Source organism: Paenibacillus sp. TSA_86.1 (assembly GCF_052691815.1).
Window position 1 is genome coordinate 57,672 of sequence record NZ_JBQZGE010000002.1, and the last position, 115,343, is coordinate 173,014.

At 46.2% G+C, this 115,343-nt stretch carries 91 protein-coding genes and 1 riboswitch (2 of these 92 cut by a window edge); of the genes, 77 read left to right on the forward strand and 14 right to left on the reverse strand.

Annotated elements, in window-relative coordinates; genetic code table 11:
- The 14 genes from ACUTVW_RS06510 to ACUTVW_RS06575 all read left to right on the forward strand — a co-directional run.
- Window positions 1-3,230, forward strand: partial view of a hypothetical protein gene (locus tag ACUTVW_RS06510; protein ID WP_445645048.1) — the 3' portion only. Its footprint begins 742 nt before the window's first position; only the last 3,230 of its 3,972 coding nucleotides appear in the window; its start codon lies off the left edge, out of view; it ends in the stop codon at window positions 3,228-3,230.
- A 10-nt stretch (window positions 3,231-3,240) separates the two neighbouring features.
- Window positions 3,241-4,323, forward strand: a complete 1,083-nt coding sequence (locus ACUTVW_RS06515; RefSeq protein ID WP_445645049.1) for a cell adhesion protein — start codon at window positions 3,241-3,243, stop codon at window positions 4,321-4,323.
- Window positions 4,324-4,337: 14 nt separating this feature from the next.
- Window positions 4,338-5,177: a hypothetical protein gene (locus tag ACUTVW_RS06520; protein ID WP_445645050.1), complete on the forward strand. Its 840-nt coding sequence runs from the start codon at window positions 4,338-4,340 to the stop codon at window positions 5,175-5,177.
- Between the two features lie 103 nt (window positions 5,178-5,280).
- Complete coding sequence (locus tag ACUTVW_RS06525) at window positions 5,281-6,513, forward strand: hypothetical protein (protein ID WP_445645051.1); 1,233 nt, start codon at window positions 5,281-5,283, stop codon at window positions 6,511-6,513.
- Between the two features lie 175 nt (window positions 6,514-6,688).
- A complete protein-coding gene (locus tag ACUTVW_RS06530) occupies window positions 6,689-7,162 on the forward strand; it encodes a hypothetical protein (RefSeq protein ID WP_445645052.1) in 474 nt (157 codons plus the stop codon).
- A 38-nt stretch (window positions 7,163-7,200) separates the two neighbouring features.
- Window positions 7,201-7,815 (forward strand): hypothetical protein, encoded by a 615-nt coding sequence (locus ACUTVW_RS06535; RefSeq protein ID WP_445645053.1) that lies wholly within the window; start codon window positions 7,201-7,203, stop codon window positions 7,813-7,815.
- A 33-nt stretch (window positions 7,816-7,848) separates the two neighbouring features.
- Window positions 7,849-9,888, forward strand: coding sequence for a hypothetical protein (locus ACUTVW_RS06540; RefSeq protein ID WP_445645054.1), 2,040 nt, complete (start codon window positions 7,849-7,851; stop codon window positions 9,886-9,888).
- Between the two features lie 17 nt (window positions 9,889-9,905).
- Window positions 9,906-12,824 carry a LamG domain-containing protein gene (locus tag ACUTVW_RS06545; RefSeq protein WP_445645055.1) on the forward strand — a complete coding sequence of 973 codons (2,919 nt, stop codon included), beginning with the start codon at window positions 9,906-9,908 and terminating at the stop codon, window positions 12,822-12,824.
- Window positions 12,825-12,849: 25 nt separating this feature from the next.
- Window positions 12,850-15,168, forward strand: coding sequence for an RCC1 domain-containing protein (locus tag ACUTVW_RS06550; protein WP_445645056.1), 2,319 nt, complete (start codon window positions 12,850-12,852; stop codon window positions 15,166-15,168).
- 103 nt (window positions 15,169-15,271) lie between these two features.
- On the forward strand, window positions 15,272-22,462 hold the full coding sequence (locus ACUTVW_RS06555; protein ID WP_445645057.1) for a DNRLRE domain-containing protein: 7,191 nt from the start codon (window positions 15,272-15,274) through the stop codon (window positions 22,460-22,462).
- 424 nt (window positions 22,463-22,886) lie between these two features.
- The gene (locus tag ACUTVW_RS06560) at window positions 22,887-23,198 is read left to right on the forward strand and encodes a hypothetical protein (RefSeq protein ID WP_445645058.1); all 312 of its coding nucleotides are present in this window, start codon (window positions 22,887-22,889) and stop codon (window positions 23,196-23,198) included.
- Between the two features lies 1 nt (window position 23,199).
- Window positions 23,200-23,544, forward strand: a complete 345-nt coding sequence (locus ACUTVW_RS06565; RefSeq protein WP_445645059.1) for a hypothetical protein — start codon at window positions 23,200-23,202, stop codon at window positions 23,542-23,544.
- Between the two features lie 14 nt (window positions 23,545-23,558).
- Window positions 23,559-24,338, forward strand: coding sequence for a peptidoglycan recognition protein family protein (locus tag ACUTVW_RS06570; RefSeq protein ID WP_445645060.1), 780 nt, complete (start codon window positions 23,559-23,561; stop codon window positions 24,336-24,338).
- Window positions 24,338-24,640, forward strand: a complete 303-nt coding sequence (locus ACUTVW_RS06575; RefSeq protein WP_445645061.1) for a hypothetical protein — start codon at window positions 24,338-24,340, stop codon at window positions 24,638-24,640. Before ACUTVW_RS06570 ends, ACUTVW_RS06575 begins: the two co-directional genes overlap by 1 nt.
- Before the next feature lie 155 nt (window positions 24,641-24,795).
- Here ACUTVW_RS06575 and ACUTVW_RS06580 read toward each other — a convergent pair whose 3' ends face one another.
- The 3 genes from ACUTVW_RS06580 to ACUTVW_RS06590 form a co-directional block, all read right to left on the reverse strand.
- Window positions 24,796-26,304, reverse strand: coding sequence for an amidase (locus ACUTVW_RS06580; protein WP_445645472.1), 1,509 nt, complete (start codon window positions 26,302-26,304; stop codon window positions 24,796-24,798).
- Window positions 26,305-26,507: 203 nt separating this feature from the next.
- Window positions 26,508-27,488, reverse strand: a complete 981-nt coding sequence (locus ACUTVW_RS06585) for a DMT family transporter (protein WP_445645062.1) — start codon at window positions 27,486-27,488, stop codon at window positions 26,508-26,510.
- 145 nt (window positions 27,489-27,633) lie between these two features.
- Window positions 27,634-27,784, reverse strand: a riboswitch (FMN riboswitch).
- 83 nt (window positions 27,785-27,867) lie between these two features.
- The gene (locus ACUTVW_RS06590) at window positions 27,868-28,371 is read right to left on the reverse strand and encodes a DinB family protein (protein ID WP_445645063.1); all 504 of its coding nucleotides are present in this window, start codon (window positions 28,369-28,371) and stop codon (window positions 27,868-27,870) included.
- 161 nt (window positions 28,372-28,532) lie between these two features.
- Between ACUTVW_RS06590 and ACUTVW_RS06595 the strand changes: the two genes are divergently transcribed.
- The 8 genes from ACUTVW_RS06595 to ACUTVW_RS06630 all read left to right on the forward strand — a co-directional run bounded on the left by ACUTVW_RS06595 (window position 28,533) and on the right by ACUTVW_RS06630 (window position 39,748).
- Complete coding sequence (locus ACUTVW_RS06595) at window positions 28,533-29,111, forward strand: CGNR zinc finger domain-containing protein (protein ID WP_445645064.1); 579 nt, start codon at window positions 28,533-28,535, stop codon at window positions 29,109-29,111.
- A 202-nt stretch (window positions 29,112-29,313) separates the two neighbouring features.
- Window positions 29,314-30,687: an amidohydrolase family protein gene (locus ACUTVW_RS06600; RefSeq protein WP_445645065.1), complete on the forward strand. Its 1,374-nt coding sequence runs from the start codon at window positions 29,314-29,316 to the stop codon at window positions 30,685-30,687.
- Window positions 30,688-31,011: 324 nt separating this feature from the next.
- Window positions 31,012-31,851, forward strand: a complete 840-nt coding sequence (gene licT / locus ACUTVW_RS06605; RefSeq protein ID WP_445645066.1) for a BglG family transcription antiterminator LicT — start codon at window positions 31,012-31,014, stop codon at window positions 31,849-31,851.
- 147 nt (window positions 31,852-31,998) lie between these two features.
- Entirely contained in the window at window positions 31,999-33,864 is a 1,866-nt protein-coding gene (locus ACUTVW_RS06610; protein WP_445645067.1) for a beta-glucoside-specific PTS transporter subunit IIABC, read from the forward strand.
- Between the two features lie 13 nt (window positions 33,865-33,877).
- Window positions 33,878-35,332, forward strand: a complete 1,455-nt coding sequence (locus tag ACUTVW_RS06615; RefSeq protein WP_445645068.1) for a glycoside hydrolase family 1 protein — start codon at window positions 33,878-33,880, stop codon at window positions 35,330-35,332.
- A 571-nt stretch (window positions 35,333-35,903) separates the two neighbouring features.
- The gene (locus ACUTVW_RS06620; protein WP_445645069.1) at window positions 35,904-37,313 is read left to right on the forward strand and encodes an amino acid permease; all 1,410 of its coding nucleotides are present in this window, start codon (window positions 35,904-35,906) and stop codon (window positions 37,311-37,313) included.
- Between the two features lie 318 nt (window positions 37,314-37,631).
- Window positions 37,632-38,720: a hypothetical protein gene (locus ACUTVW_RS06625; protein ID WP_445645070.1), complete on the forward strand. Its 1,089-nt coding sequence runs from the start codon at window positions 37,632-37,634 to the stop codon at window positions 38,718-38,720.
- A gap of 92 nt (window positions 38,721-38,812) precedes the next feature.
- Complete coding sequence (locus ACUTVW_RS06630) at window positions 38,813-39,748, forward strand: tyrosine-type recombinase/integrase (protein WP_445645071.1); 936 nt, start codon at window positions 38,813-38,815, stop codon at window positions 39,746-39,748.
- A 232-nt stretch (window positions 39,749-39,980) separates the two neighbouring features.
- Here ACUTVW_RS06630 and ACUTVW_RS06635 read toward each other — a convergent pair whose 3' ends face one another.
- Window positions 39,981-40,910: an L-lactate dehydrogenase gene (locus tag ACUTVW_RS06635; protein ID WP_445645072.1), complete on the reverse strand. Its 930-nt coding sequence runs from the start codon at window positions 40,908-40,910 to the stop codon at window positions 39,981-39,983.
- 351 nt (window positions 40,911-41,261) lie between these two features.
- Between ACUTVW_RS06635 and ACUTVW_RS06640 the strand changes: the two genes are divergently transcribed.
- The 17 genes from ACUTVW_RS06640 (at window position 41,262) to ACUTVW_RS06720 (ending at window position 57,666) form a co-directional block, all read left to right on the forward strand.
- A complete protein-coding gene (locus ACUTVW_RS06640) occupies window positions 41,262-42,539 on the forward strand; it encodes a WD40/YVTN/BNR-like repeat-containing protein (protein ID WP_445645073.1) in 1,278 nt (425 codons plus the stop codon).
- A gap of 229 nt (window positions 42,540-42,768) precedes the next feature.
- Window positions 42,769-42,978 carry a hypothetical protein gene (locus ACUTVW_RS06645; protein WP_445645074.1) on the forward strand — a complete coding sequence of 70 codons (210 nt, stop codon included), beginning with the start codon at window positions 42,769-42,771 and terminating at the stop codon, window positions 42,976-42,978.
- 276 nt (window positions 42,979-43,254) lie between these two features.
- Entirely contained in the window at window positions 43,255-44,274 is a 1,020-nt protein-coding gene (locus ACUTVW_RS06650; RefSeq protein WP_445645075.1) for a fibronectin type III domain-containing protein, read from the forward strand.
- Between the two features lie 139 nt (window positions 44,275-44,413).
- A complete protein-coding gene (locus ACUTVW_RS06655; RefSeq protein WP_445645076.1) occupies window positions 44,414-45,001 on the forward strand; it encodes a histidine phosphatase family protein in 588 nt (195 codons plus the stop codon).
- A gap of 100 nt (window positions 45,002-45,101) precedes the next feature.
- Window positions 45,102-45,368, forward strand: a complete 267-nt coding sequence (locus ACUTVW_RS06660) for a GNAT family N-acetyltransferase (RefSeq protein WP_445645077.1) — start codon at window positions 45,102-45,104, stop codon at window positions 45,366-45,368.
- A gap of 30 nt (window positions 45,369-45,398) precedes the next feature.
- On the forward strand, window positions 45,399-45,713 hold the full coding sequence (locus ACUTVW_RS06665) for a GNAT family N-acetyltransferase (RefSeq protein WP_445645473.1): 315 nt from the start codon (window positions 45,399-45,401) through the stop codon (window positions 45,711-45,713).
- 23 nt (window positions 45,714-45,736) lie between these two features.
- Entirely contained in the window at window positions 45,737-46,222 is a 486-nt protein-coding gene (locus ACUTVW_RS06670; RefSeq protein WP_445645078.1) for an AAA family ATPase, read from the forward strand.
- Between the two features lie 49 nt (window positions 46,223-46,271).
- Window positions 46,272-46,886: a C39 family peptidase gene (locus ACUTVW_RS06675; protein ID WP_445645079.1), complete on the forward strand. Its 615-nt coding sequence runs from the start codon at window positions 46,272-46,274 to the stop codon at window positions 46,884-46,886.
- A 117-nt stretch (window positions 46,887-47,003) separates the two neighbouring features.
- Window positions 47,004-47,402 (forward strand): DUF2500 domain-containing protein, encoded by a 399-nt coding sequence (locus ACUTVW_RS06680; protein ID WP_445645080.1) that lies wholly within the window; start codon window positions 47,004-47,006, stop codon window positions 47,400-47,402.
- Between the two features lie 196 nt (window positions 47,403-47,598).
- Window positions 47,599-48,348, forward strand: a complete 750-nt coding sequence (locus tag ACUTVW_RS06685) for an SDR family NAD(P)-dependent oxidoreductase (RefSeq protein ID WP_445645081.1) — start codon at window positions 47,599-47,601, stop codon at window positions 48,346-48,348.
- 206 nt (window positions 48,349-48,554) lie between these two features.
- Window positions 48,555-50,255 (forward strand): hypothetical protein, encoded by a 1,701-nt coding sequence (locus ACUTVW_RS06690; protein WP_445645082.1) that lies wholly within the window; start codon window positions 48,555-48,557, stop codon window positions 50,253-50,255.
- Between the two features lie 176 nt (window positions 50,256-50,431).
- A complete protein-coding gene (locus ACUTVW_RS06695) occupies window positions 50,432-50,854 on the forward strand; it encodes a cell wall hydrolase (RefSeq protein ID WP_445645083.1) in 423 nt (140 codons plus the stop codon).
- A gap of 113 nt (window positions 50,855-50,967) precedes the next feature.
- Entirely contained in the window at window positions 50,968-51,429 is a 462-nt protein-coding gene (gerQ, locus tag ACUTVW_RS06700; RefSeq protein WP_445645474.1) for a spore coat protein GerQ, read from the forward strand.
- A 226-nt stretch (window positions 51,430-51,655) separates the two neighbouring features.
- Window positions 51,656-53,185: a sigma-70 family RNA polymerase sigma factor gene (locus tag ACUTVW_RS06705; RefSeq protein ID WP_445645084.1), complete on the forward strand. Its 1,530-nt coding sequence runs from the start codon at window positions 51,656-51,658 to the stop codon at window positions 53,183-53,185.
- 292 nt (window positions 53,186-53,477) lie between these two features.
- Window positions 53,478-54,770 (forward strand): hemolysin family protein, encoded by a 1,293-nt coding sequence (locus ACUTVW_RS06710; RefSeq protein WP_445645475.1) that lies wholly within the window; start codon window positions 53,478-53,480, stop codon window positions 54,768-54,770.
- Window positions 54,771-55,315: 545 nt separating this feature from the next.
- Complete coding sequence (locus tag ACUTVW_RS06715) at window positions 55,316-56,779, forward strand: Msr family ABC-F type ribosomal protection protein (protein WP_445645476.1); 1,464 nt, start codon at window positions 55,316-55,318, stop codon at window positions 56,777-56,779.
- A gap of 407 nt (window positions 56,780-57,186) precedes the next feature.
- A complete protein-coding gene (locus ACUTVW_RS06720; protein ID WP_445645085.1) occupies window positions 57,187-57,666 on the forward strand; it encodes a hypothetical protein in 480 nt (159 codons plus the stop codon).
- 2 nt (window positions 57,667-57,668) lie between these two features.
- Here ACUTVW_RS06720 and ACUTVW_RS06725 read toward each other — a convergent pair whose 3' ends face one another.
- The 4 genes from ACUTVW_RS06725 to ACUTVW_RS06740 form a co-directional block, all read right to left on the reverse strand.
- Complete coding sequence (locus ACUTVW_RS06725; protein ID WP_445645086.1) at window positions 57,669-58,610, reverse strand: hypothetical protein; 942 nt, start codon at window positions 58,608-58,610, stop codon at window positions 57,669-57,671.
- Window positions 58,588-59,178 carry an RNA polymerase sigma factor gene (locus tag ACUTVW_RS06730; protein ID WP_445645087.1) on the reverse strand — a complete coding sequence of 197 codons (591 nt, stop codon included), beginning with the start codon at window positions 59,176-59,178 and terminating at the stop codon, window positions 58,588-58,590. Before ACUTVW_RS06730 ends, ACUTVW_RS06725 begins: the two co-directional genes overlap by 23 nt.
- 254 nt (window positions 59,179-59,432) lie before the next feature.
- Window positions 59,433-60,665: an aminopeptidase gene (locus ACUTVW_RS06735; protein ID WP_445645088.1), complete on the reverse strand. Its 1,233-nt coding sequence runs from the start codon at window positions 60,663-60,665 to the stop codon at window positions 59,433-59,435.
- Window positions 60,666-60,753: 88 nt separating this feature from the next.
- Complete coding sequence (locus tag ACUTVW_RS06740; protein WP_445645089.1) at window positions 60,754-61,986, reverse strand: aminopeptidase; 1,233 nt, start codon at window positions 61,984-61,986, stop codon at window positions 60,754-60,756.
- Between the two features lie 214 nt (window positions 61,987-62,200).
- On the opposite strand from ACUTVW_RS06740, the gene ACUTVW_RS06745 reads away from it, so the two are divergent.
- The 21 genes from ACUTVW_RS06745 to ACUTVW_RS06845 all read left to right on the forward strand — a co-directional run bounded on the left by ACUTVW_RS06745 (window position 62,201) and on the right by ACUTVW_RS06845 (window position 90,262).
- Window positions 62,201-62,467, forward strand: coding sequence for a hypothetical protein (locus ACUTVW_RS06745; RefSeq protein WP_445645090.1), 267 nt, complete (start codon window positions 62,201-62,203; stop codon window positions 62,465-62,467).
- A gap of 186 nt (window positions 62,468-62,653) precedes the next feature.
- Window positions 62,654-63,469: an MBL fold metallo-hydrolase gene (locus tag ACUTVW_RS06750; RefSeq protein WP_445645091.1), complete on the forward strand. Its 816-nt coding sequence runs from the start codon at window positions 62,654-62,656 to the stop codon at window positions 63,467-63,469.
- Between the two features lie 199 nt (window positions 63,470-63,668).
- The gene (locus ACUTVW_RS06755; protein WP_445645092.1) at window positions 63,669-64,679 is read left to right on the forward strand and encodes an aldose 1-epimerase; all 1,011 of its coding nucleotides are present in this window, start codon (window positions 63,669-63,671) and stop codon (window positions 64,677-64,679) included.
- A 157-nt stretch (window positions 64,680-64,836) separates the two neighbouring features.
- Window positions 64,837-66,225 (forward strand): class II fumarate hydratase, encoded by a 1,389-nt coding sequence (fumC, locus tag ACUTVW_RS06760; protein WP_445645093.1) that lies wholly within the window; start codon window positions 64,837-64,839, stop codon window positions 66,223-66,225.
- A gap of 198 nt (window positions 66,226-66,423) precedes the next feature.
- Window positions 66,424-69,189 carry a CHASE3 domain-containing protein gene (locus ACUTVW_RS06765; RefSeq protein WP_445645094.1) on the forward strand — a complete coding sequence of 922 codons (2,766 nt, stop codon included), beginning with the start codon at window positions 66,424-66,426 and terminating at the stop codon, window positions 69,187-69,189.
- A gap of 271 nt (window positions 69,190-69,460) precedes the next feature.
- A complete protein-coding gene (locus ACUTVW_RS06770) occupies window positions 69,461-71,083 on the forward strand; it encodes a PucR family transcriptional regulator (RefSeq protein WP_445645095.1) in 1,623 nt (540 codons plus the stop codon).
- Between the two features lie 280 nt (window positions 71,084-71,363).
- On the forward strand, window positions 71,364-71,900 hold the full coding sequence (uraD, locus tag ACUTVW_RS06775; RefSeq protein ID WP_445645096.1) for a 2-oxo-4-hydroxy-4-carboxy-5-ureidoimidazoline decarboxylase: 537 nt from the start codon (window positions 71,364-71,366) through the stop codon (window positions 71,898-71,900).
- A gap of 16 nt (window positions 71,901-71,916) precedes the next feature.
- The gene (gene uraH / locus ACUTVW_RS06780; RefSeq protein ID WP_445645097.1) at window positions 71,917-72,294 is read left to right on the forward strand and encodes a hydroxyisourate hydrolase; all 378 of its coding nucleotides are present in this window, start codon (window positions 71,917-71,919) and stop codon (window positions 72,292-72,294) included.
- A gap of 41 nt (window positions 72,295-72,335) precedes the next feature.
- On the forward strand, window positions 72,336-73,931 hold the full coding sequence (gene ggt, locus ACUTVW_RS06785; protein WP_445645098.1) for a gamma-glutamyltransferase: 1,596 nt from the start codon (window positions 72,336-72,338) through the stop codon (window positions 73,929-73,931).
- A gap of 81 nt (window positions 73,932-74,012) precedes the next feature.
- Window positions 74,013-75,338 carry a 5'-deoxyadenosine deaminase gene (locus tag ACUTVW_RS06790; RefSeq protein ID WP_445645099.1) on the forward strand — a complete coding sequence of 442 codons (1,326 nt, stop codon included), beginning with the start codon at window positions 74,013-74,015 and terminating at the stop codon, window positions 75,336-75,338.
- Window positions 75,339-75,424: 86 nt separating this feature from the next.
- On the forward strand, window positions 75,425-76,441 hold the full coding sequence (locus ACUTVW_RS06795; RefSeq protein WP_445645100.1) for an XdhC family protein: 1,017 nt from the start codon (window positions 75,425-75,427) through the stop codon (window positions 76,439-76,441).
- The gene (locus tag ACUTVW_RS06800) at window positions 76,407-77,057 is read left to right on the forward strand and encodes a nucleotidyltransferase family protein (protein ID WP_445645101.1); all 651 of its coding nucleotides are present in this window, start codon (window positions 76,407-76,409) and stop codon (window positions 77,055-77,057) included. Before ACUTVW_RS06795 ends, ACUTVW_RS06800 begins: the two co-directional genes overlap by 35 nt.
- Window positions 77,058-77,136: 79 nt before the next feature.
- Window positions 77,137-78,105, forward strand: coding sequence for an FAD binding domain-containing protein (locus tag ACUTVW_RS06805; protein WP_445645102.1), 969 nt, complete (start codon window positions 77,137-77,139; stop codon window positions 78,103-78,105).
- Between the two features lie 95 nt (window positions 78,106-78,200).
- The gene (gene pucD / locus ACUTVW_RS06810) at window positions 78,201-80,513 is read left to right on the forward strand and encodes a xanthine dehydrogenase subunit D (protein ID WP_445645103.1); all 2,313 of its coding nucleotides are present in this window, start codon (window positions 78,201-78,203) and stop codon (window positions 80,511-80,513) included.
- Window positions 80,510-81,082, forward strand: a complete 573-nt coding sequence (locus ACUTVW_RS06815; protein WP_445645104.1) for a (2Fe-2S)-binding protein — start codon at window positions 80,510-80,512, stop codon at window positions 81,080-81,082. The genes pucD and ACUTVW_RS06815 overlap by 4 nt, the downstream gene beginning before the upstream one ends.
- 471 nt (window positions 81,083-81,553) lie before the next feature.
- A complete protein-coding gene (locus ACUTVW_RS06820) occupies window positions 81,554-83,896 on the forward strand; it encodes a glycosyl hydrolase (protein ID WP_445645105.1) in 2,343 nt (780 codons plus the stop codon).
- A gap of 691 nt (window positions 83,897-84,587) precedes the next feature.
- The gene (gene glpX / locus ACUTVW_RS06825; RefSeq protein ID WP_445645106.1) at window positions 84,588-85,670 is read left to right on the forward strand and encodes a class II fructose-bisphosphatase; all 1,083 of its coding nucleotides are present in this window, start codon (window positions 84,588-84,590) and stop codon (window positions 85,668-85,670) included.
- Between the two features lie 206 nt (window positions 85,671-85,876).
- Window positions 85,877-86,938: a LacI family DNA-binding transcriptional regulator gene (locus ACUTVW_RS06830; protein ID WP_445645107.1), complete on the forward strand. Its 1,062-nt coding sequence runs from the start codon at window positions 85,877-85,879 to the stop codon at window positions 86,936-86,938.
- A 52-nt stretch (window positions 86,939-86,990) separates the two neighbouring features.
- Window positions 86,991-88,163, forward strand: coding sequence for a Gfo/Idh/MocA family protein (locus ACUTVW_RS06835; RefSeq protein WP_445645108.1), 1,173 nt, complete (start codon window positions 86,991-86,993; stop codon window positions 88,161-88,163).
- A 147-nt stretch (window positions 88,164-88,310) separates the two neighbouring features.
- Complete coding sequence (locus tag ACUTVW_RS06840; protein WP_434750921.1) at window positions 88,311-89,036, forward strand: ThuA domain-containing protein; 726 nt, start codon at window positions 88,311-88,313, stop codon at window positions 89,034-89,036.
- 119 nt (window positions 89,037-89,155) lie between these two features.
- On the forward strand, window positions 89,156-90,262 hold the full coding sequence (locus ACUTVW_RS06845) for a Gfo/Idh/MocA family protein (RefSeq protein WP_445645109.1): 1,107 nt from the start codon (window positions 89,156-89,158) through the stop codon (window positions 90,260-90,262).
- Window positions 90,263-90,430: 168 nt separating this feature from the next.
- Here the strand turns inward: ACUTVW_RS06845 and ACUTVW_RS06850 are convergent, their stop codons facing one another.
- Together ACUTVW_RS06850 and ACUTVW_RS06855 are read right to left on the reverse strand one after the other, a co-directional pair.
- Entirely contained in the window at window positions 90,431-91,249 is an 819-nt protein-coding gene (locus tag ACUTVW_RS06850; protein ID WP_445645110.1) for an SPL family radical SAM protein, read from the reverse strand.
- A complete protein-coding gene (locus tag ACUTVW_RS06855; RefSeq protein WP_445645111.1) occupies window positions 91,246-91,830 on the reverse strand; it encodes a bifunctional transcriptional activator/DNA repair enzyme AdaA in 585 nt (194 codons plus the stop codon). The genes ACUTVW_RS06850 and ACUTVW_RS06855 overlap by 4 nt, the downstream gene beginning before the upstream one ends.
- Before the next feature lie 442 nt (window positions 91,831-92,272).
- Here ACUTVW_RS06855 and ACUTVW_RS06860 point away from each other — a divergent pair, with 442 nt between their 5' ends.
- The 3 genes from ACUTVW_RS06860 to ACUTVW_RS06870 are packed head-to-tail and all read left to right on the forward strand — an operon-like array spanning window position 92,273 to window position 94,960.
- Window positions 92,273-93,253, forward strand: a complete 981-nt coding sequence (locus tag ACUTVW_RS06860; protein ID WP_445645112.1) for a Gfo/Idh/MocA family protein — start codon at window positions 92,273-92,275, stop codon at window positions 93,251-93,253.
- A gap of 33 nt (window positions 93,254-93,286) precedes the next feature.
- Window positions 93,287-94,045 (forward strand): SAM-dependent methyltransferase, encoded by a 759-nt coding sequence (locus ACUTVW_RS06865; RefSeq protein ID WP_445645113.1) that lies wholly within the window; start codon window positions 93,287-93,289, stop codon window positions 94,043-94,045.
- Window positions 94,046-94,066: 21 nt separating this feature from the next.
- Window positions 94,067-94,960, forward strand: coding sequence for an NAD-dependent epimerase/dehydratase family protein (locus ACUTVW_RS06870; protein ID WP_445645114.1), 894 nt, complete (start codon window positions 94,067-94,069; stop codon window positions 94,958-94,960).
- 167 nt (window positions 94,961-95,127) lie between these two features.
- Here the strand turns inward: ACUTVW_RS06870 and ACUTVW_RS06875 are convergent, their stop codons facing one another.
- On the reverse strand, window positions 95,128-96,141 hold the full coding sequence (locus ACUTVW_RS06875) for a LacI family DNA-binding transcriptional regulator (protein WP_445645115.1): 1,014 nt from the start codon (window positions 96,139-96,141) through the stop codon (window positions 95,128-95,130).
- 489 nt (window positions 96,142-96,630) lie between these two features.
- On the opposite strand from ACUTVW_RS06875, the gene ACUTVW_RS06880 reads away from it, so the two are divergent.
- The 4 genes from ACUTVW_RS06880 to ACUTVW_RS06895 all read left to right on the forward strand — a co-directional run bounded on the left by ACUTVW_RS06880 (window position 96,631) and on the right by ACUTVW_RS06895 (window position 101,167).
- On the forward strand, window positions 96,631-98,421 hold the full coding sequence (locus ACUTVW_RS06880) for an L-fucose isomerase (RefSeq protein WP_445645116.1): 1,791 nt from the start codon (window positions 96,631-96,633) through the stop codon (window positions 98,419-98,421).
- A 24-nt stretch (window positions 98,422-98,445) separates the two neighbouring features.
- Window positions 98,446-99,948, forward strand: a complete 1,503-nt coding sequence (locus ACUTVW_RS06885; RefSeq protein ID WP_445645117.1) for a rhamnulokinase — start codon at window positions 98,446-98,448, stop codon at window positions 99,946-99,948.
- A gap of 16 nt (window positions 99,949-99,964) precedes the next feature.
- On the forward strand, window positions 99,965-100,627 hold the full coding sequence (locus tag ACUTVW_RS06890; RefSeq protein WP_445645118.1) for a class II aldolase/adducin family protein: 663 nt from the start codon (window positions 99,965-99,967) through the stop codon (window positions 100,625-100,627).
- A 183-nt stretch (window positions 100,628-100,810) separates the two neighbouring features.
- Window positions 100,811-101,167, forward strand: a complete 357-nt coding sequence (locus tag ACUTVW_RS06895) for a hypothetical protein (RefSeq protein WP_434750932.1) — start codon at window positions 100,811-100,813, stop codon at window positions 101,165-101,167.
- A 155-nt stretch (window positions 101,168-101,322) separates the two neighbouring features.
- On the opposite strand, the gene ACUTVW_RS06900 is transcribed toward ACUTVW_RS06895, so the two are convergent.
- Window positions 101,323-101,949: an FMN-dependent NADH-azoreductase gene (locus tag ACUTVW_RS06900; protein ID WP_445645119.1), complete on the reverse strand. Its 627-nt coding sequence runs from the start codon at window positions 101,947-101,949 to the stop codon at window positions 101,323-101,325.
- Between the two features lie 309 nt (window positions 101,950-102,258).
- Here ACUTVW_RS06900 and ACUTVW_RS06905 point away from each other — a divergent pair, with 309 nt between their 5' ends.
- The 6 genes from ACUTVW_RS06905 to ACUTVW_RS06930 all read left to right on the forward strand — a co-directional run bounded on the left by ACUTVW_RS06905 (window position 102,259) and on the right by ACUTVW_RS06930 (window position 109,107).
- Window positions 102,259-103,197, forward strand: a complete 939-nt coding sequence (locus ACUTVW_RS06905; protein ID WP_445645477.1) for a sugar-binding transcriptional regulator — start codon at window positions 102,259-102,261, stop codon at window positions 103,195-103,197.
- Window positions 103,198-103,501: 304 nt separating this feature from the next.
- The gene (deoC, locus tag ACUTVW_RS06910; protein ID WP_445645478.1) at window positions 103,502-104,149 is read left to right on the forward strand and encodes a deoxyribose-phosphate aldolase; all 648 of its coding nucleotides are present in this window, start codon (window positions 103,502-103,504) and stop codon (window positions 104,147-104,149) included.
- Between the two features lie 232 nt (window positions 104,150-104,381).
- Window positions 104,382-105,572, forward strand: coding sequence for a NupC/NupG family nucleoside CNT transporter (locus ACUTVW_RS06915; RefSeq protein ID WP_445645120.1), 1,191 nt, complete (start codon window positions 104,382-104,384; stop codon window positions 105,570-105,572).
- Window positions 105,573-105,608: 36 nt separating this feature from the next.
- Window positions 105,609-106,787, forward strand: coding sequence for a phosphopentomutase (deoB, locus tag ACUTVW_RS06920; protein WP_445645121.1), 1,179 nt, complete (start codon window positions 105,609-105,611; stop codon window positions 106,785-106,787).
- 93 nt (window positions 106,788-106,880) lie between these two features.
- Window positions 106,881-107,588: a purine-nucleoside phosphorylase gene (gene deoD, locus ACUTVW_RS06925; protein WP_445645122.1), complete on the forward strand. Its 708-nt coding sequence runs from the start codon at window positions 106,881-106,883 to the stop codon at window positions 107,586-107,588.
- A gap of 217 nt (window positions 107,589-107,805) precedes the next feature.
- Complete coding sequence (locus ACUTVW_RS06930) at window positions 107,806-109,107, forward strand: pyrimidine-nucleoside phosphorylase (protein ID WP_445645123.1); 1,302 nt, start codon at window positions 107,806-107,808, stop codon at window positions 109,105-109,107.
- Between the two features lie 686 nt (window positions 109,108-109,793).
- Here the strand turns inward: ACUTVW_RS06930 and ACUTVW_RS06935 are convergent.
- A complete protein-coding gene (locus ACUTVW_RS06935) occupies window positions 109,794-110,792 on the reverse strand; it encodes a TIGR03943 family putative permease subunit (RefSeq protein ID WP_445645124.1) in 999 nt (332 codons plus the stop codon).
- Window positions 110,793-111,034: 242 nt separating this feature from the next.
- Entirely contained in the window at window positions 111,035-112,111 is a 1,077-nt protein-coding gene (locus tag ACUTVW_RS06940; protein ID WP_445645125.1) for a permease, read from the reverse strand.
- 371 nt (window positions 112,112-112,482) lie between these two features.
- On the opposite strand from ACUTVW_RS06940, the gene ACUTVW_RS06945 reads away from it, so the two are divergent.
- The 4 genes from ACUTVW_RS06945 to ACUTVW_RS06960 form a co-directional block, all read left to right on the forward strand.
- A complete protein-coding gene (locus ACUTVW_RS06945; protein WP_445645126.1) occupies window positions 112,483-113,715 on the forward strand; it encodes a GTP-binding protein in 1,233 nt (410 codons plus the stop codon).
- 80 nt (window positions 113,716-113,795) lie between these two features.
- Window positions 113,796-113,945, forward strand: a complete 150-nt coding sequence (gene rpmG / locus ACUTVW_RS06950) for a 50S ribosomal protein L33 (RefSeq protein ID WP_036613813.1) — start codon at window positions 113,796-113,798, stop codon at window positions 113,943-113,945.
- A 56-nt stretch (window positions 113,946-114,001) separates the two neighbouring features.
- Window positions 114,002-114,709 (forward strand): metal ABC transporter ATP-binding protein, encoded by a 708-nt coding sequence (locus ACUTVW_RS06955; protein WP_445645127.1) that lies wholly within the window; start codon window positions 114,002-114,004, stop codon window positions 114,707-114,709.
- Window positions 114,655-115,343, forward strand: partial view of a metal ABC transporter permease gene (locus tag ACUTVW_RS06960; protein ID WP_445645128.1) — the 5' portion only. It continues 190 nt past the right edge of the window; the window shows 689 of its 879 coding nt (coding positions 1-689); it begins with the start codon at window positions 114,655-114,657; its stop codon lies beyond the right edge, outside the window. Before ACUTVW_RS06955 ends, ACUTVW_RS06960 begins: the two co-directional genes overlap by 55 nt.

The following is a 115,343-nucleotide window of genomic DNA, read 5'->3' on the forward strand; positions in this document are numbered from 1 at the left end:
CAGAGACAAGTGAGTTAGGGTTTTACAGGGCAATGGGGGAGACCTCCCCTTTAGAGTACGCAGTCCTCGTAAGTGAGGGAAGTGAGCAAGGTTACGAACTGGCAGAGATTGCTGTAAAAAAATCTTCGTTGGAAGACGATGTGCTTGCGGATCCTCAGCTAGAGGGTTCTCTCGGGCACAGGGAGAAAGCGAGCCGGAAGGAAGTCACGGAAGATGCTTTCGTTTCCCGCACAGAGATGGGACGTTCGGGTATGGTATCTGACGCTCAGACCGGGGCACCAGTTTATGCTGAGAAGCAGAATGAAGCTGAACTTACGCTTACCACATTAGCCGATACATATGGCGGTGAAGCTGAGATACATGAGTACATGCTGGCAGAAACCCTTCATAGCGAACCTGCTCTACTGAGCAAGTTTGTGTTGGTATATACACATAAGGATGCTGACCTTGAGACTTTTACTGAGGTTCATACTTATCAGAATGCTGATGCTCAGGAGTTCATCCAGACGGATGTGGTCATGCAAGCAAGCCAGCAAAGCGAAGCGAAGGGCGAGTTGATTCAACCGATTTACGATGGTCAGGTGAAAGGTGTCATGGCACAGGGTGAGAATATACAGCATGCCGAAATGCAAGATAGTTTGATGTATGAGACCTTGATTTACGCCCACGTACAGACGGACGAGCAGACTGCCGCTGTTACCTACGAAAATGGTCAAAACTTTGAATCCTTATCTATGTTCACCTCTTTTCTAAAGGAAGCTAGAATCGAATCTACACAGCCTGTGGACACAAGTGTTTCAGCCGATATGCAGGAGTTTTTGACTTATGATACAAGGCAGGAGAGCAAAATTGAGACATTAACGAAAGCCGATAGTTGGGCTAACTCGATGCTCCTGATTGAACAGACTTTGACGGCTGACACAAGATATGAGGGTGGGCTTCCCCTTGAAATGGAAAGCGTTAAGGTTGAGATGGAGTACTTGGCGGGCATTGAAAAATTAGAACAATCGTACTATTACGATAAGCATATCGCTATTTCCTCCTTATCAGGCGCAGATAGCATCAAGAATGCTACTGAGAACTCTCTTACAGTTGCAGAATATACTTCTGACACGAACAAAGCAGGACGTTTTACAGACGCTTCCAGTGCTATTGGAGACAATGCCGGTTATCTTGAACTGTTTTCCCAAGGACTCGCCATACAGGAATATAGAGCTGACATTCACGTTGACGATTTTACACATGTTACTTACGTGAGCGGAGATGCAGTTATCCAGCTTATCCATGACGCAGAAGTGTATGTAGACGGTAACTCACTGGTTGATAGATTCATGGATTCTACTAAAACGAGCGACATGAAGGAAGCTGGAGTAGAAGAGTGGACGGAAGCCGGTATGACAGAGCGTGTGCAAGCCGAATTGGAGTCCCTATATACGTTCGAGCAGATTCATGGAGCGATTGCAGAATCCCCTGAAATTTTGAAGGCTGTACGGCTCATGGAAATCATGTACGGCTCGAAGGCTGCTGATTTCATTGAAGCAGGAATGGGAAGCATCATCCAAGATAGTATTACTCAAGGCTTTACTCGAGCCGATTTTCCTGCTATCACGCAGACGGTAATAGAGAAGATGAAACAGGCGGGATCAGGAGTGACGGTCATCGCTTCCAATCAAAACGAAGTTCAGGCCGAACACAACAAGGGTGCAGATTTGCTTGTAGAATCTCCGACGACCGGTCGATATGTCTTAGAACCGCAAGGTACTATACCGCAGGAAATGTTAAGTGCTTCTTTACTTGATCTTAACCGGACCGGAGACATTACTGAAATCAGTAAGGCAATCGCCGAAGCCAACAAGCACATCGGGATTATTCAAAAGCTGGACACAGGAGAGCAGAAGAGCTTTGGTGAAGGGATTAAACCGACAGCACTCACAGCTGCAGAACCCGACATTACAAGAAATGGTGTAATCCAATTCCACGAAACCGCGTTATCGGACCCTATGGCTGAAGGCGCAGGGACAAGGCTCGAGACAGCGTTATCGGACCCAATGGCTGAAGGCGTAAGGACAAGGCTTGAGACTGCACTGTCGGACTCCGTTACTGAAGGTGTGAGCGCAAGACTTGAAACAGGCTCGGCAGGCCTGGAGTACGAAGGTATAGTAATAAGACCGGAAACGGCTGCTCAAGAAGCAACCCATGCTGACGGCATTATGCAGAACATAGAGATGGCGGTACAGTCCAATAGCAAACATGTTGGGTATGAGCACAAACCGGAGACTGCCTTTAATAATACAAGCGTGGACGGTGTGCGGCAAGGTATTAGTCTGGGAGAACTGCGAACAGATAGAGATGTAGTGATCCGTGAAATCGAAGGCGCTCGAATTAGTGATGGGAACTCACCTACGTCTATTCAGGAGTTGGAGAGTGCCTGGCAGAGCGATGTCGCGAAGGAGACAGTTCTTGGCGAAGAAGTTATGGCAACGTTCACAGACAAGGGATATGAAGCAGTGGTGTCCAAGATAGAGGGGGCTACACACAGCGAGACGAATGACGCAATTGTGGCGGGCATTGAAGGAGCAACGTTCTCTAGTTCTGAAGATGCTGTCGTTCATCAAGGAGAAACAGCCGAATTCCATGATGGCTCGACAATCAGCATTATTCACGAGAATGAATCTGCTTATATTGATGATAGCAGTAAAGTCGGAACTATCTCGGAAATGGAGGTAGCGACAACAACAGCCCATGCTGAAGCAGTCGTACATAATTCTGAGGAAGCTGTAAGCGACAAGGAAACGGATGCACTGATTCAAGCAGGAGAACTCGCTGAATATAGTCCGCACCAAGACCTTGCGGTCATTGAACAATTGGAATCAGGAACACGGAAGAGGTTACAACTTGAGACCGACATTCAAGATAACTCCGAAGTAACGAATAACCGTGAACCTATCGAGACGCATATCAGCGAACCGGAAGAAGCCGCTCGACCTACTAAGGCGATTGAGGTGGGCATTGAGCAAGCAGAGAAAGCCGACAGACCTAAGCGAGTTCTCGAAGTTGATATTGACCAAGCAGACGAAGCAGAACGCCCTAAGCGTGTCATCGAGACGACCATCGAGAAGTCTGAGGGCGGCATGATCAAGACACCTGAAGAACCGAAGAAACCTCGAATCTGGCTCATCATCGGTAAGATCGCTTCTTGGAGCATTTGGAACTGGAAGAAAACAAGGTAGGTGATAATAATTGGGAATCTATAAGAAGTCGAGTGGCTTAATCTTCGATGACAGGTTCGATAGCGGGAGTATTCATTCCCGCTATACCCTTTCACCTAGTGATGCTGTTTCAATCGACAATGCTTTAGGACAGGTCATCATGCCGCACACTGAAAGCGGTACTTCGATCATGTTTGATGTCCCTGAAGAACAGACCCTTCTAATGGAAGTGACCGCAGACTACGTGCCGACAGAGTTGCTAGATGAAGGCGGTATTATTATTTGGCAGGACGGGTATCATCGGTTGGAGTTCCTTGAAAGCAAGGACACAACCACAAGAGAGTATAGTCGTTGGCGGGCACTTAAGAGAGGTAACAAATGGACGTTTTACGCCAATCGTGGTAGTGGTTGGGAGATATTCGATACTGCTCCCATGGTTGCTGAGAAGATGGGTGTGATCCTAAAGCACCGTGCAGAGACGAACTTCGATACCCTGAACCTCGATAGAATGGTTGTTTGTAAGAGCGACAAAATAACGATAGGTAATCTACCCATGGGATACTCGGTTTATCTGTGTGACCCTGATGGATATTCGGTGGCTTCGGCCGTGGTCGAGCCCAGCTGGACAGGTTGTGAGATTGAACTTCCCTTGATGCCTTATAACGGGATGATCAGGGTTTACGATACGGAAGGAACACTCCTATCGAGTCTTGGCGCATTTGACATCTACGGTGGGGACATTTTCCTATTCGGCACTGAACTGAAGGTCGCCTGGAACGGCAGGGAACTTAATAAGGAGACTGACACGTATCTTGGAACGATGTACGACAATCAGATTCTTGTTCAGATGGTACTTCAGAACCCTTCCAAGGAGAAACCTGCAAATACGATATCCCTTGGCATCCTAAAGTACATGGAGACGTTTGGATACGAGTGGGCAGATATTTGCGAAGATGATGGAGCAGATATGCCGACAGGGGATTTCTCGAAGCTTCTGGACATGGGTAGTTTGCCACCTCTTGGGGAACGAAAGTTCTGGATGAAAGTCGAGAAGATGGAAGACCGCTTCCAGATTAAACCTCTGCACTTTATTCTGGACATTAACCATACGTAAGGAGGTGAGCGTAAATGGCAGGAACTAAGATGACCCTGCGCCGCTATGGTGGCGGCGAGTTTCAGTATTGGGACGAGCAAGAAATCATCGTAGACGAGCAGTACCTCGCGTTAGAGCGCGGGCTGTTCCTTTACCTTGACCATGAATATCGTATGGGCACGAAGCAATTAGATGTGTATTTTAACGGGGTGCACTTGCTGGAAGGCGGCGGCTACGAAGAGATTGACCCCACAACTATCCGTCTGGACTTGGGCAAGTATGAAGGCGACACGCCGTATGCCGGACACACTGTACAGCTACAGGCAGGCGATGAAATACTCATCCGTACTTGGAAGCCTGAATACCGTCAAGGAAATGACAACATTGACGGGCTCAGGTTCTTGGCTCTTGAAGAAGAAGTACATAAGGCTAGGCAATACAAGGACGGAGATGCTCCCTACAATAGTCTTGACGACCGTCTCGATTCTATTGAGCGGCGGGTAGAATCAAAGACAATGGTGTTCGTCATGAGTCGGGTATTCGATGGTGTAGCCAAGCTAGTCATGAGATTCCCGTATGAGGGAGATATCACTGAGGTTTACGCTTCTACATCACGTGAAGGGGTAGCAGACACCGCATTCCAGATTGAGAAATGCTCTCAGGAAAGCTACGACAGCGCAACCCCGGTGTGGGAGACAATCTTCCATAGCAATCTTGTGGTGGATGGGACTGAGCGTTCTAGTAGAACGTCAAGTAGACCTTACGCTATATCCGTTCCTCGAATCAACAAGGATGATCATTTCCGCATTAACGTGGTCGAACGGGGCGAAGGTATTGAGGGTGTGACTATAGAATTAATGGTTCGGCTCAGGTAGTAACTCGGTTTACCATCTATCAATAAAATGTTGGATTACTTACTTATAATGTATTTGCGGTAGAGGAATACACCGCTAGATGATAATAAGAGAGGTGAAGAATATGGCAGGAACTAGAGGTATTGCTAGATTCCGTGGCGAGCAGTTGAACAACAAGTTGATGCGTAACAACCACTTCGATGTTGCCAACAAAATCAATGAAAAGTACTTGGATATTGATTTCCATGCTCATCGTGAATCCCTTGAAGATACCAAAATCGACGTATTCGTTCAAAAGAACGCGATTGCAGTTGGTGCGGGTCTGAGCTCCATCACAATTACGTCTGACATTCTGAACACTGTCGTAGCAGCAGATTCCAACAGCGAAGGAACTGTTGTCGGTAAAGAACTCGAGATACGTAAGAATGGGTCGCAAGACTTCCCGTTCATTGATGAAGACGGCGATCGAGTTTACGCTAAAGTCCGTGAGGATGCAGGAGAGTTCTACCTCGACTTCTTCAGTGAGGTCGCGGGAGCGGAAGCCCCTTACACGTTCGTGGATGCTGTAACCATTGACTACAAGTACATTACTCGTACTAACTTGTCTGTAATCCCTGTTGACGCTATTGTTAGCGGCGGGGCCGGTCTCGTAGCCGATGCTGTTGACGCTAAGGCCTACATGAACCTTAAGCAGTTGATGAAGGATATTTACGGCGGATCCGGAACTCTGGACAATGATGGTAATGCTAACCTTACCACGAACATTGTGCAACAAATTGCCAACGAGATTCAAGCACGTACGGATGCTGATACAGCTATCCGTAACGACTTGGTATCCACAGCGGCTACTAAAGGAGCAAGCCTTGTCGGTGTGGTCGTTGACCCTAACTACGATGGTGCTAATGTACAGGCTGTCCTGGCTGACCTTGCACAGCGTTTGGTTGATGTTGATACACTGACTACTGGTATTGCTGACCGTGACGCTGACTCGGCTAATGGTTACTTTAAAGCGGGAGACTTCGGCACGGCTGAGGGGCGTATCGTTAACCTCGAGACTGTCGCTGATGCTGAGTTTAAAGCTCAGAACAACCGCTTGGTGAAGCTTGAAACTGAGGATCAAGAAGAAGTGTTTGAAGCGGCGGGTGGCGAGACGGAGTATGTCTTCGTAAACGGTCTGGCTAAACCCAAGACTGTCCTTTTGTTCATTAACGGTCAAGTACAGACACCTGGCATCAACTTCGATTACCTTGTAGACGGTAACGGAGCAGTCCGTGGTGTGGACTTTACACCTGAGACGTTGAAGGTTACTGATGGAATTCCTGATGTACTGTTTGTTAAGTACAAGAAAATTCTCTAGTCGTTAGACCCCTTAATCGGGGTCTTTTTATTTGTACTGATATTTGACTATAAAAGGCCCAATATAGAAGTAGTAGTGTACACAGCAATTGTTAAGGTTTCACCTGCTCAACTTATATTGTTTATAGCTTGACAAGAACGAAGTCGAGAAATAAGCAATATAGGGAGGAAATACAATGCCAGCACCAATAGTTTCTTGGTATACATCCGATAACTCTTCGCAAGTAACACAATGGGATATCGGTACGGTTGACGCAGGTTCGTTGTCCACTACCTTTACGGTACTGATTTGGAATAACCGTGGCGGTTCGACAGCAGTGTCCGATATGCAGAACTGTACACTTACAACTAAGGATAGTTCGGGCGGTAACACAGGTGAACTTGTTACCAATACTTGGATTGAGGTTAAAGTTGACTCTCTGTCCGAAACTGCGTTCACGGCTGTAGGTGGAACGGTTACGAAAGATATCCGAGCTACGAAGTCCGACACTCCTGCGAAAACAATTAAAGGGCCGGCTAATGACGGTAACGTTAATACAGCTAACACAACCGCAAACTTCTCGAAAGTCACTCTTCGTGCGAACGTACCCCCAACGGCTACAGCAGGCTTAGTAACATTCCTGACACGTGTATCCTACCAGTACACGTAATAAATTGACTTCAATACAATGAAGGAGGAAATTGTAATATGTTTTCGATTTTCAATGAGCACAACGGGGTCTCTCCTGTAGGACAAGACTTTATATGGGTGGGTGAGTACGATGACGGTACTTACCTATCCGAATTTAACTTTGACACACAAGAAGAGAACAGCTTTTACGATATTCAGCGAGACAGGTTGGTTCGATTCGGTGTCATAGGTCACGGTAGCAAGTTTTTCTTCGAGAGTGACGGGGTATTCAACCTTGGCGGCATCGGCATAGAAGTTATTTACAAGGACGGAGACAAGGAGTATAACCTTACGGGTCACTCAGGAAAGTGTAATGATGTCATCACCTACAAGGATGCTGAATCAACTGTAAATTTTGCAAGTGGTCGGGGCGGCACAATTGCTGATACTACTATAACTCAATATAACTTCGGGTATAAGTCTGTTATTGAAATTGACGGAGTAACATTCCAGTTCAAGGCTACGTGTAAAATCCCATTCGGTCAGCCAATACTCCTTAACTTCTGGCTAGTCGCAGACCAAAAGATGGACGGTGTACTCCTGATTAAGAAGAATAATCGCATTGCTACAGAACTCAAAGCACCACTCAGAAAAGGCGTGGGCGGCGAAGTCAATTTCGGACTGTCTTCCTAAGACAGTCTTTTTCTATATAAGGAGGAAACGTTCATGCCATATCCAATTGGTGACTTAGTTTTTACAGGTCAGGCGACTTCCCAAACACTTGCGGGGAACATTGCTGACGTGATGGTTGGAGATAAATACATATACGTTGCTTACCAAAACTTGAACACTGTATATGTTTACAATAAAAACTCTGACGGTACTCTCGGTTCATATGTCAGAAGCCGCAATTGGGTCAGCGATGACGGTTATATTTCGTACATTTGTGCCAGTGGAAATTCTGTACCTTACGGATATGCCGTGTTCACAGAAAATGGCCAGGACTACATTGTTGGGTGGTCGAGTAGCCACAGCCTTTTGTTTATGTGGACTATTAGACAGAGTGACCAAGCCGTTGTTGGCCGTGTTCAGTACAACGCCCCCACATCTATGGCTGGTTATGGTCGTGGTGGTTGGGATGGCGGGCAGTACGTATGGTTCTGGAACAGGAACGATTATGGTCTTTATAAATGGGACTTAAACAACAAGAAAGAGGCTATGGTAAGAACATGCACCATAGCAGGTGGTGGTTACTCGTTAGACTCAAGCTATACAGGGAGCGGTCTGTACGTTACGGGAGACAAAGCTTATTGGGGTTCAGGCTCAAACGAAACGGATGGTCTCCTTGGTTGCTTTGATGTGAATACAGGGGCACTTGTAGGAAGCAAGATGACATACTCCAACCTACGCTCTTTTGGAGTAACTGCAATCAACGGGGCAGCGGGATGTATTCAGCTTAACCCTACACAACCCGGCATAGCTTACTACTTTTACTACGCTAATACACTCAAGACATTATTTCTCACGACTCTTGACGTGGATAATACAACCATCCCTACTACGGCTCACGGAAATGACATAGCAATAAAGTTCGACATTACCAGTGACTTGAGGGTGGGCTCTACTTCAGCAACGTTTCGTGCCTTAATAAACGGGACTGAATTAAATACCTTTGCACCTTTACTACCACTTCCAGTGACTAATAATAGCGTGACAATTCCAATCTCTCTCACGAACATTGGGGCGAACACACTAACTTTAGAGTTGAAGGATAACTATGGCGGTATAATCAAAAAGGTGTTTACTATCACCGTAACCAATGACCAACCTAGTATATTGACTTCCGTATCCAGTGCCACTACCCACAAAGAGAACGTTGTTTTTGAAGCCATAGTAACGGACGAACCAACAGACTTAATGACTTACAGAATTCTATTGAACGACGTTCCTCTGGACGATTGGACAGTATCGGGATACAACTCCCCGCTTGTTGTTAGACGTTCGTTCAGATCTGACCAATTAAACATGGGTACGAACGAAGTTAAGATTGAAGTGAAAGATAACTTTAAGACCAACACTACCGTAGTGTCCGGTCAAAGCACCATCACCAAACTTAACAAGAAGCCAGAGGTCAGTGTAGTCATGAAAGGAAACACGTTATACATGGACTTTAATGACCCTGACGGAGACCAAGTAAGATTCAGAGTGTTACTGAATGGGAAGCAGGTTATTCCAGAATCAGGGCACTCCATTCCATTCCCTTCTCCAACGTCGATCATGTACACATTACCCAAGAAAGAAGTCATCACTAACCAATCCAACACGATTGTTGTGGAGGTGATTGATTCGGCGGGCGATACAGACATGTGGGTGAGTACAGGAGTACTAGGATACAGCGGATTGATGTTTAAAGACGCGGAAAGCAACTTCTACACGAGCGACTTCGGTACTCTTCTTAAGCACCTAAATGTTGGAGTCCTTTATGCAAGAGAGCAGTCAGGGATCTATGAAATTACTGTAGAGAACACCTTGGGGTATCCTGTGAAGAACATTAAGCTGACACCCATTCAAGGAGACCTTGACCCTGTATCCGAGAAGGTTGAAATAAGCCAAAGTAATGCACCGTTTTCTCCTGAGAGTGAGCTTCTTTACCCTGACTCATACGACACAGGAGACACACTGAAGTTTTACGTTCGATTGACTATGAACGACGATGCGGTTGGCGGCGGAAACTTCAAGATTAAAGTAACAGGCAATGCCCTGTAGGAAGAGAGGTCAATATAATGGCTAATCTAAAAGGTCAACGTGTTCAGATTGATGCAACAGGGGTTAACCTTGCGTTGGGGGCGCAAAACACAGTTGAATTTTGGATGTACTGGCGTGGAGTAGACGGTGTTATGCCGTTTGGTTGGAGTAACTACGACCTCTACTTTGCTAGTGGCGGTTTTGGATTTAACACAAACAACGGCGATGTATTGGGCATCCCTAGCGCTTCCCTGGCCAACAAATGGGTACATGTAGCAGGAGTATTCTATAATGGAGTACCCAACGCAACAAACGTGGAACTATATATCGATGGTGTGAAGCAAGTCATCTCCAACCGAAACGCATCCAACGTTAACCGTTCGGTCACTAATGTTGCTTGGATTGGTGGCTTTGGGGGTAGTGGTAGTTACTTGTTCAATGGCTATATACGCAATTTTCGTATTTGGAACAGAAAGTTATCTGCGGCAGAAATCTCGTTAGCCATGAACACGCCAGAAGGACTGCCGGAAGGTAATGGACTTATTGGGCAATGGTACACGGATTCTATTGAGAATGTTGCCCCTCAGTACGACTACGCATTTGCCAGTGGGTACACTGGATGGAATCCTCCCGCCTTAATGACCGGAAATACCTCGTACCCGTTTGATGACAACGGGGATCTGTACGCAGGGTTCATGTTCCAGTGGGACACGCCAATTAGATTTACTCAACTAAAATTCAGGTCTCACGTAAGCTACCCTATGTATAATACTTCTATATATATAGATAACCTCAAGATAGCTGACAACATAACTATTACAGGAACCTACACTACGTTAAATGGTAATTGGTACGGAAAGAGCGTAACCCTGGTCAGGAAGGGGGCAAGTAAAGACCAAACGATTCAACAAGTGGAGTTCTATGGAGACGTCCTAAGCAAGGGGTTTGATAACTCAATTAAGAATGTGGGGAGTATTCCTGCATGGTATACGTACAATATGCAATTGGTTCAGATTGACAATACGCTGGACGTGATCGGGGATACGGGTCATGGCGGTAACGATATCTGGCACATGACCAGGGCTACCAACATCGGCGGCGCTGTTCGGAGCGTAAGGTCTTACCAAGTAACAGGGTGGCGACAAGCTACATCATACCCTGACTGCTACGATTACAACCCCTTCAACGGACACCTGTACACCGTACATAATGAAGAGCCGTTTACAATGTATAAATACCTAATCACAAAGAATGGCATGTCGTGGAGTGTCTCTCTTGTTAAGGCTTACAGTATCGTGAATAACGTGGCTGGTGGCGACACGCTAAATAGTTGGGCGGGCGTAAAATTTGCACTCAACAAGCAGACAAATGACGGGTATGCTTACGTATTAGCTAACCACCAATCTGCGGGAAGTATCGCCAAGCTGTACAGGATTAAACTTGATACGGACAACGTTGTACCTGAATTCGTTACAGATATTCCTTGGTATTTCCCAAACAACCTTTGCAGCTTTGCGGTGACGGATGACTATGTATTTCTTCCTACTTCAACAGGGGCGCACGTAGGAGCATTTGGTGTTAGAGATGGGCATTTAGCTAATGCCTACCCGATTGCAAATAACGTCAATAGCTACTTCAACGCTTCCAGTTATAACTATGACGGGGAAACGTTTGTAACGGCTAATGGCTACCAATACGCTCTGACCCAACTGAAAATCGGAAACAGGAAACCGAACTTCAACGACATGAAGGTAACTCCTGCTACACTGGCTAGGCAGGACTACGCCCTTACAGGAAGTATATCCCATATCGACAATAAGCCAGTGTCTTATAAAGTCTTCGTGAATGGTGTGGAGAAGGTATCAGTAACTACACTGCCTTCTCCAATCGTAGTAAATCATCTACTAATGAACAAAGATTTAGAAATTGGAATCAACACCGTGACCGTGGAAGCGGTTGATTCAAGCGGGAGCATTTCTGTTTTTGTATTGAACATCGCCAAGATAAACACCGATACCAGCCTTAACCTGACGGCTTCAACTCTGACTTGCCACAAGGAAAATGTGGCGCTGGAGGTTGCTGTGTTTGACGCAGAGAGGGATATGACAAAGTTCCAGATTTTGATAAACGGGGCGGCTGAATATCCGGAGTCAGGGTTCACGGAAAACCTCAAGACTCCTTACACATACATCCACACTATTAGGAATAGCAGACTCTCCATTGGTGACAATTTAGTAACGGTCAATGTCGTGGACGAGTTCGGCTCTACTGTGACAAAATCCTTTACGATCAAGAAGTTCAATGCAGAAGCCAAAGCTGAAGAAGCATCGGTCAGGGGGCAGATGTTATATGCCAATATTACTGACCGTGACGGAGATGCTGTAAGATACAAGATTTTAGTGAACGGGAATCAAGTGTATCCTCCTACACTTGGGACAATGACTCAATACCTCCCAACACCAATTAATGTCCAGTATAGACTGCCTAAAGAATCCATCATTTTTGGTAACGTGCATGAGGTAAAGATTGTCATGGAAGACGACATGGGGGTCACATCTAGTTGGGTGACTAATCCTTTGATTGAATACGCAGGTCTGATGTTCGTCTCTGAGAATAACCAATTCTACTCTACCGATATCGGAGAGGTCCTTCGTTATCTTGAAGTCGGTACTGTCGTGGCGGGTAACACCTCAGGTACTTTTAAGGTTTTCCTAAAGAATACGGTGGGGTACAAGGTCAAGAATATAATATTGACCACAGCCCAGAAGGACTTAGACCCCGTAGAAGAAAAAGTGCAGTTAAGCCTGACGGACAAACCATTCACACCAACGCACATACTAGAGTTGGGTTCTCTTGAGCACGGTGAACAAGTTACGTTTTACGTAAGAATAAGCACTTCAAGAAAAGCCATTGGCGGCGGCTTCTTCGATGTCAGAGTCGTAGGGGACCCCGCTTAAAAGGCGGTTATTGGGAGGTTAAATAATGAGTACACAGTCGGCTTTCCATTCATCGTATATCAAGAACAACGGTGATGTGTATACATTCGGGTATAACAGCCACGGTCAGCTAGGATTCAGTAGTTCTTCCGTCTACCCTACGCAGACAAAATCAACTTCACTGTCCAATGTGAAGATGGTCGCTGAAGGGTACTACCATACAGCAGTATTGCTAATGAACGGCGACTTGTACACGTTCGGATACGGGTACTATGGGCAGTTGGGGGATACCAGAGGTTGGAGGAACGGTAACGCTAACTATACACCTGTAAAGGTCATGTCAGATGTTAAAGAAGTTACTTGCGGTTACCTGCACACTGTCGCCCTCAAGAACAATGGTGATGTATACACGTTCGGGTACAACGCTCACGGGGAGTTAGGTAATGGTGGAACTTCAGACACATACACCCCTCAGAAGGTCGCAACTGATATTCGGAGAATAGGGGCAGGGTATACCCACTCATTCATCATAGACCAACAAAATAAGCTATATGCAACAGGATACAATGGGTACGGTGGTTTGGGAATTAATAACGGAAGTAATAAACTTTCGTTCACCTTTGTAATGGATGACGTTCGTCAGGTAGATGGCGGCATATACCACTCGCTATTCCTGAAAACTGACGGTTCTGTGTGGGGTACAGGGTATAACTACTACGGACAGACAGGCAGAAGTCTAGGAAATGGCACAAATAACTTCTACGGAGTGCCGCACAAGATTATGGATAACTGCCGCTCTGTCGTCTGCGGCGGCTACTTCTCAGGTGTAATAACAAACGACTCTAAGCTGTACACATTTGGATACGATGATTATGGACAGTTAGGTATGGGTTATGTATCTGGAAATATAAACTACACCCCAAGGCTTGCTACAACCAACGTTAAACAAGTAGCTATGGGTTACTACCATACTCTTGTACTCGACAACGATGGTAAAGTTAGAGGCGTAGGGTACAACTATTACGGGATGTTGGGAGTCGCTACGAACAACAACAGTAGTACAGGTGTCGTGTCTTGGCAGAATGTCGCTAGTGACGTTCGTAGACTTATGGGTGGCGGTCAGATTTCATTCACTTTCTCAGATTCAAGTATTACACCGTCATTTCATAAGGAGGACTGTCAGCTTGTTACTACCATCGGACATGTGGGCAATGACCTGGTGTCGTATCGGGTTTTGGTTAATGGTGAACAAAAATTCCCTTCATCTGGATGGACCTCATCACAGTTGACGGACTTCATTCTTACTAAAGATTTATCACATACGTACTTTAATCTCGGAAGTAACACGGTGATGTTAGAGGTACAGGACTCACAAGGGCATACAGACTCCATTGCTTGGACTACAACGAAGACTAATAATCCCCCTGTAGCTTCTCCTGAATTATCAGCGGCTCAGATTCACAAAGATAACGTTATGATTGGAGGTACATTATCCGACCCTGAAGGGGATAGAGTGCAGTACCGTGTGTTACTGAACAATGTACAAAAGTATCCGATTGCAGGATTCACAGAATTAACCCCTCCACCTGTTGACATTGGGCTAGTCATCAACAACGCAGACTTCAACGTGGGGGCGAACACTCTCAAGATTGAAGTGCAAGACGACTTAGGCTCGCTAACTACGTGGACACAGATTATTATCAAGACCAATACCGCACCTTCAATCACAGGCACAGTTCTTGGTAACTTTATCAACGCTGAGGTCACAGATCCCGACTCAGATAAGGTGCAGTATCGAATTCTTCTGAACGGATCACAGCTCTATCCTGAGAACGGATACACGGGCTACAACCCTGTACCATTGACAATCCAGTACGTCATCCCGAAAACAAAAGTAAATAAGGGCAAGAACAACACGGTCCGCATTGAAACGTTGGATGAATTGGGCGGCTCGAAGTCGAGGGATATGATCTTCATGGGTATGTATTCAGGACTGTTGTTCTGCGATGCGGCAGAGTCGTTCTATTCAGATGACTTCGGGGATGTGCTAAAGTACCTTGACTTCGGCACAATGGTAGCCGGGCAGACGACGGCCGCAGAGAGGGTGTATGTCAAGAACACGCTTGGGTATCCCGTAGAGAACGTCAGGCTGTGGGTTGACCAAAGGGAACTTGATGGAGTCAACGCCAAGGCTGAAATAAGTAAGCTAGACGCTCCCTTCGAGCCACGTACTCAGCTTGTCTATGTAGAGCAGTTAGAGCATAATGCAAAGATTAGCTTCTATGTTCGTATAGCTACTAATCGTCAAGCAATGTGGGGCGGGATGTTCGATATCCTAGTCAAAGCTGACCCAGGAAAAAGCTAGAAAAAGCCCTTACTATCTTATAATGGTGGTAAGGGTTTTTCTGTGTCTCAATACAATGGGAAGGTAATTTCTCAATACAATGGGAAGGGAGTGAATATAGATCGTGGCTGAATTAATGAAGATATCGGGAGTTGATGAATACTTTAATAGTGTCATTTACGTTGAAGGTGCTACGGGAAATGACACTACTGGTAATGGTTCAGCTTCCTTGCCATACAAGACGGTACAGAAAGCAGTTTCCGTTGCAGTAACAGGAGACGCAGTGTACGCCAAGGCAGGTACCTACAATGCCATGTCTAACCTCGATGCAGGAGGGCTTGACGACCAAAACAAAGGGATCACATTTGTCGGGGATGCCGGAAAGACCATCTTCAACATAGATGGGCGCACTACATCTGTCCGCGACGTTCACGCAATCTCCTTTGGGCATATAGATTCAAAGGTATACAATGTAATATTTGACGTTAATTTCGGTAGCCGAACTACTAACTACAACAAGGCTCTTTTCTCGCGCATGATTAGTACGAGCATGCCTGTCAAGGGTAAGGCTATCAACTGCGTATTCAAGACCAACGCAATGCCTTCTATGGTCTACGACAATACGGAAACTTCCTCCTTTGAAATCAATAACTGCACGTTCCTGACTCCCACAGGCGCATTACTCGGTTCTTATTCTGGCGGGACGAAGTACGTAGTAAACAACGGAGCATTTACTGCAAATGCTGCTCCTGAGAATACGTCAGCATACACCAGCTGCTCTTTCGGTCAAACTATCGACGAAACGAATTACTCCAGCGTAAAAACAGGTACAGGGGTTTACAGTGGCAAGTATGCGTGGGAGGTTGTGCTAGGGACGGCTTACAGCTTTGTCGCAAATGGTACATTAAGAAACGGGACTGTCCAGAACTGGACTGTACCTGCTGACGGGGTATATAGAATACAGGCGTTAGGTGCTCAGGGAGGTCACGGCAATCAGTCAGCGACTCCTGTAGGTAAACTCGGCGGTCTCGGCGCGTCAATGGCAGGTAGCTTTACTCTCTATGTGGGAGAGGTTATAAATGTCGTTGTCGGACAGAAAGGTCAGGATGGATTCGGGAACGCGAACTGCGGTGGCGCAGGTGGCGGCGGTTCGTTCGTATACAAAGGGGCTATTGGAGGTAACAGTCTTTTAATCGCCGCAGGTGGCGGCGGCGGCGGCGCAGGTGGGTCACAGACCAATGGTGAGCGTGTTCACGGTACGTTTAGTATGAATGGTCAGCAGGGTGGAAGTGCCCCTCTCCCTAGTACCACTTTGGCGGGGCTTGGAGGGACTGACGGAAACGGCGGCTATTCGATTACCGACTACAACACAGACTACCAAGGTGGCGGCGGTGCAGGTTGGCTATCCGATGGTGAGAGCGGTGCTAAGGTAAATGGAAACGGGGGTAAGAGGTTTACTGGCGGTAAATTTGCCGCCGCAGAAGGTGGATTTGGTGGCGGTGGTGGTAGTGGTGACGTTCGAACTAACTACTCGCACGGTGCGGGCGGTGGCGGCGGATACTCTGGCGGCAGTGGTGTGTACTATTCCGCAGGTAACGGTGGTGGCGGTGGATCATACAACTCCGGTACGTCACAGACCAATATCAGCGGAACTAACAGCAGCGATGGGTCCGTTACAATCACCTACTTAGGCAGTCTTAACTCTAAGTATGACACGGACTCTTACCTCGAAGTTACATTGAGAAACACCATGCCGTCTAGCATTACAGTACTCAGGGAAGACCAATCGCAAATAGATGGAAGCATTACCCCTCGATCCAGTCTTGAGGGTGACATTCCATCGAGCATTGACATTCCTAGGCACGAGCATATTATTTCTCAGATTTCCGTAACTGAGAACAACACCATGGACGGTACATCGTTTATATGGGGCGTAAGGGATAGTGACCTAGAAAGTATATTAGCCGTGCCTAGTCATTCTTATCTACCTTCTAAGATTTCCGTAACTGAGAACAACACTATGGACGCTACGTCGTTTATATGGGGCGTAAGGGAAGCTGATCTCGTTTCAAAAATAAGCATCAAGAGAATGGATGACAGCTACCTTAAATCTAAGATTGCCGTTCGAGAGTTGAACACCATGGAAGGTACGGTCGATATCTTCGGTCGGGGAACAGAGGAAATAGGCGGCAGTATCTTCGCAATGGGTATCAGTGAGTCCGCTATTGACTGCAGAATTGGTGTACGCTTACGGAACTCGATGACAGGCCAAACTGATATTTGGGGCACTGGGGATAGTGACGTAACCTCTGAGGTGAACGTAAATCAAGTCTCTGACCTGCCGATGACCTTGGGTGTAACTCCTTCCAATCGGATGACTGCAATCGTAGACATCCAACAGCCTACTAGAGTTACAGACACACTAAATGCGAAACGAGACGCATTCATTCGTGAAGCGTACCCTAAGCTGAACTATGGCGGGGAACAGACGTTGGTTGCAGGGTACAGTGCCTCACGTACAGAGATATTCCGAAGCCTTGTAGGATTTGATATCACGAATATCTTGGGCATGTCCAATGATTACAAGATTGAAAAAGTCTCTATGAAGCTTAAGCACTCCATCGGGCGTACTCCAACACACCCACTTGAACTAAGAGCTGTGACAGGTGATTGGACAGAGTTGGGAGTCACTTGGAACAACCAACCAAATGCAGGCGATGTAGTAAGCCAAGAAGGCTTTACAGCAGACGTTGAGAAAGGCTTCATCACCTTCAATATCACCGACTACATCCTGCAAGCTAAGGTTGAAGGTAAAAATATCGTAGACTTCTACGTCCGAGCGGTAAACGAAGCTGACGAATCGTCTCAGTTTTTCTCAATGGACGCAGGTGTATCTTTAGCACCGTCCATCGAATACACATACTTTGATGAAGTCATCCGAAGCACTGGGCGTTCTGGAATTGATACAAGCATCTTGGTAATGTACCCACGTACAAAGAATTTATCGTCCAAGATTAATGTATTCAAGAAATCCGATAAGAACGACCTGTCTTCGAAAATAACGGTCACACCTTCAGGCAATCGGTTCGAGAACCTTCCTTCCCGTTTGATGATTTCCAGACCAAACCTGCAGGGTAAAGGTATCATAAGAGTAGGGACTTGGAGCGATCTGACTTCCGAAGTGGCAGTACGGGAAGCAGACCTGAACGACCTTGAAAACTGTAGTATTATGGTGTCCAGACCAAACTTGAAACAGACTCTTTACATAGCCAACAGAAAAGACACTCCGTCGAAGTTAAGTGTTCGAGTATGGGGTGAGGACAACCTTTACGGGTGGGCGATTGTAACCGTAAAAGAGCGCCCTGCCACCATCTACATAAGACCTTACATCGACAAAGTTGGTACAATCAAGGTAATGCGTACAGTGGACGAAGACCTTACAGGGCAGTTCATTGTAAGTGAGCGTAATAAACTTGGTACGATTGAAGTCCTGAATCGTAGTGACCTAGATTCTGTGATGATTGCAAGGGGCGGCGAAAATACTGACATTGCTTCAAGCATCATTGCCAATCAGTACCAGTTACTCGGTACGATTGAGGTCAACCCTTACATCGACTACAAGGGAAGTATCTCTGTAAGGCACACGAACGACAACACAAAGGAATCTAGCATAACAGTATCCAGACCTGACCTTAACTCTTCAGTTTACGTCAGATTCCGCAGTGATTGGGATGGCATAGTTACAGTGAGACGGACTGACAGAAGTGAAATAATAGGACAGACGGCTGTATCCAGACCTGACTTGAAAGGGTTAATCTTCCCAATTATCCACAACGATATTACAGGAAGTATCACAGTCAGACGTACCGTTATGAAAGAACTTAAATCCAAAATCATCGTACCGTTCAGAAAAGACATCCTGGCTGAGATGGATATTGTAGGAGCAAGTATGTTGCCATCCAGCATCCGAGTAAATTCCGAATACTTGTTTAGTACAATTGAAGTCCCTGCCTACGGGAACGGCGATATTCACGGGGAGTTTACCGTTAGGGTGCGTATGGCAAGTGACCTTGACTCTGCCATAGAAATTGTCCAATACGACACGATAGACGGAAATATTATAGTACGCCAGTTCTTTGAAAAATCCATAAAATCTAAGATTACGGTAAAGAGAACCCAGAACGAAGAACTAACAGGCAAGGTCCGTGTTTGGATTGTAAGAAATCTGAACGGTAGAATCTCTGTCCGTAGGGAAACACAGTCCAATATTCATTCTAGCATGTTCATTCTGTGGCAAGATGATCTACAGGGGAGCGTTATTATCCCAAGTCGTGCAGACCTGACCAGTAGAATCAAAGTCATGTACCCTGCACAAAGCGAAATTCTTTCTAAAATCCTTGCTAAGATTCGTGTTCACAGCGATCTCGAATCCGAAATCGACGTAGTAAAGGGCGGGGCTGGAGACCTCCTTAGTATCATGGGAGTTACACCTACGAACAAAATGACAGGTATTGTGGATATTACTTTGCCAATCCGTGAAGAAGTTGTTCTGGATATTGTCAGAGACGCTTATGTGAGGGAAGACGTTCCAACTCTTAACTATGGGGAAGAGACAACTTTCGCAGTAGGTAGTTATAGGGACAAGGTGCTTCGCTCCCTGTTAGGATTTGATATCTCTAGCCTGAAAGCAAGCTATGATTTCGACAAGGTTGAACTCCGTATGATTTACGGTCAAGTACCAACTAAGAATCTGAAGCTGTTCGCAGTAAACGGAAACTGGTCGGAAACAGGTGTAACATGGAACAACCGTCCGAATATCGGGACTGAAATTTCCAACTCCTATAAGGTAGACACTGAAGAGGGATACGTAACATTCGATGTGACAGACTTCATCGAACAACAATACACTGTAGGAAACCACCTAGTTGACTTCTACTTGGTGGCGTTTAATGAATTCGAACCTAACTACGAGTACTTCTTCTCCAAAGAATCAAGTCTAATACCTCAGTTAGTGGTCACATACTTTGACCCTGCTGTATGGAGTTTTGGACGTTCTAACATCGACTCTAGCGTTCGGGTCTCTTCTCGTAAGAACTTGTCGTCAAGGATTAGAGTTAGAAAACCAGCTTGGTTGGAGGTAGGCATTACTGCATCCATTGAGGTAACTCGTAACAATGAGTTCAAAGGTGTAGCAAACGTGAGCAGACCTGATATGCTTTCGAGCATCACTACCATGTACCGTGACCAGCTTGATATATCATCCAGTTTGGGAGTATCTAACAAGTCCCTTAGTAAGATTGACGGCGAAATGGTAGTGAGCAAGCCTGATCTCCCAATCAGTTTTTACGTTAAAAACAGAGTAAACCTGCCTTCAACGGTCGGCGTAAGAGTTTGGACGGAGCAAGACTTCTTTTCTTGGCTGATCGTCAATGTGAAAGAGAGACCTGCATCTCTGACCGTCCTCTCACACAACGATGTCGAATTGCGTCTTACGGTTCGTGGAGAGAATACTGAAAACTTAACCACTCCGTTAACAGTGTCCAGACCGAACTTGGGCGGCTCCATAACAGCGAAACTTTCTGAGAATGGCGAACTTCCTTCCAGGATCACTGTTCGTCACAACGTAGAATATCACGTAGAAGGAAGAATTAAGGTTATCGTAAGGGTTAATAGAGACCTTTACTCTGAAGTCATGGTACTGAGTGTAGGGCAAGCTGATATCCCTTCTGCGCTCGTCGTAGTAGGTTACAGCTTGTGCAGTGCGCTTTACGTATCCAATACAGAAGTCCTGCCATCGAAACTAATGGTCAATTCGACTTGGTTCGAGTATCTCCCCGTGACTTTTGAAGTAAGCAGGCCTGATTTACCTTCACGCGTTGAAGTTACTCTGTCTAGCGACATTGACGCTTCTATTACGGTCAATGCATTTGGTCAAGATGAACTAGCGACAGATATTGCGGTAAGTAGGGAAATTCTTCAGTCAAGCATTAAAGTCTCTGATCGCTTAGACGTTACTTCTACTGTTGAGGTCAAAGTCGATACAGTGCAATCCCTTGGTAGTGACTTGATTGTAAACAGACCTGAACTTGCGGGTGTAGTTAACGTAGTGCTTAACAAAGACCTACGGTCAACTATTAATGTAATGTTCAAGGATAGTGAAGACTTAGGTTCTAAGGTATTCGTTAAGTACATGAATGATATCGTTGCGATCCTAGATGTAGTAGGAGCGAGCATGATTCCTTCGAGCATTCAAGTAATATCAGGTAACTTGGCTTCGGTAATCGCCGTACCTGCTTACGGAAACAAAAACCTGGAAGGTACAATCGGAGTAAAGAATCGTTTCATCTCAGAGATTCCAACTACTCTGCAAGTACAAGAATGGTCACAGTTCGTCGCTACTATCGGAGTAAGGAATTGGGCAGACCACGATGTAGGCGGTAGCATGACGGTCGTTAGACACGGATTTAGTGACCTTGTGTCAGTCATTGTCCCTGTAATGAGATATACTATCCCTTCGACAATTGGTGTACGATTCGACAACACGATGACAGGTCACGTTGACTTTGTGCCTGTTGGACAGACCGACATTGACGGAAGAATTGAAATCTCACCTGCGTCCGATATCGTTGGGAGTTTACAGGTTGTTCTGAAAGCCGAGTATAATATTCCTTCTAGCTTGAAAGTACGGGCTAAAGGAGAGATCGACCTTTCGGCGAACGTAAGCATCGTCTATAGAAAAAACAACGATTTGCTGACTACTATAGGTGTACCAGCATTAAATAAAATGACAGGCAAGGTATTCATTATTCCTGTTGCTGATGAAGACCTTGATTCCAGCATTTACGTTCTCTTCAGTACTAACCTGAACTCGAAACTTGCCGTAAGGCGTTCGAGCATGTCCGAAAAGACCTGCAAGGTTACGGTAAGAAGAAGAGACAACAGCGACATTGGAGGTAGCATTAACACCATTCAATGGAGAGTCCTTAATTCAAAAATTACTGTACGCAGAAGTGCTTTGTCTGAAATCCCTATGCGGCTTGAAGTCTTGGAAAAGAGTGATTTGCTAAATTGTACAATCACCTTAAGGAGAACTGAAATTGCTGACCTGAAAGCTACAATAACCATAAGACGAAGTGCTGTCAAAGACCTCAATGGTAGAATCGTAGCAAGAAGGAGCGATAAATCAGACCTTCCCTCCTTCATCGAAACATGGCAATTCCGTACAGTCCCATCGAAAATTTACGTGCTCTACCGTAACGATCTTATCTCCACAATTGATGTAGTTGCTGACTACGGATATTGCTTCATTATGTAACGAGGAATAACCCCTACCATTACTCGGTAGGGGTTATTTTTTAGGTGAAATTACCTATATTGTAGTTGCAAGATGATGAAACTCCTTGAAATTTTCTAATTTTTTTCTGAGAATCATTTGCTTTTTAAGTCGGTGTTCGGAATCGGTGTCGATCAAAGCGGAAACTTCAACTTCAGAGAGTGCTTTAGGTGGGAACTTTTCTTTTTCACCGCACTTTACTGGGGAGGCCGACGCCTTTGATATCCCGTTCGTAACTTTCTATGGTCAATTCGGACAAATTCTTAACTGTTTGCAGGTAGAGTGCGTCTCCGCATAATTTATTATTACATCACATCCCGTTGTTTTTAGTCACACAATATACACCGGATTATTATGTGACTTATCAACGTGCCCACAAACAGATAGAAAAGGTCAGGTGACAGATATGGACGTAGGTGTAATCACAGCAATCGTTGGCCTCGTTGGTACTGCTGTATCCGGTGTAATCGGCTACGCCAGCGGCAAAAACAATAACAAGGTAACGGATAGAGAGCTGCTCTCCAAAGACGAGCAAGCCTTCCGTGAAAGGTTGATTGAACGTCTCACAGCTTCGGAAGAAAAGATTGAGAGACTAAGCAACGAAGTCATCACGCTTCGTCAGGAAAACATGGAACTGATTAGTGAGAACAGGCTACTGAATATCAAGGTAGAGCAATTGGTGGCTCAACTCTCAAGCCGGAGAGGTGACGTGCGGTAAGATGGGGAAGTTTGTAAAGAACGCATTCTGGAACGATAGTGACGGCTTCTCCGCTAAGGATTTCCTAATGGTACTGTTTGGCGGTCTGTTTGCACTATTCCTGCTTGTTGCATTCTTTGCGCCATTCTTCGGGGTGGCGGTCAGCGCTGTCTCGATTGAGGTGATAGTAAGCCTTAGCCCGGTCGTTATGACCATTGTGGGCGGGGTATTCGCAGTACAGACTGTGAGGGAGTTCAAGACTCCCAATATAGAAACTACCATTACCGTTCCTGGTAATGCTCAAGTAGAAAGTGTCAATAATATCGTGGAGGAAACGGTAGGGGATCGTACTCCAAAGATTGAATAGAAAGGGTGAAAGAGGTGGCTTTCAAGATAAAGTATTCGATTGTACAGCAATACATACCTGTCAATACGAAGAGACGTTCCGGTCTGAAGAACCGAGGAATTGAATTCATTGTGGCGCATGACACGGGTAATGACGGCAGTACAGCGGTGGGTAACGTGAACTATTATACGAACTCTGCCAACGCCCAGAGTGCTTCTGCGCATACCTTTATTGATGATGAGATCATCATTGAGTGTGTGCCGCTCACTGAGAAGGCTTGGCACGTGCTGTACAACGTCACTACAGACAATGACCTTTACGGCTTTGATTCCAATGACCACGCAATCGGAGTAGAACTGTGTTACTCCAATAAGAAGGGGAACATCAATAACCAAGAAGCTTACAAACGGTATGTATGGTATATGGCCTATCTATGTAACAAGTACGGACTGAATCCCCTGAAGCGGATTTCAGGCCATAATGAGCTTGATCCGAACCGCAAGTCAGACCCGTACAAGAATGCCTTGAAAATTTTGGGGATCAGTAAGACTCAATTCCTATACGATGTGGCGGCTGAACTGAAGGACTGCAGTACGCCTGAATCACCAACTAAAACTGAATTGTCGGAGGACGATGAACCTATGAAGCTTGATAAATGGGCAATAGATATGCTTGTAAAGAACCTGACAGACTTTAAGGATAAAGGGTTCTTTACGGACGAAGCTTGGATTACCAAAGCCAAGAATGGTACGCTGACTGCTTCTGAACTGGCGTTCCTGAACACAATCCTAATTGCCAGGGCGGTGAATAAATAATGGTAACTTTAACTGGCGTAATGGCTACAGCAGTAGGCGCAATCGGTCTTTGGATGCTTGTCGCGGGCTTAACAGAAGCGATCACTGAGGTTATCAAGAAAGTAATACCTATTAAGGACACAGTCACGTATACCGTTTCCATTATAGTAGGCGTAGGACTGGCATTTGCATTCGGGCTTAATCCATTCGGACTTACCGGAATAGCCGCATACTTATCTACTGTAGCCGCTGGCTTATTAGCGTCCCGTGGGGCTAATTATCTGAGTGATTGGCTCAAAAAAATAGGAATTAAAAGGGAATAGAATGGGTGGCACAACTATAATAAAGATAGGAAAATTTATCCGGTTAAAAAGTGGTTCGATATATGCATTACATCATAATTATTATGTAAACTAATTAACCGAAAAAAGCCGAGCAGCTTTATAAACTGCTCGGCTTTTTTCCATTTTTGCGAGCTTTAGGCTTCCGACGAGGTCGGAAACATGGGATTGCCATTCATACCCACCCACAGTTCGGAGGATTCGAGTTGTCCCGCCAGATGTAATAACCAATCTTCACGGCCTTTCGTTGCCATAACCTGAACGCCCATTGGCAAACCTTCTGCAGTCAAATGCAGAGGAAGACTAATGGCCGGTTGACCTGTAAGGTTCGCAAGCTGCGTGAAAGGGGTATAGGTCAGACTTGGCTTGAACATCTCATAAATCAGACGTTGCTGTGCTGTTTTGTTCAGATCGCTGACAGACATCAGATGTTGAATCTGCTCAACATGTGGCGTCAATTCTCCTATTCGGGGTGCAGGAAAAGCATTGACAGGTGTGATGTAAAAATCATACCGTTCAAACAACGTTGACATCTGCGCAGCCGCCACGTCCCATTCTGCCAAACTGTGCACAAATTCAGCAGCAGATACTTTTTTGCCGGCTTCGGAGAGTACCCACGACTCGATCTCCATATCATCTGCGGTGAGTGAACGACCCAAGCCATGTTCCATCGAGGAGATCATTGCGGCCATCTCACCGCTGTTCATCATGTAATAGTTTTCCATCAGGCGTACGCCATTGACTGGACTTAATTTTTCCTCCACATGGTGCCCTTGAGCCTCGAGGAAATGGACAAGTTTCATCACCGCCTCTTTGGCATCTTCACTGACAGTTGTGCCTACAGGTGAATCCGTCGTATAAGCGATACGCCAGTTGCGTTGATGCGGATAGTTCATATCAGCCAGGTAACTTCCGGGGAATAACGGTGCATGAAATGCGGCTTCCGGTTGAATAATCTGGAGCGTATCCAGCAGTGCAGCACTGTCTCTGACGGAGCGGGATAAGGCAAAATCAATGGAGGCTCCCTGCCACTGGCGTCCAACGCCCGGACCAACCGGAGTGCGTCCGCGTGTCGGTTTCAGCCCGAACAAACCGCTGAAAGAAGCGGGAATTCGAATGGAACCACCGCCATCGCTTGCTCCGGCAAGAGGCACGATGCCGGATGCCACTGCTGCAGCGGCTCCGCCGCTTGAGCCGCCGGGAGAATGGTTCACATTCCATGGATTACGTGTAGGGCCATGCAGCCGGGGCTCGGTTATATTTTTTAATCCGAATTCTGGTGTATTTGTATGTCCAATCACAATAAAGCCGGCTTCTTGCAGACGCGTTACGAAATTCGAGTTGCGAAGGGCTCGATGCTCGCTAAACAGCCTGGAGCCGGAGGTAAGATGCTCGCCCTCCAAAGATTGAGAAATATCTTTGAGCAGTAACGGCACGCCAGCAAACGGCTGCTCTCCAGGCCTAACCATGCTGGCTTCCTGCCGAGCACGGGTTTCATATGTACGAATAACTGCATTCAGTTGCGGATTCACTTCTTCCAGACGTGCAAAGGCGGCTTCAAGTAGTTCAACCGGGGATACTTCCCGGGAGCGAATCAGTTCGGCGAGTCCTATAGCGTCATAGGAGGTATATGAGAATGAAGACATCTGTAATCGTTCCTCTCTGAAAATAGTTCCTGTTAGCTTCCTTGTTCCATGTTCCATGTTCCATGTTCCATAAGCCATCGTACCACCTAGGCGGGCAAAAGACAAAACAAGCCAATATGATCAAAGAAAGAGGGTAGAAGAAGAGCACCGCTCACCTCTTTAAGGTGAAACAGTGCTCGGTTGTTTGAATCAGATGAAATCTATTACTCCGTGCGAAGTTTGGGTGCAGCTTCGGCAATCGGTGTAGAACGTTCCTGCTGTTTGGAGATCAGGAATAGCGCGATCCAGATGAGGATAAAGCCAAGCAATTGCTCCCAGGTTATCAGCGTACGGAAGGCAATCCAGTTCACGAGCACACCAGCCATAGGGAAGCTGAGTTCCGCCAAAGTTGCGACAGAAGCTTTCGTTGACGACAATCCTTTATAGTAGAGAAGCAGGCTGAGCAATCCTGGCAATAGTGCCTGCCCCAAAATATTCAGAATAACAGCTGCTTGTGCGCTTGTACCTGCGGGAAGTGTCCAAGGTGCGCCTTCATTCCAGGTCATGAAGATCAGGAGTGGAAGGGCAACGACAAAGCGAAGGGATGTCACCGTTTCGTATCTTGCCTGCCCCAGCATCAGTCGACCCATGACTGTAGAACCGCCCCACAAAGCTGCGGCACCAAGAGACAGCAGACTGCCTGCATGAACCCAGTTATTCCAGTTACCGAGCGGCAGTGAGAATCCAAACGTAAGCAAGTACGTTCCTGCCAGCGCAATAATGAAGAGTCCTCCGAAGTGACGCGGCAATGTTTCTTTTAATATTAATTTCGCAAGTACAATCGCGAAGAGAGGTTGCATTTTTTGCAATAATAATACCGTGTTGGGATCGTTATGGGTTAGTGCCAAAGTGAATAATACCGTTGCGAGGGCTGAGCCGCCCCAAGAGATAAAGATAACAGCGATCCAGTGACGTGCACGCAGTTTTTTTAGATCATCCCGGAATTTCCATAATACCGGAATCGCAACAAGACTGACGATGATATGTTCAATTAGAACAATCTGTGTAGATGTCATTGTTTTCAGCAATAGGATGCGGAATAACGGGTCTACTCCCCAGAGCGCTGCGCCCAGCACAACCAGCCAAAAACCGGTGTTACTTCGTTCCTTGCGATAAATCGTTGATGCAGTTGATGTGTTTTCCATATTCAGGACTCCTTCGTCAGAACACGGAATCTTCAGTTGGCAAAATCGACAAAATCCCCCGTCCTTGGCGTACGCCAAATAAACGGGGGACCATTCAAAGACAAGGCGTCAAGGAAAAGACTTCCCCTATACGGCCTGCCATTGTGTTGATCTTCTCTCATCCGGACTGTACCGTCGGCCTTGGAATTTCACCAAGTCAGTCGCTCCCAGGTCGTAACCTTAAACAGCGAGTCGCGGGCTGGTTCTATAAGAACATCACCGCCGGTTGGGAATTGCACCCTACCCCGAAGATCCTATTCAATTAATTAGTGTATTGAACAAGTTGTAACCTTATGAAGTTCATCTTATTCCTGTAAACGCTATCAGTTCAAGTGTTTTTTTAGAAAACAATACTCCAGTTGCCTTGTTGTCTGCGTAACAGCACAATCTGACCTGCATGATAAGCGTCGTGCAGAACCCAGCGGGCAAGCGTCTGAGCCCAGTTTTGTTCGGAATCCATATAAGCTTCCTCAAGCTTCGAGTCCTGTAATTCAGCAAGGGTATCGCGCAACTGTTCAGCCAGTTTAGTGGTTTGCTCCATAAGTTTGTTCCAGCCAGCTTCGTTCAAGGGATCACCGGACATACCAAACGTAGCTACGTTAGAATCGGCAGCGGGTGTAGAGGGAGTTTTCCCCTGAAGTCGATCCAAGATCCGTTGATTGTAATAAAACATATGATTGGCCAGCTGCCATATGCTCAGTCCACCTGATGGAGGAACCCAAGCAGCCTGTTCGGCGGTCAGCCCCTCCAGAGCCTTGGACAATGGAACGATCCAGTTACATTGATCCCAAGTATCTTCATTCTGAATAACCAATACATCTAATGCTGTGGTGACGGTTTTCATTTTTAAATTTCATTCCTCTCTTGTCAGACTCATCTCGTCTTGTTTCATCATGCTGGTAACTAGCTAATATGGGTTGAAATGGTTACAATTAATATAACACAATCTCAAAGGGTGTAACCATCTTTATCTAATTTAGACAGTTACATTAATCGGAGGACCTAATGGATAGATTATGGACTGATTTTGTAAACAGCGATTATCATGATTGGCGTGGCGGGGAGCGATCAGAAGACAGAATGGGGAACGTAAGCTGGCAACAAGATTTCTTGAATCGTTGGAATTTGGGAGCGCCAGTACCGGCATCGAATGAAGAAGAATCCACCATGAGAAGCTTTAGAGATGGTTTGCAGTCACTTGCTATTCGTTTATCTGACGGAACAATCTTAACGGAGAAGGATCGAGCATGGTTGAATGATTTTATGCAGGCTGGTGAAGTCATTAGACGATTCATCTTACAGGAACAGAATCAAGGACTGGGTATTGCGCTTGTTCCCATTCATAGACATTGGGCTCAGGTGATGGCAGAGATTGCTGCTGATTTTGCAATGACACTGGTAGAAGGCGAAGGAAAGAGAATTCGATCCTGTGACAATCCGGACTGCCGCTGGATCTTCTATGATGATACCCGGAGCAGAACACAGAAATATTGCGATGATAAGATGTGCGGAAACCTAATGAAGGTGAGACGTTTTCGAGCGAAACGAAAAATGCACTCTAATGGGGAAAAGAGTGAAACATAATTATCAAGTTTACCAACGAAGTTCAATTTTTTCCAATCCGTGAATTACCGTATAGGTCTCAGTTATCTCTTCCAGAATTTGATAAATAAAAACACTTGATATATAATGTATATATACTAGCGAAAATATAGTCATAAGCAAAAGGAAATAAGCAATGCAGATCGGATCATTTTACAAACCATTATGATGGGAGAGGTGTCTCATGGGGACAAGTTATCTTTTGAAGAACGGTTGTGTATTATCGATGGATGCTCGTATTGGTCAGTATAACAGGGCAGACGTACTTATTCAGGATTCTGTGATTGCGGCCATTCAACCGAATATAGAGGTGGCTGATCCAGATATAGAGGTCATCGATGCTTCTGACATGATTATTATGCCTGGACTGGTGGATACACACCGGCATATGTGGGAATCACTCGTCAAAACAGCGGGAACCAACTGGTCGCTGCCTGTATATCTGCAAAATTTGTACTATGGAGCGATGGGAAGCAAGCTTCGTCCGCAGGATAGCTATATTGCCAATCTGCTTGGATCACTGGAAGCGCTTAATGCAGGCGTGACCACTGTACTGGACTGGAGCATGCCATACTCGGCTGAACATACGGATGAGTTGATTCGAGGACTGCAGGATGCAGGCATTCGTGCTGTTTTTGCTCATGGTGTACCAGGTGAAACGGCGTATTGGAATCGAGATAGCAAGTTATCGTATCCCGAAAATGTTAGAGGGGTTAAAGAGAAATACTTCTCTTCGAATGATCAACTCCTCACCTATGGACTTGCGATTCGCGGCCCAGAGTTTAGCCACTGGGATACAACGGTGCAGGACATAAGGCTTGCAGAAGAACTGGACGCGATTTGTTCGATGCATGTCGGTTTCGGAAGCTGGGGATCAGCGGACCGTTCGATCAGCCGAATGTATGAGGCAGGGCTGCTTAGTCCGCGGATCAATGTTGTTCACGGGAATACGATGGGTATGGATGAATTCAAAATGCTGGCGGATACCGGGGCCTCTTTGTCAGTCACACCTGAAGTCGAGATGATGATGGGACATGGATATCCAGCTACAGGACACTTTCTCGAGCATGGAGGTACGCCAACGCTTGGGGTAGATGTCGTGACCTCGACAGGTGGAGATATGTTTTCACAGATGAAGTTTGCACTGCAAGCCGAACGTTCCCGAACCAATGAATTATTGCTACAACAAGGGGAAATGCCCGGTGAACTGAGTTTGCAGGCAAGCCAGGTGCTGCGATTTGCTACGTCTGCGGGTGCACAGGCTTTAGGACTGGAGCGAAAAACAGGATCGCTTACACCAGGCAAAGAAGCGGATTTAATTATGATTCGTACAACAGATCTGAATCTGTTTCCGGTGCATGATCCCATTGGAGCTGTGGTGCAATTTGCTAATCCATCCAATGTGGATACGGTTTTTGTTGCCGGGAAACCCGTGAAGCGAGAGGGCAAATTGTTACATGTGGATCTGGATGAAATTCGCCGCAAAGCCATGCAGAGTACGGAATATTTGCTGACGCAATATCGGATGTCCGATGCGAATCGGGTTGTTTTTTCATAAGGTTGGTAACATCAATAAAAGTAAAAGGGCCGTTAATCTGGAATACGGCTCTTTTCTCTTCTTTTTCTTTTTGATCTAATCGATTATCTGTATTACTTTTTCAAATCAAACCAGAGTTGAAGTAAGGTATGTTGACAAATAGAACGCTTTCCACTAAGATAGCCATATAAGTTAATAATGAATTTAATCAGGATTGTTACTGATCAGCAGGCAAGACCGATTGATAATGCAAACATGCAGAATTTTTTTTTCATGGTTGCATAATTAATGGTCTTTTTTTTGTTGTTAAATTCTGTTAACGTTTCATTTTAAAAGGAGATTCCGATGAAGATCACGCGAATTATTAACAATAATGTCGTCTGTGCAGTCAATGAACGGCGCCAGGAGATGATGCTTTTAGGCAGTGGCATTGGTTTTCAGAAGAAAAAGGGAGACGATGTGGACACAGTCAAAATTGAAAAAGAATTTTTTCTGAAATCCAGAAATGTAACAGGTAAATTATATGCCCTGCTGGCACAAATCCCCATGGAATATATTCGTGTGTCCGACAGTATTATTCAGTACGCCAAGCAGTCCTTAAACAAGGAACTCAATGAAAATATATATCTAACGTTAACGGACCATATTAACTTTGCCGTAGCACGTTACAAACAGGGCATGAATTTCAATAATGCTTTGTTGTCTGAAATTAAAGCGTTTTACTCCAATGAATTCCGCGTGGCTATGAAAGCCCGGGATATGATTAATGAGGAATTTAACATTACACTGCCTGAAGATGAGGCCGGGTTCATTGCCCTTCATATTGTCAATGCAGAACTGGGATCTGAAATGGAAGAAACCATGAAGATTACACAGTTGATTCATAAAGTCTTGAATATTATTCGATATCAGTTTAATATACATTTTAATGAAAGCTCGCTGCATTATTCCAGACTAGTCACACATTTGAAATTTTTCGCCTATCGCTTGTTTAATCATACGATTGTAAAAAGCGGTGACAGTGACTTTCTCCATATCATTAAAGAAAAGTATGCGAATGAATATCAATGCAGTCTCCGGATTGCGCAGCTGATTCGAGTCGATTATGGAAAAGAATTAACGGAAGATGAATTGGTGTATTTAACGGTTCATATCAAAAGGGTCATTGATGAAGAGAAGGAATAATTCATCAGTCCATTATAATGAGTATACTAGGATTGTTACTGGTGAGGCAGGCAAGACCTAGAGTTCCATCGTGTATAGAGCTTATCTATATTCGATAGAATTCTAGGTCTTTTTTTATACCTAAAAACGTTTGAGGGGGAGCAGTACATGAAACATGAAAGCACAGCCGCCGAGATTTTAAAACTGGTCGGTGGAGAAAAAAACGTAGATAGTGTAACACACTGTGCTACAAGGTTGAGATTTAATCTGAAAGATGAGAAAGTTGCCAACAATGATGCATTAAAAAATGTCCAAGGTGTTGTGGGTGTTGCCAGCAGTGGTGGGCAGTATCAGGTCATTATCGGTAATGAGGTAAACAATGTGTATAAAGCTTTGACGCAACTGGGGAACTTTGCAACCAATAATGATGCCCCTACTGTGAAAAAGGGAAAACTGACTACGCTTCTGGACACGATCTCCGGAATCTTTACACCCATCCTGCCAGCCATGATTGGTTGTGCGATGATCAAAGCCGTTCTTCTTATTTTGAAAACATTTGATCTCGTTGATCTGGATGGGCAGTTCAATACAATTATGACCTTTATCGGTGATGCGGCATATTACTTCTTGCCGATGCTGCTTGCCTGGAGTGCGGCCGTTAAGCTTAAAGCTAACGTGGGATTTGCATTAACCATTGCTGGTGTTCTGCTGCATCCTGCTCTTGGAGCGTTGATGAGTGCAGGTAAGCCCGTTGCGTTTTTGGGACTGCCTGTCACGCCGGCAACATATACTTCGTCGGTTATTCCGATTATTTTAGCGGTATGGATCTTGTCGTATGTTGAACGCTTTGCCGAGAAGTATTCTCCATCGGTTATCAAATCCATTCTTAAACCGTTGATCGTGATTCTTATTATGGCTCCGCTAACGCTGATTGTACTGGGTCCGATCGGTGCCATCGCGGGTAACTACCTTGCATCAGGCGTTTCTTTTGTTAATACACATGCGGGATGGTTAGTATCTGGTATTATCGGCGGGGCATTCCCGTTCCTGATTATGACAGGTATGCATTATAGTTTGGGACCTGTTGTGCTCACTGCGTATGCACAGACGAAGACGGATAGCATTGTTGGTCCAGGTATGCTTGTGCACAATATTTCTCAAGGTGCAGCTGCGCTTGCGGTTGCTATAAGAACTAAAAATAAAGCATTTAAACAAGTTGCTTATTCTACAAGTATAACGGCCCTTCTCGGAATTACCGAGCCCGCCTTGTTTGGTGTAAACCTACGTTTGAAAAAACCACTGATCGCTGTAATCATTGGTGGCGTTGTAGCTGGTGTTTATGTCGGTTTGTTCGGTGTAGCTCGATCGGCTCTGGGTATTGCAGGTATAGCTACGCTACCCGCATTTATCACGGATCATCCATGGAACCTGGTTCATGCCGCAATTGGTTGTGTGATTGCATTTGTAGTTACATTCATCATGACTCTTATCTTAGGATTTGAAGATGTACCTGAGGATGGAAAGAATCAAGCAACTCAAGAAAAAACGTCTACGAACGATCGTACAACGGTTGCCGGTGTCTCTGAACATGTCCTCACTGCTCCGTTGACTGGTAAAGTTCTGGAGTTATCCACGATTAATGACGAAGCTTTTGCAACTGGCGCTATGGGAAAAGGAATCGCTATTGTGCCGACAATTGGAAAGCTTGTAGCACCAGCGGGCGGTGTGGTATCTGCGGTTTTCCCTACGTCCCATGCCATTGGTATTAGTTCAAATGATGGTGCGGAGCTTCTCATTCACATCGGAATGAATACCGTAAAGCTGAAAGGGGAGCATTTCAAGGTTCATGTCCAAGAAGGCGATACTGTAAAAGCTGGAGATTTGCTCATTGAGTTTGATACGAATGCCATAGCGGCTAAGGGTTACGATCTGACTACACCGATCATTGTTACGAATTCGGATGATTTTGTAGATGTCATCACAACGGACAAAGAATCAATTACAATCGGTGAAAATCTCATCAAGATTATTTAAGGAGGAATGATTCATGAATACCAAAAATACTTTCCCCGAATCTTTCATGTGGGGTGGTGCAACAGCGGCAAACCAATACGAGGGTGCCTGGAACCTTGATGGCAAAAAAGCGAGTACAGCTGATATGATGACAGGCGGAACCCATACGGTTCCCCGTCGCATTACGATAACGACTGAAGAGGGGGTTCATTATCCTTCTCATGAAGCCGTAGATTTTTACCATCATTACAAGGAAGATATCCGTTTGTTCGCAGAGATGGGTTTCCGTTGTTACAGAATGTCCATTGCATGGTCCAGAATTTTCCCTAACGGAGACGATGCAGCGCCGAATGAAGCGGGGCTTCAATTTTACGACAATGTGTTCAATGAATTGAAAAAGTATAATATCGAACCGATCGTTACAATCTCCCACTATGAAGCACCGTTTGCATTAACCGAAAAATTCAATGCTTGGGCTTCCAGAGAAATGATCGATTGTTATGTTAATTATTGCGACGCAATCTTTAATCGTTACAAAGACGTGGTGAAGTATTGGATCACGTTTAACGAGATTAATAGCCTGATTGTTCCAGCAGGTGCCTACTTGGCAGGAGGACTTCTGGTTGATAAAAATGGCGGTGTATTTAACAATACATCAGTGGACAGCACGCAGATGAGATTCCAAGCGCTGCACCATCAATTTGTGGCGAGTGCCAAAGCAGTCAAACTTGCGCATGAGATCAATCCAGACTTCAAACTCGGTTGTATGATCAATTACAGTCACGGGTACGGAAGTACATGTAAACCGGAGGATATGTTACAAGCGCTAAGAATGGATCAGATCAACAATATGATGAGCAGTGACGTACAAGTTAGAGGCGAATATCCTGACTTTGCGAAGAGATATTTTGAAGAGAAAAATATCCACATTCAGATGGCCGATGATGATCAAGAAGTTCTCAAACAAGGTTGTGTGGATTTCTATAGCTTTAGCTACTATAAATCTCACGTGGTCGGTACCCGCCCAGAGGGTGATGAGACCCAAGGTAATGTCTTTGGTGGATACAAAAATCCATATCTGAAAGCTACGGACTGGGGCTGGCAGATTGATCCGGTTGGACTCCGGTACGTGCTGAACCACGTATACGATCGGTATCGCATTCCGATGATGATTGTAGAGAATGGCCTGGGTGCAGTTGATGTGGTTGAAGAGGATGGTACCATTAACGATACGTACCGAATTGAGTTTTTGCGCGCTCACATTGAACAAATGAGAGAAGCTGTCCGTGATGGCGTTAACCTGATCGGTTATACAGCCTGGGGTTGTATCGATATTGTGAGTGCTTCCACGGGTGAAATGGCCAAGCGTTATGGCTTTATACATGTAGATAAGGATAACGAAGGCAAAGGCACGCTGAAGAGAAGTAAAAAGAACAGTTTCTACTGGTATAAAAAAGTGATTGAATCTCATGGAGAAGATCTGCATTAGGATTAGAAGTACAGATAAGTATCGTTGCTCCATAATCGTTAGTCGAGAGATGTGGATATGGCACAACGATAGGATTGATTGAAAGATTGCAAGGGGCCGCTGAATTTAGCGGCTTTTTTTGTTTATATAAACTTTAGATGATTTAAAATGGATTGCAGGTTAACTTAGGCGTACTCATCTGATGAATGAAGGGAGGAGATGACAGCAGAAAAAGACGAAATTCTTTTTCATCTGTATAAATACATATAACAACGATTTGTAGCATGATTTAGTCCGCGAGAGTATTCGAAAAAACTGCGCATAATATAAATTATACGCAGTTTTACTTTAAATCCATTTTCATAACTTAACCTGGGAAACAGAACATGATATTTTTCGTGGATAAAGGTCACAATAAGCTAACTCTCAAAAATAAATTTAATCATTCAACGCGATAACGTGTAGAATTCGATAGGTTTTTATAGGTGATGCTTAAGATAGAACAAATGAGTTTTTCGTAGAACAGATGAGACAACCTTCGTCGTTATTACGTCGCAACATATTCAAGCTTCACCATGAAAGGAACATGTGTATGAGCAGAAATGAGAAAATCAGGTTGTTATTCCGTAAAAAACCGATTGTCAGCGAAGCGAACGAGAGCGGTGCATTGAAGAGGGCCCTTGGAGCCTTCGATCTAACGACGCTCGGAGTTGGAGCGATTATTGGTACCGGTATTTTTGTACTGACAGGTGTGGCAGCTGCCAAATATGCAGGACCTGGTCTGGTGTTATCCTTTTTACTGGCGGGTATTATCTGTGCGTTTGCCGCTCTATGTTACTCTGAATTTGCCTCCACCATTCCGGCATCGGGAAGTGCTTATACGTACAGCTACACAGCGTTTGGTGAAGTGATTGCCTGGATTCTGGGCTGGGATCTTATTCTGGAATATGGCTTTGCGAGTGCGGCGGTAGCTAGCGGTTGGTCGGGGTACTTCCAGACCTTATTATCCGGGTTCGGACTAGAGTTGCCTCATGCGTTAACGAGTGCGTTTAATCCGGAAACAGGCACGTATTTTGACATTACCGCAGCTGTAATTACATTAATCATTACGTTCCTGCTTACCCGAGGGGTGAAGGAAGCGGCGAGAGCGAATGGGATCATGGTAGCGATTAAAATTATCGTCGTATTGATCTTCATCGGGGTGGGTGTATTTTATGTTCAGCCAGCGAACTGGCATCCCTTCCTGCCATTTGGTTTCTCCGGTGTGACAGCTGGTGCCGCTACAGTGTTTTTTGCTTATATCGGGTTTGATGCTGTATCAACAGCAGCCGAAGAAGTGAAGCGACCTCAGCGTGATCTGCCCATTGGTATTATCGCTTCTCTTGCAGTGTGTACCGTTCTTTATATTGTAGTATCTCTGATTCTCACAGGTATCGTGCCGTATAACATGTTAAACGTAAGTGATCCGGTAGCCTTTGCATTTGAATTTGTTCAATTAAACGGCTTGTCCTGGATTGTGTCCCTAGGGGCGATTACGGGTATTACAACAGTATTGCTGGTGATGATGTATGGTCAGACCCGTCTGCTCTATTCGATGTCACGTGATGGGTTGTTGTCCCCGGTGTTCTCGAAAGTGAGTGGCAAAAGTCAAACTCCAGCGATCGGAAGCTGGGTTGCCGGAATTATCGTAGCTTTGTTTTCCGGTTTTATCTCACTCGGCCATCTGGCGGAACTTACGAACATCGGAACGTTGTTTGCTTTTGCAGTAGTAAGTCTCGGAATTATTGTATTGCGAAAAAATAACCCTGATCTTAAACGGGGTTTCCGCGTTCCGCTGGTACCTTTGATTCCCATCTTGAGCGCTCTCGGCTGTTTCTATTTGATGACTCGTCTTGCAGCGCTAACCTGGATTACATTTTTCGGCTGGTTGATCATCGGATTAATCATCTATTTTGTCTATGGTCGTAACCACAGTCATTTGAATCCGCTTCGACGGAAGTGAATCTAAACCTAAACCAGAAGTGATCCACAAACGTGAGTATGATTAGTCCCTGTTCCATTCGCGAGACGAAGGAGCAGGGATTTTTTTGTGCCGCCATAGGAGTTAAGGGATGGGAAAGAAGATGTGGACAAAGTTAAGGATTAATATCGAAAAATTAATGTTAAATGAATTCTGATGCGTTATACTCGACACTCGAATGGGTAAGGGTTAAAGGGAACAGGCCGGATGCATGAACAGGCCGGGGTTGCGGCTAAACCAAATATGAAATATATTGGGGTGGTGTGAGCTGCAACCAGAACCGAAGAGAGGGGTTATTTAATGAAGGAACGATTACATAACGATTTCAATGAACACTCGTCGCATTTTGGATTTGCACTCGCGGATTCAACGGTTCTCACAGAGGCGAAACTAATCATATCTCATGAGGGTAGCGCAGATGATGTGCAGCTGGATATCGATCCGCAGCGACATCTGGAGGATGGCCGCAAAGTTTCCGTGATCGCACAGCAATTGCAGACAGCTATTCTCCGAGAGGATGCTAACATTCTATATGGATCTGAAATATCGTACGTGCAATATGCGATTCATTTGACGGAGAATAGTCGGATTTCGATTGCTTCGATCCAAGGCATAAGTTATCCTATTGAACTTGATCTGGCACCTTATGAAGCGGGAGAATACGAGGTACGCATTGCCCTGCATCGAAAAACACCCCGGATCGCCGAAGGTCCGTTGGAACCGGAACAACTGGCAATGGTGAAATACGCACAGGTCAATACCGTACATATTACGCTGTTCCCGGCAGAAGCCCCAATGCTCGATTCATCATCAGCCGTATGGACACGAAATCATCACGTGTTTGACTCCTACGGCCGAAGAGGGTTCATTCTTGCGGATCTGGATCATGTTGCGAAGCGAGTAGAAGAACTGTTCGGAACAGGCAACCATAATTTGATTGAATATTTTACAGCAGGTCATCTGGATATTTTACTTGAAGAAGGGCTTATGGTGGTAGTATGGGGGATGACTCCGTGGTGTTATTCTATCTATTCTCCACCGAACGAGCAAGCCGCTAATATGTTGGCATGGGATAAGCTTGGGGATGGGCCTGAGCGACAAGCGATATTTTACATTGATCCGAAGGTACAGCGGTTAAGTATTGTTCCAGCGAATGAGCTGGCTTTTTGGACGGATTGCATTCGCAAAGATTGGCCAGTTATTGATATTCCAGGCGAAGGGGAGACACTTCATCTGGATCTGTATGTTCAAATAGCGGAATCGGTGAATGAACTTCATGAAAATCCAATTCCGTCGTTTGTGCTCACGCGCAGCACGGGCCAACCGGAAACGATTTTGCTAATGGCCGATGTTGTCATTGTAGAAGAGGTTGATTTTCCATTAACTTGAGGATACATTCTCTGTCATCGGTGTGCAGATGGTAAGGCCATTTCATACAGTTCAGTTAATACATGAAAAATCAGAGGAGGTGAGGGGAGCAGATGATCAACGAAGAGATTAAGGAGCGGTATTCAGATGAACTGGAGGCTTTTCATATCTGGATGAAGGATGCCGGTTACACGGGACATACGGTCAAATCCTACACGGGGGATGTGGTGGAATTCCTTATTTCTATTCAAGGAAAATCGCTGGAGCAAGTGAAGAAGCTGCATGTACTTTCTTACCTTTCTCGTGCAAGGGAACGTGGCGTGAGTGATGCTACCCGTAATCGTAAACACGCGGCGATCAACTGTTTCTACAAATCCCTCATTGAACTTGAAGTGCTGACCACTAATCCGGCATCGGGTATCAAAAAATCTAAAACGGAGAAAAACCGTGCTCCCGTCTTTCTGGACGAAAGCGGTTTGACCCGTTTCCTGACATCCGTCGAGGGCAAGTATCGCACCCGTAATCTATCGATTTTTTTGCTTATGGGTTACATGGGGCTGCGTGTGGGTGAAGTTCATGCGCTTAATTGCAAAGACTATAACCCCGAGCGGCGAACCCTGGACGTGTTCGGTAAGGGACGGAAATGGCGCTCCATACCTGTTCCCGAAACGGTAGCAGAAGTGTTGTCTCAGGCTCTCGGGGAGCGACTGAATCCGTGGCGCGGCGAGAAAGAAGAAGCTTTGTTTATATCTCAAAAAGGAAAGCGTCTTTCCATTCGCAGCATGCAGCTCATCTCCACAGAAACCTTCGAACGCTTCCAGCAGGAAGCGCCTTCTCATCAGCGTCAAAGGTATTCCAGCCATAAGCTGCGTCACTCGTTCGCCACCATGATGCTGCGGCGGGGAGCTGATCTGCGTACAGTGCAGGAATTGCTCGGACATGCCTCCATTCAGACGACGACGGTATACACCCATGTCACCAGCCGGGAAAAAGAAGAGGCAATGGCTCTGCTGGACGTCAAACTTCCGCTCAGTGAAATAACAAAATAGATCAAGAGAAGCCGTTCGGAGTTTACTTTCCATCATTATTATTATGTAAACCAAAAACTTAATTGAGTTGAAGATCACATCATCAAGCGTGTCTCTACGGCAATATCCTAGAAAGTGGAACGAACTGCCACAACAAAGGCTGATTCCGTTTAACTTTTTAGATAACCAAAAGACCATCCAAAACTCTATGCAGAGTCTTGGAATGGTCTCTTTTAATTGCATAAATGATGTGTTATTCCAGTCCGGCAATCTCTTCTTTTAATTTGTTCGCAGAGGCCTGGAAGGCTATTTTTTCGGTTTCATTCAACGGGAGAGGTAGAATTTCACGGACGCCATGACGATCTACGACACAAGGCACGCCCAGATATACATCGGAAACGCCGTTGTAATCTTCAAGTAACGTGGATACGTTCAGAACGGAGCCTTCGTTACCCAAAATGGCAGCGACGATACGATCTAGCGCCAGCGCGATGGCATAGGATGTGGCTCCTTTGGCATTAATGATTTCGTAAGCCGCATTTTTGGTGCTGTCAAAAATGTCCTGTTGTGTTGCTTCGTCCAGTTCAAGATCGGTTCCTGCCACGTTAGCCAGACTCCAGACAGGCACCTCGGAATCACCGTGTTCACCGATGATGTGCGCGTGAATGCTGCGAGGATCAATGCCTTTATTTTTACCAATCAAATAACGGAACCGTGCGCTGTCCAGCAATGTACCTGAGCCAATGACCCGGGAAGCCGGCCAGCCGCTTTGTTTCCAGGAAGTATAGGATAAAATATCGACAGGGTTTGTGGCAATGAGCAAAATACCATGAGAGTTAACCTCTGTAATCCGATCGATGATATCTTTGAAAATGCTTGCATTTTTCTTCAGGAGATCAATTCGAGTCTCGCCCGGTTTTTGTGAAGCACCCGCAGTAATGATAATAATATCGGCATCCTTGCAGTCGGAATAGTCACCAGCCCATACCTTTACGCCTCCGGTAAATGGAAGACCATGGTTCATATCCAGCATTTCGCCGGTTGCTTTATCATGATTCACATCCACAAATACCAACTCGGACGAACGCTGTCTTAGCATAAGCGTGTACCCCGTAGTTGTTCCTACCGCACCCATGCCAATAATAACCACACGACTGGGCTTCAATGCTGAACTTGTTGTCATGATCTTAACCTCTCCTTTTTGGGTATACTACCATCCATATTAAGGGATATGGGTAGATAAAGCGAGTTTTGTCTATAACTTTTTTCACAACATGTACCAGATTACGAGGAAAAATTCCATAATCAGGCGAGGTATAACCCGAGTTAACATGACAAAAAGTGTCATACATCATTCGTTTTGAGAACAATATTACGCAATTACATCTAACAATCGGCAGGTACCGATGCGGGTGTGAGCCTTTAGGTCGAATTTTGTGGTAGAATAGGAGCAGTGGATTCTGATGAATCGTAAATATAACTTCATCATAGAGACATGCGCGTCTGTCTGATGGATTGGAGAGGTGGAACCCACTTGCATTCGCAATGGAGAAAAATCGCGCAGACAGTATTGCTGTCTATAGGTATGATCATTTTGCTCGCTGCATGTAGCAAAACAGAGCAGCCGCCGGCTGTGGAACCTCCGGAACAGGATGAGGGCGGTAACGTAGGTCAGACTCTTACCGTTGTACCTCCGACAAATAATAACGCTGAAGCAGCAGAGATGGCCAAATATCAAATTCAGACCCGTTTGACTGATTTTCAACTCATTAATGATAACGGCGGCTTGGCTTGGGGAGTCACGCGTAATGCGCTTCGGCTCTATTACACTCAGGATCAGGGGAAAACGTGGACAAACATCTCACCCTCTGAGAATGTGCAATTTCCGGCTAATCCGAAATATGGAGAAAGTATTTATTTTGTAGATCGTATGCATGGCTGGATTGTTCGAGAGGGGATGGGAGGCACGGATACGATTGTGCTTCGTACCAATAATGGGGGCGTGAGCTGGAGCTTGTCTTCTTTGTCCAAGACGAATAAGGTAACGGGGATTTCTTTTGTCTCTCCAGAGAAGGGCTGGGTTCTAACGACGCTAGATACGGGTATTGGCAAACAGGACAAGAATCTGTATCGCACTCAGGATGGGGGCATAACTTGGGAGCGAATGACATCCAGTGATGAGAAGGATAAAACGACAACAGGTGAAATCTCAAGACGGGGCTACACCACAGGGATGACATTTTCGGACTCAAAACATGGATTCCTGAGTACTATAGAATTTGGTACACCGAAGCTGTATGTGACATCAGACGGTGGAGAGAATTGGCGTACAGCGTCTTCTTTTTTTGACCGGAATAAATACAGTGCGTGTGGTAATTTCACGATTAGCGCGCCTCAATTTTTTGGACGTGAAGCCAAATCGGCTTGGATGTCCATGTCTTGTGGTAGTGGAGATAGCATGATTTTCAGTGGTTTCTTCACAGCAGATGGTGGCCTAAGTTGGAAGAACTATGCGTTTAATCTGAACAAACAAACGGGGATCAATCGCAACCTGGCGCCTGTATTCCTCAGCCCATCCGAAGGTTGGGGGATGCAGAAGGGCATCATGTATTACACGAAGGACACAGGGAAAACGTGGAAAGCACATCCTGCAAGCAGTGTTTTAGTAAAGATTTTTAAAGACTATCCTGAGATCGTGAAAATGCAGATGGTATCGCCGAAGCTGGGCTGGATCCTGGTGGAGAATACAGATGCAAAACGATCACTACTGCTTCAGACCATTGACGGTGGAGAGCATTGGGAAGTGTTGTAATATACAGAGTGAGAGCCTGACCGATGGTTTAGATCTAAATGAGGCCTAGAATTACCTCTAAATCTAAGTCATAAGAATGCACATTGGGAAAAGGAAATGAAGGGGAGATCTCGAATTGAGGTTTTCCCTTTATTTTTTATTTTATTTTTTCATTACATTGTGAAATTAATCACAAGTAAATGAATTAGATGATGTTATAGTTAACTCAAGAAGAAAAGGAGTGATGAAGATGAGAACCAACGGTCAAACTCAATTCACGCAGGCGGATGAATTAACAAGATACATGCTTCACTTATGCTACACATGTGACGATGCCAATCGTTGCACCACTGAAGAAGCAGTGAAGGCTTGCATGGCTGCACATACAGAAAAAGAAAAGCTGGAACCAGCCGAAGGTGTAGATGTAACTCGCGGATTCATGGATATGATGTACGCTTAATGAAAGAAAGTGGAACTGAAAATGCAGTTGTATCAACGAATTACCCCCGAAAGGGGGGGTTCTTTTTTGCAAAAAATCACAGAAAAATCACATATGTTGTAACAAGCCATAGTAAGATGATCAACCGTCTTTTCTCATATTCTTTATCCAGTAAAAAATAAAAATTCAAAAATTTAGATGATATTTATAGATCAGCAAGTTAATGTTTAGACATAAAATGCAAGTCGTTATATCCTTAGATCTGTTGAAAGAAAACATTTCAGGAGGCATAAGTTTATGAAGAACAAGTCGTTTAAAAAAATAGGGTTTATGTTTGGTTTGTTAGTTTTATTATCCTTTGGACTGTTACATTCTAATGCGTCCGCAGCGTCTGTTGGTGATCAATTAACTTCACCTGAGAAAGGATGGACAAGGTACGATGATTTAGATCCAATGGTAAAATTTGAAGGTTCATGGTTTACAGACACAGCTGCTTTAAACTTTAAAGGTACTCAACAATATACTAAGACCGGTACATACTCATTTAAGTTTACTGGTAGTGCATTTCGACTAATAGCTTCAAGTTACAAAGCGCACGAAAGTACTTCTGTAGAGGTAACAACAGATGGGGTTGCAGAAATATACTCAGGAGTTAAAAAGAATGATAATAGACAAGTTATTTTATATGAAAAATTGAATCTGCCCTATGGTGAGCATACAGTTATAGTAAAGAATCTTCTAACAGCAAAAAATGTGACAATTGATGCAATTGACTTAAACATTCAGAAACCTAGTTATCCGATTAACCTAGTAGCATCAGCTGGTGATAGTCAAGTATTACTTAACTGGAATCAGATTAAAAATGCAGAAAGCTACACTGTAAGATTTGGTACGGAGTCCGGAAAATATACGGAAACAGTGGCAGCGAATAAAGATGAATATGGAAATTTGGTTATACCAGGTTTGACAAATGGAACTACATATTACTTTGTGGTTACAGCAATTGTGAATGGCATCGAATTCCAGCCATCTAACGAAGCATCAGCAACTCCGCAAGGAAATGTCACCGAACCAGAACAACCGTCGGACAACCGTGCGATACTCGTCGTGACAATGACCACAGGTCTTGAAAAAGAATATGACCTGAGCATGCAAGAAGTCAACAGTTTCATTGATTGGTACGAAACAAAACAAGCAGGTAGCGGAAAAGCTTCGTACGCTATTGATAAACATGATAATAACAAAGGACCCTTTAAAAGCCGTAAGGACTATGTCCTGATTGATCGAATTCTGACTTTTGAGGTAAGTGAATACTAAGAAAGAGTGCTCCATCAACTTAGGTTGGTGGGGCTTTTTTTGGTCATCAACCATTGACGAACAGCTGTATCATGTGATAGCTTCGTTCTACATGGAAGATGCAGGAATGGATGAGGGTATTTAGAAAAGAGGAATACATATGGCTATTATAGGGATTATTCGGCATGGTGTAACCGACTGGAACGATCAATATCGGACACAAGGACACACAAATATCCCACTCAACGCAGAGGGGAGAAGACAGGCACATTTGCTTGCTAACCGAATTAGATCCGAATCATGGGATGTTATTTATTCCAGTGATTTGTCGAGGGCATTGGAAACAGCATCTATCCTTGGCAAAGCTAATTCACTCGAGATACGTGTAGATTCCCGGCTGCGTGAGATGGACTGTGGACAAATTGAAGGTACAACAGAGCAGGAACGTGTAGACAAGTGGGGATATGGCTGGTCCAAACTGGATCTGGGCATTGAATCACATGAATCTATTGTAAAAAGGGGCAGGGAGTGTCTTTCTGAGCTTGCTGACCAGCATGCAGATCAGAATATATTAGTGGTAAGTCACGGGGCATTTCTGAGCCTTACTATGAAAAGAATACTTGCTCATATGGATATCAGGGAGAATCTATCAAACACATCGGTAACACATTTGCACAGTGGATATCCGAGGTGGGATTGTTCGCTCTATAACTGTACTAAACATCTTACGCTGGCTGCTTCTGACTGAATTGGAGCAATGGAGGATACCATGCAAATTGCAGATATACCGTCCGAGATCGTAGAGCGAATCGGAAGCATACATCAAGCTGCTTCCTAAATTAAGTGATTTGTACGTTAAAGAAATATATCGTGGTCAAGGTGCTGGGTCAGCATTGATCCGGTATAGAGAAGAATGTGCCAAAAAATTGGGTTATAGCGAAATGTTTGTGAGTGTTGATCCTGTAGAAAATCCCAGAATGATCAAGCTGATCTCAAAGTACGGCTATTATGCCATCTCGGAACCGTACACGAAGCAGGCTGTTTATTACAATGAAGATGGTCCAAGTTACGAGAAAACGTACATACGGATGGATTTGAGAAAGCAACTGCTGTAGTGTTGGTTTGCTTCGCTGTGGCATTGTGACATTGACCTTGGAAACAGGAAGGCAGAGATTGGTTATTGGCTGAGCCAGGAATATGAGGGAAATGGACTCATCACGAAAGCAGTCAACGTACTTATGGAGCACGCATTTGAGCAGCTTGGCTTGAATAAAGTGGAGATTGGTGCAGCAACTGACAATCGGAGAAGTCGTGCTATACCTGAGAAACTAGGTTTTCAACGGGAAGGTGAGCTGCGAGATTATGAGTTTTTGAATGGGAAATTTCTACATCGAGTGATGTATGGCCTAAGGGCTGAGGAATGGCAGTCTAGCGATCCACAGCGAGATTGGAGCTTATAAGACAAAACAGGAGGAACATTTTAATGAGTAAACTACCTTTATTTGTAATCACAGGTGCGAGCGGTACGGGCAAAACAACAGTGTCGTCACACGTGCGCAAGCTTTTGCCTGAATTTGACGTCTTTGATATGGATATCATCGACAACATAGATTGGCAGATTGCCAAAGAGAATTGGCTGCGAGTTGCTTATAGTATCTCATTAAGCGGAAGAGGCACGGTTTTATGTGGCACAATGGTACCCGAAAATATTGCATCCTCCAAATATATCGAACAATTTGATCGTATTCATTACGTAAATCTACATTGTGATGATGCCACGCGTGAGACGCGGTTGCAAGCACGGGGCTGGGACGAAAATGCGATTGAAGATCATCGTAATTTTGCGAACTGGCTGTTGCAGAATGCGGATAAAGCCTTTGACCCGGTGATGCCAACGGTGGATACAACGGATCTGTCTTCAGAGGAGGCTGCGAAACAGATTGAGCAGTGGGTCAGAGGAAACTGGTAATAGAGTTTTTCATCATATAGTAAGGTGACTAACAGGAGGAAGCTTCGAAATGATATTCAATATTGTCATGTGGCTAGCTATTGTCTGGTTGTTTCTTCGCTATTACAGCCTTCCAAAGAAAGATGATATGTACAGTGTCAAAGTACCCTCAACATACTTCATCCAGGCTCAGAATAAGGCAGAAGTACAGAAGAACGTTGAATGTGCTGCTTTTTCCAGTGCATATGTTTTGAGGCATTTTGGCATTGAATCAGAAGGAAATGAGCTGTATCGAACCTATCCACGCAAACTTCTGGATGGTTCGTTTTATCCTAAAGCAATTATTGTTTTTTTCAAAAAACTAGGGTACCCTGCCACGTATTTGCGTGGCAATGTGAATACCTTAAGGAGGCAGATCAGTCAGGGCGTGCCCGTCATTCTGTTTATCAGGGTTCATGCGGATCGGCGATTTTTGCACTTTGTGCCTGTAGTCGGGTATGATGAAACCCATTTTTATCTGGCAGAGTCACTGGATTTCAAGCGAAATTGTGATGAAGAAGTACATTACAACCGGAAGATTAGTATAGATGAACTGGAATCGTTATGGAACACATGGCTGCCTTTCAGCCAGCACTCCTATATTGTGATTGAGCCACATCCTGATTTTCTAACTAAATCTGCCTAAGATATACGATGTAAATATTTCATCAGGTTAACAAGTTCTGTGTTCGTCCGCATATACATTTACAGAAGACGGGTCAAGACTCCGGCTGTCCGAAGTGTATGAACGGAGGGGAGAGACATGGGCATTGAATCATCCTGGATGTTTGATTTGTTTGGAACCGTCTTTCCGGTGGCATTTGTCCTGATTCTGGGTTTTGTGCTGTTATCAATGGGCAAAGAAGTATGGAGATGGGGACGCAATAATGCGGAGCCACTACTGACCGTACACTCTCGCATTACCAGCAGACGAGTGAAGATGAGCCAGCCACCTTCCGATTCCGGAAGCACAACTGCCGCACGAACGTTGTATTACGTCACCTTCGAAGTGGAGAGCGGCGATCGCTTGGAATTCAAAGTGAATGGCGAAGAGTATGGCATGTGTGCGGAGGGAGACGAAGGGCGACTCTCGTTTAAGGGAACACGGTATATTGGATTTGAACGAACGAATCGCTTGTATACCGAACGTTTGCGAGGTTAAAAGAGGCTAAACATGGAGTAGCTTGCGCCCAAGTGGCGTAAGCTTTTTTTGGCGGACTGGAGGACAAGCGTTTCTTAATGGGGTGAACCTGTTTGTATATAGGTATAGGGTGAATCAAAAGCGGTAAGTCATGAACCGTGGAACAATGATATCAAAACAGGATTAAAGAATAGAACCTACCAAAGGAGGAATCGTTATGTCATTTACCGATCAGGTTGTTGTTGTCACTGGAGCTGCCCAGGGAATTGGGCGAAGCGTAGCTGAAGCTTACGCGGTTGCCGGGGCTAAAGTCGTACTTGCCGATGTTCAGGAAGCCGAGGGAGCAGCGGCGGCAGCTTCCATACGCAATGAGGGCGGTGAAGCCATCTTTGTACAGTGTGATGTGAGGAAAGAGCAGGATATTCAGCAGCTGTTTGATACGGCAGTGAAGGAGTTCAAGCAAATTGATGTACTGGTGAACAACGCCGGCGTATCCAGATGGAAATCTCCCTATGAGCTAACGATAGACGAATGGGACGATGTGCTCAATACGAACGTGAGAAGCTGCTTTCTGGCAAGTCGGGAGGTAGCCTGGCATATGAAAAAAAATGAAAATGGCGGCGCCATTGTGAATATGGCTTCGACTCGTGCGATGATGTCTGAGCCCAATAGCGAGGCATATGCCGCATCAAAAGGTGCGATTACTGCGCTGACACATGCGATGGCAGTCTCACTTGGCAAGGATCAAATTCGGGTCAATTGTATCAGTCCCGGCTGGATTGAGACTGGCGATGAGTCCAAACTCAAAGCAGAAGACCACGAACAGCATCCATCCGGCCGGGTTGGCGTGCCATCGGATATATCAAGGGCCTGTCTGTATTTGTCCGACCCTGCTAATACCTTTGTCACAGGGACTAATCTCGTAGTTGACGGTGGTATGACCCGAAAAATGATATATGAGGACTAGAACCGGGACATTGACCCGGAGCAGCTCGTTCAAGACTCCTCGAAGCTAGAATAAGCCCAAGTTAAGCACTTGGGCTTATTTGAATTTGATAAGTCGGTTGCTATAATGAATGTGGTTTTACAACAGAACAGGAATGGAGGGAGTGTATGTTCGGGAAAACATCCCGGAAAGTATGTTGGCTGTTATTACTGATCGGAGGAATGATAATGATCGGGATCAAGTCACCTGTTAAGGCTGACGGCGTGGATATACGAGCAGCCTGGGTATGGCAGGCACAGTCCGTTAAGAATGCAGGAGATGAGCTGCTGGCAAATGCAGCTAAACATAAGATTAACCGACTGTATGTGAACGTGGACATGAGTATATCCAAAGAAGTATACCGAGCGTTTATTGCCAAAGCGAGTCGTGAAGGTATAGCCATTGAGGCACTAGGCGGAGATCCTTACTGGGCTGTTCAAAGCCGTGAGGGCCCTATGCTTCGATTAACTTCATGGGTACAGGACTACAATCAGGCTGTGGAACCGAGTGAACGTTTTGATGCAATCCATCTGGATGTTAAACCATACGTGCTGCCTGCATGGAAAGAAGACGCCAAACCTTTGGTACAATCCTGGGTCAGCAATATGAAGAAGGTATTGAATCAAGCGAAGCAGAATGGAGGAACAGCCGTACATGTTGATCTGCCGTTCTGGCTCGATTCATACACAGTCCAAGGGAATCGAACGGCTGACGATGCAGATAACGAAGCACTGTCACACTGGTTTATTCAAAATGTAGATCATGTGACGTTGCTTGCTTACCGTGATACTGCACAAGGGAGTAACGGAATTATTCGTCTAATTGAACAGGAGATGCAGTGGGCAGACATCAGTGGTACAAGTGTTACTGTAGGTGTAAACACCAAACCGATGCCTGGTGAAGAATTTACCAGTTTTGCTGGCAAAGGCTCCTTACAGCTGGAAACTGCTCTTCAGGAGGTCGCTACTGCATTCCGAGAGCATAAGTCTTATGCAGGTTCAGCAGTCCATGATCTGACGTATTGGGGAGAGCTGGAGCCTGATGATCAGTCGTTGCCTGAAAAACCTGTGAACCCGCCTGCAAGTGCACCTGAGATTCGTGGAACCTACATCTGGGAGGCTTCGCAGGTGACGGATGATGGCGGAGAACATATTCTGGCTTTTGCCAAAAAACAGAAGATTAACTGGTTATATGTACGACTGGATCTGGATCAGCCGTACTCCAGTTACCGTAGTTTTGTGAAAAGAGCAAAAGCCCAAGGAATCGAAATTCATGCGATGGGTGGACATCCGATCTGGGGCAAAAAGGAAAACCGTCCTCGGATCAAACGGCTGATCGATTACGTGAAGAACTATAATGCCGAAGTGGAACCAGACGAGCGGTTCGAGGGCATTCATCTGGATATCGAGCCGTATACGCTGCCTGAATGGACGGAGAAGCGGGATACACTGCTGACCGAATGGGCTTCGAATATCGCTTATTTCCAGGAAGAGACGAAGAAGGACAGCAATCTTGAAACAAGTGCGGATCTTGCGGTATGGCTGGATACCTTCCCACTTCCAGGCAAGGAGATCTCTGTGACTGAGTTTATGATTGATACTCTGGATCATGTATCTCTGATGGCATTCCGCAACACCGCAGAGGGCTCCAATGGCATAGCTGCGGTGGTAAGCCAGGAGATGGAGATTGCAGATCGTTTAGGCAAACCGTTGCTTATTTCTGTCGAAATGAAAGAAAATTTTGAAGGTACACATATTTCCTTTCACGAAAAAGGAGCCAAGGAAATGGAAGGTCAGCTGAGCAAACTGCCTGAACTTCTCTCGGGATACAAAGCTTACAAAGGGAATCTGGTACATGCCTATGATTACTGGATTGAAGCTAAACCTTAATGTGTGCATCTGATTAGGAGAAGGTAAGTAAGTGTAGGAAAAAGGCTTCGGGACTTCACTTTACGTGAGGTTCCGGGCTTTTTTTATGGAAAAAATCTGGAATAGTGTCACCGAATAGGCTCCTGCACAATACGATGTACGGTGATGAACAGCTGCTACAAGGGAGGGAACAGACGATGGCTGTAATTAAGACCAACTCGGAAGACGTCAAGCTCTTGGCGAGACTGATGAGGGCTGAGGCCGAGGGTGACGGGGAACAAGGCATGTTGCTGGTAGGCAATGTCGGCGTGAATCGTGTGCTGGCGGACTGTCTGGATTTTGGCAACATTCGTGATATGAACCGCATGGTCTTTCAGAATCCAGGGGGCTTTGAGTCCACGCAGAAGGGCTACTTCTATCAGCGGGCGAGACAATCCGAGCTTCGGTTGGCACAGCGTGTCATTAACGGCGAACGTTTCTGGCCGGCAAGTAACTCGTTATGGTTTTTCAGACCGGTTGGGGATTGCCCGTCAACGTGGTATAACCAGCCCAACACGGGACGTTTCAAGGCACACTGTTTCTTTAGTCCGACAGGTGAAGACTGTCCGGATGTCTATTAATCGATTCACATTTTCATATTCAGGGAGGAATTAATGTGATTAATACACCTTATCAACCAACTCAAACTATGGGGCAACAAGCCAATTCTGTTTTGGGGGCGCAAGCGAATCCAATGTTAGGAGCACAAGCGAATTCTCAAGTTCAGGGGACGTCTTACAAAATCGGAAATGGTATGCCGTCGATGTCAACAACACCAGGCATGGTATCCCCAAGCTCCACGAGTGTACCGCCACTCGTATCCAGTGGAAGCCCGATGACACCCTCTGGAACAGTGGTTTCTACTACAGCTCCACAGTTCGAGCAATCATACATCGAAAATATTTTACGTTTAAACCTGGGTAAATTCGGTACGTTCTACATGACATACGAAGGAAACAAAGAATGGAATGCTCGTATTTTCCAAGGGATTATTGAAGCAGCTGGACGTGACCATATCATTATCAGTGATCCTAAAACCGGCAGAAGAATCATGCTGTTGATGGTTAACTTCGACTATGCAACGTTTGATGAGCCACTGCTCTATCAATATCCGGGCGTTGTTGGCAACTTCCCGCAAGCGCCAAGCAGACGTTAATCAATTCTTATCTCGCTTCTTCCCAAGTTAGGCTTGCATAAAACAGATAAGGCAATATAGCTGTCCTGAATGCAGTACAATCTGCAGACTGGACGGCTTTTGCTTTTTTAGTAGAAAATAAAGTAACCTAATCAAGAGTTCGTGGCACTTACATATGAAAAACAAAATTTGAGCAATCCATATACAAGATCAGGCAGCAAAGAATGGCAGATGGAGGGAGTTCACGGTGTTGAAATCATGGATTGAGGGAGCATTGCATGGAGAACCGGAAGCCTATGAGCAACTGGTGCGCCAATTTCGAGGAATGGCACTGGCCGTAGCCTATCAGCAGTTGCAGGATGCGCACGGCGCAGAAGATGTTGCACAGGAAGCGTTTACTGAAGCGTTTGCCAATCTGGGCAAATTGGATAAGCCGGAAGCTTTTCCTGGATGGTTCAAAGTCATTGTGGAAAGGCAATGTTATCGCTGGTTGAGACGTAAGCGGCATTCTTTTGTCCCCATAGAAGAAATAGAAACGGTATTCCGTGAGGAAGATCAGGCGCTTGATCCAGAAGTTCGAGTGATGCAGAAGGAGTTGCAGCAGACGCTACGCGATTCTATTGCCCGGTTGCCATCATCGATGCAAGTGGTGGTTGATCTGTTTTATTTTCAAGGGTATACACTGAAAGAAATCTCCGATTTTCTTGAGGTTAATGTGCCTGCATTAAAGAAAAGGTTATTCGATGCCAGGGCCAAACTTAAACGTTCATTGCCAGTACGAAACCTGGCGTCTATGTTCAATGAATTACACGAAGGGGGAAAAGACATGTTGCATATTATGAACGGAGATCATGCTGCCAATCGCTTACGTGAGAGCGGTATACAAGGAGATATTCTCGTTTGGAGGGAGCTGTACACTTACGGTCCTGTTAGTACAAATATGACAGATAAGAGGGCGCGTAAGCAACGTGCTGTTGTGCTGGAAGATGAACTGGGCATACCGCAGAAGGAGTATTTGCAGATTGAAGTATCGGAAGAGAAGCTTCGTTCGTTGCAGCAGTATAAAGAGATTGTGTTATGGTTCGAGTATGACCTGTATGATCAAACGATGTTATCCTATTTGCTGCATTATTTTAGTGGACAGGACCTACAGAACATACGTCTAAATCTTCTTTGTATTGATTCGTACCCGGAGGTGGAGTTTTTCAGAGGACTGGGACAACTAACTTCGGAGCAGATTGGAAGTTTGTCAGGAAACTGGCATGTCATTGATAAGCAGGAACTTCAGGCAGGTAAACAGTTCTGGGAAGCATACAGCTCATCTGACATTCGGCAACATCAGGAATACGTACAGGCCGGAACGAATGAACTCCCGTTTGCAAAAGCAGCATTCGAGGCGCATCTGTCCAGATTGCCATCTGTAACCAATGGCCTGTGCAGTATCGAACAGACCACACTGGAGACGATCAGAGCCGGTATTCAGCGTCCGTATGACCTTTTTCGTGAGGTAGGGGACAAGTTACATGTTCTGGGTATGGGGGATCTGGAGTACTGGGCACATCTGAATAGGATGTCGGAAGGGCCAGCTGCGCTTATCCGCATGACAGGAGCGGCAAATTTTCCGAAGTATAACCAGTATGATCAGGCATTTCGTGATGCTGTATTGTCAATGACGGAACTTGGGGTTCAGGTATTAAATGGTGAAGTCGACTGGACTACCTTCAGAGAGGATGAATATTGGGTCGGCGGATTACATGTGAGAAAAGCTGAAGTCTAAAGTGTAAATGTAAAAAAAACAGCGTAATCGTTACTTTTGTAAACAAATTTTGTCGATTTGGGCTTTTAAGTGTCATAGGACACGGATTGACTGTGTAGTGTAGAATTATATAATAAAAGAAGCATATCCATGTTATTCAGCACAAACAGAAGGAGGTGGACGCATTGGGAAGTTGAAATTGCATATGAACGGCAGAATGGCTAATATCCTACATTTTCGAAGGAGGTGGACCTATTTGCCGAACGATAACGGCGAATAGGAAGAACATTTGAGTGACCCCTTACCGAGTATTATGAGTTTGATTCTAATTGGTTTACTGGTATTGATGAATGGTTTCTTTGTCTCAGCAGAGTTTGCGATGGTGAAGGTGCGGAGCAGCCGAATTGAGGCTTTGGTAGAAGCAGGTAATCGAAATGCAAAATACGCTTCTAACGTTATCCGTAATCTGGACGCGTACTTGTCAGCTTGTCAACTTGGCATTACTTTAGCTTCACTCGGTCTCGGATGGCTGGGAGAACCCGTCATTGCACGACTGCTGGAGCCTGTGTTTACGGCATTTGGACTGGGTCCGGTATATGTACATGGCATTTCAATTGTCATAGCCTTTGTGATTATTACGATTTTGCATATTGTCCTTGGAGAGTTGGCTCCCAAAACGATGGCGCTTCGCAAGTCGGAGACGATTACGCTGTGGTCTGCGGCGCTTCTGACGGTCTTTTACAAATTGATGTTCCCATTCATCTGGATGCTGAACGGCATGGCTAATGGATTGCTTAGACTGTTTCGAATGGCACCCGCTTCGGAAGTGGACGATGCACATAGTGAAGATGAAATACGTATTCTCATGAAAGAAAGCAATAAGAGCGGTTTAATTGATAACACTGAATTAGCACTTGTTGATAATATATTTGATTTTACGGATACAACCGCCCGTGAGATCATGATTCCGCGGACGGAAATGATCTGTCTTAATGCCAATCAGTCCATGCTGGAAAATATGGAGATCGCGAGCGAAAGCATGCGAACCCGTTATCCCGTATATAACGGAGACAAGGATCATATTATCGGCTTTATTCACATTAAGGATCTGATGCGATCCCAGCTAACGGACACCATATCCGTGATTCGTCCAATTCTGGCTGTGCCGGATACCACGTTGATTAGTGATTTGCTCAAGCGTATGCAACGCAGCAAGACACAGATTGCTGTTCTAATCGACGAATACGGAGGAACCTCTGGTATGGTCACGCTTGAAGATATCATGGAAGAGATTGTTGGTGAGATTCAGGATGAATTCGATCATGAGCGTCCGGTAATTGAGCAAGTGGATGAAATGGAATATTCGATTGATGGATTGATGCTGATTGAAGAAGTTAGTGAACGATTCGGCATTGAGATGGATCGAGCTGATTACGATACGATCGGCGGCTGGTTATATTCCAGAGTAGATACAATTCCGCCTGAAGTAGGTCAATCGGTTGAGTATGACGGGTATCTGTTTATCATTAAGGAGACAGAACACAAGCGTATTTCCCGTGTGAATGTCGTGAAGCTTGAAATGCTCGTTGAAGGTGAGGGTGCATAGTGCCTTAGCGAGCATTATATTCACCATGTTGAAGGATAAATGTTTCTTTAGAGGTTTTAAAGATTGTTTATGTGTGAAAGCCGCTAATGTTTAGCGGCTTTTTTGGTTACTCATTTATAAGCATTCGTTCCAAGTTGACGCTTGAAGAACCCTATGGTAATATTCAATTCAATAAAAGAGGAGGAGGCTCGTTCCTATGACTCATTCCATGCGTCTTCGATAAGCAGGTCAAAAAAAGCGGATTTTTCCACAATCGTGGGCTTTTTTGATTTGCTTATTTTACGTATGGAGAGACATAGGTTTCGAATGGGGTGGTTTATTTGTGCTATGCTGATTCGAAGTGTCTTCTATACGTGAGTAATGCAGATTTAAGTCCACCGTGGGCTTGGATCTGCATTTTTTATTACATCCTAAACTGCTTGACATAGAAAGGAGGGAGGACCTCATGAGATATATGCATTGGTATTTCTTTATATAATTCCCTTCAAAAATCGCAGGTCATCCTGCGAGCGTAAAAACTGCGATTTTTGAAGGAGGAACCCATGATGAGTATATTAATTAAAGCAAAAGAGATTGTTGTGGAATATGCGGGCCGTGAGGTATTCAATATTGAACATTTGGAGCTTTATGAATATGACCGGATCGGCTTAGTTGGCGCCAATGGGGCGGGCAAGAGTACATTGTTAAAAGTATTACTGGGTGAGATTCACGAATCTTATGGGAAAGTTGTGAGGAACGGCAGTTTTTCTTATATCCCGCAGATGGAGCAGGGCGGGGCTCAGGGCGATGTGGATTATGTATTAGCGGGTAAGCTTGGAATAAACCTCTTAGATGCTGAGCAGATGAGTGGCGGACAGGAAACAAGGCTAAAAATTGCTCAGGCTTTGTCCGGTTCGGTGCACGGTATTTTTGCAGATGAACCTACGAGCCATCTGGATTCAGAAGGGATTCATTTTCTGATCCATCAGCTCTCTTATTATACGGGAGCGTTGTTGATCATCAGTCATGATCGATATTTTCTTGATCAGGTGGTTGATAAAATCTGGGAGCTGAAAGATGGGAAGATTACCGAGTATTGGGGCGGATACTCTGATTACTTGGCTCAGAAGAATGAGAACCAGAAAAAACAGGAAATTCAGTATCAACAATATGTGAATGAACGAGAACGGCTGGAAAAATCGATTACGGAGAAGAGAAATCAGGCCCGGAAAATAGATCATAAAGAGAAGGGGGCTTCAAAGAAAAACAGCTCCGATCACGGCGGGCGGCTTGCTCATCAGAAATCGGTTGGAAGTAAACAGAAAAAGCTTCATCAAGCAGCGAAAAATATGGAACAGCACATCGAAATATTAGGTGATATCCAAGCGCCAGAGGTCACTCGTGCGGTTCACTTTCGTCAGAGTAACGCGTTAGGACTTCACAATCCGTTTCCGATTACAGGAAAAGAGATAAACAAAACATTTGCCGATAAAGTAATTTTGGAAAATGCATCTTTTCAATTCCCGCTTGGCGCAAAGATCGCGCTTACAGGTGTAAACGGTGCAGGGAAAACAACGCTATTTAACATGATCTTGAACCGTGAAGACGGCATCACACTATCGCCAAAGGCAGAGATTGGTTATTTTGCGCAACATGCATACACGTTTGGGCGCCATCAGAGCGTCATGGAATTCATGCAGGATAACTGCGACTATCAGGTGCCGGAGATTCGAGCTGTACTAGCTTCTTTAGGATTTTCTCAGCAGGATGTGCGCAAGCGTTTGGCGGTATTAAGCGGCGGCGAGATGATGAAGCTACAGCTGGCGAAAATACTGCTTGGCCGATACAATATTTTGCTCATGGATGAACCGGGTAATTTTCTGGATATTCCTGCGCTGGAAGCACTGGAGCAATTAATGAAAAGTTATGAAGGCACGATTATTTTCATCACGCATGATGCGCGAATGATCGATAATGTTGCTGATCATGTATATGTTATAGAGCATAAACAAATCGTTCGAGTAAGATAAATCATATGATGTTGTTTACCTGCTAGCAAGCCAGCACCGAATTTTTTCTTTTTACCCGGTAGGAACTGGTGTGATGGGAGTGTTTTCTAAATGCTACATGTTTCTTCATAGGTACACCTCACTCTGTACTTCCAAGTAAATATGTTTAAAAGAATAAACACAGATTCCGCCGCATGAGTTCTATTTCTCATAATACGAGATGGATTAATTTAGGTTTCACCGTTATTATTACCATGCAAAATGATGAAAGGACGCCACCGATTGAAAAATCGGGCGTCCTTATTTTTTTTGAAACCAGTTATCTGCTCCGTCCGTTTAATAGATTACACCAAAATAATAATGGATGCTGGGAGGAGTAATGATGATGAAGATACGTAGATGGGGCAAAGAAATACTGTACGCCAATCTTGAAAGTAACACTTGTGCTTACTTTGGCGACACCAGCTCTTCTTATTCTGCCTGCGGAACAGTCCGCAGTTGCAAGTCCGATGATGAATGTGCCGTCTGGTGCACGAACAGCTCCGCCGCCGCTCGAACCTCAGGAGTATTCCATTCGATCAAGAGCTGCCACAACCGTACATATCTACCATGCCATCGGTTCATTAACACGTGGAGAAGGACTTCATGCCATCGTAAATACAGCCACAATGACTTACAAAGATATGAAGACATTATCTGTGAATTACCGTTTGGAACGCTGGACAGGAACAGCCTGGGTAACATTCAAAGGCAGCTCCTCAACTCAAACCAGAACTAGTGTCCTTCGATCCAATGCGGATTGGGAGGTCACAGCGGGTTATTATTATCGTGTCGTTAGTGTTCATACCGCTAATGATGGAACGACATCCGACCAATCTGTGCATAGTACACCTAGTGTATTGTTTTGATTTTATTTTGATTTGGCAGGCGAGTTCTGCTCCAGAAAATCATTGGCTATGGCGATCATTTCCTCTTCAGTTACTGACCCAAACATACTCATACTGAGTGGACCTGTCATCCACTGAATGGAATTAAAAGGGGGGCCTACATACACAAGCGCTTCACTGCCATCCACGAGCTTCACAGCTTCACTTTTCTGTAGCGGCGATTTCTCAATCGACTGTCCAGGCTTAACATACTCATAATCAAACTGTATAAGTTCGTCCGTATCGCTTTTGCCCTGGATGGAGTATTTCACCCTTAGTACGTCGGACTGGTAATAGTCTTCAGGGTTAACCGGATTATCTGTATCCAGCATGAGTTCGTATTTCACCTTATTAAACCGGGCAGGGATTGCCTTGGATAATATAAATTCTCCCACAAATCCATCCCGAGCGATCTCTTCGGTCACAGCAACTGAGCGGAACATGTGTTTACTGATCTCAAAGGCAGGAGCGCTTGCAGCCTCATCCGGAGAAACGAAGCTGGATTCACGTTCCGGTGGAGGAGGCGTTTTGGCCGTAGAAGGATCAGGATTCAGATTTACAGACTTTTCCTCAACCATAATCGACTTCATGCCATTCCCCCAATTCTTGATCGATTGAACAATAGGGGATACGGCTTGTGTGCCCGAAGGCAGACTGAAAATGACCGCTCCAATGGTCACGGAAGCTGCCACGACGCCTGAAAGTTTGAACGTGCGCATCCTGCGTCTACGGACACCGATTCTTTCGATCTCTTTCTGTATCTTTTGCCAGGATTGCTGCATAGACTCTGTACGGGAAGCGGAAGGGGCGGAGGAAGCTTGCTGGAAAGCTTCATCAAATGCTTGCTCAAACGCTGCATCAAAATATTCATCCTCCAGGTCTGAATCGAATTGCTGTTCAAGTTTATTTAGCTTGCCTTTGCTCAATGCTTCCACCCCATTCCTTATGTAATTTCTTCTTGATACTGCTACGTGCCCGGAATAGTCGCTGTTTCACAATGTCTTCAGTGGTGTTCAGCAATTCAGCAATTTCCCTATAAGAAAAGCCTTCTTTCCACCGTAACTCAACAAGTACGCGGTATTCCGGTTTCAACTGAGAGAGGTAACGCTCGATGGATTCTTGCATCATCTGTGTCTCAACCATGCTTTCCACCGAAACAGCGGTTTGATTCATTGTCTCTATATCTATAAAAACACTGTCCGTGTCCAGTTGGTTACGGTTATTTTTATTTTTTCTCAAATAATTAATTGCGGTATTTCGGGTGACAACTTTGAGCCATGCTTTGAGTTTAACCTCGTCTTCGAAGAGGGGTTTGTTTTTAATAATTTTAATAAAAGCATCCTGAATAATATCCTCTGCCGCTGCACGTTCCTTGATGATATATACGATCAGTCCATACACCATATTATAGTATTCATAATAGACTTCTTCCTGAAGGGCAGATCCTAATTGGTGAAAATCTGAAGCGAGTAAAAGCTGGAGCCGATTGGCCATGATGTTCTCCTTTCTGGTCAACAGTCCACAAACATTGGTATCATTACATTTTACAACAGATTATGGAAAGCTTACAATGTCCGATAGACCTGATTATCGCCCTGAAAAGAGGGAGTTCCGACCCTGTCTGTTGTTTGCTTAAAAATAAAAAATAGACGATCTTGCAAACCATGGAATCCATGGCAGCAAAACCGTCTATTTAATTGGGTAGTGACAGCAATTAACTCCATAAAGCCTCTGTTACAATCCCGTTTTTAGAATGCCCAATTGCCTTTCAAGAAGATGGCTTCACGTTCACCGCTCGCCGTAATGCCATAGATATCGGTCTCGGGTGAACCCATCATGAAATCAACGTGAGTGATACTGGAGTTCATGCCACGGGCTGCAAGTTCATCAGGAGACATCGTTTTGCCTCCTTCAATATTGGAAGCGTATGAACTGCCAATCGCAAGATGACAGGATGCATTTTCATCATACAACGTTGTGTAATAGAGAATGCAACTCTCAGAGATGGGGGAGTGGAACGGCACAAGAGCAACTTCACCAAGATAGTGAGAACCCTCATCCATGGAGATAAGACGCTCTAATGTTTCCTGACCTTCCTCTGCATGAAAGTCTACAATCCGTCCCTTCTCAAATGTAAGGGTAAACCGGTCAATAATACGGCCACCGTAACTTAGCGGTTTGGTACTGGTTACTTGGCCATTTACACCGAATTTCTCCGGAGCCGTATAGACTTCTTCGGTTGGAATGTTGGCCACAAAAGGGGTTCCTTGTTCGTTTACACTGCCCGCTTGAGCCCATATGTGACCTTCAGGAAGTTCAACTGTCAGATCGGTTCCCGGGGAGAGATAATGAAGTACCTTGTACTTTTTGTTGTTGAGCGCGACGGCACGTGACTCCAGACGTTCGATATGCTGTTCCCATGCAGCAATGGGGTCATCCTGATCTGCGCGCACAGCTGCAAATATCGCATCCCATAGCTGATCCATCTGTTCCGTTGCCGGTAGATCCGGGAACACCTTGGCCGCCCAGTCCGGTGAAGGACAAGCGATACCGGTCCAGCTCATTTTATCGGCTTGCAGATACTGACGATACTTGGCCATCGCCTGACCAAAGGCACGCTGATGCGCCGAGATTCTGGCAGGATCAATGCCTTTCATCAGGTCAGGGCTGGAGGACAAAATCGTCAGAAAAACGGCGTTGTTCTCCGCCAGGGCTTCCATTTCGACCGCGTGCCACTTTGGAAGTTCCTCGAAGGACTCCTCAGGAGCCATTTCGAAGCGAAGACGATTGACCGTTTCATCGGAATATTTAACGATAACCTGCTTTGCACCGGCTTCATAACCTTTACGCACAAGCAGCTGCACGAGTGGAGCCGCATCAATCATCGCATGGATGACAAAAATCTGACCCGGCTGCACGTTTGCCCCGACTCTGACAGCGAGTTCAGCGTAACGATCCAGCTTTTGTTCAAAACTTAACATAGAATGTCCCTCCGTTATCCTTAAATATGAGTACAATCCAGACACAGCAAAGAGAGGAGAAATCTCCTCTCTTCAAGCATAGGGTCAATTAAAATGCCCAGTTTCCATTCACGAAAATGGGTTCTTCGGCACCTTCAGATGTTACACCGTTGATGTTCATCTCAGCCGAACCAATCATGAAATCAACGTGGGTCAGACTGGAGTTCATGCCGCGTTCAATCAACTCGTCCTTGGACATCGTTTTGCCACCTTCCAGACAGAATGCATAAGCATTTCCGATCGCCAAGTGATTCGATGCATTTTCATCAAACAATGTATTGTAAAACAGGATGTTTGTGTCCGAAATCGGCGATTGGTGTGGAACAAGTGCAACCTCGCCAAGATAATGTGCGCCTTCATCCATTTCAACCAGATTTTTCAGCGCGTCCAGCCCTTGTTCAGCTGTGTAATCTACAATGCGTCCATTCTCGAATGTGAGGGAGAATCCGTCAATCAGATTGCCACCGTGACTGAGTGGTTTCGTGCTGCGAACGGTACCATTCACACCGGTTTTCAGTGGTGCGGTAAAGACTTCCTCTGTAGGCATATTTGCAATAAACACATGTCCTTGCTCGTTTACACTGCCGCCGGATACCCAGATATGACCTTCTGGAAGTTCAATCGTCAAGTCTGTACCTGGAGCGGTGTAATGAAGTTTTTTGTATTTTTTGCTGTTTAACAGATCCGCGCGGGAATCGAGGTTTTGCAGGTGGGTTTTCCATTCTGCAACAGCATCCTGTTCTCCAATGCGTACGGTTTTGAAAATAACATCCCACAGACGGTCTACTTGTTGCGTTTCGGGCAGATCCGGGAATACTTTAGCGGCCCATTCAGGGGAAGGAACAGCCACAATGGACCAACTGAACTTGTCAGACATTTGATAGGCGCGATATTTCTCAAGCGCTTTACCGCGAACTTTTTGACTCGTTACGATGCGCTCCTGAGCGACTCCGTTCAGCAGGTCCGGGTTTTCCGCAATGACATGCAGAATTGCTGCGCCTTCTTCGACAAGCTCAGTCATCTCGCCTGCAAACCATTTCGGTTCAATGGAGAACGCTTCATCTGGAGCCAGATCATAGTGAAGACGGGTAACCGTCTCATCACTCCAGTTGACTTTGACCAGTTTCGCACCTGTATTATATGCAGCTTTGACGATCAAGCGTACAAAATGAGCTGCCGTAATCGGCGCATTCACCACAAGCGTTTGGCCAGGGTGTACGTTGACACCTACTTTGACAGCCAGTTCAGCGTATTGTTGCAAATTTGATTCAAAATTGTTCATGCTATTTTTTCCTCCAATGTGATATGAATATCGTAGCTGGCGGTCTATTATAGTCCTCTTTCACGTGTGTGAGGAGTCAGCATAGGGCCTTATTTGAATAATGTATACGTTGCTACGATATATATTGTACAATTAACCAATAATAATTACCAAACAGCTTTGCCAGAAAGTTGGAGAAATGCTTTAAATGAGAGATTAAAAGGAGAGTATAAGAGTGAATATCGAAATTATTCGCGCAGAGATGCGTCGTGAGGATGAAAAAAGTTTTGTAGGAAGTACGGTATTTAAGACGGATGGTGACAAGTCCGTATATGAAGTTACGTTTATGAGCAAAAACGGCAAGGACTGGGATTACAGTTTGCATTTCACGGAGCAGTCCGGAGACGAAGAAGAACTGCTGAAAATGGACGAGCTGCTGGAAACCGATGACGATCTGTACAATCAATTGCTTGATGCAGCTTTGGACGCTTATCCGGCTTAATGGGTAGCAGATGTTCTTGTTCTATTGTCCGAGTTGTCTGACTATACTAGACGGTGTGTGCCTTGAGCAAGGTGCGCAACGTCTATTTTTATTTTTTCGAGATTCCGAATAGATATTCCAGAAAAGGGAAGTCTACGAGATGAACTTAACCAGAGAGACAATTCGCCTGATGGGAGGTAACCGTGAATGGCATTTGACAATCTGATCACATCAGGAATGACCAGTGTTGAGGAAGTGGCTCCTGATATTTTGAGCTTGCGTACCCTTTTTGTGAATGTCGTGTTCATTGGAGAACCGGGAAGCAGGAGCTGGGTCCTCGTGGACACAGGGATGTCAAAATTCACGAATCACATTGTTGATGTGGCAACCGAGCGATTTCAAGGCCCGCCGTCTGCCATTATTTTAACGCATGGTCACTTTGACCATGTAGGAACGGTGATAGAACTGGAACAATTCTGGGGAGTGCCTGTGTATGCACATCCACTGGAAATCCCATATCTCACGGGTTTGAGTAATTATCCCCCGGCAGACCCTTCCGTGGGCGGTGGTCTGATGGCGCGATTGTCATTTACGTATCCTAACGAAGCAATCAATCTGGATGATCGGGTGTTCAGTCTGCCCCAGGATCATTCTGTGCCCGGAATACAGGGATGGAGCTGGGTGCATACACCAGGTCATACACCGGGGCATGTGTCTTTATTCCGCGAAGCGGATCGTTTGCTAATTGCGGGTGACGCGATTGTTACGGTGAAACAAGAGTCGCTGTGGAGTGTTCTGCTACAGGACAAACAGCTGCATGGCCCCCCGGCGTATTTTACAACGGATTGGCAGGCCGCGCATGAATCGGTTCAGCACATCAGACAACTGGAACCCAAGGTGGCCGTGACGGGACACGGACATGTGTTAAGCGGGGAAATGTTGCATGAATCGCTCAGGCAGCTGGATCAGCATTTTGAAGAAGATGCAGTGCCGAAACATGGTAGATACGTAGAATTAGATTAAGATGCTCGCCTGATACGGCAGAGCTGTAGACCGAAAAAGACAGCCGCTGAACCTTGAACCTGCAGCTGTCTTTTTGTTTTTTCATACGTTTCCATACGTTGTTTTATTTGTTCTCGATCTCAGATTGTTATTTTATGCGCAATCATGATATAGTCGAGCCGTATAATATAACCTTAGTATGCAGGAGGTACATATAACGATGACACAACAGAATACAGCGTTTGAAGAACAATTTGGCGGCATTCCTGCGGTATGGCTTCGCTTCGCTTCATTGGAAGCGGCAGTAATTCCGAGCGTTGGCGCGAACCTGGTTGCTTTTCGGGATACGGAAAAAGGATATAGCTACCTGCGCGAGCCGGATCAGGATCAGATGGATGAATTCATGGCGGCTCCTGCCGTGTACGGTATTCCGATTCTATCCCCGCCAAACCGGTATGAAGATGGTCGTTTCCCCTGGAATGGCAAAGTCTATCAACTGCCGATCAATGAACCTGCGACGGGCAATCATTTGCACGGATTTTTACATGATGTGGCTTGGACGGTGGAAGGTTATGGCTCCAATGATCAGGAGAGTTATGTTACGCTCAGCCAAAGTATTGGAGAAGGCCATGCTTTCTACAAATATTTGCCGTTTACGTTCAGTGTAACGCTTCGTTATTCTTTGAGCAGTCATGGACTGCAACAACAGTTGATCGTGAACAATACGGGTACAGAATATATGCCAAACCTGTTTGCTTTTCATACGGCGATTAAAGTTCCTTTTGCACCGGACAGTCAGTCTTCGGATTATACAGCGAAAGTGACCATTGGTCAGCGTCGTGAATTAAATGAGCGTTCTCTGCCAACGGGAGAATTTCAACCGCTTACACCCGAAGAAGAACAGCTTAAACAGGGCGGAGTCAGTCCGTTTTTTGCAGCCATGGATAACCACTATACCGCTGAGCCTCAGAATGGCCGTAACTATATGGAACTGACGGATCACCGCACAGGAGACAAGCTGGTATACGATGTAGGGACATCTTATAAACATTGGATGATCTGGAACAATAATGCCTGCAATGAATTTTTCTGTCCGGAACCACAGATGAATCTGGTCAATGCCCCGAATGTAGAAGGGATTTCTGCGGAAGAGATGGGTCTTGTTGGCCTGCAGCCAGGGGAATTGTTTGAACAGACAAGCCGTCTATATCCGGTTGCTGCTCAAAAATAGTCGATGATGGATTGAACTCACTCGTATTCCTTCCATTTTGCGCTACGCTTACAATTTTGTCGAAAAGGTGAAAATCTGCTCGTAAATCATGTATAATATGACGAGATACACAAGCTTTGTAGAGACCCAGACCAACATTTTGGAGGAGGACAAGCAAGTGGAATACCGCATTGAGAGAGATACGTTAGGCGAAATGAAAGTACCGGCCGACAGGCTATGGGGCGCTCAGACGCAGCGCAGCAAGGAGAATTTCCCGATTGGACGCGAGCATATGCCAATGGAATTGGTGCGCGCCCTTGCCATTTTGAAAAAAAGTGCTGCGGCAAGTAACCATAAATTAGGAAAACTATCAGCGGCGAAGGCAGATGCGATTGCTTATGCGGCAGACGAGATCATAGCAGGACGTATCGACGATCACTTCCCATTAGTTGTATGGCAAACGGGCAGTGGTACACAATCCAACATGAACGTGAACGAAGTCATTGCCAACCTGGGTAACCAGTTGCTGGAGCAAAAGGGCAAGGAAGAGCGCCTGCATCCGAATGATGATGTGAATATGTCACAAAGCTCCAATGATACGTTCCCAACAGCACTGCACGTCGCAGGTGTTCTTGCTGTGGAAGATCAATTATTGCCAGCGATAGCTGTATTGAAAGCCACTTTTGCGGAAAAAGTGGAAGCGTTTAAAGATATCATCAAAATCGGACGTACTCACCTTCAGGATGCGACACCGATTACGCTGGGTCAGGAGATCAGCGGATGGGAAGCAATGCTGGGCAAGAGTGAGCGTATGATTCGCGAGAGCGTAGAGTACATGAAAGAGCTTGCGATTGGTGGCACGGCTGTAGGAACGGGAATCAACGCACACCCTGACTTTGGTGATCTTACGGCCAAGGAGATCGGTAAACATACAAGCAAAGATTTTGTATCTGCGCCGAACAAATTCCACGCCCTGACAAGCCATGATGAAGTGGTGTATGCTCACGGTGCAGTAAAAGCGCTCGCAGCGGATATGATGAAAATTGCCAATGACGTACGCTGGCTGGCAAGCGGCCCACGTAGCGGCCTCGGTGAGATTCGCATCCCTGAGAATGAGCCGGGCAGTTCCATTATGCCAGGTAAAGTGAACCCGACACAGAGTGAAGCGATTACGATGGTTGTGACGCAGGTGATGGGGAATGATGCAGCGATTGGATTCGCGGCCAGCCAAGGTAATTTTGAGCTGAACGTATTCAAGCCGGTCATTATCTATAACTTCCTGCAATCCGTGCAATTGCTTGCTGACTCCATCATTGCATTTAACGACAAGTGTGCTGTAGGCATTGAGCCAAACCTGGATCAGATCAAACATAATCTGGATAACTCGCTTATGCTGGTTACAGCTCTGAATCCTCACATTGGATATGAAAATGCAGCCAAAATTGCAAAGCTGGCACATAAGGAAGGATTGTCTTTGAAGGAAGCTACGTTACAAACGGGGCTTCTTACAGAAGAACAGTTCGATCAATATGTAGACCCGGCCAAAATGATTGCACCAAAGGCCTAAACTCTTCATTATGCTCTGAATTTTTTACAAGTATTAATAAATACGAATAAAGTCCCGGAAGGCGGCCTGCGAAAGCAGGTCGTTTTTCTTATATCCCCGCATATTTTGCTTGTCAGAAGATATCTATACATATAAAATACTAATGCAACAGATTTCATGATTTTATTCAGTATTCAACAATATTTGGAGGGTTCCACGTTGTCTAAAACGAGAAGATTTACGATACGCTCCAAAATTGTATTGGGCTATCTTGTGGTTGTGCTCTTATTTGGTGTAGTACTTCTGGTACTTTCGGCCCAAATTGATGTGTTGCAGAAGGAAAATGATTTTATCAGCCATCATGATCTGGACGTACATAATCTGACCAACGCGATTGAAAAAAATGTGCTGGATATGGAAACGGGACAGCGAGGATTCATGCTTACCGGAAAAGAGAATTATCTTCAGCCTTATGATCAAGGTCTTTCCGAGTGGAACTCCAATTACGATCAGTTATATTCCTTGATTAGCGATAACCCGGCACAGCAACAAAGTTTGCAAAATATTAAGTCCCATATTACCCGCTGGATTGAGATTGCTGGCGAACGATCCGTACAGCTGAAGAAAGAAGGGGATCAGGACAAGGTCCTCGCTTTTTTTGAAACAGATCCGGGTAAAACGGAAATTGATCTGCTTCGGTCCCAGCTTGGCACCTTCCGTAATACCGAAATTATGTTGACGGAAGCCAGGGTGACGGATTTGGCGAACCGTAGCTCGACTTTGCTGACGATCATGTACACTCTGTGGGCTCTGATTGCAGCGTTATCCATTGCCGCAGCTTTAATCATCTCTGGCAATATTGTGAGAACACTTCAAGAAGTGAAGCAGACGATTAGCGATATTTCCAAAGGGGGAAACCTGAAGCAACGGATACGAATGCGAACACGAGATGAAGTAGCTGATCTCGGGCATGAAACGAATAAGTTGCTGGATGAGGTACAGGAACAAAACCGGGTGAAGGATCAACTTACGGGGATTGCCACGCTTATGCAGAATCCAACAACACTCGAAGGTTTGTCCCGTTTGTTCCTTAGCGAGCTTGCAGTGATGCTGGAGATTCCGTACAGTGTGCTGTATTACTGGAAAGACAACCGTTTCGTTCGTGTGGCTGCTTATGCAGGGGATGGCGAGAAGGAACGTTCTCTTGGGAAAATATCACTGGCGCCCGGTGAGGGCATGGTCGGCCAAAGCGCATTGGAACAGCGGGTGCTGCGAATGAATGATCTGCCCCAGAACTACATCCGGATTGCTTCCGGGCTGGGCTATACCTCAGCGAGTTCACTTACCGTTGTACCTATCTTGTTTGAAGGCAAGACCATTGCTGTCGTGGAACTCGCATCAATGAAGCCTTTACCAGAGCAATCTATGGAATGGATCAGGGAATTAACGGTGATCTTCGGTGTTTCGCTTCATTCGACCGTCACGCGGATGGAGCTGCAACAGCTTTACGATGAGTCACAGGTCTTGAACGAAGAGTTACAGGCACAATCGGAGAAGCTGCAGCTTCAAACGGAAGAGATGCGATCACAGACAGAAGAATTGCAGATGCAGACGGATGAATTGTATATGCTCAATGAACGTTTGGAGAACCAGAAAGGTGCGGCCGAGAATACAGCCCAAGAACTTGCGGTGGTGGCCGATCAACTGCGGACAAGCTCGGGATACAAATCGGAATTTCTGGCGAATATGTCACATGAGCTGCGTACGCCTCTCAATAGCATGCTGATTCTCTCCGAGATCCTGGCTGAGAACAAACATCATCATCTGAGCAGTGAAGAACAGAATTATGCTGCCGTCATTCATAGATCGGGTAAAGACTTGCTGAACCTTATTAACGATATTCTTGATCTTTCCAAGGTTGAGGCGGGGCAGATGGAAGTGGAGTTTGATGATGTTTATCTCGACACGTTGCCGGAAGTGATGAATCAGTATTTCTTGAAAACAGCAGAACAGAAAAAAATGGACTTCCGAATTCAATTGCAGAGCCCGCTACCGGATACGATTAAAACGGATGAGATGCGGATGCATCAGATTCTAAGAAATTTACTTTCGAATGCGTTCAAGTTTACGAGTGAAGGTGAAGTTGCGCTGACGATCTCTCAAATGAGCCTGACTGACCCCGATCAAGCGGGGCAGGATACAGAAGTCATTGCCTTTTCCGTAAGTGATACAGGGATCGGCATCGAGGAGAATAAGTTGGTTCAGATCTTTGAGGCATTTAAACAGGCCGATGGTGCGACTGCCCGTAAATATGGCGGTACGGGGTTAGGTCTTTCCATCTCTCAATCCCTTGCTTCGTTGTTAGGCGGTTCAATCTCGGCGGCAAGTCGCGTGGGTCAAGGCAGTGTATTCACGCTGTTTCTTCCTCTGCATAGAGAGGGCTCAGTAGTAAAGAATGAGCAGAGCCACAGACTTTTTATCGATGAAGCAGAAGAAACGACGTCAGAAGAACGTGAACTCTCATCTTCACCTCAGGTGCAGATGGATGTGAAGGATCGGGAGATCTTGCTAACCCCGCTCGAGGAATCCTTATTTAGCGGCCGCCGTATTCTTGTCGTGGATGATGATATCCGTAACGTATATGCACTTGCGAATGCTTTGGAGCAATATGGCATGCTTGTGATCTCTGCTCAGAATGGAACGGAATGTCTGGAGCTACTGGAACAGGGAGGACTTCAACCGGATATCATCCTGATGGATATTATGATGCCGGAACTGGATGGATATGAAACAACTCGCCGGATTCGGGAACGAATGGGTCTGACTGAGCTTCCAATCATTGCACTCACAGCCAAAGCGATGAAAGAAGATCGGGAGAAATGTATCGCCGCTGGTGCAAACGACTATCTCAGCAAACCGCTAAATATCAAAGATGTATTATCCCGTATGAAATTATGGTTGAATCACGAAAAGATGGGGATTTGATCTGATCAGGTTGTTCATCGCTGTTATAAAAATGAGGATGCATATGTAAAATGTCGAACCTATGTCCGTGGAAGCATGATGATGCTTTCATGTAGGCATAGGTTTTATTTTTTCTCATGTAAGCTTCTTTTTGGAACTTGATGTTATAATACTTAACAAATAGCTGGAGATCAGGGTTTGGTTGTTCTGCTTTTCGGGTGAGATCATGAAAAAAGAGTCTTTCCAAAGTTGGAATTCACATTAAACGTCAATTATATGGGAGGTCATGTCCATGCAGCTTACCGTTAAAGAAGCTTTACAGGTATACCCGCTGTCCGAGGCTAAACTGGTTGCAGGCGAGGAAGGGACTTCACGCATGATGAAGTCTGTAAACGTCATGGACGCCCCTGATATTGCAGATTGGATCAAATCGGGGGAAATGCTGTTTACGACTGCTTTTATGATAAAAGACAGTGAGCCCGACGCCCTTCGATTGATGCAACGTCTAAATGAACGAGGATGTGCGGGTCTTGGTATCAAGCTCGGACGTTTCTGGCAATCCATCCCCGAAGGCATTGTGGAGGAAGCGGATCGCCTTCGTTTGCCACTCTTGGAGCTTCCATTCCAGTTCACCTTCTCCGATCAGATGAACGCTTTGTTTAAAGTAGAGCATGAACGCAGTCATCGATTGCTTCATGAGGTGGTGCAGAAACAGAAGAAATTGATGCATTTCGCACTACAGCAGCAACAGCATCGCAATGTCTTTGCCGAAATGTCCATGATCCTTAATTATTCGATTGCAGTCATTGGTTCACGTGGGCACGTACTGTATGCGAATGACGATGTAATGTCGGACAATGGAGTTATGCAGGGCTGGCCCTGGAAATCGGTCATGCACCGGGTGAAATGGAATCAGGGAAGCTGTCATCGTGTGCCGATTAAACAAACGGACGAAGAGTATGGTTTCTTGCTGGTGTATACGGACTCGGCGTTGTCCCTGCGAGCGGAGGAAGAGCTGTTTCAGCAGGCCGCAGATGTGTTAGCCTTTTACATGGATATGACCTACCGCGAGCATATCAATCCCACGGTTCAGGATGAGATGCGTACGCTGCTTACCCAGTATGTGGATCAGAAATTAACGATGCAGGAACTCATCACTTTGAGTGAAAATAAAGGCGTTCACCTGTTTCAAGGCACGTATCAATGTGTGTTAACTACGCTGGAACCGAATATCTTCGCTGAGGGCAAACTGCTCAAACAGATTCATCGGGAGCTGCAGTACAATCCGCTGATGCAATTTACCGCTTCCCAGCATTTTCAGATGAATGAGGGCATTCTGTCCATCTACAGTTGTCCGACCGGGCGTGATTATGGTGAGGAATTATCTGCATTTCTCATCAATCGATTCGGCGATGTATTCACAGCCCAAGAAGCGAAGGGGGCACCAGGGCCTCGTTTCTGGATTAGTAAAATGAAACATGAGCCGACATCACTGCGTGAAGCGTATCATGAATGTCTGGATACACGTTCTCTGGCTCACCGGTTCGGTATGAAGGATCGAGCATTACAATTTGAGATGTTGGAATTTGCGTATGTTTTCCAGCATGTGCCGGAACAAATTATGGAAAATTATTGTAACAAGGTGCTCGAACCTTTACTCGCCAGAGACGGCGATCCCAATCAGGTGCTCATGAGCACATTGGAGTCTTTTATTGAAAATGATGGATTAATTAATGAAGCAGCCAAGCAGCTTTATGTACATCGAAACACGGTCACCTACCGTATGGAAAAGATCGGCAGTCTGCTGCAAATGGATTTCAAGAAGACGAACGATCTGCTCAAATTAAAGCTGGTCTTCACCTTCCGTAAGTTCGTGAGAGACAAAGATAAAGCACCTGTCAGACTTCGGATGTAATGATGAATGCTCGTGATGTGCATTATGCTCATAATGTAAGTGATGCACTGGTTTGATGGTCATACAAACATGCAAGGATGAAATAAACCGCACTTTCCTGACCGGGGAGTGCGGTTTATGAACGTAAAGAGGCAAAAGAAAAGAAAAGTCCCGTGCATGAATAACAATTCACATGTTTGGTGTTATGTTATATCACAAAACTGCGTGAATATTATTGTCACATTTGATGGTGATGAATATAATGAGGAACAATAATCGATCGTAGACCGGAGGTTTTAACATGAGTGATCCTACACATCTCATTAATAGCTGGTCTGATGCACAGTTTACACAAACATTCGGCTCTTTGTTTGAAGAATCGGCATGGATTGCAGAGCGTTCTGCCATACTTCGGCCCTTTGAGTCATTGGAAGAGATGATGCATGTGATGACACGACAAATTCTGGCTTTGGAGCATGAAGAGAAGCTGGAGCTGCTTCGCAAGCATCCGGACTTGGGAGCGCGAATCAGCATGAGCAGAAGCTCTGTCGAGGAGCAGACAGGTGCCGGTCTGGATTCGCTCTCGATAGAACAATATAACGAGCTTAAGCAGTTAAACAAAGACTATACGATGCGATTTGGATTTCCATTCATATTAGCGGTTAAGGGGCATACAGCCGCATCCATTCTTGAATCGATGCGACTTCGGCAGAGCAGAAGTCCGGAGGATGAATTCAAGACAGCATTAGTTGAGGTATGCAAGATAGCTGATATCCGGTTGCGACAATGGCTTTCGCAGTGCCGGAAGGATCTTGAGAACGATGAAAAGAGAAGGTAGAAGGTGATGGTATCTGATGCAACTAAATGCAGGCCGGATTACTACACATGTGCTGGATACATCCAAAGGTGTCCCTGCCGCAGGAGTGCGGATTGAACTGTACGTTGTAAAAAGGTCGGGAGACGTGGAAAGTAGTAGAAAGGTGGCGGAATCGCTGACGAATACGGACGGGCGTCTGAGTGCACCTTTGCTGCGGGAAGGGATGCTGGAAGAGGGCGAATACGAACTGCGTTTCCATGTGGATCGATATTTTGCACAAGAAGCTCAAACGGAGCTGGTACATGTTTTGTGGACCGTGGTGCCCATTCGTTTTGCAGTAATGGACGCCGTGAGTCATTATCATATTCCTTTATTGATTGCACCAGGGGGATATAGTACTTACCGGGGAAGTTGACCATGCACATATCCGATTAGATTCAGGGAAGGGGGCGCTGCATGTTAAATCAGATGCCGATGGGGCGAAACGCAATGGTAACTACACCGCATTATCTGGCAAGTGCGGTGGGGAGTTCTATTCTCCACCAGGGGGGCAATGCCTATGATGCTGCCGTGGCCGTGAGTGCAGCCCTTAGTGTGGTGTTTCCGCACATGACAGGGCTTGGGGGAGATGCATTTTTCCTGATTCACGACGGAGCAAGCGGTGAGATTACGGGCTATAACGGAAGCGGCCGCTCGGCTGATGGCCTCCATGCAGAATCGTTTAAAGCTATGGGGCTCAAAGCGATACCGCAGCGGGGGGTACTCAGTGCCATCACCGTTCCGGGGATGGTGGATACGTGGTGGGCGGTCTGGTCTCGGTACGGTAGGATGCCGTGGGAAAAATTGCTGGAATCCGCCGTGCAGTATGCAGACACAGGTTGTCCTGTATCCCGTGATCTGCGGTTCTGGATGGAACGGGATGAGGAACTGATTATGGGGCATCCGCCGCTTCGAGCGGTCTTTGCCCCTGCCGGCACCCTTTTGCAGGAAGGAGATTTGCTCATTCAGAAACAACTTGCCGCCTCCTTGCGACTTATACAGTCCGAAGGGCGGGATGTATTCTACACGGGAGAACTAGGCACACAATTAACGGCAGCTATTCGGGAAGACGGTGGGATGCTTGCACGAGCAGATTTCGCTAATCATCAGGGTGAGTGGGTGAAGCCTATCGGCACACCGTATCGTGGTTACGAGGTTTATCAGCTGCCGCCTAATTCACAAGGTTTCTCCTTGCTGCTGATGTTGAACATGCTGGAGCATGTAGACCTGTCTGTTGTGGCACGTACGTCACCTGAATTTTATCATCTGATGGTGGAAGTGGTGAAAAAAGCTTTCAAGGATCGGGATCGCTATCTGACTGACCCGGATTTCAGAGAGATCCCGCTTAACCATCTGTTATCCAAACCCTATGCACAGCAGCTATGGAATGAAATCCAGTCTGCGCCGCCTACTGCACAGCCATTTATGTCTCCAATCTTGGGGCAGGATACCGCATATGCTGCAGTCGTGGACGCTGAAGGTAATGCAGTCTCCTTTATCCAAAGCTTGTACTATGATTTTGGCGCAGCTTATATCCCGGGCAATACGGGGATTTTATTGCAAAACAGGGGTTCTTTTTTCTCTCTGGACACGAAGGAAGCCAATGTTCTCGAGCCAGGCAAACGTTCTTTTCACACGCTTATGCCAGGTCTGGTGATGCGTAACGGTAAGCCCGTTATGCTGCTTGGTACACAAGGTGGGGAAGGGCAGCCGCAGACGCAGTTATCTATTCTGACTGGGGTTCTGGACTACGGTATGAGTATTCAAGAGGCGATTAACCTGCCACGATGGCTGTATGGTCGAACATGGGGTGAAAAGAGTGACTCGATGCGAGTGGAAAATCGGTACCACGATGATGTATGTACTGCTCTTGCGAAATGGGGGCATAAGGTTGAAGCCAGAGCGCCGTGGGATGGAATTATGGGACACTCACAGGGGATTGTTATTCGTGAGGATGGTCTGATCAGTGGTGCAGCTGACCCCAGAGGGGATGGAATCGCGATTGGCTGGTAGTTACGGAGAAAAAGCATGAGGCAGAGGACGAACAACACCGAACAGATAGACAAGATAGAACTGGAGATAGGGGAGATTGGCATGGGAACGATTCTTCTCAAAGGCGCGCAGCTCGTCACTATGAATGCGGAAGAAGATGTATTTACGGGAGATCTGCTCATAGAAGATAACAAAATCAAAGAAATTGCCTTGCACATCGATGAGACGGGGGCAGATCAGGTCATTGATGCGCGAGGGAAAGTGCTGCTGCCCGGCTTTATCCAGACCCATATTCATCTGTGCCAGACGTTGTTTCGCGGACGTGCCGACGACATGGAGTTAATGGATTGGCTTCGCAAACGCATCTGGCCGCTGGAGGCGGCGCATGATGAAGAATCCGTATATTACTCGGCGATGCTCGGTCTCGGGGAACTGATCTCCAGCGGTACAACGACGATTCTTGACATGGAGACGGTGCATCATACGGAATCCGCTTTTCAAGCGATGGCACAGAGCGGCATTCGGGTGATCTCAGGCAAAGTGATGATGGATCATGGGGACGAGGTTCCTGAACCTCTGCGCGAAAATACGGCGGAGTCACTACAACAAAGCGTTGATTTGCTGGAAAAGTGGAACGGTTTTGGCGGTGGACGCATTCAATATGCTTTCTGTCCACGGTTCGTCGTATCTTGCACAGAGGAATTGCTGGTGGAGGTGCGTGACCTCTCTAATAAATATCACGTTAAGGTGCACACTCATGCCTCCGAGAATCGTGGAGAGATTGAACTGGTAGAACACGAACGAGGTATGCGCAACATCGTCTACCTTGATCACATTGGCCTGGCCACCCCTCGGCTCGTGCTTGCTCACTGTGTATGGCTGAGTGAGGAAGAGAAGCAGATTATACGCAAACGTGGTGTCAAAATCACCCATTGTCCAGGTTCCAATATGAAACTTTCCTCCGGGATTGCGGACATCCCAGACCTGTTGAACCGGCAGATCGCAGTGGGGATCGGGGCAGATGGTGCGCCATGTAATAATAATCTGGATATGTTCCAGGAAATGCGAATGACCGCTCTGATTCAGAAGGTGCCTCATGGGCCGACAGTGATGGATGCCAGAACGGTACTACGTATGGCAACGATGGGTGGTGCGGAAGTGTTAGGCATGTCCAGAGAAATCGGCAGTCTCGAAGTAGGCAAAAAAGCAGATATGATCCTGCTGGATCTCGATGATTTTCACACATACCCATCCTATGAAACTGATATTTATTCCCGTGTTGTCTATTCAGCAACTCGTAGCTGTGTGGAAACCGTTATTATCGATGGCAACGTTGTGCTGAGTAGTCGTAAAATCCAGACTATTGACCGTAATATCGTACTGCGAGAGTCGAATAAAAGCATTGCCCGTCTCTTGAAACGTATGTAATTGAAACGTATACCAGCTTTTCCGGCCGTTTAATTTACTAATCCACAGATGGATGAATGGCAGAAGGTAGAAAGGTGGCGGTTCAGATGGAAATGCATGATCTGTGTGCTATTGCGATTCGGGAAACTCGAAGCGTGCTCGCTACTGCGATTAAGGTGGAAGGGCATGCTTATCGTAAACAGGGCGTCTGCATGATCCTTACCGAGGACGGCAGGATGTATGGCAGTATCAGCCCGGGCTGTCTGGAGAGTGATCTGCAAATGCGGGTGAGCCGGGTACTGGAGACGGAGCGATTCGAGCTTGCTACTTACGATATGCGACCCGAAGATGACTTGTCTTGGGGCGAAACGATCGGCTGCGGCGGTCTTGTGGTCGTGCTGATTGAGCCAATTATCGGGGGATTGCGGTACATTTTGCAACAGATGCAGCTAGTTTTGGATACGGGTTCAATGATCTCTTTTTGTCGAACATTTAATGATGGTTACAGTGACGTTCAATATGAATGCTCAAGAATAGGATCGAGTCATTGGATAAAACCATGGAATATTTCTCATCCGCACTCATTCACTTCGCACTATGCTCCCAAACCGCGTTTGATCATCATCGGAGCCGGAAACGACGTTGTACCGGTTGCCAGATTGTCTCAATCCGCTGGATTTCGTGTATTTATCACAGATTGGCGAGATTCCTTCTGTACACCCGAACGTTTTCCTGAAGCAGTACTGATACAGGGGTTTCCTCAGGAGGTTTTCTCGCAACTAAACATCATGGAACAAGATTATATCCTTCTGATGAGCCACCAATTCCAGCGGGAACGAGAGATGGTTGAACTGCTGGTGGGCAGTCAATATGCGTATCTCGGCATTATGGGTTCACGTACCCGAACGGCTCGTTTGCTTGACGGATTGCCGCCGCTGGATCATGTGCGTAGTCCGGTTGGTTTGTCCATCGGGGCAGACGGACCGGAGGAGATCGCGATCAGCATTGTTGCTGAGTTGATTGCATGCAGACGGCAAAGGAGAACGACCGGGAATTCCGCGTTGATGGTCAAAAAAAGGAGCGGAGCTTATGCAAACGACAGGTATCGTTCTGGCGGCGGGTAAGAGCACCAGGCTCGGACGAGATAAACTCTCGGTCACCATGCCGGATGGAAGATCACTGGCAGCATGGACGCTGGAAGCCGCCCTGAACTCCGGTTTGGATCAGGTTGTCTGTGTGGTCAAACCGGAGGACAGCCTTGAATGGGTGTCCGAGGTATGGCTTCGAACATCCTCGTACACGTATAATCCAGAATCCAGATTTCGCATTGCATTATGTAGAGATTACAGCGGCGGTATGGCGAACTCTCTTCACTGCGGTATATGGACAGCGATGGAGTACAGGCCGAAAGGCGTTCTGATTCTGATGGCGGATCAACCGCTTCTAACGACAGAGGAGATCAATCATGTTGCTGCGGTATTGGGTGCTAACCCCATGTGTGATTATGTATCTGGCACGGACGGTGAGGGAGGTAAACCGCCGGTTGCTTTTCGCTCCCACATGTTCGGTCCGTTGTTGTCCTTGCATGGAGACATGGGAGCACGTAAAATGCTTCGCAACCCAAAATACCAAGGTGTTCAAGTGACTTTACCCCAAGAGAGCTTCTGGGATGCTGACACAGAGCCGCAATTGCAACGGATTTTGAATTATGCAGAAAAACGGATGTGGAGGGAAGCCTGAGTATAAGACATCTTGCAACACGTTGCAAGAAAGCCCAAAGACCTCTAAGGGAACTCAGAAGAATAAAGGAGGGGGAGCCATGGTAACGCCGAGATACGGCTCTGGTACGCTGCCCTCTGTGTGGCAACCGGATAGTCTGCAAGAACTGCGTATCATCCGAGAGCGGCTTGAAGGAACGTGGTGTTATGCTGCCGGAGGAACGTTGTTGCGAACCCAGTGGGAATCAGAAGTGAAAGTTCCACCTGAACATCTGGTTAGTTTGTCCCGTATTCCCGAGATGAGCGGAATATCTGTTCATGGGGATAAGATTGTGATTGGAGCCATGACCCGTTTAAAAGAATGTGTAACAGATCCTTTGCTTCAGCGGTTACCTATCTTGCACGAGGCTGTCTTGGCCATTGCAGCTCCTTCTGTACGAAACCTGGCGACCATTGGTGGAAATATCACATCAGGTGTCGGGGATTCGTTACCTGCTCTGCTTGTGTATGACGCGGAGCTACATTGGCTGACCTGCCATGGCATGGAAACTCAAAATGTGAGGTCATGGCTATTAGATGGGCGGGATACAAGGCTGAATGCAGAAGATATATTAGTCTCCATTCATATTCCGTGCAGCCGTGCGAGAGGAGAGCTGACGTCTTGTGATTCGGAGCAAGGTATTTACGAGTCCGAGCAATCTATCCCGGAACGAAATCAGCATATATCCTTTTACCATAAATTGGGGCGTAGAGAGGCATTTACTGCCTCCCTTGTTACCGTAGCTTTTCTCGGGGAGTTTGACCCGGATGATAAACAATGGACGCGGATTTCGATTGCTGCTGGTGGCGGATCGGGTACAGCGGTGAGACTGACTGAGACGGAGCAGTGGCTTCGATCAGGAAAAGCAGATGCTGCTCAAGCTGCCGGGCTTGCAGCCCAAGTTGCTGGCGAATTTGCATCCTATACGGATGCTTTTGCAACCGAAACTTACAGGATACAGGCAGCAGGAAATTTAATTGGAGCCGGTCTATGGCAGGCTTTTCAATCCATGGGTATCCAGGATGCCTAAACATGAGCAGTATCTAAGTCGTTATGTCATCTGGGCATCTACGGAATCGACCATTTGAGCTTCAAAAAAAGGAGCAATGGAAGGGGAGAGACATCATGCTGATTAACCGGGAACAGAGCGGGAAACGCTGGCACCTGCGGCCGGATGGCCCTCCAAAGGTAACGGGGCAACTGCAGTATCTGACCGATATGACCTTGCCTGACATGATCTACGGAAAAGTGTTGCGAAGTGCGTATCCCCATGCACGGCTGCTGTCCGTCGATACATTGGAAGCGGAGGAGATGGAGGGTGTATATGCCGTGTTAACGGCTAAGGATGTCCCTGGGCTTAACCGGTTCGGGATTGCGACACCCGATCAACCCGTGTTCTGTGAGGATGTTGTTCGCTATGTTGGCGATGCGATTGCCGCTGTTGCGGCCGATTCACCCGAACGTGCCTTACTTGCCTTGGGAGCCATCCGGGTGCAGTATGAGGAGCTTGAACCATTGGATAGCACGGATGCTGCACAAGCTGCAGGTGCGCCGGAACTGCATCCGCATGGTCCAGGCAATGTGTTGCATCGCACAGAGATTAAACGAGGAGATGCCCAGCAAGTTTTTGACACATGTGATTATGTTGTGACGGAGACCTATTATACCCCGAGACAAATGCATGCATATATGGAGACGGAAGGTGGCCTGTTTGTGCCGGATGAGGAGGGACGTCTTCATGTCTATGCGGCAACGCAGCATGGATATAAGGATCGTATGCAACTCGCGCGTATTATTGGTTGCCCGGAAGATCATATTCGAGTGGTGTCGTCACCCATTGGCGGCTCGTTTGGCGGTAAGGATGAACTGAACGTACAGCCTTACGGTGCGCTACTTGCGTTGAAATGCGGCCGTCCTGTCAAGATGCACAACTCGCGCAAAGAGTCGGTACGGGCAGGATTGAAACGCCATCCGATGAAGATCGAGATGCAGACTGGCATAAGCCGTGAAGGCATTTTGCAGGCGCATCGGGTTCGTATTACGGCAGATACCGGTGCTTACGCAACGCTTGGCGCACCCGTATTAAACTTCTGTACCGAGCATTGTATGGGGCCGTATGTGATTCCGCATGTGGACGTAGAAGGTGTATCTGTATATACGAATAATGGATTATCAGGGGAGTTTCGCGGTTTTGGAGGGAATCAGGCGATCTTTGCGATGGAAGGTCAGATGGATCGTCTGGCACAATTGATCGATATGGATCCTTGGGAGTTACGCAGGCGTAATTTGCGGCAGAAACATGATCCAGGCCCCTTAAACCAGCGTATATTGCCCACGGATGGATTATCTCAAGTATGGGAAGCGATACACCGCTCGGAACTATGGCAAAAGCATCTTCATCCCCAGGTGCAATTGTCACTTCCTCCATGGATCAAGCGGGGAGTCGGTGCGGCCATCGCAATGCACGGCGCCGGGCTTGGTTACGGCATTCCAGACCCTGCGGGAGGACGATTGTCTCTGAATGCTGAGGGCAAGATTGAAGTGGCTTTCAGTTACGAGGAATTTGGGCAAGGGCTTGTAGCCACGCTGGAGATTATGCTCTGTGATCTGTTCCAATGTCAGCCGTCGGATCTGAGCATTGTTATTGGGGATACAGATCGCGTGCCTCATAGCGGATCCAGTACGGCATCCCGTTCCACCACGATGGCTTGGATGGCCTTGCAGCGTTTGCAGCATGGTTTCCGCTCCAAGCTGCTTGATGTTGCTTCAGAAATTACAGGTATCTCGGCGGCGAAGCTGGTGACAGGGCCAGGGGGAGTGTGGATAAAGACAGAGAAATCTGTATCGGCCTCTTCCTGCCCAGTCGTTTCCTATGGTGATCTTGTGAAGCAAGGAGAAGCGCAGGAGTGGATTTTTGATACCAGCTTTCATTATCCCACTACGCCAGACGATGTTATGGGGGGACATTACCTCTATACGTATGCCGCGGTGGTTGCGGAGGTAGAGGTCAATACACTGACCGGCGAAACCAAACTACGGGATACACGGCATATTTTGGCTGCAGGGCCGGTAATCAATCCGATGGGGTATGTAGGTCAAATTGAGGGCGGCAGTGTGATGGCGCTTGGGTTTACATTAACCGAGGATGCCGTCATGCAGCATAGTCGTTATGTTACGGCTAATCTGGATACCTATCTGATTCCAACGATTAAGGATATCCATACGCAGCTGGATGTAGAAGCGATTGAAGATTTACCTGAAGGAGATACATTCGGGCCGAGAGGTATTGGCGAGATTGGTTCCGTTGCGCTTGCACCAGCTATTACAGCGGCGATTCATCAGGCGACAGGTGTGTGGGTTAATCGGCTTCCCGTGCCGCGCGAAGAGTTGAGTAAGGGACTAAGTGTCCTTTTGCCAGAAGGAGTGAAGCCATCATGATCAACCAACCCCTCGGGCGGGGGTGGAGCGCCGTGGTGAATGGACAGTCAAGACAACTCGTCGTTTCCCCGGGAACCCGGCTTGTCGATATCCTGCGGAATCAATTACAGCTAACCGGAACCAAGGTGTCCTGTGAGGTTGGACGCTGCGGTGCATGTATGATCCTTATGAATGGAGAGCCGGTTAATGCCTGTCTTGTTATGGCTTATCAATGTGAGGGAAGTGAGATTACAACGATTGAAGGACTGCATGGTGAGAAAAAGGGAGATCTTCACCCGATTCAACAAGCCTTCGTGGAAGAAGGCGGATTCCAGTGTGGATACTGCACTCCGGGTATGATCATTTCCACCAAGGCTTTGCTGGACGAGTGTGCAAATCCTTCGCAGGAACAGATTGAATCGGGGTTATGCGGCAATCTCTGTCGTTGTACAGGATACGGCGGGATTATACGGGCTGTAAACAGGGCAAGTGAGCGTTGCGCAGCCCAAAGAACGATTGAAAACCCGCTGAAAGAAGAGGGTAGCAGATCAACAGTTAACATTTTACAAACAGATGTTGCTGAAACCTGAACATCCGAAGCAGGAACAAGGCTTAAGTTTTGCGCAAAATTCTGGTAATATTAAGAATAATAGAGAATTTTCTGCGAGTGAGAGATAAAGCTCTGCACGTAGAAAGTTCTTATTTTTTGTATGGGTCACCGGAATTCATGATTACTTGGGTGTCAGGTAATAAAAAAAGAATTCAGTATGTTTATTCAGGTGTCAGATGAATGAAGAGATTAGATACATTACATAAGGATGCATAAAGGTTAAAAAAACAAAGTTTTCGGACATGAATTGAATCGTTTTCGTAATGTTTTTTGTGAAAAGTCATTTCTGTAATTTCATAGATATATATTGAAAAATAAAGCATTTACACAAAGAAAATAACCATATATTTACAATAATCTCTACTCATGATATGTTTACATATGAAAGCGCCATCATGATTAGAATTATGCACATTTCGCTCTCACATTTCAGATGGAAAGGGAGATGGAAATGAGAATCGGAATGAAGATGGGAACAACGATTGGATGGAGGAGAAGGGTTCAAAAGATGCTTGCCGTGATGTTAACATGTGTGCTGTTGTTTGGCATGCTGATTGTGCCTGCACCTGCGCAAGCGAATGCCCCGCTGTTGACCATTGAGGGCGAAGATGCGGAGCTAACCTCGGACTTGCAGGTGGTTAACCAAATTTACGGACAACCTAAACCTGGCTATTCGGGCAGCGGATTTGTCTGGATGCAGGGATCGGGAACGATCACCTTAAACGTGACCGTTCCCGAGACAGGAATGTACAGCATTTCCACCCGCTATATGCAGGAGCTTAGCATGGACGGCAGGCTTCAATACTTGGCGGTAAACGGGGTAACCAAAGGTTCTTACATGCTTCCGTACACGACGACGTGGTCGGACTATGATTTTGGTTTTCACAAATTAAATAAGGGCAGCAATAGCATTCAACTGAAGGCTGGCTGGGGGTATGCTTATTTTGATACGTTTACAATCGATTATGCCGATCTTGATCCGCTGAATGTGCAGCCTGTACTCACGGATTCTCAGGCTACACCGGAAACACAACGATTAATGGACTATTTAACGGAGGTATATGGAAATAAGATCATTTCGGGTCAACAGGAGGTCTATGGAGGAGGAAATGACGGAGATTCGGAGCTTGAATTCGAATGGATTCATGATCTGACAGGTAAATATCCAGCCATCCGCGGATTTGATTTTATGAACTATAACCCGCTCTATGGCTGGGAAGATGGTACAACCGATCGCATGATTGATTGGGTCAATAACCGGGGAGGAATTGCAACCGCATCCTGGCATATCAATGTGCCGCGTAATTTTAATACGTATCAGCTTGGTGATTTTGTGGATTGGAAAGAGGCGACCTACAAACCGACCGAAACGAATTTTGATACAGCCAAGGCTGTAATCCCGGGCACGAAGGAATATCAATACGTCATGATGACTATAGAGGATTTGGCGGAGCAGCTGCAGATATTACAGGATAACGATGTGCCGGTCATTTTCCGTCCTTATCATGAAGCAGAAGGGAATGGAGGGTTGAATGGCGAGGGAGCCTGGTTCTGGTGGGCTTCTGCAGGAGCGGATGTGTATAAAAAGCTGTGGGATATGATCTACACGGAGCTGACCGAAACGTATGACCTGCATAATCTGATCTGGACGTACAACAGCTATGTATATAGTACTTCTCCAGCTTGGTATCCTGGGGATGAACAGGTAGATCTGGTGGGTTACGACAAATACAATACGATCTACAACCGTTATGATGGATTGTCGGGTGTTCCGAATGAGGATGCGATTAGCTCTATTTTCTATCAGCTGGTGAACCTGACCAATGGCAAAAAGATGGTGGCAATGACAGAGAACGATACGGTTCCGAGCGTGAAGAATCTTACCGAGGAAAAGGCTGGCTGGCTCTATTTCTGTCCATGGTATGGTGAGCATCTGATGAGTGATGCATTCAATTATCCGGCCACATTGAAAACGCTCTATCAAAGCGATTACGTCATTACTCTGGATGAGTTACCGGATCTGAAGGTGAATCAGCCGAATCCAAGTGCGGTCATCTCACCCGGAAGTGCAACCTTTGATAAAGAAGCAAGTCATGCACAAAATATCACAATTTCTCTCACCTTGAACGGGCATCAGCTTACAAACATTTCGCAAGGATCGGTGAATCTCGTATCCGGGCAGCATTATACGGTATCGGGATCAACGGTGGTGTTAAACCAGTCTTATCTGGCAACGTTACCTTTAGGTCAGACGAGTCTAACTTTTCATTTTGACGGAGGTAAAGATGCCGATCTTAAGTTAAATGTAGTGGATAGTTCGGTTGTTGTTGTGCCACCTGACAGTAACTTAACGATTCAGGCCTATAATGGGAATACAAGCGCTTCGACCAACGGGATTGCTCCCAAATTCAAACTCATCAATTCCGGCGATACCGCCATTAACCTGAGTGATGTAAAGGTTCGGTATTATTATACGGTTGACGGAGAGGAAGATCAGACCTTTTGGGCGGATTGGGCAAGTGTTGGAAGTGCTAACGTCACCAGTACGTTCGTCAAGCTGGCGACTCCTGTGGCTGGAGCTGACTATTTTGTTGAGCTGGGGTTCACTAGCAGTGCAGGCAAATTGAATCCGGGCGAAAGTGCAGAGATTCAGGCGCGTTTTTCGAAAAACAACTGGTCTAATTACAACCAGGCGGATGACTATTCCTTCATGGCAGCGGGAAATCAATATGTGAACCATAGCAAGGTTACCGGATACGTAAGTAATCAGTTGGTATGGGGAATGGAACCTTAAACCATAAAAATCAAACAAGACTGGATCAGTTGGCTGCTCAACGGGTTCGGTCTTGTTTGTTTCTGCTCGAAGAAACAAAATAGGAATAAATTGGAGTGGGCAGCGATTTTAATTATCATAATAAATATTATGTAAACTTATATTTTTCGATGTCCTTTATAGACTGTATCTATGGCATTACGAAAAGATAAAGGCCTGATTAATACTAAAATTCATCCTCTGGTTAGATCGATTCAAGCATGGAAGAAAGACCTCAATTCCAGTGGGCAAATTCCAATTTATTAAGGCAGTTTGAACCGGATACAGTTTCCCGAAAATCGTTTTCGATTCTGCTGGAAAATGCGCAGTTGCTGTTTCTAACTTTTGCTCAAAACGGCACTCTTACTCAGGTTACAACACTTCATAAGCGAAACAAGGTGACTTAATTTCTTGAACAGGTGACAGCAAGGAAAACGACCTTGAAAATTGGGAAAAATATTAAAGTTAAGATGAGTGAAAAGGGAGTTATTCTTACGCTAAACTTGTCTCAAAATAAGTAAAAATCAACTAATTAATAAATGGGAAAATTAGCAAATGAATGGATAAGAGCTTGCTGCTACGCCGTTTATAGATTGATTTGATATGGATTTGCGATAGATTTTCAGATGACCTTCACGGTATGCTGTGAAAAACCAGAAGGGAAGTGGCAACCATGGAACGCGAACTGGCGTTGGAAATTGTGCGAGTAACAGAATTGGCGGCTTTAGCTTCTGCCCCTTGGATGGGAAGAGGCGACAAGAATAGTGCAGATGAAGCGGCTACTTTAGCCATGCGTGCCATGTTCGATTCCGTGTCCATTCGTGGCACGGTCGTGATTGGGGAAGGTGAGATGGATGAAGCCCCAATGTTGTACATCGGTGAGGAAGTAGGAAATGCAGAAGGACCGGAGGTTGATGTCGCTGTTGATCCTTTGGAAGGCACAGAGATCGTAGCCAAAGGGCTGAACAATGCACTGTCGGTCATTGCGGTTGCGGGAAAAGGTAATCTGCTCCACGCTCCGGACATGTATATGGAGAAGCTGGCTGTGGGTCCTGCCCTAGTGGGGAAGGTCAGCATCGAAGATCCCGTAGAGGTGACCTTGGAGAAGGCTGCAGCTGCTCTGAACAAAAACATATCCGATCTCACCGTGATGATTCTGGATCGTGTGCGGCATGAGAGTACGATTAAAACGCTGCGCAAAGTTGGCGTGCGGATCAAGTTCCTTAGTGACGGCGATGTTGCCGGGGCCATGGCTCCAGCCTTTCCGGAAGCGGGAATTGATCTGTATGTTGGTTCAGGCGGAGCGCCTGAAGGTGTACTGGCTGCGGCAGCCTTATCTTGCCTGGGAGGTGAGATTCAAGGCCGCTTGATGCCTGCCAATGCAGACGAATTCCAACGCTGCTTGCAGATGGGAATTGATAACCCTTACAAAGTGTTAACGATGGAAGACATGATCGGTACCGAGGATGTTATTTTTGCCGCAACGGGGGTAACGCCGGGTGAGATTCTTGGCGGAGTACGTTATCTCGCAGATGATCGAGCCGAGACGGATTCGATTGTCATGCGTGCCAAAACCAAAACGATTCGTTTTATTCGTTCCCAGCATTTCTTGCCAAACAAGGAGGTACTGCATAAGGTTCGTAAACTTCAGGCGTCCTCTGAGCCATCGAATCGGTTTCGGAAACTGACTAAAGCGATGGAACAGGCCGAATTCAACCAGTCTACCAAGGAAGCAACCGTAATAACGAATGGATAAGAGATGTTCTTCTTATTATAGAAATGACGATATACTACGTCATTGACAAATCAGAATGAGGAAAAGGGTTAATCCTGAATTCCTCATTCTTTTTGTTGTTTTAGCATTGACAACGGTTACATGGCATGAGAAAATGTACGCGCGTACATAAATGGGTTTTTTGATGTTTTTCAACTTAGGTATTTCATCTGAAGGAGGTGAAAGACATGGCTTCTCGCAGAGAAGTCGCTGAGCTCGCCGGGGTTTCCGAAGCGACGGTATCCAGGGTTTTGAATGGCGTTGGACCGATCAGGGAGGAGACTCGCCGCAGGGTGCTTGAAGCATCCGAGAGGTTGGGCTATGTACCCAGCGCACTTGCACGCAGCTTTGCCAGAAGCAAGAGCGGCAATTTGGGCGTTGTATTGCCTTATGTACCTAAGGCACATCTGTTCTCGGCCTATTTTTTCTCGGAAATGTTAAGTGGTATCGGAAGCAAAGCGAGAGACAACGGCCTTGATCTGCTGGTCATGTTCCAAACCGCAGGTGAGACCATGAATTATACGGATCTTTTTCGAAGACAGAAGATTGATGCCTGTATCATTCTTGGTGCAAGACATGATCAGGATGAGCTGGCAGCGATGCAGCAACTGGATCGGGAAGGCCATCCGTTCTGTGTGTTGAACCAGCATTTTGCAGGCGAATCGTTTACGGAAGTTGATGCCGATCATGTCGAGGGAAGCCGGCTTGCTATAAGCCATCTTGCAGATCAGGGGTATCGTAGAATCGCCTTTTTGAATGGGCCAGACAGCTATTCGAACAGTCAGGATCGGCTGGAGGGCGTGCGATTGGGTCTGCACGAGGCTGGCATGGAGCTGGATCCAAGCTTGCTATTGGAAGGGAATTACAGCAGGCGGAGCGGTATTGCGGCGGCAGCCATTGTAGCTGAGCGTTTGGATGAGATTGATGCAGTGTTTGCAGCGAATGACCGGATGGCGATTGGCGTGATGCATGGCTTGCGGGAACGAGGGGTACGGACCCAGGATTTCCCGGCGTTCGTTGGTTATGATGACTCGGATGCGGCCGAGATGGCGGTTCCGGCGTTGAGCAGCATCAGGGTTCCCTTTTTCGAGATGGGAGAGCTTGCTGTGTCAAAGTTGGTGCAAGGTTCTAACGGTGCAACGGATGCCCGGGGAGTAACGGGATATCATCCTAATGTTACCTATGACTCTCCAAGAACGCTTTTGCCCACTGAATTGATTATTCGTACTTCTTCTAATCGACATATTTGAACTTAGCTATTCTATAAAAAGTTTCTACATTCTATTCAAGGAGGAAATGATCATGTCAAAACGTCTTCGTGTAGGAATGGTTGGATACAAATTTATGGGGAAGGCTCACAGCAATGCATACCGCAGTCTGCCGATGTTTTTCCCATCTGCTCCGTTACAGCCCGAAATGTCGGTGATTTGCGGTCGGAATCAGGAGGGAGTTCAGGCGGCGGCAGACCAGTTCGGATGGTCGGAGAGTGTTACGGATTGGCGTGAGCTGGTCAAACGGGATGACATCGACCTCATTGACATTAATGCTCCAAGTGATGCTCATAAGGAAATTGCGCTGGAGGCGGCACGTCAAGGCAAGCACTTGTTCTGTGAAAAACCCCTCGCGCTTTCGCTGGCCGACTCTCGCGAGATGCTTCAGGCGGCAGAAGAGGCTGGTATAACCCATATGGTTGGTTTCAACTATCGTTTCTCTCCAGCAGTACAACTTGCGAAGGATCTGATTGAGAGCGGACGTTTGGGCAAAATCTATCATTTCCGTGCGTTCTTCCTTCAGGACTGGATTCTGGACCCGAACTTCCCGCTGGTATGGCGTCTGCAAAAAGATGTCGCAGGTTCCGGTTCACATGGTGATCTCGGTGCACATTTAATTGACCTCGCTCGTTTCCTCGTTGGTGAGTTCCAGGAGGTCATAGGTATGAGTGAAACGTTCATCAAAGAACGTCCGCTCGCTTCCGAGATGACAGGTCTTAGTGCCAAAGGAAGTTCAAATGCAGATGCACCGAAAGGCGAGGTAACCGTGGATGACGCCACGCTGTTCCTGGCGAGATTCGCAGGCGGAGCGCTTGGCAGTTTCGAAGCGACTCGATTTGCAGCCGGACATCGAAGCACGAATTCTTTTGAGATTAACGGCAGCTTGGGCAGTGTGCGTTTTGATTTTGAGCGGATGAACGAACTGGAAGTGTATTTTACGAAGGATGACGAGGATGTACAGGGCTTCCGCCGCGTACTCGCTACCGATCCTGCGCATAAATATGCCGAGGCTTGGTGGCCTGCTGGACATACGATCGGTTTTGAACACACGTTTACACATGAGATGCTGGAGCTTGTCACGGCCATTTCCGAAGGACGTCAGCCGTCTCCGAACTTCCATGATGGAGTTGCGTGTCAGGCTGTATTGGAAGCGGTAGAGCGTTCGGTAACGGAGCGCCGCTGGGTGACCCTTGAAGAGATGTAATGATGTAATTAAGAGGTACAGAAGCGCTAAGGCTTGAAGATAAAAACAGAGAATAAAGTGAGAAGAGACTGTTAGAGATGTAGTCCGATTACGATTTTCAGACCCAAGGAAGAATCAAATAAATGTATCGAAAGCGAGGATCTAGCGATGAAAAAAGCACTGATTGTATGGGGCGGCTGGGATGGACATGAGCCGGAACAAGTAGCAGCCATTTTTGAACGCATTTTAAAAGAAGAACAGTTCGAAGTTGAAGTCTCCGATACATTGGAGTCGTATGCAGACGCTGAGAAGCTTCTTGGTCTGGATCTGATCGTGCCCCTATGGACGATGGGACAGATTGAGCAGGAGCTGGTGAATAACGTTTCAGCGGCTGTGCAGAGCGGTGTAGGCCTTGCAGGTCTGCATGGCGGCATGTGTGACGCGTTCCGTAACAACGTAGACTGGCAGTTTATGACGGGCGGACAATGGGTGGCTCATCCAGGTAACGATGGTGTGGAATACATGGTGAACATGAAGCGTGGCTCCAGTCCGCTTTTTGAACATATTGAAGATTTTCAGGTGAAAAGCGAGCAGTATTACTTGCACGTTGACCCGGCTGTGGAAGTGCTGGCAACCACTCGTTTCCCTATTGTATCGGGTCCTCACGCTGCGAATGGGCCTGTCGATATGCCTGTAGCGTGGACGAAGCGCTGGGGTGCAGGACGTGTATTTTACAATTCACTCGGACACCATGCAGACATCGTAGATATGAAACCCGTAACCGAAATGATGCGCAGTGGTTTCCTCTGGACAGCCGCGGGCAAAGAACTGGCGAAGAGCCGGACAACGGATGCAACCGAGGTGTACACAGGGATGGCAGACAACCAAACCTAATGTTTTACATTTACAGTTAAGTATTCTAATCCATTTGTACGTTCGTAATTTCGCACTTACATGACATCCATAAGAGAGCTTTAAACATATATCAGATCCATGGCGAAGGGAGCAAGGGCATGAAAACAATGAAAGTAGGTATTATCGGCTGTGGTAAAATCAGCGGCATCTATATGGAGAACTGTCACCGTTTCGAGGTGCTTGAGCTGGTTGCGGTCGCCGACCTGGATCGGAGTAGGGCAGAGGAGCAAGCTGCAGCCTACAACGTTCCTAACGTATACACTGTGGACGAAATGTTCGCGAGTCCCGAGATTGAACTGATCATCAATCTGACGATTCCTGCCGTTCATGCAGAAGTATGCATACGTGCGCTGGAATCAGGCAAACACGTTTATGTCGAGAAACCGCTCGCGGTTACCCGTGAAGAAGGGCAGGCTGTACTTGAAACAGCGAAACGTCAAGGTCTGCTGGTCGGCTGCGCACCTGAAACCTTTTTTGGTTCAGGCATCCAGACGGCACTGCAACTCGTAGAGGATGGGATTATCGGCAAGCCGGTAGCGGCAACAGCTTTCATGATGAGTCGGGGACATGAGTTCTGGCATCCCGATCCGGAGTTCTACTATGCAAGCGGTGGCGGACCGATGTTTGATATGGGGCCTTATTATCTGACTGCACTTGTACAATTGCTGGGGCCAATTAAGTCGATTGCAGGAATGACGGGCAAGGCGATGACTGAACGAACGATTACGAGTGAGAAAAAGAGAGGCCAGATCATTCCCGTTGACATTCCAACACATGTTACCGGTCTGCTGCAATTTGAACAGGGAGCCATCGGTACGCTGATTACAAGCTTTGATGTGTTTGGCGGAAGTTCGTTGCCACCGATTGAGATATACGGGACTCATGGTACACTGCAAGTGCCTGACCCGAACACCTTCGGCGGTCCGGTACGTTATCGTTTGATGGGTGAACATGAATGGACAGAAGCACCGCTGCTTCCAGGCTATCAGGAAAATACGCGTGGCATCGGCGTGGCCGATATGGCCTATGCGGTTAACAGTGGGCGCGCCCACCGTGCCAGCGGCGCACTGGCTTATCACGTACTCGAAGCGATGTGGGCATTCCATGACTCATCGGATGAACAGACCTTTTATAAAATGCAGAGTACGTGTCAGCGTCCGGCGGCACTGCCAGTGAATTTGCCACTTTATACGTTGGATCAGTAAGGCCAGCGGTTGGTAGTAGCCTATTAAAACATAACGAACAGCCTCTGTCTCAGAAATAGAGACAGAGGCTGTTTTGTATGCGAAGGGTTTCGTATTCGACGAGAATTGAGAATACAGTTATTGTTTACGACCTTTCAGCGAAATAATTTTTCGAAAATCGTTTTCCAATCAAGGCTCAAATCCGGCCTGACTAATATAGATTTCATGGTTAGCAAACACACCCTTCATACGCTCAACAACCGTTTGGTAAGCATCTGGTTGATACCAGTGCTGCATTCCGATCTCCTGATAAAGATTCTCCATCCCAAGTCTTCGGGTTCGTTTGCCTTCGCTACCGTCACCCATGAAATAATCATCAATGCATACTCGCTGAACGAGCGGCCGGAGCGTTGAGGCAAATTGTTCACTGCTCGGCAGCACGGGGGCTATGGCAACCTGTGTAGGAATACCAGCATCTCTCAGTTGTTTAAGTGCATGCAGGCGGCCTGCAATGGGTGGCGCAGAGGGGGTAAAGTGTTTGCGTATATCATCTTGATCCGTCTCAACCGTCATGCTCACCCGCACACGTTCTCCAAGCTGATGCAGAACATCGATATCCCGCGTTACAAGCGGGCTGCGCGTCTGCACCAATATAAAATCCGGCGGATATAGTAGCATCGTTTCCAGCAAAGAACGTGTAATTTGTTCCCGAGCTTCGACGGGTTGATACGGGTCGGTGCTGGACGACATGAAGATGGTTACTTTGCCTTTCTTACGGGCACGCTGCAATTCTTTGGCGAGGATGCCGGAGGCTTCTTTTTTCACATCAACCCAGCTTCCCCAGTCTTCCTTGCGAAATAAGGAGACAGGCATCTGCCTGACGTAACAGTATGAACATGCAAAAGTACAGCCAGTGTACGGGTTTAAGGTGTGGGTGTAACCATTCAAGAAGCCAGTGCCTTTATTTAATAACGTTCTGGGAAGTTTGTATGTTAGTTGTGTCTTCATGGACTGTCATGCCTTTCCCTATAATGTGAAGGAGTAAATACCGTGTGCTTGCGAAAAACGGAAATGAAATAAGCCGGATTAGATATACCGACTTGGCGTGCGATCTCGGTGACGGTTAGATGTGTATGTTGAAGCAGGTTTTGTGCTTCGTTTATCCGCTTGGTCTGAATGTATTGCACGGGAGTATGACCTGTTATGCGTTTGAACACCCGATGCAGGTGGTATGGACTCCCGTGGCTTGCAGCAGCAAGTACATCCAGCGTTAACGGTTCGGCGTAATGCTTATCAATATACTCCGTCACCCCGTGAATCCACTCCTGGTCTGGTACGCGTTCTCCCTTAGGTTTACAGCGCTTGCATGGTCGGAACTTGTGAGCCAGCGCTTGCTCTGTATTTTGAAAAATCAGGACATTATCTGATCTGGGAGCTCTCGATTTACACGAGGGGCGACAGAAGATACCCGTTGTCTGTACCGCGTAGAAAAACGTACCATCATACGTGTGGTCATTTTGGATTATTGCATCCCAGTACTCCTCAGGAATCCATGGGGGGAGAGTATCATTTTGCTGCGTATGTTTCATAGGTTCACCTCTGTTATAATTATACCCTGCATAAGGACTAAATCACGGCATTTCGGATTAAAATCGCAAGATATCAATATTGCAACAGCTTTTTTGAATTCCTTTTTTCAAAGGGAAAAATCCGGTGATAAGCATATGCTTTCGAGGCAGCTTTCTTTCAGAAAGCTTTTTGGCGAGTGCTTCGCTTTTCCAGGTTTTCTCTGTTCTCTCCGTGTCCGCTTAAATGAAGGGTTCCACTGATATAGTGGAAAATACGTCGTATTGAATCTCTATAATCAATGTGAGATTAGCGCTTCCTTCATTCCTGCTGAAATATGCGTTACAATGTAGAGGATAGGTTATGAAACTGACAGTGTACTAAAGAAACAGAGATCCTATGATTTTAGCAAATAACATATAACAGATATCTGATATCAGTCATAGACGAAAGAGGTAGATAGACATGGTTCGATTCGGTGTAGTAGGTACCAACTGGATTACAGAAAGACTGCTGGAATCTGCTGTTCAAGTAGAGGGTTTTCAGCTTACGGCGGTATTTTCGCGTACAGAAGATAAGGCTAATGCATTTGCGGACCGGTATGATGCAACCTATCGTTTTACGGATCTGGAGGAGATGGCGGCCAGTGACACGTTAGATGCAGTATATATTGCGACGCCTAATACGCTGCATGCGCAGCAGGCGGAGCTATTCCTGAGAAATGGCAAGCATGTATTATGTGAGAAACCTTTGGCGGCTAATGCGGCAGAAGTACACAGCATGATTGAAACAGCGCGGCAGCATAATGTTCTGCTGATGGAGGCGATGAAGTCCACTCTTGTTCCGGTTTTTAAAAGTGTAGAGCAGCATCTGTCCAAAATCGGCCCTGTTCGCAAGTACATAGCGGGTTATTCGCAATATTCCTCGCGTTACGATAAGTATAAGGAAGGCATCGTGCTGAACGCATTCAAGCCAGAGTTGGCAAACGGGGCATTGATGGACCTGGGGGTGTACTGTTTATATCCGCTCATCACCTTATTTGGAGCACCAAAGCAGGTTCAATCCCAAGCGATGATGCTGGACTCCGGTGTGGACGGGCAAGGCAGTGTACTTCTGAATTATGACGGTATGGATGCTGTCGTAACGTACTCCAAAATTGCGAATTCGCATGTGCCTAGCGAAATAATGGGAGAGCGCGGCAGTATCATCATCGACAAGATCGGTTCGCCTGAACATGCCGAGATCCGTTACAATGATGGAACCGTAGAGGCACTGACGGTGGAGCAGCAACATCCTGCGATGTATTATGAAGTGGAGGAGTTCGTAAATCTGGTACAACAAGGGAAAGTAGAATCCGATATGAACACGTATGAACGTTCCTATCAAACGATGAAGGTAATGGATCAGATCAGACAGCAGATTGGTCTTGTTTTCCCCAACGATTAAACGAAACAGTTTACCAGGAAGGAAGCGAAATAGATGAGCCGAGAAGAGCAGAGGATCGCGAACGATCAGGAGAGCAGAGAAGAAGTGAAACATGCAGAAGAGAATGGCTTGGAGCTATCACAGATTGTTTTTATCGGAAGAACGTTTGAGGAATATATGAACATGTTCCATCTGACTGCGGATGAGCTTAAAGGCCGTACAATTCTGGATTGTCCCGGAGGGGCATGTTCGTTTAGCAGTCAGGCTCGAAAGCATGGGGCTCATCCGGTGGCAGGAGATATCGTTTACCAGTATGGCATCCAAGAGCTTGAGACCAAGGGATTACAGGATATTGAACATACGATGAAACAAATGCAGGCAGTTCAGGGAAAGTATGTGTGGGATCAGTTTGGATCGATTCTAGGGTTGAAGGAAGAACGATTACGTGCGGTAACGGATTGTGTAGCTGATATGAGATCTCATCCTGAATGTTATGTGCACACCGTATTGCCTCAATTACCTTTTAACGATGAGCAGTTTGATCTGACCTTATCCGCACATTTTCTATTCACGTATGCAGATCGGTTAAGTTTTGGTTTTCATACTCAGACCTTACTGGAACTGTTGCGTGTGACAAGGCATGAGATTCGTATCTTTCCAACAGTAGATTTGTCAGGCAAGCGATATGAGTTTATGGATGAACTGAAGGCGTCTTTAGAGAAAAGAGGATGTGTGGTCTCTGAGATTAAAACGTCATATGAATTCCAGCGTAATGCCCATACGATGCTTCGGATTGTGAAGCCGACATTATAGATTAAAATTGGAGGGGACTACATGAAAAAAGTGCTTATCCTTGGAGGTACACGCTTCTTTGGTAAACGTCTGGTGGATCATTTGTTATGGGAAGGCAAATCAGAGATCACGGTGGCTACACGCGGACAGACAGAAGTCGATTTCGGAGCGGAAGTGAAGCGAATCCGGATGGATCGGGAAGACCCGCAGTCGGTAGCAGAAGCCGCACAGTCCGATCAATGGGATGTTGTATATGATAATATCTGTTACTCCCCGAACGAGGCGAAAGCTGCGTGTGAAGCATTTGCCGGACGAACCAACAGGTATGTGTTCACTTCTACGCTTTCGGTGTACGGGGAACCGAGACCGGGGTTTGTGGAGACGGATTTTGATCCGTATACTTATCCGCTACAGTACGGCAACAAAGAGGAATTTGCTTACGGTGAAGGCAAAAGGCTTGCAGAGGCTGTATTTTTCCAAACGGCATCCTTCCCGGTAACAGCGATGCGCATACCGATTGTACTCGGCATGGACGATTACACCAGAAGGCTTCATTTTCATATTAAGCATGTGCAGCAGGGAAAACCGATCGGGATGCCGAATCCCGAAGCGGAGATTGGATTTATACATTCGACGGAAGCTGCCAGATTCCTTGCCTGGCTTGGACATGTATCGTTGACTGGCCCAGTTAATGCCGCGTCGAAGGGTTCGATTACACTCATAGAAATGATGCATCTGATCGAAACGGTGACAGGAATGCAGACTCAGATTATGAAGCAAACCGCGGACGAAGACATGTCGCCTTTCGGCGTGGATCAGTCCTGGACAATGGATACAACTAAAGCGGAGCAGGCCGGGTATACATTTGAAGCCCTTATGGACTGGTTGCCAGGTCTTGTGCGTGAGATTGCACTCGCGCTGCAGTCAGAACGATAAACGAGTCAGGAGATATTACCTTATCCGACATAAGTGAGGCTAATAGGGCCTCAATCGAATATGAGTCACTGACATGAATTATTATCAATTATTATTAAAAAAACAGGATGAACCAGAGATAGGCTCTCAGGGACGTCCTGTTTGTGGTGTGTATTTTTTCGAATGCATCAGTTAACAGACGGTACTGAAGCAGAAGTGCGTATTCGCAGCTCGGAAGGTAAAATGATCGTTTCAGCATCGGAAGTCAATTTTCCTTCAATCCGGTCAATCAGCATCTGCATCCCTTGGTATCCGAATTCGTACGCTGGCTGTGCAATGACGGTCAGGAAAGGATCGAAGGCGGAAGCCAGATCAAGGTCATCGAAACAAACGACAGAGATGTCCTCGGGTACCCTAAGTCCTCTCTTGCGTAACAGGCGGATAACGCCAATCGCCAGCATGTTATTTGCCGCAAAAATAGCTGTAGGCTGCTGAGGCCGAGAGAGCAAGCGATCCAATCCCTCATCATCACTAAAATCCCGATAGCCGGTACGAAGCACCAGCGAGGGATCAGGAGCAATTCCGGCTTCCCGAAGCCCTTCCATATAGCCCTCTTCCCGCAGCCTGGCAGTCGAAACTTCTGAAGATCCGTTGACCAGCGCAATATGCTCGTGTCCAAGCTTCATGAGGTAACGCATGAGTTCTATAGCACCTTCACGGCTATCTCCGGCAATAACATCTGAAGTGATGCCAGGCACCGTACGATCCAAAAATACAAACGGAATGTTTCGTGCTTGTAGTTGCTGTAGATGAGTGAAAGAACGGTCACCTGCAGGTGCAAAGAGCACACCATCTACCCGTGTCGACAAAATCGCCTCCACGTACTCTTTTTCTTTTCGATAATCCTCGTCACTGTTGCCGAATAAAACGCGGTAACCCCGCAGATGTGCTGCGTCTTCAGCCCCACGGGCAAGCGTTGTATAGAAAGGATTGGTGATGTCCGTAATAAGCAGAGATAACATCTGTGTCCGCTGCAATACCAGACTTCGTGCATTGGAATTCGGAATGTAACCCAGTTCATCAATGACTTGTTGCACGCGTTCGCGTGTAGCGGCGCTGATGCGGCCTGTCCGATTAATGACTTTGGAGACCGTCATGGCGGATACATTCGCTTTTTTGGCGATATCATAAATTGTAATCAAATGGAATCGAACCTTTCCGCAACATAGTCTTTTCATTCTATAGGATAATGACGATTGACAGCAAGGTAGGCACATGCTATGGTAGGGTTACCGATAACCCTTTGCCCTATTTTAACAGTAAAACTAATCTTTCAATTGGTAAAGACAAGTACAAGTTAATTAAAAGTTCTATTGATTATCCTTGTAAAATATCTAGATAAGATCGTTTATACACTTAACCCTACAGCCGTTCTCGTTATTTTTCATAATGGTTTCATTGTCCGCAAAAGTGCAGTGAATGACATGTGATGATGATTAATGAGAGCGGTTTATTTTTAGAGAAATGTAAACGCATTCAAATTATTCAATATTTCAAAAGTGTGGTTATCGGCAAATGTCCATCCGCTAGTCTGATTTGATTTCTTTTTCTTTTGTCGCTCATCGTTTAGTCAGAATATTCTCAATATCATATGCATGTGTTGATATGCACTAAAAGGAGGACGTTCTCGTATGACTCATCAGGATGATCGTTATCATCAGGCTTTTCCCAAGATTGGTATTCGTCCGACAATAGACGGCAGACGCAAAGGTGTGCGTGAGTCATTGGAAGAACAAACGATGCGTATGGCAACGTCTGTAGCTGAGCTGATCTCATCCGAACTTCGTTATGCCGATGGTTCGCCCGTCGAATGCGTGGTTGCCGAGACCTGTATCGGTGGCGTTGCCGAAGCAGCAGCCGCAGCGGCGCTGTTCAGCAGGTCCAATGTGGGTGTTACGATTACGGTAACGCCTTGCTGGTGTTATGGAACAGAGACGATGGACATGTCACCGTCTATTCCAACGGCCATCTGGGGTTTTAATGGGACGGAACGGCCAGGAGCTGTATATCTGGCCGCGGTTCTTTCTGCACATGCCCAGAAGGGCATCCCTGCGTTCGGCATCTATGGCGAAGATGTTCAGGACGGTGGCGACACGACCGTTCCAACTGATGTTCGTGAGAAATTGCTTCGATTCAGCCGTGCTGGACTTGCCGCAGCTGCGATGAAGGGGCAGGCGTATTTATCCATTGGCTCCGTATCGATGGGCATTGCAGGTTCCATCGTGAATGATTCTTTTTTTCAGGAATATCTGGGCATGCGAAACGAATATGTGGATATGAGCGAATTAACACGGCGCATCGAAGAAGAAATCTATGACCCTGAAGAATACAAGCTGGCCCTGGCGTGGGTGAAGGAGAATTGCAGTGAAGGTCCGGATAACAACCCGGAGCATCTTCAGTCTGATCGAAAACGTAAAGACGATGAGTGGGAGACCGTTGTTAAAATGACCCAAATCGTACGGGATCTGATGGCTGGTAATCCGAAGCTTGCTGCACTTGGATATGAAGAAGAGGCCATGGGACATCATGCGATTGTATCTGGTTTCCAAGGCCAACGGCAATGGACGGATCATGCACCGAATGGAGATTTTCTGGAGTCCATACTAAACTCCACGTTCGACTGGAACGGAAAGCGCGCGCCCTATCTAGTGGCTACGGAGAATGACAGTCTAAACGGTGTATCCATGTTATTTGGGTCACTACTCACACATACGGCTCAGATTTTTGCGGACGTACGAACGTATTGGAGCCCTGATTCAGTGAAACGGGTGACTGGACATCAATTGGAGGGGCACGCTGCAGCGGGCATTTTACATTTGATCAATTCCGGTTCTGCTGCCCTCGACGGAACAGGGGAACAATCGAGAGATGGCAAGCCTGTTCTCAAACCTTTTTGGGAGATCACGGACGAAGAAGTGCAACATTGTCTGAAAGCAACCTCATGGAGACCAGCTTCGGTTGAATATTTCCGCGGAGGAGGATACTCGGCTGACTTTCTGACCAAGGGCGGTATGCCAGTGACGATGACCCGTTTGAATTTGGTCAAGGGATTGGGACCGGTGCTGCAGATAGCTCAAGGTTACACGGTGGATCTGCCAGAAGATGTCCATGACACGCTGGATCAGCGAACCGATCCCACATGGCCTTCAACCTGGTTCGCTCCAATTCTCACAGGTTCAGGAGCATTCACTTCGGTGTATGAGGTGATGAATCAATGGGGAGCGAACCATGGTTCAATCTCATATGGACATATCGGAGCTGATTTGATTACGTTGGCATCGATGTTGCGTATCCCCGTTAATATGCACAACGTGCCTGAAGCAGATATCTTCCGTCCGCGGGTATGGGGATTGTTTGGCACAAGTGAGCCGGAGAGTGCCGATTATCGCGCTTGTAGCGTATTTGGACCATTGTATCGTTAGACGCTGAGTATAGGGGGCTTTCATATGGGCAATCAGGCGGCATATGTGCTGGCTGCCGATTTCGGTGCTGGTAGTGGCCGAGTAGTACGAGGCGCTCTTGACGGACGCCGACTGACGCTGGAAGAGGTTCATCGTTTTCCTAATAATCCTGTTCAGCTTCGGGATGAAATGTACTGGGATTTCCTACGTTTATTTCATGAGCTCAAACAAGGGATACTCAAAGGTACCGAAGGTATAACAACGGCACAGGTACAATCCATTGCTGTAGATACTTGGGGCGTGGATTACGGTCTGATTGATGGTGAGGGAAGATTACGCAGGAACCCGCGTCATTATCGGGATGCACGTCATGCAAAATCGATGAAAGATGTGCTGGCGATGGTCAGTGAACAAGAGCTGTATTCGATGTCGGGTGTGTTGCCTCAACAGATCAATACGATATTTCAATTGTTCGGTCACCTTCAGGACAGTGCAGCGGATGCTGCTGATGATATGCGCCTGTTATTCATGCCTGATCTGTTCAACTATTATTTGTCTGGTGAACAAGCGTGCGAATACACGATAGCAAGTACAAGTGGTTTACTTCATAGCGGGGAATCAAGATGGAATGAATCGTTAATAACACGTCTGGGGTTACCTGCATCGTTATTTCCAAGGTTAGTTCAGCCAGGGACTTTACTTGGTCATTTAACACACGATCTGGTTCGAGAACTTGGCACCGGCCCCATGCAAGTTGTTTCCGTGGGATCGCATGATACGGCTTCAGCGCTGGCAGCGATCCCGGTGACTGAACCGGACTTCGCTTTTATCAGCTGCGGAACATGGTCCCTCATGGGGATTGAGCGCGATTCTCCTATCTTGAGTGATCTGAGCCGTAAGCTTGGTTTTACGAATGAAGGAACCGTGAGCGGTAAAGTACGAACGTTGAAAAACCGCTCAGGCCTGTGGTTGCTTCAGGAGTGCAAACGCCAGTGGGAACGGGAAAATCGATTCTACTCCCATGAAGAGTTGATCCAGCTTGCTATATCAGCACGTGCGCATCAATCTGTGGTCTCGCCGGGAGATGATGTTTTTATGAGCCCAGGAGAAATGCCCGAACGAATTCGGCTGTATTGCAAGCAATCCGGCCAGCCTGTTCCTGAAACCGCAGGAGCCATCGTTCGCTGTATATTGGAAAGTCTGGCACTGGAGTTCCGGCAGACACTGGATGAACTTGAACACATTACAGGCACAAGGCCTCCTGTCATTCATATGGTAGGCGGTGGTGTGCACAATCGCATGCTCTGCCAGTTTACAGCAAACGCTGCAGGTGTTCCGGTAATTGCTGGACCCGTTGAGGCATCTTCAGCTGGCAATTGCCTGCTTCAGTACGTAGCTCTTGGAGAAGTAGGTGATTTGTCCGAGATTCGTGACATTGTATCGGCTTCTTTTGAACCGGAGATGTATACACCTCAAGAGTTAGATTGCTGGCAGGAAGCGTATGGCAGCTACCAGCAAATCACCCGAGTGAAACAACATCAGCAATAAAGGAGTGAGAGAAAACATGTCTGAACAACAGATTAGAGAGGAACTTACCAAATACGCCCGAAAGGCGGTAGCCCAATGGCTTGTTGTGGGGCCAGGAGGTAACATCAGCGCCCGTTCTGGTAATACGATGCTTTTATCTCCAAGCGGATTTGCTCTGGAGGAATTGGAACCGGAAGAATGGATTGCCATAGATATTGAGACAGGAGAGACGCAAGCAGGTGCCACACGCCCTTCCTCTGAAGTGCTGATGCATCTGTTCAGTTATCGCGTGAACCCGGATATTCAGGCTATTGTGCATACACACCCGGCGTACACCATAGCCCTCAGTCTTGTTTTTGACCATCTTCCACATCTGTTTCCAGATCAGTCGGCACTGGTTGGAGATATCGGATTTGTGCCTTATGTGTTACCAACTACGAAGCTGCTCGCCGACGCAGTGGCTGCTAAAGTCACCGAACATTCTGCACTCATTCTTGTGAATCATGGACTGGTTACGACAGGTAAAAATCTGCGCGAGGCGTATTATCGCACACAAGTGGTAGAGGAAAGTGCCAAGGTATATATGATCGCTAAGGCCGCGGGTGAACCTAAAATCCTGACTGCTGCAGAATATAAAGAGATTCAGTCGCTTGAAAGCGAAGCCTACCGAGTACAGCTATTGCAGCAGCTTAAATCCTGATCAGGCACGGAGAGAAAGAGCATTAATCAATACAGATATAAGGGAGAACTTCAAGGATATGAGATTCGTCAAAATGTGACATGAGTAAAGTAAATGTTACCCTTTTTCTCGACAACTATTGCATTACCCGAAATACCGAGTATAATACTGGGTAAATAGAAAGAAAAGGGGATGCAATAAACGATGAAAACATATGCTGAATTAAACTCTCTTCTTGTTGACGATTATCTGGATCTCCTGAACATTGCAAAACAACTTGGTGATGAGGAATGGAAAGACGCTATTCTACAAGCATTGAAGGAAGAAGTCGATGCCAACCACCACATGGATTCGACCGAAGTACGCGAGGATCTCTGGCATCAGTTTGAAGATATTAATGAGCAGATGCACGAACTGTTGCTGCAATTGAAACAAGCCGATCACCCGGAGGAGAAAGAACAGATTATCGAGATGATCTGGGGACTGAAAATAGATCGTCATGCGATTACTCGCAAGCTTGAAACGATGAGTCGTGCCAGTGCCGGAACGCACAAGGGCTGAGATTAAACATTAAAACGTCAAACTTTTTTTCATACAGAAGAACCCGCATACGCCTTGGGAATGTATCTCAAGGGCTGTGATGCGGGTTTTATATTTATATATCGTATGGGCTGATGAGCTGGCACACCGGTTACGGTAGCAGACCTTGGCCTTGCCTAGAACTGTTTGGCGAAACGCTGAGCCTCTTCAATTCCTTTTTGTTTGATCTCCTCTGCACGATCCTTGTACTGATTATGTCCTTCGACAAAGATACCATCCAGCTTCGGCACACCCAGGAATGACATGATAATACCCAAATAACGATGTCCTGATTCCATCTGAGCCGCTGGTCCTTCCGAGTAGACTCCGCCACGGGCTTGAATGTGCAGTGCTTTTTTGTCCGTCAGAAGTCCTACCGGGCCTTGTTCCGTGTAACGAAATGTTTTGCCCGCTACACAGATTGAATCGATATATGCTTTGAGTACAGGAGGGAACGAAAAGTTCCAAAGCGGTGAGACGAACACATATTTATCAGCTTTGGCGAATTGGTCCGACAGTTCGTTCAAACGTTGGACTTTGGACTGTTCCTCAGAGGTCAGGTCTCCTCCGGTTTGCAGTTTACCCCATCCACTGAATACATCTGCGTCGATATACGGAATATGGGAACGATACAGATCGAGATGAATGATTTCGTCTGAAGCATGACTTTCCTTGTACGCATCAATAAAAGCTTGGCCAGCAGCCATACTGAACGAGGTTTGATGATCATGCGGGTGGGCCGTAATGTACAGTAGAGTAGACATATTAGGTGTCCTCACTTTCGAATGTAGGTTGGGGTCCATTGACTGGAGTAGTATGATGTATAATGTCTGTTCTTATACGTAAATGAAGGTGGGGTACATGCTACGCTAGTGGTTGTGATGGCGAAGATGACTTGTATTCACATTTTGGCAAAATATAGTGATGGAATTTTTAATATATGTATAATATATAAGGACAAGTATTCTAGCGGAGCAAGCGATTTTGAATACAAGTGCAGTCAGCTGCGCACGAGAAGTTACATGTTTTATTTTCCAACCATATTAAGATGAGTGAGATGAATGCACATGGGAATGGACCTGGAGAAACAGCGATTAAGCATTGAAGCGGCAAAATTGTATTATCAGTCCGATTACAGCCAGCAAGATATTGCCTCAAGACTGGGCGTGTCACGTCCCACGGTATCCAGGCTGCTTCAGTACGCCAAAGATCGAGGGTATGTGCGTATTGAGATTATGGACCCGCTGGAGGATATTGATATTATTGCTGGAGAACTCAAAGCCAAATATAATCTGGAGACGGCCTTGGTATGTTTTGCACCTTTGAAGAGTGATGAGGAGATTCAGAAGCATATTAGCAAGAGAGCCGCGGACTATTTGCAGGAAACCGTGCAGGATGCGGACATTATTGGTGTGACATGGGGAACGACAATGTATGCGGTTGCACGTCAACTCAGACCGAAGCAGGTCAAGGGTGTAGAAGTGGTACAGCTAAAAGGGGGTGTAAGTCACTCCCATGTAAACACCTACGCGCCAGAGATTGTACATCTGTTTGCCGAGGCATTCCACACGGTTCCCAGGTATCTGCCGCTTCCGGTAATCTTCGATAATATTGAAGTGAAAAAGATGGTTGAGGCTGACCGTCATATCGGACGAATTGTTGAACTGGGGCGACAGGCGAATATCGCCATTTTTACGGTAGGAACCGTGAAAGAGGATGCACTGCTTTTTAAGTTGGGCTATTTTAATGATCAGGAGCAGCAACTTTTGATGCAGTCCGGGGCGGGTGACATTTGTTCACGATTTTTCAACGCGGAAGGGCAACTGATCAGTGAGGAAATTAACAGCAGGACGGTCGGAATTGACCTGGCCGAGTTGAGAAATAAGGAGAAATCCATTCTCGTCGCTGGCGGCGGGCGCAAAATTGAAGCCATCCATGCCGCCCTGAAAGGGCAATATGCCAACATTCTGGTTACGGATCAGTATACAGCACAGGCTCTACTTCGGTTATAAGAAACTGAATAAACGGGTTACACGTGTGGCTTGTTAACCTTGTCACTTGCCAAACTCTATATTTAACACAACAGTGACAACATCTGCCATGACATCCGGGCGGATGTTTTACTATGTAAGGCAGAAAATAAACGGAAGAAGTCGTTTTTCCTTTGATGTAACAGAACGTTCATTATTGGATCAATAAATCATGAATGAACATAAGTTCAAATTGATTTTTACATATGTTCATGTTAGTGTAAGGATATAAGTTCACAGTTCAGATAAGGGAGAGATTCAATTGACTACATCACAATTAGCCAAAATGATCGACCACACGCTGCTTCGTGCAGACGCAACCCGTAATGAGATTACGAAATTGACCGAAGAAGCGAAGCAATACCAGTTTGCATCTGTATGTGTTAATCCGGGCTGGGTATCTTACTCTGCACAGCAACTTCAAGGCACTGGTGTAGATATTTGCACCGTGATTGGTTTTCCTCTGGGAGCATCCACTTCCGAAACAAAAGCATTCGAAACGAAAGATGCCATTGCTAAAGGCGCAACTGAAGTCGATATGGTTATTAATATCAGCGCACTGAAAGATGGTCACGATGATATTGTAGAGCAAGACATTCGTGCGGTTGTTGAAGCTGCAGCAGGTACATTGGTAAAAGTAATTATTGAAACTTGTCTGTTAACAGACGATGAGAAGGTACGTGCTTGTCAAGCGGCTGTCAGAGCCGGAGCAGATTTCGTCAAAACATCGACAGGGTTCTCCACTGGTGGAGCAACACCTGAAGATATCGCCCTGATGCGCCGTACTGTTGGCCCAGACGTAGGTGTCAAAGCTTCTGGCGGCGTACGCAGCCTGGAAGATATGCAGAAGATGATTGAAGCAGGAGCTTCTCGAATCGGAGCAAGCTCTGGCGTGAAAATCATGCAAGGCGGCGAGTCTACTTCTTCATACTAAAATAAGTTATTCTCCTGAACCTTGTTGAAACGATGGCAGGGTTCAGGGGATTCTTACACAATACAATATCCAAGCCTGTTGTTAGCTCACATCTAATCCATTTTCGGAATTTATTGTAAGCGCTTTATAAAAATTTCTGAAAATTACATTGACCCAACTGTCTAATTGTTAGATTTAATACCCTTTGAGCTGTGTATACAACGGGATTAACGATCTTCAAAGGAGCGATCACATGAAATACCTTATTGCCATTCTTGGCTTACTCGTTGTTTTTGGACTAGCGTATATCGCTAGTAACGGTAAAAAACAGATTCGATACCGACCGCTTGCGGTAATGATTGTTTTACAGATTGTTCTAGCCTACGCTTTGCTGAATACGGAAGTGGGAACATGGCTGATTGGCGGGTTTTCCACTGTATTTAAAAACTTGCTTGATTATGCAAATGAGGGGATTACTTTTGTATTCGGCGGTTTGGTAAACATTGGAGCAGAAGGCGGGAGTGGCCCGTTTTTCCTGACTGTGTTAATGCCGATTGTGGTCATCTCTGCCTTAATTGGTATCCTGCAGTATATCCGAATCTTACCTTTTGTTATAAAATATATTGGTCTGGTACTAAGCAAAATCAACGGAATGGGCAAACTGGAATCATATAACGCGGTTGCTTCGGCCATTCTGGGCCAATCTGAAGTGTTCATATCTGTGAAAAAACAAATCGGGCTGCTGCCGAAACATCGGCTCTATACCCTGTGCGCATCAGCTATGTCCACGGTATCGATGTCCATTGTCGGTGCCTATATGACAATGATTGATCCGAAATATGTGGTGACGGCGCTGGTGCTTAACCTTTTCGGCGGTTTTATCATTGCTTCCATCGTCAATCCGTATCAGGTTACAGAGGAAGAAGATATATTGGAAGTGCGGGAAGAAGAGAAACAATCGTTCTTCGAAATGCTGGGTGAATACATTCTGGACGGTTTCAAAGTTGCTATTGTCGTTGCGGCGATGCTGATCGGTTTCGTTGCCCTGATTGCCTTGATTAACGGAATATTTAGCGCTGTAATCGGTATTTCGTTCCAGGAACTGCTTGGGTATGTGTTTGCACCGTTTGCCTTTGTTATGGGTGTCCCTTGGAAAGAAGCGATTCAGGCGGGAAGTATTATGGCTACCAAAATGGTGTCCAACGAATTCGTAGCGATGCTGAATCTGAGTCAACAAACTGCGTTGTCTGCCAGAACAACGGGTATCGTATCCGTCTTCCTCGTATCCTTCGCCAACTTCTCCTCCATCGGTATTATTGCCGGTGCGGTGAAGGGACTTCATGAGAAACAGGGCAATGTGGTGGCCCGCTTCGGTCTGAAGCTGCTTTACGGTGCATCGCTGGTCAGTGTGCTGTCTGCGATCATCACTGGACTGTTTTTATAAGTCAGATTATTGGAAGCTGGAAGGAGTGCTTAAGTTATGTCAACATTCAAAAGAGTACATCTGATTGTTATGGATTCTGTAGGGATCGGCGAAGCGCCGGATGCAGCAGAATTTGATGATTTTGACGTCGATACGTTGGGTCACATTGCACGTGAACGTGGGGGGCTGAACATGCCGAATATGGCAAGTCTCGGACTGTCTAACATAGAACCAATTCAGGGTATTCCTGTTGCGGATAAACCTAAAGCGTACTACACCAAAATGCAGGAAGCTTCCCGTGGTAAAGACACGATGACAGGTCACTGGGAGATTATGGGCCTGTACATTGATACACCTTTCCGCGTGTTCGAGAACGGCTTCCCGGATGAGCTGATTCAGCGCATCGAAGAGAAGACAGGCCGTAAGGTGATTGGTAACAAACCAGCCAGCGGTACGGAAATTTTGGATGAACTGGGTGCCGAGCATGTTGAAACAGGCGCGCTGATCGTATATACGTCGGCTGATTCCGTTCTGCAAATTGCAGCTCATGAAGATGTCGTTCCTTTGAAAGAATTATATGAGATCTGTGAGTTCTGTCGTGAAATCACGCTTGAAGATCCGTATATGCTGGGACGTATTATTGCACGTCCATTCGTGGGGGAAGCGGGGAACTGGAAACGTACAGCGAACCGTCATGACTACGCGCTGAAACCGTTTGGCCGCACCGTAATGAATGAATTGAAAGACGGCGGTTTGGATGTTATTGCTCTGGGTAAAATCGCGGATATCTACGATGGCGAAGGGGTGACGAAGTCCGTACGTACCGTTTCCAATATGGATGGCATGGACAAGTTGTCTGAAACACTGGATGAAGAGTTCACTGGACTCAGCTTCCTGAACCTCGTTGATTTTGATGCGTTATACGGTCACCGCCGTGATCCGCAAGGTTATGCGCAAGCCCTTGAAGACTATGATGCACGTTTACCGGAGATTTTTGCGAAAATGACAAACGATGATCTGCTGCTGATCACAGCTGACCATGGTAATGATCCAACCTACCGCGGCACAGATCATACGCGTGAATATGTACCGCTGCTGGCTTACTCCCCACGTTTCAGCGAGGGTAAAAAGCTTGAACTGCGCAGTACATTTGCCGATCTCGGTGCTACGGTAGCGGATAACTTTGGAGTCAAACTGCCAGAGTACGGCAAGAGTTTCTTGAACGACTTGAAGTAGAATTACGTATTACGAATGATGTTTGCGTAGTAATTGCTTGATTTTATCAAATTGAACGAATAAACAATGATGATATTTATTGGAGGAGATTACATGAGTACACATATCGGAGCAAAACCAGGAGATATCGCAGAAACGATCCTATTGCCAGGAGATCCGCTCCGCGCGAAATATATTGCGGACACGTATCTGGAAGACGTTGTATGTTACAACGAAGTTCGTGGCATGCTCGGTTATACAGGTACATATCAAGGTCAACGGATTTCCGTGCAAGGTTCGGGTATGGGAATTCCATCCTTTGCAATCTATGCAAATGAGCTTATTAGCGAATATGGCGTGAAAAACCTGATTCGTGTAGGTACTTGCGGTGGAATGCAGGAGCATGTACGTGTGCGTGATGTGATCCTTGCACAAGCAGCTTGTACGGATTCCAGCATGAACAAACATGTTTTCGGTGGATATGATTTCTCACCAATCGCAACCTTCTCCTTGTTGAAGGAAGCTTATGACCGTGCTACAGCAAAAGGTATGAAAATTCATGTCGGTAACGTGTTCAGCTCTGATTCTTTCTATCGTGATGACCGCTCGGTGACAGAGAAATTGATGAAACATGGCGTGCTTGGTGTAGAGATGGAAACAACAGCACTGTACACCATTGCTGCGAAGTTCGGTGTGAATGCTTTGACAATCCTGACGGTAAGTGACCACTTGCTGACAGGTGAAGAAACTTCTGCTGAAGAGCGCCAAAAAACATTTAACGACATGATGGTTGTAGCGTTGGATACAGCGATTACCCTGTAAACCTATCGAAACTGGTGTTGAAGCATGGAGTGAAGGAACCGGAATCGATTCTGGAGAAGCGGAGCGTGCGCCTTTGTCTCCGAATTTCAACCATGAAATGGTGATTCAGAGAAATGTGGAGACAACAGCGCTCGAAGGAACGATCCGGGTCCGGAACGGCTCCAAGCTCAACACGTGTTCTGTACATTCAATTCATTTTACACAAGGAGAGATTTTCATGAGAATGGTAGACATCATTGCCAAAAAACGTGACGGAAAAGAACTGACAACAGCGGAGATCGATTTCGTCGTTCAAGGATATACACAAGGGGAAATCCCGGATTATCAAGTTAGCGCATGGGCGATGGCTATATTTTTCAAAGATATGACGGATAAGGAACGTGCAGATCTGACCATGTCGATGGTAAACTCGGGCGAAACGATTGACCTGTCTGCTATCGAAGGGGTTAAGGTAGATAAACACTCCACAGGAGGTGTGGGTGATACAACCACTTTGGTGCTTGCACCACTCGTGGCTGCACTCGATGTACCTGTAGCGAAGATGTCCGGACGTGGTCTGGGACACACTGGCGGTACAACGGACAAGCTGGAATCTGTTGCAGGGTTCCACGTTGAACTGGAAAAAGAAGAGTTTATTCGTCTCGTAAACGAGCACAAGGTAGCGGTTATCGGCCAAAGCGGCAACCTCACACCTGCGGACAAAAAGCTGTATGCTCTCCGTGACGTAACGGCAACGGTAAACTCCATTCCGCTGATCGCAAGTTCCATCATGAGTAAGAAAATTGCAGCGGGTGCAGATGCGATCGTACTGGACGTCAAAACTGGCGCAGGCGCATTTATGAAAACAACAGAAGATGCTAAAGAGTTGGCACATGCCATGGTTAGCATTGGTAACAATGTAGGACGCAAAACAATGGCGGTTATCTCCGACATGTCCCAGCCACTAGGACTTGCAATCGGTAACGCGCTGGAAGTTAAAGAAGCGATTCTTACGCTCCAAGGTAAAGGCCCGAAAGATCTGGAAGAGCTGTGCCTGGCACTGGGACGTCAGATGGTGTTCCTCGCAGGTAAAGCAGATTCACTGGAGCACGCTGAAGAGAAACTAAAAGAAGTGATCCAGAACGGTAAAGCGCTGGAGAAATTCAAACACTTCCTGGCGAACCAAGGCGGCGATGCTTCTGTGGTGGATCACCCAGAGCGCTTGCCACAAGCACAATATCTGATTGAAGTACCAGCAGATCGCAACGGTTATGTAGCCGGAATTGTCGCGGACGAGATCGGAACAGCGGCGATGCTTCTTGGTGCTGGTCGTGCAACGAAAGAGTCCGAGATTGATCTGGCGGTTGGTTTGATGCTCAATAAAAAAGTAGGCGACCCGGTGAAAGCTGGCGAATCTTTAGTAACCATCCATGCGAATCGTGAAAACGTTGATGCAGTAATTGCGAAAATTAAGGAAAACATTACGATCGCGGATCATGCCGATGCACCTGTATTGGTTCATGATATCGTAACGGAGTAAAGGATAAGTACGGTAAATAAGTTAAATAAGTGGGATAGAAAAGCAGGTTGACAGTGCACTTGTGTCTTTCCTGCTGCCTGTAGTCTGCTAGACTACTACAAAACTGCCGTAACACCCATGCGGACATACAGTTGTAAATATTCAATTGTAAATATACAGGTGAACGTAATATAACAAAGAAGACGGAGCAGATATAATCTGCCCGTCTTTTTTATGTAAATTTAGAGCTTTTTCACGTTTCCACTGAAATAAAGCCAGTGTCTGCATTTGATTCGCTTGGGCGAGTTACTAACCAACGATTTAACAACGCTTAACAACGCTTAACAACGCTTAACAACTATTTAAAAAACTACGTTCCTAGCAGGTAGAGAGCTACTTTGAGGAGGCTTGGAAATTCTAACGATCACCAGAAACGCTATTTTGGTTGAATCAGGGCCTTAATTTTTCTAACGATCACAGGAAACCCTATTTCAGAAATGTAAGGTGATATAGGGGGTTTTTCTTGTGTTTTCAACAAAATAAGCTCTCTGGTGATCGTTAGAATGTCAGAGCCCCTTTTTTCACCGAAATAAGCTCATCTGAGATCGTTAGAAATAAGAAGGGTGTGTTGGCGACCCTTTTCGTTAATTTTTTCAACTCGATGATGTTCTACTTCTTCTATCCTACTCACTCAATCACACAATCACTTACTCACTCACGATCTTATCATACGCCTTAACGGAATCGGCGCTCGTGTAAATGTATGGAGAAGCTGGCTGATTAATCGGTATTACGGTTGTTGCCCGAATCTCCAAGGTGTCTTTACCGTCTACTTGCGCCGAGCCGATGATACCACGAACCTGCACCCAACTATCTTTTTCAAACTGCTTCGCCTTTGGAAGGTGGATCATGACACCGAAAGGAGCCGCATCTGCCGGACAACACATGACGAGAAAACGTCCTAGCGCAAAATGAGATTGATGTTCCATGCTGTCATCCCGATAAACGAATCCGGTAAGCATAATCTCTTTACCCGTGAATTGGCGCTGGAACATATCAATCGTGCCTAGAGTTTCTGAAAATATTTCGGGATACACCTGAATGACAGGTTCTACGTATAACTTTTCTGCCAGCTCCGCGAATTCGCGGCTGTATTCATCCGGCGGCACAAACTGCACACTGGAGGATACTTCGGATAACTTGTCATTTTGCTGTTTTGTACCTTGCGCGACCGTATAATCTTGCACGCTCAACTTAGCAGCCGCATCTGGCAATGGATCTTTACGCCGAATTTCAGGCGGAGCATACGTCAGGGACATACCCTTCTGACTGGCCATCGAACTGCCCAAAGCGTGATCTGGGAGCAGAAAGCCAAGCAATAATGGTAGAGCAATCAAACCATAGACCATTGAGCTGCGAAAAAACCCGGAAGGAGGAGGATGCTCGCAACCGCAGTCGAATTCATTTCGACCAAAAAGAGCATGCCATATCATAAACACAGCTATAAACAGGAGTGGAACTGCACAACCGAGAAGCAGTTTTTGCATCGTAGGAGCCAGATAATAATGGAGGGCGTTGCTCGATTTGAGGTGCATAATATAACCAGCCAAAGAGCCGATCCATCCTGCACGAATGAGGGTATGCCACGGAATGGAGGTTCGTTTTGCCCAAGAACTCTTGTTCATTGCATGACTTATATGACTCATGTTCTCCACTCCTTTCTTCTATAGATCAGTTCACAAATCATGAAACCTTAGCCGGAAAATGAATTCATAGGATGAATCATTAATGGCATTAATCAATTATACTTTCCCTAATCATCGAACCTTTTCATACCTCATCTAGTTTGTTTCCTTTTCATCTAATCCCTCTGATTCTCCGTTGTTTTTACTTACCTCTTAGAATTAGGACTGCCAATCGACGTTCACATCGAAAAGTTTTACCATCTTCACCCTAAGATGTTGACTAGCCACGAGCCTGCAAAGACAAGAACAATAATCGCCAGACTTAAGCCAATGACAAAGCGGGTGCGGAAGGTGGAGAGCAACATCAGCGTGCTTTTGAAATCAAGCATCGGACCGAGAACAAGGAAGGAAATCAGCGGTCCCAGAGCAAATGTATGTGAAAAGGCCGAAGCCACAAAAGCATCCGAAGTAGAACACAAGGACAAGACATAAGCAAACCCCATCATAAATACATACGAAGCAACCGGGCCGTTCCCAAGCGCAATCAGATCACTCCGGCTGACAAAGGTCTGAATACAAGCTGTAATCAGGGCACCAATTACTAAATATTTGCTCATATCGACGAACTCGTCACCAGCATGAAGAAAAAAGCTACGCCAATTCTTAGGGTGTGTATGATGAGGGTCATGTGGCCCTCCGTGCGAGTGAGCAGCTGCACCTTCATGTGTATGAGAGTTCGAATGCGAAGAAGCCATTTTGAAACCAGGATGTGTTTTTACTTCGGTCACGATCGTTTTGGGCAGACGCAGAGGATTATGTTTCACAAACACATACACAAGCCCGCCAACGGCAGCCGCCACAGCAAATGCCAGCCCCATACGAGCGATGGTGATCTCAGGGTGATTAGGAAATGCCAGTAGAGTTGCGGTAAACACAATCGGATTGACAACAGGCCCGCTTAGAATAAACGTTACCGCTATGTACGCAGGCATGCCTTTATGCATAAGCCGCCGCACAACCGGAATCATCCCACATTCACAGATGGGAAAAATAATACCGAGCAACCCCGCCACAAGCACGCCGCCAACCGGATGTTTGGGTGTGAGTTTACGCACCATTTCTTCCGATACAAACCACTGCATAAGAGAGGATAAGAACACCCCCATGAGCAGAAAGGGGGCTGCCTCCAGAAAAATACTCACAAATACCGTTTTTATATTTTGCAACGCGTCGCTATTCCAGACCTTATTCAGATCGGGGGCAAACGCAATAACAACCGGAACCAGAAAGGCACAGGGAACCAGGAAGGTGAGAAGTTTCAAACTAGCTGCCATTCTCATGAAAGGACCTCCGTTACTAGAACTTTGCTAGAATATATGCTTGTACTTGCTGCAACATACATTGATTTAATCAGCTAATCAGTAGAATTACGATTAAAATGTTCATTACTGACCGCCCTTGTCATGAAGCAAGACACTGTGTGCTGCGAGCTGCACGCAGTGCGACAATCGTGCAGTTGACAAGTTAAGGAGTAGTAAGGTATAGTTCTCCATGTACTTAATCGTAATTATTACGATTAAGTACATCGCCCAAATAAGCACACAATCTAAGTAGACTATCTAAGTACACCATCCATCGTCCCTATTTTCTATCTCAACATCCCAGAATCTTTGATGGATCACTAACTTAACCATAAGAAGTGGAGGAAACAATGATGTCAGTAACAGATCAACAACAAAAACAACAAAAACAACAACAAACTCCGAATCGAGTGCCGGTTACGGTTCTTAGTGGTTATCTTGGAGCAGGTAAAACCACCTTGTTAAACCACGTGCTTCATAATCGGGAGGGCATGCGTGTGGCCGTCATCGTAAACGATCTGAGTGAAGTCAATATTGATGCAGGTTTGATTCGGGATGGAGGCGGGTTGTCACGGATCAATGAGAAGCTGGTTGAGATGTCAAACGGATGCATCTGCTGCACACTTCGTGAAGATTTGCTGAAAGAGGTGGAGCGGCTTGCGCTGGATGGCTCGTTCGACTACATATTAATTGAATCCACGGGCATTGGTGAACCGGTTCCTGTGGCACAGACCTTTACGTACATTGATGAGGAACTCGGCATTGATCTGACCCAATTCACTCGTCTGGACACGATGGTAACGGTGGTGGATGCTGCTCAGTTTTGGAGGGACTTTTATTCGAAAGAGACACTTAAGGATCGCGGACAGGAAGCTGGAGAAGATGACGTACGGGGCATTGTGCATTTGCTAACCGATCAGGTTGAATTTTGTGACGTTCTGGTGCTGAACAAATGTGATTTGGTGTCTGAAGAAGAGCTGTCGAAGCTGGAAAAGGCACTGCACGCGATGCAGCCTGAGGCCAAGTTGGTTCGTACTACGCATGGACAGATTGATCCGAGAGAGATTTTGAACACAGGACGGTTTGATTTTGAAAAAGCAAGCCAGTCCGCGGGCTGGATCCGCGAATTAATGAAAGAAGAGCACACGCCTGAGACCGAGGAATACGGTATTCATTCGTTTGTATACCACCGCAAACGTCCTTTCCATCCCGAGCGCCTGCTGCGCTGGATCGCCAAGTGGCCGGACAGTATCGTTCGCTCCAAAGGGTTGGTGTGGATGGCTACACGTAACCATATGGCTGTTTCGTTTAGCCATGCGGGTACGTCCAAACAGCTTGCACCTGCTGGAATATGGGTAGGAGCGATGAGCGAAGAGGAGCGGCATCTTCATTTTGGCGACACGCTTCCAGCTATTCCGGATTGGGACGAAGAGTGGGGTGATCGGGTAACCAAGCTGGTATTTATCGGGATCGATATGGATCGTGCAGCCATTGAACGAACATTGGACGAGACATTACTTACGGATGAAGAGATGAAGATGAACTGGCGCGAGCTGAAAGATCCTTTTCCACAGTGGAGCTAAGATAAGAAGTTGACAAAATAAAAGGCATAGGCTACTATCATTAAATAGTAATTATTACGAATAAAAGAGGAGGTAACATCATGAGAGTCATTGTAACTTTAGCCTGCACAGAGTGCGGAGACCGCAACTATACAACAACGAAGAACAAGCGTAACCATCCAGAACGTCTGGAGATGAAAAAGTATTCACCTCGTTTGAAGAAGATGACAATTCACCGGGAAACACGCTAAAAAATTTTTGAATTTTCTAAATCGTAATACTTACTGAAAAAGAAAGAGGTAACACCATGATTTTATCTTCCATGCGTGAGGTCGTATTTGGATATGGCAAAGAACCGGTCATTGACCAGCTGTCGCTGGATATTCATGTGGGCGAATTTGTTGGCATTACGGGGCCGAATGGCTCTGCGAAGACAACGATGTTGAAACTGCTGCTGGGGCTCTTGAAGCCCTGGAGCGGTTCGGTACATATGAACAGAAAGCAGCTCCGAGGCAAAAAACTGGAGATCGGTTATGTGCCTCAGCAAGTCGCCTCGTTTAATAGCGGTTTTCCCAGCACGGTCATCGAACTGGTGCGATCCGGATGTTATCATAAGCTGGGCCTTTTTCGGAGATTCACCTCGGACAAAGAGGCCAATGTAGAACGAAGCCTGCGTGAGGTTGGCATGTGGGAATATCGCAACGCACGTGTAGGGGAGCTATCGGGCGGACAGAAGCAGCGGATCTGTATCGCACGAGCCTTGGCTGGACAGCCTCAAGTGCTTGTGCTGGATGAACCTACCACCGGTATGGATCGGCGCAGCAGAGAAGGGTTCTACGACTTGATGCGTCACTATGCAGATGTTCATGGTCTCACCATCATTATGGTTACACATGGTCTGGAAGAGGTGGGTAGCCGGCTTGATCGAACGATCACCTTGGAGCGACAAGAAAGTGAGGAATGGCAGTGTTTGAGTACGAATTCATGCAACGTGCTTTCTGGGCAGGAGGGCTAATTGGAATCATTGCACCCATTCTGGGTGTATATCTGATGCTCCGACGGCAGGTGCTGATGGCGGATACACTTTCTCACGTTTCGCTGGCAGGGGTTGCTCTGGGTTCCGTCATGAATCTGAATCCGGTTCTGAGCGGTTTCGCTGTTGCGATTATTGGCGCACTCCTGGTGGAGCAGCTAAGGCGAAGCTATCGCACATACAGTGAGGTGCCTGTTGCGATCATTATGACCTCAGGCCTGGCTCTGGCTGTTGTGTTAATGAGTCTGAAAATGAATCTGTCCAAAACCTTTAGTTCTTATCTGTTTGGTTCCATCGTCGCGGTGAGTAATATTCAACTGTGGATGATGGCAGCGGTATGTTTGATCGGATTGACCTTTTTTATCGTTCTGCGAAGACCGTTATACAATTTGACATTTGATGAAGAGACGGCCTCCATTGGAGGCGTTCAGGTCAGAGGTTTATCCTTTGCCTTTGCGATACTAACCGGAATGGCCGTGGCCTCTGCGATGCCGATTGTAGGTGTACTGCTTGTATCTGCACTAATTGTATTACCGGCAGCATTGGCTTTGAGAGTTGCACGCAGTTTTGCCGCAGCCATTGTTATTGCTATCATTACAGGGCTGACGGGCATTTT

Coding starts and splice junctions, on each gene's coding strand:
- ACUTVW_RS06520 (WP_445645050.1), top strand. CDS start 4,338: ATGGCAGGAACTAAGATGACCCTGCGCCGCTATGGTGGCGGCGAGTTT.
- ACUTVW_RS06525 (WP_445645051.1), top strand. CDS start 5,281: ATGGCAGGAACTAGAGGTATTGCTAGATTCCGTGGCGAGCAGTTGAAC.
- ACUTVW_RS06530 (WP_445645052.1), top strand. CDS start 6,689: ATGCCAGCACCAATAGTTTCTTGGTATACATCCGATAACTCTTCGCAA.
- ACUTVW_RS06535 (WP_445645053.1), top strand. CDS start 7,201: ATGTTTTCGATTTTCAATGAGCACAACGGGGTCTCTCCTGTAGGACAA.
- ACUTVW_RS06540 (WP_445645054.1), top strand. CDS start 7,849: ATGCCATATCCAATTGGTGACTTAGTTTTTACAGGTCAGGCGACTTCC.
- ACUTVW_RS06545 (WP_445645055.1), top strand. CDS start 9,906: ATGGCTAATCTAAAAGGTCAACGTGTTCAGATTGATGCAACAGGGGTT.
- ACUTVW_RS06550 (WP_445645056.1), top strand. CDS start 12,850: ATGAGTACACAGTCGGCTTTCCATTCATCGTATATCAAGAACAACGGT.
- ACUTVW_RS06560 (WP_445645058.1), top strand. CDS start 22,887: ATGGACGTAGGTGTAATCACAGCAATCGTTGGCCTCGTTGGTACTGCT.
- ACUTVW_RS06565 (WP_445645059.1), top strand. CDS start 23,200: ATGGGGAAGTTTGTAAAGAACGCATTCTGGAACGATAGTGACGGCTTC.
- ACUTVW_RS06575 (WP_445645061.1), top strand. CDS start 24,338: ATGGTAACTTTAACTGGCGTAATGGCTACAGCAGTAGGCGCAATCGGT.
- ACUTVW_RS06580 (WP_445645472.1), bottom strand. CDS start 26,304: ATGTCTTCATTCTCATATACCTCCTATGACGCTATAGGACTCGCCGAA.
- ACUTVW_RS06585 (WP_445645062.1), bottom strand. CDS start 27,488: ATGGAAAACACATCAACTGCATCAACGATTTATCGCAAGGAACGAAGT.
- ACUTVW_RS06590 (WP_445645063.1), bottom strand. CDS start 28,371: ATGAAAACCGTCACCACAGCATTAGATGTATTGGTTATTCAGAATGAA.
- ACUTVW_RS06595 (WP_445645064.1), top strand. CDS start 28,533: ATGGATAGATTATGGACTGATTTTGTAAACAGCGATTATCATGATTGG.
- ACUTVW_RS06600 (WP_445645065.1), top strand. CDS start 29,314: ATGGGGACAAGTTATCTTTTGAAGAACGGTTGTGTATTATCGATGGAT.
- licT (WP_445645066.1), top strand. CDS start 31,012: ATGAAGATCACGCGAATTATTAACAATAATGTCGTCTGTGCAGTCAAT.
- ACUTVW_RS06610 (WP_445645067.1), top strand. CDS start 31,999: ATGAAACATGAAAGCACAGCCGCCGAGATTTTAAAACTGGTCGGTGGA.
- ACUTVW_RS06615 (WP_445645068.1), top strand. CDS start 33,878: ATGAATACCAAAAATACTTTCCCCGAATCTTTCATGTGGGGTGGTGCA.
- ACUTVW_RS06620 (WP_445645069.1), top strand. CDS start 35,904: ATGAGCAGAAATGAGAAAATCAGGTTGTTATTCCGTAAAAAACCGATT.
- ACUTVW_RS06625 (WP_445645070.1), top strand. CDS start 37,632: ATGAAGGAACGATTACATAACGATTTCAATGAACACTCGTCGCATTTT.
- ACUTVW_RS06630 (WP_445645071.1), top strand. CDS start 38,813: ATGATCAACGAAGAGATTAAGGAGCGGTATTCAGATGAACTGGAGGCT.
- ACUTVW_RS06635 (WP_445645072.1), bottom strand. CDS start 40,910: ATGACAACAAGTTCAGCATTGAAGCCCAGTCGTGTGGTTATTATTGGC.
- ACUTVW_RS06645 (WP_445645074.1), top strand. CDS start 42,769: ATGAGAACCAACGGTCAAACTCAATTCACGCAGGCGGATGAATTAACA.
- ACUTVW_RS06650 (WP_445645075.1), top strand. CDS start 43,255: ATGAAGAACAAGTCGTTTAAAAAAATAGGGTTTATGTTTGGTTTGTTA.
- ACUTVW_RS06655 (WP_445645076.1), top strand. CDS start 44,414: ATGGCTATTATAGGGATTATTCGGCATGGTGTAACCGACTGGAACGAT.
- ACUTVW_RS06670 (WP_445645078.1), top strand. CDS start 45,737: ATGAGTAAACTACCTTTATTTGTAATCACAGGTGCGAGCGGTACGGGC.
- ACUTVW_RS06675 (WP_445645079.1), top strand. CDS start 46,272: ATGATATTCAATATTGTCATGTGGCTAGCTATTGTCTGGTTGTTTCTT.
- ACUTVW_RS06680 (WP_445645080.1), top strand. CDS start 47,004: ATGGGCATTGAATCATCCTGGATGTTTGATTTGTTTGGAACCGTCTTT.
- ACUTVW_RS06685 (WP_445645081.1), top strand. CDS start 47,599: ATGTCATTTACCGATCAGGTTGTTGTTGTCACTGGAGCTGCCCAGGGA.
- ACUTVW_RS06690 (WP_445645082.1), top strand. CDS start 48,555: ATGATCGGGATCAAGTCACCTGTTAAGGCTGACGGCGTGGATATACGA.
- ACUTVW_RS06695 (WP_445645083.1), top strand. CDS start 50,432: ATGGCTGTAATTAAGACCAACTCGGAAGACGTCAAGCTCTTGGCGAGA.
- gerQ (WP_445645474.1), top strand. CDS start 50,968: ATGTTAGGAGCACAAGCGAATTCTCAAGTTCAGGGGACGTCTTACAAA.
- ACUTVW_RS06710 (WP_445645475.1), top strand. CDS start 53,478: ATGAGTTTGATTCTAATTGGTTTACTGGTATTGATGAATGGTTTCTTT.
- ACUTVW_RS06715 (WP_445645476.1), top strand. CDS start 55,316: ATGAGTATATTAATTAAAGCAAAAGAGATTGTTGTGGAATATGCGGGC.
- ACUTVW_RS06730 (WP_445645087.1), bottom strand. CDS start 59,178: ATGGCCAATCGGCTCCAGCTTTTACTCGCTTCAGATTTTCACCAATTA.
- ACUTVW_RS06735 (WP_445645088.1), bottom strand. CDS start 60,665: ATGTTAAGTTTTGAACAAAAGCTGGATCGTTACGCTGAACTCGCTGTC.
- ACUTVW_RS06740 (WP_445645089.1), bottom strand. CDS start 61,986: ATGAACAATTTTGAATCAAATTTGCAACAATACGCTGAACTGGCTGTC.
- ACUTVW_RS06750 (WP_445645091.1), top strand. CDS start 62,654: ATGGCATTTGACAATCTGATCACATCAGGAATGACCAGTGTTGAGGAA.
- ACUTVW_RS06755 (WP_445645092.1), top strand. CDS start 63,669: ATGACACAACAGAATACAGCGTTTGAAGAACAATTTGGCGGCATTCCT.
- ACUTVW_RS06770 (WP_445645095.1), top strand. CDS start 69,461: ATGCAGCTTACCGTTAAAGAAGCTTTACAGGTATACCCGCTGTCCGAG.
- uraD (WP_445645096.1), top strand. CDS start 71,364: ATGAGTGATCCTACACATCTCATTAATAGCTGGTCTGATGCACAGTTT.
- uraH (WP_445645097.1), top strand. CDS start 71,917: ATGCAACTAAATGCAGGCCGGATTACTACACATGTGCTGGATACATCC.
- ggt (WP_445645098.1), top strand. CDS start 72,336: ATGTTAAATCAGATGCCGATGGGGCGAAACGCAATGGTAACTACACCG.
- ACUTVW_RS06790 (WP_445645099.1), top strand. CDS start 74,013: ATGGGAACGATTCTTCTCAAAGGCGCGCAGCTCGTCACTATGAATGCG.
- ACUTVW_RS06795 (WP_445645100.1), top strand. CDS start 75,425: ATGGAAATGCATGATCTGTGTGCTATTGCGATTCGGGAAACTCGAAGC.
- ACUTVW_RS06800 (WP_445645101.1), top strand. CDS start 76,407: ATGCAAACGACAGGTATCGTTCTGGCGGCGGGTAAGAGCACCAGGCTC.
- ACUTVW_RS06805 (WP_445645102.1), top strand. CDS start 77,137: ATGGTAACGCCGAGATACGGCTCTGGTACGCTGCCCTCTGTGTGGCAA.
- pucD (WP_445645103.1), top strand. CDS start 78,201: ATGCTGATTAACCGGGAACAGAGCGGGAAACGCTGGCACCTGCGGCCG.
- ACUTVW_RS06815 (WP_445645104.1), top strand. CDS start 80,510: ATGATCAACCAACCCCTCGGGCGGGGGTGGAGCGCCGTGGTGAATGGA.
- ACUTVW_RS06820 (WP_445645105.1), top strand. CDS start 81,554: ATGAGAATCGGAATGAAGATGGGAACAACGATTGGATGGAGGAGAAGG.
- glpX (WP_445645106.1), top strand. CDS start 84,588: ATGGAACGCGAACTGGCGTTGGAAATTGTGCGAGTAACAGAATTGGCG.
- ACUTVW_RS06830 (WP_445645107.1), top strand. CDS start 85,877: ATGGCTTCTCGCAGAGAAGTCGCTGAGCTCGCCGGGGTTTCCGAAGCG.
- ACUTVW_RS06835 (WP_445645108.1), top strand. CDS start 86,991: ATGTCAAAACGTCTTCGTGTAGGAATGGTTGGATACAAATTTATGGGG.
- ACUTVW_RS06840 (WP_434750921.1), top strand. CDS start 88,311: ATGAAAAAAGCACTGATTGTATGGGGCGGCTGGGATGGACATGAGCCG.
- ACUTVW_RS06845 (WP_445645109.1), top strand. CDS start 89,156: ATGAAAACAATGAAAGTAGGTATTATCGGCTGTGGTAAAATCAGCGGC.
- ACUTVW_RS06850 (WP_445645110.1), bottom strand. CDS start 91,249: ATGAAGACACAACTAACATACAAACTTCCCAGAACGTTATTAAATAAA.
- ACUTVW_RS06855 (WP_445645111.1), bottom strand. CDS start 91,830: ATGAAACATACGCAGCAAAATGATACTCTCCCCCCATGGATTCCTGAG.
- ACUTVW_RS06860 (WP_445645112.1), top strand. CDS start 92,273: ATGGTTCGATTCGGTGTAGTAGGTACCAACTGGATTACAGAAAGACTG.
- ACUTVW_RS06865 (WP_445645113.1), top strand. CDS start 93,287: ATGAGCCGAGAAGAGCAGAGGATCGCGAACGATCAGGAGAGCAGAGAA.
- ACUTVW_RS06870 (WP_445645114.1), top strand. CDS start 94,067: ATGAAAAAAGTGCTTATCCTTGGAGGTACACGCTTCTTTGGTAAACGT.
- ACUTVW_RS06880 (WP_445645116.1), top strand. CDS start 96,631: ATGACTCATCAGGATGATCGTTATCATCAGGCTTTTCCCAAGATTGGT.
- ACUTVW_RS06885 (WP_445645117.1), top strand. CDS start 98,446: ATGGGCAATCAGGCGGCATATGTGCTGGCTGCCGATTTCGGTGCTGGT.
- ACUTVW_RS06890 (WP_445645118.1), top strand. CDS start 99,965: ATGTCTGAACAACAGATTAGAGAGGAACTTACCAAATACGCCCGAAAG.
- ACUTVW_RS06895 (WP_434750932.1), top strand. CDS start 100,811: ATGAAAACATATGCTGAATTAAACTCTCTTCTTGTTGACGATTATCTG.
- ACUTVW_RS06900 (WP_445645119.1), bottom strand. CDS start 101,949: ATGTCTACTCTACTGTACATTACGGCCCACCCGCATGATCATCAAACC.
- ACUTVW_RS06905 (WP_445645477.1), top strand. CDS start 102,259: ATGGACCTGGAGAAACAGCGATTAAGCATTGAAGCGGCAAAATTGTAT.
- deoC (WP_445645478.1), top strand. CDS start 103,502: ATGATCGACCACACGCTGCTTCGTGCAGACGCAACCCGTAATGAGATT.
- ACUTVW_RS06915 (WP_445645120.1), top strand. CDS start 104,382: ATGAAATACCTTATTGCCATTCTTGGCTTACTCGTTGTTTTTGGACTA.
- deoB (WP_445645121.1), top strand. CDS start 105,609: ATGTCAACATTCAAAAGAGTACATCTGATTGTTATGGATTCTGTAGGG.
- deoD (WP_445645122.1), top strand. CDS start 106,881: ATGAGTACACATATCGGAGCAAAACCAGGAGATATCGCAGAAACGATC.
- ACUTVW_RS06930 (WP_445645123.1), top strand. CDS start 107,806: ATGAGAATGGTAGACATCATTGCCAAAAAACGTGACGGAAAAGAACTG.
- ACUTVW_RS06935 (WP_445645124.1), bottom strand. CDS start 110,792: ATGAGTCATATAAGTCATGCAATGAACAAGAGTTCTTGGGCAAAACGA.
- ACUTVW_RS06940 (WP_445645125.1), bottom strand. CDS start 112,111: ATGAGAATGGCAGCTAGTTTGAAACTTCTCACCTTCCTGGTTCCCTGT.
- ACUTVW_RS06945 (WP_445645126.1), top strand. CDS start 112,483: ATGATGTCAGTAACAGATCAACAACAAAAACAACAAAAACAACAACAA.
- rpmG (WP_036613813.1), top strand. CDS start 113,796: ATGAGAGTCATTGTAACTTTAGCCTGCACAGAGTGCGGAGACCGCAAC.
- ACUTVW_RS06955 (WP_445645127.1), top strand. CDS start 114,002: ATGATTTTATCTTCCATGCGTGAGGTCGTATTTGGATATGGCAAAGAA.